General features: G+C 74.2%; 78 protein-coding genes and 2 tRNA genes (1 of these 80 only partly in view). 34 read left to right on the top strand and 46 right to left on the bottom strand.

The features are described from left to right. Positions 1 to 26 precede the first annotated feature (26 nt). Together AC1Q5D_RS01500 and AC1Q5D_RS01495 are read right to left on the bottom strand one after the other, a co-directional pair. Positions 27 to 1,265 carry an IS110 family RNA-guided transposase gene (locus AC1Q5D_RS01500; protein ID WP_481736784.1) on the bottom strand — a complete coding sequence of 413 codons (1,239 nt, stop codon included), beginning with the start codon at positions 1,263 to 1,265 and terminating at the stop codon, positions 27 to 29. Between the two features lie 339 nt (positions 1,266 to 1,604). Next, a complete protein-coding gene (locus tag AC1Q5D_RS01495) occupies positions 1,605 to 3,416 on the bottom strand; it encodes a gamma-glutamyltransferase (protein ID WP_481736783.1) in 1,812 nt (603 codons plus the stop codon). A 220-nt stretch (positions 3,417 to 3,636) separates the two neighbouring features. On the opposite strand from AC1Q5D_RS01495, the gene AC1Q5D_RS01490 reads away from it, so the two are divergent. Further along, positions 3,637 to 4,902 (top strand): DUF418 domain-containing protein, encoded by a 1,266-nt coding sequence (locus tag AC1Q5D_RS01490; RefSeq protein ID WP_481736782.1) that lies wholly within the window; start codon positions 3,637 to 3,639, stop codon positions 4,900 to 4,902. A gap of 37 nt (positions 4,903 to 4,939) precedes the next feature. Here AC1Q5D_RS01490 and AC1Q5D_RS01485 read toward each other — a convergent pair whose 3' ends face one another. Genes AC1Q5D_RS01485 through AC1Q5D_RS01475 form a run of 3 tightly spaced genes read right to left on the bottom strand, consistent with a single transcriptional unit; the run spans position 4,940 to position 7,882 of the window. Continuing rightward, positions 4,940 to 5,671, bottom strand: a complete 732-nt coding sequence (locus tag AC1Q5D_RS01485) for an ABC transporter permease (protein ID WP_481736781.1) — start codon at positions 5,669 to 5,671, stop codon at positions 4,940 to 4,942. Then, positions 5,668 to 6,417 carry an ABC transporter ATP-binding protein gene (locus AC1Q5D_RS01480; protein WP_481736780.1) on the bottom strand — a complete coding sequence of 250 codons (750 nt, stop codon included), beginning with the start codon at positions 6,415 to 6,417 and terminating at the stop codon, positions 5,668 to 5,670. The genes AC1Q5D_RS01485 and AC1Q5D_RS01480 overlap by 4 nt, the downstream gene beginning before the upstream one ends. A gap of 7 nt (positions 6,418 to 6,424) precedes the next feature. Next, positions 6,425 to 7,882, bottom strand: a complete 1,458-nt coding sequence (locus AC1Q5D_RS01475; RefSeq protein WP_481736779.1) for a GuaB1 family IMP dehydrogenase-related protein — start codon at positions 7,880 to 7,882, stop codon at positions 6,425 to 6,427. A 156-nt stretch (positions 7,883 to 8,038) separates the two neighbouring features. Between AC1Q5D_RS01475 and AC1Q5D_RS01470 the strand changes: the two genes are divergently transcribed. From AC1Q5D_RS01470 to AC1Q5D_RS01460, 3 genes are all read left to right on the top strand, one after another. Beyond that, the gene (locus AC1Q5D_RS01470) at positions 8,039 to 8,332 is read left to right on the top strand and encodes a DUF1540 domain-containing protein (RefSeq protein WP_481736778.1); all 294 of its coding nucleotides are present in this window, start codon (positions 8,039 to 8,041) and stop codon (positions 8,330 to 8,332) included. Positions 8,333 to 8,525: 193 nt separating this feature from the next. Next, the gene (locus AC1Q5D_RS01465) at positions 8,526 to 9,743 is read left to right on the top strand and encodes an NRAMP family divalent metal transporter (RefSeq protein WP_481736777.1); all 1,218 of its coding nucleotides are present in this window, start codon (positions 8,526 to 8,528) and stop codon (positions 9,741 to 9,743) included. Next, positions 9,743 to 10,573 (top strand): putative hydro-lyase, encoded by an 831-nt coding sequence (locus tag AC1Q5D_RS01460; protein WP_481736776.1) that lies wholly within the window; start codon positions 9,743 to 9,745, stop codon positions 10,571 to 10,573. The genes AC1Q5D_RS01465 and AC1Q5D_RS01460 overlap by 1 nt, the downstream gene beginning before the upstream one ends. Before the next feature lie 87 nt (positions 10,574 to 10,660). Here the strand turns inward: AC1Q5D_RS01460 and AC1Q5D_RS01455 are convergent, their stop codons facing one another. The 6 genes from AC1Q5D_RS01455 to AC1Q5D_RS01430 form a co-directional block, all read right to left on the bottom strand. Continuing rightward, positions 10,661 to 11,323: a GntR family transcriptional regulator gene (locus AC1Q5D_RS01455; protein WP_481736775.1), complete on the bottom strand. Its 663-nt coding sequence runs from the start codon at positions 11,321 to 11,323 to the stop codon at positions 10,661 to 10,663. Positions 11,324 to 11,373: 50 nt separating this feature from the next. Continuing rightward, positions 11,374 to 13,119: an acetyl/propionyl/methylcrotonyl-CoA carboxylase subunit alpha gene (locus tag AC1Q5D_RS01450; RefSeq protein WP_481736774.1), complete on the bottom strand. Its 1,746-nt coding sequence runs from the start codon at positions 13,117 to 13,119 to the stop codon at positions 11,374 to 11,376. Continuing rightward, positions 13,116 to 14,846: a 5-oxoprolinase subunit B/C family protein gene (locus tag AC1Q5D_RS01445; protein ID WP_481736773.1), complete on the bottom strand. Its 1,731-nt coding sequence runs from the start codon at positions 14,844 to 14,846 to the stop codon at positions 13,116 to 13,118. Before AC1Q5D_RS01445 ends, AC1Q5D_RS01450 begins: the two co-directional genes overlap by 4 nt. Then, positions 14,843 to 15,604 (bottom strand): LamB/YcsF family protein, encoded by a 762-nt coding sequence (locus tag AC1Q5D_RS01440; RefSeq protein WP_481736772.1) that lies wholly within the window; start codon positions 15,602 to 15,604, stop codon positions 14,843 to 14,845. The genes AC1Q5D_RS01445 and AC1Q5D_RS01440 overlap by 4 nt, the downstream gene beginning before the upstream one ends. A gap of 728 nt (positions 15,605 to 16,332) precedes the next feature. Then, on the bottom strand, positions 16,333 to 17,211 hold the full coding sequence (locus tag AC1Q5D_RS01435) for a hypothetical protein (RefSeq protein WP_481736793.1): 879 nt from the start codon (positions 17,209 to 17,211) through the stop codon (positions 16,333 to 16,335). A 105-nt stretch (positions 17,212 to 17,316) separates the two neighbouring features. Then, the gene (locus tag AC1Q5D_RS01430; RefSeq protein WP_481736771.1) at positions 17,317 to 17,976 is read right to left on the bottom strand and encodes a GTP cyclohydrolase II; all 660 of its coding nucleotides are present in this window, start codon (positions 17,974 to 17,976) and stop codon (positions 17,317 to 17,319) included. 130 nt (positions 17,977 to 18,106) lie between these two features. Between AC1Q5D_RS01430 and AC1Q5D_RS01425 the strand changes: the two genes are divergently transcribed. After that, complete coding sequence (locus tag AC1Q5D_RS01425; protein ID WP_481736770.1) at positions 18,107 to 18,607, top strand: DUF456 domain-containing protein; 501 nt, start codon at positions 18,107 to 18,109, stop codon at positions 18,605 to 18,607. 36 nt (positions 18,608 to 18,643) lie between these two features. Here AC1Q5D_RS01425 and AC1Q5D_RS01420 read toward each other — a convergent pair whose 3' ends face one another. Next, complete coding sequence (locus AC1Q5D_RS01420) at positions 18,644 to 20,065, bottom strand: phytoene desaturase family protein (RefSeq protein WP_481736769.1); 1,422 nt, start codon at positions 20,063 to 20,065, stop codon at positions 18,644 to 18,646. After that, positions 20,062 to 20,631, bottom strand: coding sequence for a hypothetical protein (locus AC1Q5D_RS01415; protein ID WP_481736768.1), 570 nt, complete (start codon positions 20,629 to 20,631; stop codon positions 20,062 to 20,064). The genes AC1Q5D_RS01420 and AC1Q5D_RS01415 overlap by 4 nt, the downstream gene beginning before the upstream one ends. A 274-nt stretch (positions 20,632 to 20,905) precedes the next feature. Between AC1Q5D_RS01415 and AC1Q5D_RS01410 the strand changes: the two genes are divergently transcribed. After that, a complete protein-coding gene (locus AC1Q5D_RS01410) occupies positions 20,906 to 21,298 on the top strand; it encodes a hypothetical protein (RefSeq protein ID WP_481736767.1) in 393 nt (130 codons plus the stop codon). Between the two features lie 75 nt (positions 21,299 to 21,373). On the opposite strand, the gene AC1Q5D_RS01405 is transcribed toward AC1Q5D_RS01410, so the two are convergent. Continuing rightward, the gene (locus AC1Q5D_RS01405; protein WP_481736766.1) at positions 21,374 to 21,844 is read right to left on the bottom strand and encodes an Lrp/AsnC family transcriptional regulator; all 471 of its coding nucleotides are present in this window, start codon (positions 21,842 to 21,844) and stop codon (positions 21,374 to 21,376) included. 385 nt (positions 21,845 to 22,229) lie between these two features. On the opposite strand from AC1Q5D_RS01405, the gene AC1Q5D_RS01400 reads away from it, so the two are divergent. Together AC1Q5D_RS01400 and AC1Q5D_RS01395 are read left to right on the top strand one after the other, a co-directional pair. Continuing rightward, complete coding sequence (locus tag AC1Q5D_RS01400; protein ID WP_481736792.1) at positions 22,230 to 22,448, top strand: helix-turn-helix domain-containing protein; 219 nt, start codon at positions 22,230 to 22,232, stop codon at positions 22,446 to 22,448. Positions 22,449 to 22,531: 83 nt separating this feature from the next. Then, a tRNA-Ala gene (locus tag AC1Q5D_RS01395) sits at positions 22,532 to 22,604 on the top strand. 108 nt (positions 22,605 to 22,712) lie between these two features. Here AC1Q5D_RS01395 and AC1Q5D_RS01390 read toward each other — a convergent pair. After that, on the bottom strand, positions 22,713 to 23,636 hold the full coding sequence (locus tag AC1Q5D_RS01390; RefSeq protein ID WP_481736765.1) for an NAD-dependent epimerase/dehydratase family protein: 924 nt from the start codon (positions 23,634 to 23,636) through the stop codon (positions 22,713 to 22,715). A gap of 157 nt (positions 23,637 to 23,793) precedes the next feature. Between AC1Q5D_RS01390 and AC1Q5D_RS01385 the strand changes: the two genes are divergently transcribed. From AC1Q5D_RS01385 to AC1Q5D_RS01375, 3 genes are read left to right on the top strand one after another with little or no spacing between them, the layout of a single operon-like run. Then, complete coding sequence (locus AC1Q5D_RS01385) at positions 23,794 to 23,943, top strand: hypothetical protein (RefSeq protein ID WP_481736764.1); 150 nt, start codon at positions 23,794 to 23,796, stop codon at positions 23,941 to 23,943. Continuing rightward, positions 23,940 to 25,211: a M20 family metallopeptidase gene (locus tag AC1Q5D_RS01380; protein ID WP_481736763.1), complete on the top strand. Its 1,272-nt coding sequence runs from the start codon at positions 23,940 to 23,942 to the stop codon at positions 25,209 to 25,211. The genes AC1Q5D_RS01385 and AC1Q5D_RS01380 overlap by 4 nt, the downstream gene beginning before the upstream one ends. Beyond that, complete coding sequence (locus tag AC1Q5D_RS01375; RefSeq protein ID WP_481736762.1) at positions 25,204 to 26,724, top strand: MFS transporter; 1,521 nt, start codon at positions 25,204 to 25,206, stop codon at positions 26,722 to 26,724. The genes AC1Q5D_RS01380 and AC1Q5D_RS01375 overlap by 8 nt, the downstream gene beginning before the upstream one ends. A 21-nt stretch (positions 26,725 to 26,745) precedes the next feature. On the opposite strand, the gene AC1Q5D_RS01370 is transcribed toward AC1Q5D_RS01375, so the two are convergent. Next, positions 26,746 to 27,372, bottom strand: coding sequence for a cyclodeaminase/cyclohydrolase family protein (locus tag AC1Q5D_RS01370; protein ID WP_481736761.1), 627 nt, complete (start codon positions 27,370 to 27,372; stop codon positions 26,746 to 26,748). Between the two features lie 186 nt (positions 27,373 to 27,558). Between AC1Q5D_RS01370 and AC1Q5D_RS01365 the strand changes: the two genes are divergently transcribed. The 3 genes from AC1Q5D_RS01365 to AC1Q5D_RS01355 all read left to right on the top strand — a co-directional run bounded on the left by AC1Q5D_RS01365 (position 27,559) and on the right by AC1Q5D_RS01355 (position 30,513). Continuing rightward, entirely contained in the window at positions 27,559 to 28,770 is a 1,212-nt protein-coding gene (locus AC1Q5D_RS01365; RefSeq protein ID WP_481736760.1) for an NAD(P)/FAD-dependent oxidoreductase, read from the top strand. A 196-nt stretch (positions 28,771 to 28,966) separates the two neighbouring features. Beyond that, the gene (locus AC1Q5D_RS01360; RefSeq protein WP_481736759.1) at positions 28,967 to 30,178 is read left to right on the top strand and encodes an MFS transporter; all 1,212 of its coding nucleotides are present in this window, start codon (positions 28,967 to 28,969) and stop codon (positions 30,176 to 30,178) included. 56 nt (positions 30,179 to 30,234) lie between these two features. After that, entirely contained in the window at positions 30,235 to 30,513 is a 279-nt protein-coding gene (locus AC1Q5D_RS01355; RefSeq protein ID WP_481736758.1) for a DUF2277 domain-containing protein, read from the top strand. A gap of 16 nt (positions 30,514 to 30,529) precedes the next feature. Here AC1Q5D_RS01355 and AC1Q5D_RS01350 read toward each other — a convergent pair whose 3' ends face one another. Both AC1Q5D_RS01350 and AC1Q5D_RS01345 read right to left on the bottom strand, forming a co-directional pair. Beyond that, a complete protein-coding gene (locus tag AC1Q5D_RS01350; protein ID WP_481736757.1) occupies positions 30,530 to 31,192 on the bottom strand; it encodes a DNA alkylation repair protein in 663 nt (220 codons plus the stop codon). Further along, positions 31,189 to 32,427, bottom strand: a complete 1,239-nt coding sequence (locus AC1Q5D_RS01345) for an AI-2E family transporter (RefSeq protein ID WP_481736756.1) — start codon at positions 32,425 to 32,427, stop codon at positions 31,189 to 31,191. The genes AC1Q5D_RS01350 and AC1Q5D_RS01345 overlap by 4 nt, the downstream gene beginning before the upstream one ends. Positions 32,428 to 32,573: 146 nt before the next feature. Here AC1Q5D_RS01345 and AC1Q5D_RS01340 point away from each other — a divergent pair. After that, positions 32,574 to 32,646 (top strand) — tRNA-Ala (locus tag AC1Q5D_RS01340). Between the two features lie 66 nt (positions 32,647 to 32,712). On the opposite strand, the gene AC1Q5D_RS01335 is transcribed toward AC1Q5D_RS01340, so the two are convergent. The 5 genes from AC1Q5D_RS01335 to AC1Q5D_RS01315 all read right to left on the bottom strand — a co-directional run bounded on the left by AC1Q5D_RS01335 (position 32,713) and on the right by AC1Q5D_RS01315 (position 37,757). Continuing rightward, positions 32,713 to 33,135, bottom strand: coding sequence for a hypothetical protein (locus AC1Q5D_RS01335; RefSeq protein WP_481736755.1), 423 nt, complete (start codon positions 33,133 to 33,135; stop codon positions 32,713 to 32,715). 10 nt (positions 33,136 to 33,145) lie between these two features. Then, positions 33,146 to 34,390 carry an SRPBCC family protein gene (locus AC1Q5D_RS01330; RefSeq protein WP_481736754.1) on the bottom strand — a complete coding sequence of 415 codons (1,245 nt, stop codon included), beginning with the start codon at positions 34,388 to 34,390 and terminating at the stop codon, positions 33,146 to 33,148. A gap of 345 nt (positions 34,391 to 34,735) precedes the next feature. Continuing rightward, a complete protein-coding gene (locus tag AC1Q5D_RS01325) occupies positions 34,736 to 35,002 on the bottom strand; it encodes a GlsB/YeaQ/YmgE family stress response membrane protein (protein ID WP_481736753.1) in 267 nt (88 codons plus the stop codon). A gap of 157 nt (positions 35,003 to 35,159) precedes the next feature. Further along, positions 35,160 to 36,680, bottom strand: a complete 1,521-nt coding sequence (gene putP / locus AC1Q5D_RS01320; RefSeq protein ID WP_481736752.1) for a sodium/proline symporter PutP — start codon at positions 36,678 to 36,680, stop codon at positions 35,160 to 35,162. A gap of 144 nt (positions 36,681 to 36,824) precedes the next feature. Further along, positions 36,825 to 37,757: a LysR family transcriptional regulator gene (locus AC1Q5D_RS01315; RefSeq protein ID WP_481736751.1), complete on the bottom strand. Its 933-nt coding sequence runs from the start codon at positions 37,755 to 37,757 to the stop codon at positions 36,825 to 36,827. A gap of 198 nt (positions 37,758 to 37,955) precedes the next feature. Between AC1Q5D_RS01315 and AC1Q5D_RS01310 the strand changes: the two genes are divergently transcribed. Next, positions 37,956 to 41,627 carry a proline dehydrogenase family protein gene (locus AC1Q5D_RS01310; RefSeq protein ID WP_481736750.1) on the top strand — a complete coding sequence of 1,224 codons (3,672 nt, stop codon included), beginning with the start codon at positions 37,956 to 37,958 and terminating at the stop codon, positions 41,625 to 41,627. Positions 41,628 to 42,075: 448 nt separating this feature from the next. Here AC1Q5D_RS01310 and AC1Q5D_RS01305 read toward each other — a convergent pair whose 3' ends face one another. The 5 genes from AC1Q5D_RS01305 to AC1Q5D_RS01285 all read right to left on the bottom strand — a co-directional run bounded on the left by AC1Q5D_RS01305 (position 42,076) and on the right by AC1Q5D_RS01285 (position 48,056). Continuing rightward, entirely contained in the window at positions 42,076 to 42,372 is a 297-nt protein-coding gene (locus AC1Q5D_RS01305) for an HPr family phosphocarrier protein (RefSeq protein ID WP_481736749.1), read from the bottom strand. A gap of 140 nt (positions 42,373 to 42,512) precedes the next feature. Continuing rightward, positions 42,513 to 44,219: a putative PEP-binding protein gene (locus AC1Q5D_RS01300; protein WP_481736748.1), complete on the bottom strand. Its 1,707-nt coding sequence runs from the start codon at positions 44,217 to 44,219 to the stop codon at positions 42,513 to 42,515. Beyond that, on the bottom strand, positions 44,216 to 46,300 hold the full coding sequence (locus AC1Q5D_RS01295; RefSeq protein ID WP_481736747.1) for a PTS fructose transporter subunit IIABC: 2,085 nt from the start codon (positions 46,298 to 46,300) through the stop codon (positions 44,216 to 44,218). Before AC1Q5D_RS01295 ends, AC1Q5D_RS01300 begins: the two co-directional genes overlap by 4 nt. Further along, a complete protein-coding gene (locus AC1Q5D_RS01290) occupies positions 46,297 to 47,274 on the bottom strand; it encodes a 1-phosphofructokinase family hexose kinase (RefSeq protein WP_481736746.1) in 978 nt (325 codons plus the stop codon). Before AC1Q5D_RS01290 ends, AC1Q5D_RS01295 begins: the two co-directional genes overlap by 4 nt. Next, on the bottom strand, positions 47,271 to 48,056 hold the full coding sequence (locus AC1Q5D_RS01285; protein WP_481736745.1) for a DeoR/GlpR family DNA-binding transcription regulator: 786 nt from the start codon (positions 48,054 to 48,056) through the stop codon (positions 47,271 to 47,273). Before AC1Q5D_RS01285 ends, AC1Q5D_RS01290 begins: the two co-directional genes overlap by 4 nt. A 212-nt stretch (positions 48,057 to 48,268) precedes the next feature. Here AC1Q5D_RS01285 and AC1Q5D_RS01280 point away from each other — a divergent pair, with 212 nt between their 5' ends. Beyond that, positions 48,269 to 50,332: a glycoside hydrolase family 15 protein gene (locus AC1Q5D_RS01280; RefSeq protein ID WP_481736744.1), complete on the top strand. Its 2,064-nt coding sequence runs from the start codon at positions 48,269 to 48,271 to the stop codon at positions 50,330 to 50,332. Positions 50,333 to 50,419: 87 nt separating this feature from the next. Here the strand turns inward: AC1Q5D_RS01280 and AC1Q5D_RS01275 are convergent, their stop codons facing one another. After that, positions 50,420 to 51,691, bottom strand: a complete 1,272-nt coding sequence (locus tag AC1Q5D_RS01275) for an MFS transporter (RefSeq protein ID WP_481736743.1) — start codon at positions 51,689 to 51,691, stop codon at positions 50,420 to 50,422. 235 nt (positions 51,692 to 51,926) lie between these two features. On the opposite strand from AC1Q5D_RS01275, the gene AC1Q5D_RS01270 reads away from it, so the two are divergent. Together AC1Q5D_RS01270 and AC1Q5D_RS01265 are read left to right on the top strand one after the other, a co-directional pair. Continuing rightward, a complete protein-coding gene (locus AC1Q5D_RS01270) occupies positions 51,927 to 53,723 on the top strand; it encodes an FMN-binding glutamate synthase family protein (protein WP_481736742.1) in 1,797 nt (598 codons plus the stop codon). 30 nt (positions 53,724 to 53,753) lie between these two features. After that, positions 53,754 to 54,944 (top strand): MFS transporter, encoded by a 1,191-nt coding sequence (locus tag AC1Q5D_RS01265; protein WP_481736741.1) that lies wholly within the window; start codon positions 53,754 to 53,756, stop codon positions 54,942 to 54,944. Here the strand turns inward: AC1Q5D_RS01265 and pcaC are convergent. The 7 genes from pcaC to AC1Q5D_RS01230 form a co-directional block, all read right to left on the bottom strand. Then, positions 54,941 to 55,345, bottom strand: coding sequence for a 4-carboxymuconolactone decarboxylase (gene pcaC, locus AC1Q5D_RS01260; protein ID WP_481736740.1), 405 nt, complete (start codon positions 55,343 to 55,345; stop codon positions 54,941 to 54,943). The genes AC1Q5D_RS01265 and pcaC overlap by 4 nt on opposite strands. A gap of 76 nt (positions 55,346 to 55,421) precedes the next feature. Continuing rightward, on the bottom strand, positions 55,422 to 56,231 hold the full coding sequence (locus tag AC1Q5D_RS01255; RefSeq protein WP_481736739.1) for an alpha/beta fold hydrolase: 810 nt from the start codon (positions 56,229 to 56,231) through the stop codon (positions 55,422 to 55,424). Continuing rightward, a complete protein-coding gene (locus tag AC1Q5D_RS01250) occupies positions 56,228 to 57,658 on the bottom strand; it encodes a lyase family protein (protein WP_481736738.1) in 1,431 nt (476 codons plus the stop codon). Before AC1Q5D_RS01250 ends, AC1Q5D_RS01255 begins: the two co-directional genes overlap by 4 nt. 130 nt (positions 57,659 to 57,788) lie before the next feature. Beyond that, positions 57,789 to 58,370, bottom strand: coding sequence for a protocatechuate 3,4-dioxygenase subunit alpha (pcaG, locus tag AC1Q5D_RS01245; protein WP_481736737.1), 582 nt, complete (start codon positions 58,368 to 58,370; stop codon positions 57,789 to 57,791). Continuing rightward, positions 58,371 to 59,192, bottom strand: coding sequence for a protocatechuate 3,4-dioxygenase subunit beta (gene pcaH, locus AC1Q5D_RS01240; protein WP_481736736.1), 822 nt, complete (start codon positions 59,190 to 59,192; stop codon positions 58,371 to 58,373). Between the two features lie 40 nt (positions 59,193 to 59,232). Beyond that, on the bottom strand, positions 59,233 to 60,420 hold the full coding sequence (locus AC1Q5D_RS01235; RefSeq protein WP_481736735.1) for a 4-hydroxybenzoate 3-monooxygenase: 1,188 nt from the start codon (positions 60,418 to 60,420) through the stop codon (positions 59,233 to 59,235). Between the two features lie 126 nt (positions 60,421 to 60,546). Further along, positions 60,547 to 61,005, bottom strand: a complete 459-nt coding sequence (locus AC1Q5D_RS01230) for a MarR family winged helix-turn-helix transcriptional regulator (protein WP_481736734.1) — start codon at positions 61,003 to 61,005, stop codon at positions 60,547 to 60,549. 139 nt (positions 61,006 to 61,144) lie between these two features. On the opposite strand from AC1Q5D_RS01230, the gene AC1Q5D_RS01225 reads away from it, so the two are divergent. The 5 genes from AC1Q5D_RS01225 to AC1Q5D_RS01205 are packed head-to-tail and all read left to right on the top strand — an operon-like array spanning position 61,145 to position 66,289. Beyond that, complete coding sequence (locus AC1Q5D_RS01225) at positions 61,145 to 62,068, top strand: SDR family NAD(P)-dependent oxidoreductase (protein ID WP_481736733.1); 924 nt, start codon at positions 61,145 to 61,147, stop codon at positions 62,066 to 62,068. 10 nt (positions 62,069 to 62,078) lie between these two features. Next, positions 62,079 to 62,972, top strand: a complete 894-nt coding sequence (locus AC1Q5D_RS01220) for an amidohydrolase family protein (RefSeq protein ID WP_481736732.1) — start codon at positions 62,079 to 62,081, stop codon at positions 62,970 to 62,972. Beyond that, positions 62,969 to 64,153, top strand: a complete 1,185-nt coding sequence (locus tag AC1Q5D_RS01215) for an acyl-CoA dehydrogenase family protein (protein ID WP_481736731.1) — start codon at positions 62,969 to 62,971, stop codon at positions 64,151 to 64,153. The genes AC1Q5D_RS01220 and AC1Q5D_RS01215 overlap by 4 nt, the downstream gene beginning before the upstream one ends. 29 nt (positions 64,154 to 64,182) lie before the next feature. Then, on the top strand, positions 64,183 to 64,650 hold the full coding sequence (locus AC1Q5D_RS01210) for a MaoC family dehydratase (RefSeq protein ID WP_481736730.1): 468 nt from the start codon (positions 64,183 to 64,185) through the stop codon (positions 64,648 to 64,650). A 46-nt stretch (positions 64,651 to 64,696) separates the two neighbouring features. Then, entirely contained in the window at positions 64,697 to 66,289 is a 1,593-nt protein-coding gene (locus AC1Q5D_RS01205) for an acyl-CoA synthetase (RefSeq protein ID WP_481736729.1), read from the top strand. A 418-nt stretch (positions 66,290 to 66,707) separates the two neighbouring features. Here AC1Q5D_RS01205 and AC1Q5D_RS01200 read toward each other — a convergent pair whose 3' ends face one another. The 4 genes from AC1Q5D_RS01200 to AC1Q5D_RS01185 form a co-directional block, all read right to left on the bottom strand. Next, positions 66,708 to 66,830 carry a hypothetical protein gene (locus AC1Q5D_RS01200; protein WP_481736728.1) on the bottom strand — a complete coding sequence of 41 codons (123 nt, stop codon included), beginning with the start codon at positions 66,828 to 66,830 and terminating at the stop codon, positions 66,708 to 66,710. 213 nt (positions 66,831 to 67,043) lie between these two features. After that, a complete protein-coding gene (locus tag AC1Q5D_RS01195; protein WP_481736727.1) occupies positions 67,044 to 67,400 on the bottom strand; it encodes a hypothetical protein in 357 nt (118 codons plus the stop codon). 144 nt (positions 67,401 to 67,544) lie between these two features. Then, positions 67,545 to 68,291 carry an IclR family transcriptional regulator gene (locus tag AC1Q5D_RS01190; protein WP_481736726.1) on the bottom strand — a complete coding sequence of 249 codons (747 nt, stop codon included), beginning with the start codon at positions 68,289 to 68,291 and terminating at the stop codon, positions 67,545 to 67,547. A 9-nt stretch (positions 68,292 to 68,300) separates the two neighbouring features. Continuing rightward, the gene (locus AC1Q5D_RS01185; RefSeq protein WP_481736725.1) at positions 68,301 to 69,359 is read right to left on the bottom strand and encodes an enoyl-CoA hydratase/isomerase family protein; all 1,059 of its coding nucleotides are present in this window, start codon (positions 69,357 to 69,359) and stop codon (positions 68,301 to 68,303) included. A 430-nt stretch (positions 69,360 to 69,789) separates the two neighbouring features. On the opposite strand from AC1Q5D_RS01185, the gene AC1Q5D_RS01180 reads away from it, so the two are divergent. The 4 genes from AC1Q5D_RS01180 to AC1Q5D_RS01165 all read left to right on the top strand — a co-directional run bounded on the left by AC1Q5D_RS01180 (position 69,790) and on the right by AC1Q5D_RS01165 (position 73,231). Further along, positions 69,790 to 70,998 carry a thiolase family protein gene (locus AC1Q5D_RS01180; RefSeq protein WP_481736724.1) on the top strand — a complete coding sequence of 403 codons (1,209 nt, stop codon included), beginning with the start codon at positions 69,790 to 69,792 and terminating at the stop codon, positions 70,996 to 70,998. A 31-nt stretch (positions 70,999 to 71,029) separates the two neighbouring features. Beyond that, positions 71,030 to 71,704: a 3-oxoacid CoA-transferase subunit A gene (locus AC1Q5D_RS01175; RefSeq protein WP_481736723.1), complete on the top strand. Its 675-nt coding sequence runs from the start codon at positions 71,030 to 71,032 to the stop codon at positions 71,702 to 71,704. After that, entirely contained in the window at positions 71,701 to 72,357 is a 657-nt protein-coding gene (locus tag AC1Q5D_RS01170; RefSeq protein ID WP_481736722.1) for a 3-oxoacid CoA-transferase subunit B, read from the top strand. Before AC1Q5D_RS01175 ends, AC1Q5D_RS01170 begins: the two co-directional genes overlap by 4 nt. A gap of 76 nt (positions 72,358 to 72,433) precedes the next feature. Next, a complete protein-coding gene (locus AC1Q5D_RS01165) occupies positions 72,434 to 73,231 on the top strand; it encodes an IclR family transcriptional regulator domain-containing protein (protein WP_481736791.1) in 798 nt (265 codons plus the stop codon). Positions 73,232 to 73,253: 22 nt separating this feature from the next. Here the strand turns inward: AC1Q5D_RS01165 and AC1Q5D_RS01160 are convergent, their stop codons facing one another. Together AC1Q5D_RS01160 and AC1Q5D_RS01155 are read right to left on the bottom strand one after the other, a co-directional pair. Continuing rightward, the gene (locus AC1Q5D_RS01160) at positions 73,254 to 74,216 is read right to left on the bottom strand and encodes a LysR family transcriptional regulator (protein WP_481736721.1); all 963 of its coding nucleotides are present in this window, start codon (positions 74,214 to 74,216) and stop codon (positions 73,254 to 73,256) included. A 97-nt stretch (positions 74,217 to 74,313) separates the two neighbouring features. Beyond that, entirely contained in the window at positions 74,314 to 75,318 is a 1,005-nt protein-coding gene (locus tag AC1Q5D_RS01155) for an LLM class flavin-dependent oxidoreductase (protein WP_481736720.1), read from the bottom strand. 146 nt (positions 75,319 to 75,464) lie between these two features. Between AC1Q5D_RS01155 and AC1Q5D_RS01150 the strand changes: the two genes are divergently transcribed. Further along, positions 75,465 to 76,115: a helix-turn-helix domain-containing protein gene (locus AC1Q5D_RS01150; RefSeq protein ID WP_481736719.1), complete on the top strand. Its 651-nt coding sequence runs from the start codon at positions 75,465 to 75,467 to the stop codon at positions 76,113 to 76,115. Continuing rightward, positions 76,112 to 76,384 carry a hypothetical protein gene (locus tag AC1Q5D_RS01145; protein WP_481736718.1) on the top strand — a complete coding sequence of 91 codons (273 nt, stop codon included), beginning with the start codon at positions 76,112 to 76,114 and terminating at the stop codon, positions 76,382 to 76,384. Before AC1Q5D_RS01150 ends, AC1Q5D_RS01145 begins: the two co-directional genes overlap by 4 nt. Positions 76,385 to 76,429: 45 nt before the next feature. On the opposite strand, the gene AC1Q5D_RS01140 is transcribed toward AC1Q5D_RS01145, so the two are convergent. Beyond that, complete coding sequence (locus AC1Q5D_RS01140) at positions 76,430 to 77,053, bottom strand: helix-turn-helix transcriptional regulator (protein WP_481736717.1); 624 nt, start codon at positions 77,051 to 77,053, stop codon at positions 76,430 to 76,432. Positions 77,054 to 77,200: 147 nt separating this feature from the next. Between AC1Q5D_RS01140 and AC1Q5D_RS01135 the strand changes: the two genes are divergently transcribed. The 3 genes from AC1Q5D_RS01135 to AC1Q5D_RS01125 are packed head-to-tail and all read left to right on the top strand — an operon-like array spanning position 77,201 to position 80,717. Further along, positions 77,201 to 78,337 carry an aromatic ring-hydroxylating dioxygenase subunit alpha gene (locus AC1Q5D_RS01135; RefSeq protein ID WP_481736716.1) on the top strand — a complete coding sequence of 379 codons (1,137 nt, stop codon included), beginning with the start codon at positions 77,201 to 77,203 and terminating at the stop codon, positions 78,335 to 78,337. A gap of 25 nt (positions 78,338 to 78,362) precedes the next feature. After that, complete coding sequence (locus tag AC1Q5D_RS01130) at positions 78,363 to 79,379, top strand: PDR/VanB family oxidoreductase (protein WP_481736715.1); 1,017 nt, start codon at positions 78,363 to 78,365, stop codon at positions 79,377 to 79,379. Between the two features lie 9 nt (positions 79,380 to 79,388). After that, a complete protein-coding gene (locus tag AC1Q5D_RS01125; RefSeq protein WP_481736714.1) occupies positions 79,389 to 80,717 on the top strand; it encodes an MFS transporter in 1,329 nt (442 codons plus the stop codon). Positions 80,718 to 80,794: 77 nt separating this feature from the next. On the opposite strand, the gene AC1Q5D_RS01120 is transcribed toward AC1Q5D_RS01125, so the two are convergent. The 3 genes from AC1Q5D_RS01120 to nirD all read right to left on the bottom strand — a co-directional run bounded on the left by AC1Q5D_RS01120 (position 80,795) and on the right by nirD (position 82,468). Then, the gene (locus AC1Q5D_RS01120; protein WP_481736713.1) at positions 80,795 to 80,998 is read right to left on the bottom strand and encodes a cold-shock protein; all 204 of its coding nucleotides are present in this window, start codon (positions 80,996 to 80,998) and stop codon (positions 80,795 to 80,797) included. A gap of 145 nt (positions 80,999 to 81,143) precedes the next feature. Further along, positions 81,144 to 81,950, bottom strand: coding sequence for a sirohydrochlorin chelatase (locus AC1Q5D_RS01115; protein ID WP_481736712.1), 807 nt, complete (start codon positions 81,948 to 81,950; stop codon positions 81,144 to 81,146). Positions 81,951 to 82,051: 101 nt separating this feature from the next. Next, a complete protein-coding gene (nirD, locus tag AC1Q5D_RS01110; protein WP_481736711.1) occupies positions 82,052 to 82,468 on the bottom strand; it encodes a nitrite reductase small subunit NirD in 417 nt (138 codons plus the stop codon). A gap of 247 nt (positions 82,469 to 82,715) precedes the next feature. On the opposite strand from nirD, the gene nirB reads away from it, so the two are divergent. Beyond that, positions 82,716 to 84,404 carry the 5' portion of a nitrite reductase large subunit NirB gene (gene nirB / locus AC1Q5D_RS01105; RefSeq protein WP_481736710.1) on the top strand. Its footprint extends 993 nt past the window's final position, so the window shows 1,689 of its 2,682 coding nt (coding positions 1-1,689); it begins with the start codon at positions 82,716 to 82,718; its stop codon lies beyond the right edge, outside the window.

Raw genomic sequence — 84,404 nt, 5'->3', positions numbered from 1 at the left:
TCTAGATATCCCACGGACGTAACTTGTCAAGCGGCTGCTTGGAGTGTGGGAGTGTCCTCTGCGGTGTGCCAGGCTGTGGCTTCGTCATAGGTGGTGTGGTGGCGTAGGCAGCCGTGGAGGATGCCCACGAGCCGGTTCGACAGGGCGCGCAGGGCCTGGTTGTGGGTGGATCCCTTGGCCCGTTGCCGGTCGTAGTACTTCCGGGCCCCGGGCGAGTGTGTCAGGGCCGAGAAGGCCTGCAGATAGAGGGCGTCGGCGAGTCTGCGGTTGCGGGCGTGGCGGGCCAGCACGGCCCGTTTCTGGCCGGAGGCCCGGGTGATCGGGCTCATCCCGGAGTAGTTCTTCCGGGCGCGGGCATCGGCGTACCGGTCGGGGGCGTCCCCGAACTCAGCAAGTACCCGGGCCGCCAGGACCGGCCCCAGGCCCGGTTGGCTGAGGTAGATCCCCGCGTCCGGGTGCCGGCCAAAACACCGCTCCACCTGCCCCTGGAGCTGCTCGATCTGCGTGTTCAGGGCCCCGAGCACGGCCACCAGCGCCGCAGTGGCGGCCGCGTGGGCCTCCTGGATGCCGGGCCGGGCGGTGAGCTGCTCCGAACGCAGGGCCTGGACGATGGCCTCGGCCTTGGACTGCAGGTTGCGCTGCCGCCCGCCGCGCACGAGCAGGGCCTTGACCCGGGACACGCTCAGCCGGGCCCCCGCCTGTGGGCCGGGAGCGGCGGCAAGGACGGCCAACGCGTCCGCGCCGTGCAGGTCCTGTCCGAACGCGGCCAAGGCGGCAGGGTAGTACTCGCGCAATCCCGAGCGCAGCACGTTCGCCTGCCGGGTGCGCGCCCACACCAGCGACTGGTGGGCCCGGGCGAGCACCTTGGCCTGTTCGGCCACGTCGCTGTCCGGGACCACGGGGCGGTGCTCGCTGCGGTCCACGGCCACGATCCGGGCCAGGACCTGGGCGTCGCCCTTGTCCGACTTCGCCCCGGCAGTCCCGTACCGTTGGCGGTACCGCGCCGATTGCGCCGGGTTGATCGCGTACACGTGGTAGCCGGCGGCCAGCAGGGCCTGCACCCAGGGTCCGCGGTCGGTCTCGATGCCGACCACCACCTCTGCGGGATCCGCGTCCTCGGGCAGGTGCTCCGCGACCAGGGCGTGGAAACCGGCGATCCCGGCCACGCCTTCCGTCAGGCGCTTGTGCGCCACCACCTGTCCCGCGGCATCGAGAACCGCCACGTCGTGGTGGTTCGCTGCCCAATCGTCTCCAACGAACAACATCGCCGATTCCTCCCCTGTCCTTGGGCCTCCGCTCCGGGCCTCCTCGGGGAGAAAGGCAAACCCGCACGACCTAATGGATCAGTGCTCCCACAGGGCACGACATCCCACCAGAGCTCTGGCCAGCCTTCCTCACCGGCCGACAGCGGCACGATCTAGACCTAGGGCTCAAAAGACCCGGGGACGCAGAGTGCTCAGCCGCCAGCGGCTCGGATACCAAGTCTCACCAATTCAGAGGGACCGGTACACCCCCATTAGGGGCGGACGGTCCGACGTCGTGTCCCGCCTGCACGGGCGGGCCCACGGCCGTGCGGAGGGACCCGCCGCGCGGGCCTGCTCGCGCTACGGGGCGGCGATCCCGTGCGCGCCCTCCCGGCGGTGGTCGTCGGCGCCGACCAGCGTGCCCTTCGAGTAGTCGATCTCGAGTGCCTGCACGGAGCCGAACACGGCCTCCTCGAGCGTGACCACGTCCGGCTGCCAACCGCGGCGCTCGAGCAGGGCGGACAGCTGCGCGTCCGGTTCCTCCTCGAGGGCGATGGTCCCCTCCTGCAGATGCGAGCGCGGGGCCGTGACGGCCTCCTGCAGCGGCTGGCCCTTCAGGCCCCACCGGATGATGACCGAGGAGAGGATGTTTGGGATCTGGTGCCCGCCGGGGGTCCCGATGACCAGCTCCGGCCGGCCGCGTCCGTCGAGGACCATGGACGGCGCCGACCAGCTCACCGACTGGCGCCCCGCCTCCGGCTGGTTCTTCGGGGTGTCGAGCGACTCGAAGCGCGAGAGCTGGTTGTTGAGGAAGAACCCGCCGACGTACCCGGCGCCGCCGCCCCAGAAGTTGGTGATCGTGTTGGTCATCGACACGGCCACGCCGTCCGAATCCACCACGGAGATGTGCGTCGTGTTGCCGGCCTTGATGGGGGAGGCGCCGTCCGCGGCCGCCCCGCCGTCGGGCCCCGCCGTCGCGCGCGCCGCCGGTGCGCCGACGGCGGCAGCGGCCCCGCCGGCACCCGCCGCGGCGCCCGCCCCGCCGGACCCCGCGTCCGGCCCGGCGCCGGCGGCGCTCGGGCCGCGCGACATCAACTGGGCGTTGCGCTGGGGGTCGGTGATCCGCTCCACGGGCACGTCGACGAAGTCGGGGTCGCCGAGCTCGCGGGTCACGGTGCCGTCGGCGAGGGTCCACGCGTCGGCCAGGATCCCCGTGTACTCGGCGGAACCGGCCGGAACGTCGGCGATCCCCGCGCCCTCGGCGGCCTGCAGCATCTGGATCAGCGCGGCGCCGGGCAGCGGCGGCGCGGCGGAGAGCACCTCGAGGTCCCCCACCTTCCCGGAGACCGGAGTGGTCTTCTCGACCTCGTAGTCGGCCAGGGACGCGCGGTCGATCCCCGCGGCCCGGTCCAGGGCGGGCACGAGCGAACCGGTGTAGAACGCGTCGGCGCCCTCCGTGGCCAAAGTGCGCATGGTCGCGGCCAGCTCCTTCTGGACCAGCCGGTCGCCCGCGCCGAGCGGGAAGCCCAGACCCTGGTGGAAGTGGTCGAGCCCGTCGGTCGCCCGGGGCCCGAAGTCGCTGTCGAGGCGCACCGCCAGGAACTTGGAGACGGGGAACCCGTTCTCCGCCAGGTCGATCGCCGGCTGCAGGAGCCGCGACCACTCGAGTTCGCCGTGGTCGGCGTGCAGGCGCTCCATGCCGGCCACGAACCCGGGGATCCCCGTCCCGGACTCGGGGATGCTGCCGTCGTTGGGGACGACCTCGCGGTAGTCGTAGGTGACCGGTTCCGTCCCGCCTCCGGCGATGATCGCGGACCCGCCACCGCCGATCCCGGAGGCGTGGGGCTCGACGACGGCGATGGCGAAGGCCGTGGCCACCGCCGCGTCGACGGCGTTGCCTCCTTGGTCAAGGATCCGCATGCCGGCGTCGACGGCGGCCGGGTGCGCGGCGCTCACGCCGTGCTGCTTGAGCAGCGCGTCGGCCTTGGAGGCGCTGGCGGACGACGACGGGGCCGCGCTCGTGGACGGGGAGGGCGACGCGGACGACGACGGGGGCGCCGAGGAGGTGCCGGGGCTCGTGGGGGCCGGCTCCGGGGAACCGGTGCAGGCGGCCGTGAACAGGAGCAGCGGGGACAGGGCGAGGGCGGCGAGGCGGGGGAGCCGGGCGACCATGGGGGCCTCTCGTCGACGAAGGGGGTCCGGACCGATCCTAGGCCACCTGCCTCGCCGGTCGTTACCGAAATGGAACACAGGGCGCGCCGCAGCCCGTATCGTGGAAGCGGGGGGAACGTCCAGAGTCCACGAAACCGAGGAGAGACCCATCCGCGACGCTCCCAGGGAGAACCGCGTCCACGGCGGGCACGGCGTGTCGCCGCGCCCCCGGGGTGGAGCGATGCGCCTCGTCGGGATCGACGCGGCGCGCGCCGCCGCGATCGTGGGCATGTTCGCCGTGAACGTGGGTCCCCGCGACGGCGAAGGCGCCCTGGCGTTCCTGTACGGGCTGCCGCTGGGCCGGGCTTCCCTCCTGTTCGTCGTTTTGGCCGGGGTCGGCCTGTCGCTGATGACCCGGCGTTCGCGCCAACCCGGCGGGACGCTGCCCTGGCGGCTGCTGCTGTGGCGGGCGGCCCTGCTCCTGTTCGGGGGGCTGGCCCTCCAGGGCCTCGAGCACGACGTCCGCGTGATCCTGCCGCAGTACGCGCTGCTGTTCCTCCTGGCGCTGCCGCTGCTGCGCGTTCCTGCGCGCGCCCTGGCCTGGACCGCCGGGGTGGGCGCCGTCGCGGCGCCCGTCCTGTGGCTGGCGGCCCAGTGGGTCGAGGGCCGCGAATACGAGTTCGAGCCCGCGGCCTTCGGGGACCCGCCGCTGCAGATCCTGCACTCGGTGGTGCTGTCCGGGCCGTACCCCGTCCTGGTGTGGGTGGTCCCGTTCGTCTTCGGGCTGTGGCTGGGCCGCCTCGACTTGGCGGACCACGCACTGCGCCGCCGGCTGCTGGTGTGGGGACTCGCCGCGATGGTGGCCGGGTTCGGGGTCTACCGGCTCCTGCTCGCGCTGGCCGGGGAACCGTCCGGCCCGACGTCCCCGCTGATGCTGATCTCCGCCGTCGACCACTCCCAGATGCCCCTGTGGCTGCTCTCCGGCGGCGGCAGCGCGGCCGCCTGCATCGGCCTGTTCCTGCTGCTGGAGCGCTGGGTCCGGCGCCGGATGCGCGCCGTCGTCGACCTGGGCCGCCTGGCCCTGACGAGCTACGTGGTGCACCTGCTCGTGCTTGCGGCGTGGGTGCGCCCGGAGCCGACCACGGTCGTCGAGGGCGTCGCCGTCACGCTGGGCCTGTCCGCCGGCTGCCTGCTGTTCGCGACGCTCTGGCTGCGCCGGTTCGCGAACGGCCCGTTCGAGGAGCTCCTGCGGTTCTCCTGGGTGCGCCCGCGTCGCGCCGGCGACGCGCCTCCCGCTGCGCCTCCCGCCGCCCCCGCGGCCCAGGGCGCGGTCTCGCCCGACGTTTCCGCAGCCCCCGCGCCGGCCCGGGACGAGGGGCCCGCGATCGCCGGTGCGGGCTCCCCCGACGTCGCCGCGCCGAAGCCGGTCGCCCGGGCGGCTGGCCTGCGCGGCGTGCCGGTCGCGCCCCGCGGCCGTCCGGCCGCGAACCGGCATCCGGCAGCCTAGGCCGCACCGCGGGCGCCCCCGCGCGGGGTGCGTTCGGCTACGGTGTCCGGCGCCGGAGCGTGGCGCTGCCCAGGGCGATCGCCCCGACGATCCACGCGCCGATCGCGGCCAGCAGCCAGCCGGTCGTGGCGTCCTCCGTGCCGGCGGCGACGTCGCCCAGGGCGTCGATCGCGTGCGAGAGCGGCAGCCAGTCGCTGACCGCCTCGAGGACCGCCGGCAGCTGCGCCCGGGGAAGGAAGATCCCGCCCAGCAGGATCTGCGGGAACACGAACGCCGGCATGAACTGGACGACCTGGAACTCCGAGCGGGCGAACGCGCTGGCCAGCAGCCCGAGGGCCGTGCCCAGCAGGGCGTCCAGGACCGCGACGACGAAGAGCAGCCAGGGGTTGCCGGCGATCTCCAGGCCGCACACCCACACGGCCCAGGACACGGCGATGCCGGTCTGCACGATGGAGAGCAGGCCGAACGCCAGGGCGTAGCCGAGGATGAAGTCGGCCTTGCCCAGGGGCATCGCCAGCAGGCGCTCGAGGGTCCCGCCGCGGCGCTCGCGCAGGGTCGCGATGCTGGTCACGAGGAACATGACGACGAACGGGAAGAGGGCGATCATGGCCGGGCCGATGTCCTGGAACACGTCCGTCTCGTCGAAGATCCAGGCGACGAGCCCGATGAGCAGGGACGGGACCACGAGCAGCAGCGCCACCGTCCGGTGGTCGTGGCGGACCTGGGACAGGACCCTTCCCGCGGTGGCCAGGGTGCGGGCCGGGCTCACCGGGGGCCTCCCGCGGCGTGCCGGATCAGGTGCAGGAACGCGTCCTCGGCCGTGCGGGTGCCGGTGGCCTCGAGCAGGCCGCCGGGGGTGTCGTCGGCGATGATGCGGCCCTCGCGCATCAGGAGCAGGCGGTCGCAGCGGGTTGCCTCGTCCATGACGTGGCTGGAGACGAGCAGCGTCGTGCCCTCCCCGGCCAGCGCCTTGAACAGGCCCCACAACTCGACGCGCAGGACGGGGTCGAGGCCCACGGTCGGCTCGTCGAGGACCAGCAGTTCGGGCCGGCCGAGCAGCGCGGCGGCCAGCGACACCCGGCTTCGCTGGCCTCCGGAGAGGTCCGCCGCCAGGGAGCCCGCGTTCCCGGACAGTCCCGTCCGTTCGATGACGCGGTCGGCGTCCCCGGCGGGGGCGCCCGCGACGCGGCGGAAGTACTCGAGGTTCTGGCGGACGGTCAGGTCGTCGTACACCGCCGGGACCTGGGCCATGTAGCCGACCCGGCGGCGCAGGTCCGCGGATCCCGCCGGCCGGCCCAGGACCTCGACCTCCCCGCCCCGGACGATCTGCGAGCCGACGAGGGCCCGCATCAGGGTCGTCTTGCCGCACCCGCTGGGCCCGAGGAGCCCGACGACGGCGCCGCGCGGGACGTCCAGGTCCAGCCCCGCGAGCACGGTGGCGCGGCCGCGCCGGACGGTCCGGCCCCAGAAGCGCACAGAAGCGCCGCCGCCGTTTCCGCCCGTCGCGCCGCGCATCGTCGCCCTACCAGGAGGTGTCCCGGGCGCGGCCCTCTTCGTAGCCGGCCGCCGACTGGATGCCCACGACGGCGCGCTCCCGGAACTCCCGGATGGTGCCGGCGCCGGCGTACGTGAACGACGAGCGGACGCCGGAGACGATGCCGTCCATGAGGTCCTCGACGCCGGGGCGTTCCGGGTCCAGGTACATCCGCGAGTGGGAGATGCCCTCCTCGAAGAGGGCGGAACGGGCGCGGTCGAACGCCGACTGGCCCTTGGTGCGGTGCCGCACCGCGCGGGCCGAGGCCATCCCGAAGCTCTCCTTGTAGAGGCGCCCGTCGGAGTCGCGGACCAGGTCGCCCGCGGACTCGAACGTCCCGGCGAACCAGGAGCCGACCATGACGGAGCCGGCGCCGGCGGCCAGGGCCAGGGCGACGTCGCGCGGGTACTTGACGCCGCCGTCGGCCCACACCTCGGCGCCCTGCTGCGCGGCCTCCGCCGCGCACTCGAGCACGGCCGAGAACTGCGGCCGCCCGACGCCGGTCATCATGCGCGTCGTGCACATGGCGCCGGGCCCCACGCCGACCTTGAGGATGTCCGCGCCGCCCGCGACGAGGTCCGCGACGCCGGCGGCCGAGACCACATTGCCGGCCGCGATCGGGATCCGGCGGCCCGTCCGCTGGGCGAAGTCGTCCCGCGCGGCCGCGGCCGCGGGGAGCGCCTCGAGCATCTTCTCCTGGTGCCCGTGCGCGGTGTCGACGACGAGCACGTCGAGCCCGGCCTCGAGCAGCTCGGCCGTCTTGGCGCGCACGTCGCCGTTGATGCCGACGGCGCCGCCGACCATGAGCCTGCCGTCCGGGTCGGTGGCCGGGGTGTAGATGGCCGAACGCAGGACGCCCTTGCGGGTGAGCACCCCGGCCAGGGCGTCGCCGTCGAGGACGGGCATGAAGTCCAGGTGCCGGGCGGAGAGGGTGTCGAAGACGCGCCGCAGGTCCTCCCCGCGGGCGGCCGTGACGATGTCCGTGGTCATGACCTCGGAGATGCGCGCGAAGCGGTCCACGCCCTGGCAGTCCTTCTCGGTGACGATGCCGACCGGGCGGCCCGCGTCGAGGACGACGGCGGCGCCGTGCGCCCGCTTGCCCAGCAGGGACAGCGCCGTCGTCACGGCGTCGTCCGGGCCCACCGTGATGGGGGTTTCGAGGACGGTGTCGGCGCCCTTGACGCGGCCCACCATGTCCCGGACCGCCTGCGGGGCGATGTCCTGGGGCAGGATCGCGACGCCGCCGCGACGCGCGACGGTCTCGGCCATGCGCTGGCCGGCGACGGCGGTCATGTTGGCGACGACGAGCGGGACGGTGGTGCCGATGCCGTCCGGCGTCGCCAGGTCCACGTCCATCCGGGACGCGACGCCGGAGCGGTTCGGGACCATGAAGACGTCGTTGTAGGTGAGGTCGTGCTGCGGGGCCATGTCGTTGAGGAACTTCACCCGGCCAGCCTAGCCACGGGCGGGTGCCGGGGGCAGGGGAGCGGCGGCGGCGGGCGAATTAGGCGAGGAAACCGGCACTAATTTTTGCGGGGGAAGCGGGCGTACGGTGGGTCAAAGGCCCGCATCCCGCGGGCCCAGACGAGGGGAACGAACGCCATGACCGTCACCGTACCGGTCGCGGACTGCACCGTCGAGAACTGTTCCTTCAACGACCACCGGCACTGCGGCGCCGCCGGCATCACGATCGGCGGGGCGGACGAGCACGCCGAGTGCGCCACGTTCGTGGACACCGGCCAGCACGGGGGCCTGCCCAAGGTCCTGGCCTCCGTCGGGGCCTGCCAGCGCGGCGAGTGCGTCCACAACGACCACCTGATGTGCACGGCGTCCGAGGTCCACGTCGGGCCCGGGGCCGACAACGCCGACTGCCTGACCTACAAGCACGCCGTCTAGCCCGCCGACGCCCCCACCCCGGTTGGTTCCCCGGGGCGGGGGCGTTCGCGCGCCCGCGGGTTCGCGTGGGCAACCGGGGCCGCGCCGCGAACGATTGTTGAACAAAGCCTTGCGCGGATTGTTGAACAACCTGTAGGCTTCAATGCACGCATTCCCTGTGACCCCCATCACCCACCCCCGGATGGATCGAACCATGCACAACACCGGAACCACCCCGAAGATGACGCCGGCCGCGCGGCGGACCGCGCTGCTCGGCGCCATGTTCCTGATGGCCACCAGCGCCATCGGGCCGGGCTTCATCACCCAGACCACCGTCTTCACCGTCCAGCTGGGCGCCGCCTTCGCGTTCGCGATCCTCGTCTCGATTCTCGTGGACATCGCCGTGCAGCTGAACGTCTGGCGCGTCGTCGGCGTCTCGGGCCTGCGCGCCCAGGAGCTGGCCAACAGCGTCCTGCCCGGCGCCGGCTGGGTGCTCGCCGCGCTGGTCTTCCTCGGCGGCGTCGTCTTCAACATCGGCAACATCGCCGGCACCGGCCTCGGCGTCAACGCGATGCTCGGGCTCGACCCGAAGGTCGGCGGGGCCGTCTCCGCCGCCATCGCGATCCTGATCTTCCTCTCCAAGCGCGCCGGCATGGCCCTGGACCGCATCGTCGTGCTCCTCGGCGCCGTGATGATCCTGCTCATGCTCTACGTGGCGATCGTCGCCGCCCCGCCGGTCGGCGAGGCGCTCAAGAACACCGTCCTGCCGGAGGAGATCGACTTCCTGGTCATCACCACCCTGATCGGCGGCACCGTGGGCGGCTACATCACGTACGCCGGCGCCCACCGCCTGCTGGACTCCGGCGCGACCGGCGTCGAGGCCGTCAAGGACATCACCCGCAGCTCCGTCCTCGGCATCATCGTCACCGGCGTGATGCGGGTGCTGCTGTTCCTCGCGATCTTCGGCGTCGTCGCCGGGGGCGTCGCGCTGACCAGCGACAACCAGGCCGCCGAGGCCTTCGGCCACGCCGCCGGGGAGATCGGCATGCGCGTCTTCGGCGTCGTCCTCTGGTCCGCCGCCCTGACCTCCGTGATCGGCGCCGCCTACACGTCGGTCTCCTTCGTGACGCGCCACGACGCCCCCGAGCGCCGGCGCAACCTCATCACGGTCGCGTTCATCGCGTTCTGCGCCGTCGTCTACCTCCTCCTCGGCCAGGCGCCGCAGACGCTGCTGATCTTCGCCGGAGCGTTCAACGGCCTGATCCTGCCGATCGGCTTCGCCGTCATCCTGTGGGTCGCGTGGCGCCGCCGCGACCTCCTGCAGGGCTACGCGTACCCGAAGTGGCTGCTGGGGATCGGCGTGGCGACGTGGCTGCTCACCGTCTACCTGGGCTGGAGCTCGCTCGCGGGCCTGGCGAAGCTGTGGGCCTGATGCGGGAATCCACGCCCACCGGTGCGCCGGCGTCCGCCTCCTTTCCGGCGGATCCCGGCGCACTGGCGCCCGCGGAGGCGCGGGCGCTGTTCCGCACGGGGCTGTCGGTCCCGACGGCCGGCTGGTCGCGGGGCTACGCGCAGGCGAACCTGATGATCGTGCCGCGGGAGATCGCGTTCGACGTCCTGCTCTTCGCGCAGCGGAACCCGAAGTCCTGTCCGCTGTTGGGCGTGCTCGACGCGGGCGAGACCGGCGGCCCGCTGCTGGCCGGCGGCGACGTCCGCACCGACGTGCCCCGGTACACGGTGTACCGGGACGGCGTGAAGGTCGACGAGCCCACCGACGTCACGGAGTACTGGCGCGACGACCTGGTGACGTTCATCGTCGGCTGCTCCTTCACCTTCGAGTCGGCGCTGCTGGCCGGCGGGGTCCCGGTGGCCCACATCGAGCAGGGCGTGAACGTGCCGATGTACCGCACGAACCGCCGCTGCGAGCCCGCCGGGGCGATCGGCGGCCCGCTGGTCGTCTCCATGCGCCCGGTCCCCGCCCACCTCGTGCCGGACGCCGTGCGCATCACCTCCCGGTACCCCGCCGTGCACGGCGCCCCCGTCCACGTGGGCAACCCGGCCGAGCTCGGCATCGCGGACCTGGGCCGGCCCGACTTCGGGGACCCCGTCGCGGTCCCGGAGGGCCACCTGCCCGTCTTCTGGGCGTGCGGGGTGACGCCGCAGGCCGCGGTCATGGAGTCCCGGCCGGCGCTGGCGATCGGCCACGCGCCCGGGCACATGCTCATCACGGACGCGCCGGACAGCCGCTACCTCGTCCCGTAGCGGCGGCGCCCCGGACGGGAAACGGAGGCGGGGGCAGGACCCAAGTGCCGGCCCCACCCCCGTCGTTTCGCCTCCAGCGTTTTCGCCTCAGGCGCCGAGGTGCTCCAGCAGCTCGGCCTCCGCGGCGTCGAGGTAGGCGCGCAGCCGTTCGGCGGCCTCCGCGCGCCGCCCGGCCCGCAGGAGCGCCACCAGTTCCCCATTGCGGTCCACGTAGTGGCTGTGGAAGTCCGGCGCGGAGGCCATCGCGTGGAACACGAGGCGCATCTGGGCCAGGACCCGGCCCATGAGCACGCCCAGGGACGAGGAGCCGCTCAGGCCCACCACGGCCTCGTGCAGCGCCTGGTTCGCGCCCGCCATCTCCGCGATCCCGCCGGCCTCGCGCGCGCCGCGGGCCCGGGCGACGATGGCGTCCATCTCGTCCAGGGCCTCCGGCGTGAGCTCGCCCCACAGGACCGCCGCCGGCTCGACCATGCGCCGGACCCGATAGATCTCGCGGACGTCCTCCGGGCCCGGCGAGGCGACGAACACGCCGCGGTTCGGGATCCGGGAGACGACCGATTCGCCCGCGAGGACGGTGAACGCCTCGCGCAGCGTATTGCGGGAGAGCCCGAGCGACTCGGACAGGGCCTGCTCGGAGAGCTTCGTCCCCGGCGTGAGCTCGCCGTCGGCGATCCGCTGGCGCAGGATGCCCGCCGCCCACGCTGCGGAGTGCGCGTGGGCGGCCCGGTCCGGTGAGGCGGTGGCTTGCATGCCCACCAATCTACCGACCGGCGCGGCGGCCGCGGACCGGGCGCGGCGCATCAGGCGATCGTGGCCAGGGCGGCGCCGCGGCCGACGCCGGTGCCCGGCTCGACGGCGGCGCGGCGCAGGACCCCGTCGCGGTGGGCGGGGACGGGGGTCTCCATCTTCATGGCCTCGATGACGACGACGGGGTCGCCGGCGCGGACCTCCGCCCCGTCCTCGGCGACCCACTTCACGACCGTGCCGTCCATCGGCGCCAGGAGGTCGGCGTCCGAGGGGGCCCCGCCGTCGTCCCCCGCGAAGGCCGCCACGGCGCCGGCGGGGCCGCCACCGGACAGCAGCGCCCGCAGCAGGTGCGCCGGCAGGCCGACGGTCACGGCGCGGCCGTCGATGTCGACGGTGAGGTCGCTGCGCTCGGCGCCGGGCTCCGCGCGGGCGACCTCCGGGGACGCGGCGAGGGTCTCGGCGAACTCGATCTCGATCCACGTCGTGTAGACGCCGAACCCGTCCTCGGCCGTGAACGCGGGGTCGCGCACGACGGCCCGGTGGAACGGCAGGACGGTGGGGATGCCGTCGACGACCATCTCGTCCAGCGCCGTGCGGGCCCGGCGCAGGGCCTGGGCGCGGGTCTCGCCGCGGACGACGAGCTTGGCGACGAGCGAGTCGAAGCTGCCGGAGACCACGGACCCGGTGACGACCCCGGAGTCGACGCGCAGGCCCGGACCGGTGGGGGCCGCGAACGCCGTGATGGCGCCGGGGCCGGGCAGGAAGCCTCGGGCCGGGTCCTCGGCGTTGATCCGGAACTCGAACGCGTGCCCGGTGGGGGCCGGGTCCTCGGTGAACGGGAGGGGTTCGCCGCGGGCGATGCGCAGCTGCTCGCGGACCAGGTCGATGCCCGTGGACTCCTCGGTGACCGGGTGCTCCACCTGGAGCCGCGTGTTGACCTCGAGGAAGGAGATCGTCCCGTCGTCCGCGACGAGGTACTCGACCGTGCCCGCGCCGAGGTAGCCGGCCTCCCGGCAGATCGCCTTGGCGGAGGCGTGGATGCGCCCGCGCTGCTCGTCCGTCAGGAACGGCGCCGGGGCCTCCTCGACGAGCTTCTGGTGGCGGCGCTGCAGTGAGCAGTCGCGGGTGCCGACGACGACGACGTTGCCGTGCGAGTCCGCCAGGACCTGGGCCTCGACGTGGCGCGGGCGGTCCAGGAACCGCTCGACGAAGCACTCCCCGCGGCCGAAGGCGGCCGTGGCCTCGCGGACCGCGGACTCGTAGGCGTCGGGGATGTCCTCCATGGCGCGGGCGATCTTCAGCCCGCGGCCGCCGCCGCCGAACGCGGCCTTGATCGCGATCGGGACGCCGTGCTGGCGGGCGAACGCGATCGCCTCGTCGGCGCCGGAGACCGGGCCGTCCGTGCCCGGGACGAGCGGGGCCCCGGCCCGGACGGCGATGTCGCGCGCCGTGACCTTGTTGCCGAGCGCGCGGATGGCCTCGGGGGAGGGGCCGACCCAGGCGAGCCCGGCGTCGATGACGGACTGCGCGAAGTCCGCGTTCTCGGACAGGAACCCGTAGCCGGGGTGGACGGCGTCGGCGCCGGAGCGGCGGGCGACGGCGATCAGGGCGTCGATGTCCAGGTACGTCTCCGCGGACGTGGTGCCCCGCAGGGCGTAGGCCTCGTCGGCGCGGCGGACGTGGAGCGAGTCGGCGTCCTGGTCCGCGTAGACGGCCACGGACACCAGGCCCTCGTCGGCGCAGGCGCGGGCGATGCGGACGGCGATCTCGCCGCGGTTGGCGATCAGGACCTTCTTCATGCGGGGGTTCCTTCGGGGGTGGGGGTCTGGGCGGCGGGGGCGCGCCGTGGGTCGTGGTCGGGGTCGAGAAGTTCGAAGCGGATCGGGGTGCCGGGCGGCAGCTGGGCGGCGAGGGCGATGTCCTCGGGGACGACAACCGCGATGACCGGGTAGCCGCCCGTCACCGGGTGGTCGGCAAGGAAGAGCACCGGCAGGCCGGACGGCGGGACCTGCAGGGACCCCAGCGCCACGCCCTCGCTGGCGAGCTCCCCGTCCCGGACCCGGGCGAGCGGCTCCCGCCCGGCGACGAGTTCGAGGCGCACGCCGATCCGGTTGGACTCGCTGCTCGCCCGCCACTCGGTGGAGGCCAGGCGGGCCAGGCCCTCCGGGCCGAACCAGTCGTCACGGGGCCCGGGGACGGCGCGCAGCACGACCGGCTCCCCGGGGACCGGCAGCCGGACGGGCGGCTCCGGGTTGCCCACCACCTGGTTCGGCGGCGCGGCCAGGACCGGCACGGCGTCCCCGGCAGCCAGGGGAGCGGGGCCGAGTCCCGAAAGCGAGTCCGTCGCGCGGCTGCCCAGCACCGGCTCGCCGCCGAGCCCGCCGCGGACCGCGACGTAGGCGCGCAGGCCCGCGGTGGCGGGCTCCAGCTCCAGCGTCTCGCCGTCGAGCAGCACGAACGGGGCGTCCTGGCCCGGCCGGCGCTCGGCGGGCGCCGCGGCGTCGTCGTCCGCGGGGTCCTCCGCGTCCGCCGCGGCGGGGGAGACGCGCAGGGCGGTGCGCGCGCCGGTGACGGCCAGGACCTGGTCGCCGCGGGCGCGCAGGCGCTGGTTGCCGACGAGGCACTCGAGCACGGCGGCGCCGGGGCCGTTGCCGACGAGCCGGTTCGCCTGCCGGGCCGCGGACGCGTCGGCGGCGCCGGAGGCGGCGACGCCGAGGTCGCCCATCCCGCGCCGGCCCAGGTCCTGGACGAGGCACTGCAGACCGGCCGACTCGACGACGAGGGCACCGGCCGCGTCGGGGCCCGCCGGCATCCCCGCCGCGGGCGCCGGGGACGGCTCGGCCGCGGGCGCCGAGGAGGGCCCGGCCGCGGCGGTCCCGCCGGCGCCGGGCGCCGCCGTCGCGCTCTCCCGCACCGGGACGAAGCGGACGGTGTCCCCCGGGGCGAGCAGGGCCGGCCGGTCGCGGCCGAGGTCCCACAGGCGCTCGCCGGTGCGGCCGATCAGCTGCCAGCCGCCGGGGGAGCTGCGCGGGTAGACGGCCGAGTATTCCCCGGCCAGGGCGACGGAGCCGGCGGGCACCGACGTGCGCGGGCTCGAGCGGCGGGGCACCTGCAGCCGCGGGTCCCCGCCCGTGAGGTACATGAACCCGGGCGCGAACCCGCCGAACGCGGCGGTCCAGGGCGTCCCGGAGTGGGCGGCGACGACGGCGTCGGGGCTCAGGCCGGTCAGGCGGGCGACCTCGTCGAGGTCCTCGCCGTCGTACGCGACGGCGATCTCCACGGTCCGGCCGCCGCGCTCCGCCGGTCCGGCCGCGGCGGCGGGCTCCCGCAGGGCCGCGCGCGCGTTCCGTGCGTCGGCGGGGGAGTCGAAGGTGACCAGGACGGTGCGGGCGGCCGCCAGGACCTCGGCCTGTCCGGGGAGGGGATCGGCCACGAGGCGGCCGTGCAGCGCCAGGACGGCGTCCAGGTCGCCCAGCTCGAGCAACAGGGCGCGGGGCCCGGCCGGGCGGATGTCGGGGGCGCTCATACGAAGGACCCGATCCGGACGCCGGCCTCCTCGAGCCCGGCGCGGACGGCGGCGGCCATGGCCACGGCGCCGGCGGTGTCGCCGTGCACGCAGATGCTCTCGGCGTCCAGGCGCAGCTCGGAGCCGTCGACGGCGGTGACCGTCCCCTCGGTCGCCAGGCGCACCATGTTCGCCGTGACCCGGTCGGGGTCGTGGAGGACGGCGTTCGGCTCGCGGCGGGAGACGAGGGTCCCCTCGGGCGTGTAGTTCCGGTCGGCGAAGGCCTCGGCGACGCCGCGCAGGCCGGCCGCCTGGGCCTTGGCGAGGGCGACGGAGCCGGGCAGGAGCAGCAGCGGCAGGTCGCGGCCGAACGCCTTCACCGCGTCGACGACCGCCTGGGCGTGCGCCTCGTGGTGGACGATCGTGTTGTAGAGGGCGCCGTGCGGCTTGACGTAGCGGACCGCCGTGCCGGCGGCGCGGGCGACCGCGTCGAGCGCGCCGAGCTGGTAGAGGACGTCGTCGGCCAGCTCCCGGGGCGAGCAGTCGAGGAAGCGGCGGCCGAACCCGGCCAGGTCGCGGTACGCGACGTGGGCGCCGACGGCGACCCCGGCCTCCGCCGCGGCCCGGCAGGTCGCGAGCATGGTCGAGGGGTCCCCGGCGTGGAAGCCGCACGCGACGTTGGCGCTGGACACGGAGTGGACCATGGCCGCGTCGTCGCCCATGGTCCACTGGCCGAAGGACTCTCCGACGTCGCTGTTCAGGTCGATGGTGCTGCCCATGGTGTGATCCCCATCTCGATTGGCGTTTCTTCAAGGATGCACCATCGAGCCGGATTGTTCAACAATCCGCGAGGGGCGTCCTGGCGGATGCGCCGTGGGATACCCCCGGTGGGCAGGACCCCCTGCCGCTCTGGAGGAGGAGCTGCGACCGGGGGTAGGACTCGTGGCCTGAAGGATGCGCGCCGCGGGCCTGCCGCCGGCGGGGCAGAACCCCTTGCCGCCCTGCAGGACGACCTGCTGGTTGGCGGCACGGCGTTGCGGTGGAATCGATGGCAGTTAATCGCGAAATTCCGGAATCGTTCGCAGCTCTTTGCCCAGATCGGGCCCCGGGGCGCGATGAGCTTCGAACGATTCCGGAATTCATCGTTTAACTGAGAACGATCCGCTCTCGCCGGGCCTCAACTGCGAACGATTCGGGGAGCGGTCCGCCCGGGAACCGCCGAGGGGTGAGGTCCGGCCCGCTCGGGGGCAGGGGCGGGACGAGGTTCGGGCCGCTGGGCTAGGGGCTAGGGACGAGGTTCGGGCCCGGCCGCCGGCGGGGCAGGACCCCGGCGTGTCCTGGATGATGCGCGTCGCGGGCCTGGCCGGGTCGACGCGAGGCTCGGGCAAGGCGACGGGTGCTGTTGGTGCGGTGCCTGTGGGCTGTCCGCGGTGAACGGCCGGGCCGGCGGCTGGCCCACGCCGAACCGGGACCGGGGCGCGCACACTCCGGCCCCCGGTGGCGCCCCCTAGATCTCGAAGTCGCCGAACCCGCCCCCGCCACCGTCGCCGAGGAAGCCGCCGCCCTCGCCGCCGAACAGGCCGCCGAAGCCCTCGCCGAGACCCTCCGTCGCCTGCGTAGCCTGGTCGCCGAGGCCCTCGGCCGCGCCGTTCACGCCCTCGCCGAGGCCCTCCGCGGCCCCGGCCACGCCGTCGCCCAGACCCTCGGCCACGCCGTCGAAGCCGTCGAGCAGGGGCCCGGCGATCGCCGTGCCGATGAACGCCCCGGCCACGCCGGCCAGCAGGCCCGCGCCGAGTCCGCCGGCGGCGCCGGCCGCCAGGCCGCCCGCCATCGACGCGCGGCCGCCGCGCCTGCCCAGGAACTGCTCCATGAAGCCGGGCCGGGACATCTCGGCGCGGGTCGCGGAGCGGGCCAGGTCCTCGGGTCGGTCGCTGCGCGGGGCCTCAGCGGCGGGGAGCTCCTCGGCGAGGCCCGAGCGCACCAGCTCGCGCTGCTGCGGGGTCAGCCGGGCGAAGGCCTCCCGGTGGGCGCGCTCCATGTCCTCCGGCGGCGCGGTGCGCAGCATGTACTTGTACTTCGCGATGGCCGCGCGGTCCTCGGCGGACGCGCCGGCCGCGGGGCCGCCGGACGCGGGGGCCGTGCGCCGCAGGTCGTCGTCCCCGCGGCCGCGGTGGCCCGTCATGCCGCCGTAGTGGCGCGACTCGTGCGCCGGGGCGTCGTGCCCGCGCTGGTCGCCGTAGCCGCGGGCGCCGCCGTCGTACCCCCGCTGGTCGCCGTACGCGCCGCCGTCGCGCCCGGGCCGCCCCCCGGAGCCGCGCTTGCGCATCTCCTCCTTGAGGTAGTCGGCCGCCATCCGCTTGCCCTTGTGCACCAGCTTGTCGAACATGCCCACGTCGGATTCCTCCTGGGTTTCGGGGTCGTTCCGGGCGCCGCCGGCGCCCGTTGCCCCTACAACTCCCGGGCGGCGCCACGCGTTCCCACCCCGAGCGAATCAGATGGCGACGGGCAGGTCCAGCAGGTGGTGCGTGTGGTCGCGCTTGGCGCTGAGGTAGCGGGCGTTGGCGGGGGAGAGGTGGACCCCGGTGGTGACCCGCTCGTCCACGGCGACGCCGTGCGCGGCCAGCTGTCCGGCCTTGTCCGGGTTGTTGCTCAGCAGGCGGATGCGGCGGGCGCCCACGGCGTGGAGGATCTGCGCGGCGGCGCGGTAGTCGCGCTCGTCCTCGCCGCGGCCCAGGGCGACGTTCGCCTCGTAGGTGTCCAGCCCGGCGTCCTGGAGGGCGTAGGCGTCCAGCTTCGCGTACAGGCCGATGCCGCGCCCCTCCTGGCGCAGGTAGACGAGGAACCCGCCCGTGGCGGCGATGCGCTCGACCGCCTCGCGCAGCTGCGGGCCGCAGTCGCACCGCTCGGAGCCGAACACGTCGCCCGTGAGGCACTCGCTGTGCGGGCGGGCGAGCGGGGCCGGGCCCCCGGCCGCGGAGCGCTCGAGGGCGCCCTCCCAGTCGCCGAGGCCGAGCAGCAGGTGCTCCTGCCCGTCGACGAGCCCGTGGAACGTCAGGACGTCGGCGCTGGTGGAGTAGCCGTCGGGGAACCGCAGCGGGACCGTGACGCGGGTGCGGACGGTGGCGGGGATGGCCTGGGGGAGGTCGGTCATGGCGGGCCTTCCGTTGGTTGATCTTTGGACCAGCGTACGGGTCGATAAGTTGAAGCGTCAATAGTTTTGTGTGGTTCCGTGTCTTCCGGCGTCACGCGGCGGGCGGCGGCCACGGTGGCAGACTGGGCGCGTGGACGCCCAGATCATCACCAGCATCGTGGCCGGAATCCTGCTCGCGGTCGCCGCCGTCGGCACCGTCTACCCGATCCTCCCTGGCAGTGCGCTGGCCATCGGCGCGCTCCTGGGGTGGGGGTGGATCCTCGGCAGCGCGGCGTCGTGGACGACGGCGGCGGTCGGCATCGTCATCGCCGCCATCGGCTGGTCCGCGTCCGCGGTCCTGACCGGCCGCAGCCTCAAGCGCCAGCGCATTCCGCGCGGGTCGATCCTCGTTGCGCTGGTGTGCGCCGTCGTCGGCATGTTCCTCATCCCGATCGTGGGGCTGTTCGTGGGCTTCGCCGGCGGCCTGCTGGTCTCCGAGTTCGCCCGCCGCCGCGACCTCCGCGCGGCCGTGCACGCGTCCGGTTCGGCGCTCAAGGCCACGGGCGTGGGCATCCTGGTCGAGTTCGGCTGCGCCGCCCTCGCGGCGTCCGTGTGGACGCTCGGCGTCTTCTGGCACTTCTCGACGCGGTAGCCGACGACGGCGGCGCCGGCCCGGGAACGCCGGCGGCTACCCGCGGAGCCGCTCGAGCACCGCCGCGGCCGCGTTCCAGCCGGCCATGCCGTGCACGCCGCCGCCCGGCGGCGTGGAGGACGAGCAGAGGAACAGCCCGGGCGCGTCCGTCCGGTACGGGTCGAGGCGCGGGGCCGGGCGGAAGACTTGTTGGAGCCCGTCCAGGGACCCGCCGCCGATGGAGCCGCCGACCAGGTTCGGGTTCCACGCCTCGAGCGCGGCCGGCGGGGTCTCGACCCGGTGCAGGATGCGGTCCCGGAAGCCCGGCGCGAACCGCTCGATCTGCGCATCCACGAGGGCGCCCGCCCCCGGCGCCCCGCCGTGCGGGACGTGCGCGTAGGCCCACAGGATCCGCCGGCCGCCGGCCGCGCGGCCCGGGTCCGCCGCGTCCTGCTGGCACGCGAGGACGAACGGCCGCTCCGGCAGCCGCCCGCGGGCGGCCTCCCGCTCGGCGACGGTGATCTCCTCCAGCGTCCCGCCGACGTGCACCGTGCCCGCCTCCGCGGCGCGCGGATCCGCCCAGGGGACGGGCCCGTCGAGCAGGTAGTCGACCTTGTGGACGGCCGTCCCGTAGCGCCAGCGCCCCAGGGAGGCCCGGTAGCGGGCGCCGAGCCCGGTCCCGCGCAGGCGCAGCACCTGGCGGGGCGTGAGGTCCAGCAGCACCGCGTCGGTCCGCGGCAGGTCGCGGAGGTCCGCGACCGGGGTTCCGGTGTGGATCCGCCCGTCGTGCGCGGTCAGCGCGCCGACGAGGGCGTCCACGACCGCCTGCGATCCGCCGCGGGCGGCCGGCCAGCCGTTCGCGTGGCCCAGCGCCCCGAAGACGACGCCGAATGCGGCGGTGAGCGGGTGGGACGGCGGCAGCACCGAGTGCGTGGACGACCCGGCGAACAGGGCCCTCGCGTCCGCCCCGCGGAAGGCCGCCCTGGCGAGCAGGGAGGCCGGCCAGGGGGCGAGCGGGGCGAACCGCGCCAGGTGCAGCGGGTGCGGCGGAACGCGCAGCAGCGGGCCGAGGATGTTCTCCATGTTCGGCCGGGGCGCCCCGGCGAACCCGGCGTGGACGCGCCGCCAGGCGCCGCCGTCGTCCCCCAGCTCCGCCGCCATGTCGGCGAGGTCGCGGTGGAGGACGACGGCGCGGCCGCCGTCGAGGGGGTGGGCCAGCGGGTAGCGGGCGCGCACCCACTCGAGGCCGTGGCGCTCCAGCCCGAGCCCGCGGAACGCGGGGCTCTCCGCCCCGAAGGGGTGGCTCGCGGCGCCGAGGTCGACGATGGTGCCCTCGCCGAGGACCGGACCCGAGCGGGAGGCCCCGCCCGGGGCGTTCGCCTGTTCGTAGACGTCGACGGAGCAGCCCGCGGCGGCCAACCGCGCGGCGGCGGTCAGCCCGTTCGGGCCGGCCCCGACGACGGCGACGCTTGCGCTCACGCCCCGCCCCCGACGGCGTCCCCGGCCGCGGCTCCGCCGCGGTCGGAGGCGAAGCGCTCCGCCCACGTGGCGTCGCGGATGCCCTTCAGCTGCGCGATCTGGCTTTCGGCGCGCCGGCGGAGGTCCTCGAGGAGCGCCCGGTCGAGCGCGGGGTCCAGGTCCTCCATCAGCAGGAGGAGCTCCCACATGGACAGCTTGGCGTTGACCGCGCCGGTGAGCAGGTCGAGCTCGACCTGCGAGGCGCCGCCGTCCCGGGCCCGCAGGGCGTTCGCGGGATTGACGCGGCCGACGGCGCGGGCGCCCGCCCCCAGAACGCGGCGGGCGGCGTTGCGGTGGTGCCCGAGCCGGCCGAGGAGGTCCTCGAGGTCGTGGTGGTCGGCGCGCACCTGTTCGACGAGTGACTCGAGGGCCGGCTCCTGCGGCGTGCCGCGCCAGGTGTCGGCGGCGGCCTTGAAGGCGTCGAGCCCGCCGTCCGCGCCGGTCAGGTGCAGGTCGAGGTAGGTCGCGAGGCGCTCGCGGTTCAGTCCGGTCGGCTGGTCCATGGTCTGCTCCCTGGGCGTCGTCATGCTGGTCCCTCCAGAGTCTGCACGCCGCGGCGGGCGGGCGCCATCTCCGCCGGAGGGCCGCCCGCGGCGGCGCCCGTCACGCACCCCTGAGACGGACACCACGGGCGCGGGGATTGCTTCGTCACACCCACGCGTGAGTTGGCCGATAATCCGCGTGATTCCGGGGATCCGGGCGCCTTCGGGGACCTAGTCTGGAGACACCGGCCCGCTCTGGGCCGTCCGCCGCCCGGCAGGACCCGGGGACCGGCGCGAGACGTAGAACGGAGTGTGTGCCTTGGCAGTTGCGACGAAGACCGGCCGTGTGGGTGCGGACATCCTCCTGGCCCGCCACGGGGACCGCATCGTGAAGCTGCGCCACGACCGCCGCAACGACCGTACGGTCGCCCTCCTCGAGGACGGCACCACGGACCACGCGCCGAATTCGATCATCCACGTGAAGGAGCCCGCGCTCGCCGCGGCCGGGACCCCGTTCGGCCGCCTGATGGGCGTCCGCGAGGCCTACGCCAAGGACGAGCTGCCGATCGCCCGCGCCGAGCTGAAGGCCATGGGCTGGTTCACCGTCGTGTGGGGCGCCGTGACGGTGGCGGTCACCGGCGGACTGGTGTGGATGGCCGCCGAGGTGGTTGCCGACCCGAACACCCTGGCCACGATGATGGGCGCCTACTAGCCCACCGACTCCCACGGCCCCGTTGCGGATGCGGCGGGGCCGTTGCCTTGCCCGCGGCGCCCCGGGGAGGCGCCGCTACCTCCCGAGCAGGCCCGTCGTCCGGTACGGGATGACCTCGCGCAGGAACATGGTCGTGGAGGTGCGCGTGATGCCCGGGCAGAACCGGATCTCCTCGCTGACGCGGTAGAGGTCGTCCGGGTCCTCCGCGGCCACGCGGATCAGCAGGTCGGTGTCGCCGGCCGGGGCGAAGCACTCGAGGATCTCGGGGATCCGCCGCAGCCCCTCGACCGCCTCGTTGATGCGGGACTGCTCCACCTCCGCGCTCACGGACGCGGCGACGCCGCGGCCCAGGGCCTCGGGCTTGATGCGGCTGCTGTTCGGGCGCAGCGAGTCCGACGCCGCGAGCTTCTCCAGCCGGGACTGGACCGTGCCGCGGGCCAGGCCGAGCCGCTGGGCGAGCATCATGATCGGCATGCGCGGGTCGGTGTCGAGCTCCAGCATGATCCGGCGGTCGGTGTCGTCGAGCTGGTGCCGTTCGGGGGTCATCGCGTCTCCTGGCGGCGCAGTGGAACGTGGATGGTGTCAAAGTGCCCAAAAACGCTGAGTCGGGCAAGGTAAGACTAGTCATTCTGACTACTCAAACCCAAGCTCCTTGCGCGATATGACCGACTGTTGCTTCAGTTGTTCCTAGTTGCCGGCCGATGCCACGAGCGAGACGCCGACAGTCGCCCGTTCCTCCGCCCCATCCCGGCGGAGGGGCCGGAGTGGGCCGGACCCGGACCAGCGGCACGCAACGCGGCGCCCCGGCGGCCCCCAACGGGCAGTCGGGGCGCAGCCATGCCCGGCGCGGCCATTAGACAAGTTTTCCACAAAGGGGTGGGTCCGGGTGGTTCGGACCCGGCGGAGGCGCTAGTTTCTTTGTATGAGATTCATGCGCCTGGAGGACGTGGCCGAGGAGTTGAACGTCAACATGCCTCAGGTCCGCTCCCTGGTGCGCAGCGGCGAACTGCCGGCCATCAAGATCGGCGGCCGCGGCGTCTGGCGGGTCGAGCGCACGGAGTTCGAGGCCTACATCCAACGCATGTACGACGCCTCGCGGGAGGCCGCCAAGGGCGTCGACGAGGGCCAGGACGCCGGCACCTCGCTGTAGGCGCGGGGAGCCGCCCCGTTTTGGCATGCGGCGGCCCGACCGGGTAATGTTGGATCGTCGCGCTTCTCGCGAGGCGATGGCACGGGGCTTTAGCTCAGTTGGTAGAGCGTTTCGTTCGCAATGAAAAGGTCAGGGGTTCGATTCCCCTAAGCTCCACAACATCATTCAGGGGACCCGGAAGGGTCCCCTGTTTGCGTCTCCGACCGGGTCTGCCGCCCACCCCGCCCGGCGGTTCGCCGTCCGCCGCCGGCTCCGGCCCGCCGCCTACGCCTCCCGGGCGGCGGCGATCCCGTCGTGGATGGAAGGGTAGGCGGGGCGCCAGCCCAGATCCCGCTTCGCCAGGCCATTCGCCACGCGCAGGGACATGCCGCCGAACAGCGCGGCCCCGTAGGGCGCCGCCACCCGTAGGAGCCACGCCGGCACGACGGGCGGCCGCGGCGCGCCGTAGGCCTCCGCGGTGGCGCGGACGAGGTCGGCGAACGTGGCGGGGGTGTCGTCGACGACGTTGTACGCGGCACCGGGGCGCCCCCGCTCCAGGGCGGCCACCGTGGCGGCCGCCGCGTCGTCGTGGTGGATGAAGGGGATCTCGCCGCCGTGGCGGACGACCGGCAGCGAGCGGCGGCGGAGCAGCGCCGCCACTCGGTCGAGGTCGGCTCCGTAGAAGAGCCCGTAGCGGAGGGCGACGCCGTCGATCCCCTCGGTCTGCGTGGCCTGCCGCTCGGCAGAGACCATGGCCTCGAGGTGGGGGTCGAAGGCATCGCCTTGGGGCGCCCCGAAGGGGGAGCCCTCCGTGAGCGGGTCGGTTCCGTGGTCCCGGTAGCCGTAGCCGAAGACGATCGACTGGGTCACGAACCGGCGGGCACCCGTGGCGAGGGCGGCCTCCACCAGGTGGGCGCTGCCCCGGATGCGCAGCGCATTGGTCGCGGCCAGGTCGGCGTGGCGGGCCGGGGCCTTCCTGAGCGCGGTCAGCTCGTGGACGACGCCGTCGAACCGCTCGTGCTCGACCGCCCGCAGGAGCCCGTCCCGGTCCATGACGTCGACGGCGAGCGGCCGTCCGCCCAGCTCGGCGACGCGGTCGGCGCCCCGCGCGTTCCGGGCGATTCCGGCCACGTCGTGGCCCGCGCGAACCAGACGACGGACCAGCGGTCCGCCCAGGGTGCCGGTGGCGCCGGCGACAAGAACCCGCATGTCAACGGACGGTAGCCTGTCGCGAGCCTCACAGGAACCCGTGCGCCCGCCGCCCCCACTCCGGCGGTACAGTGCGCGGGAGGACTGGACCCTTTACCCGCGGACGGAATGGCAGGACGCTGGGCATGATGCCCGCACCGCCAGAGAGGACGACGCCATGGACACCCCCGCCGAGGACACGCCGGACCCGCACAAGGAGAGCGACCTCGACCCCGACGGGGCCGACCTCGCTCCCGCGGAGGCCGCCGAGGAAGACCTCGACCCGGACGACGACGCCGCAGACTTCGACGGGAAGGGACAACCGTGACCGGGCGGAAGGACCTCCTTGCGGGTTTGGAACGGGAGCTGCCCTGGCAGCGGGAGCTGTACAAGGACCTGCACCGCAACCCCGAGTTGAGCATGCAGGAACACCGGACGGCCGGGATCGTCGAGGAGAAGCTCTCCGGCTTCGGCTACGACGTGCGGCGCCTCGGCGGCACCGGCGTCGTCGGCATCCTCGAGAACGGGCCCGGGGCCACGGTCCTCGCCCGGGCGGACACTGACGCCCTTCCCGTGGCGGAGGCGACCGGGCTCGACTACGCCTCCCAGGTCTCGGTGGAGATGCCGGGCGGCGGGACCACGGGGGTGATGCACGCCTGCGGACACGACATGCACGTGGCGTCCCTCCTGGGCGCCGCGAAGCTCCTGGCGGACCACCGGGACGCGTGGAGCGGCACCTACGTGGCGCTCTTCCAGCCTGGCGAGGAGACCGCCGAGGGAGCGCAGGCCATGGTCGAGGACGGGCTGGTGGCCCAGGTGCCGCGCCCCGACGTCGCGCTGTCGCAGCACGTCATGCCCGCCGAAGCCGGAAAGATCGGGACGACGGCGGGGCCGGTCCTCTCCGCCGGGGATTCGCTGAGGATCACCGTGCACGGGCGCGGCGCCCACGGCTCGATGCCGCACAATTCCGTCGACCCCGTGGTGCTGGCGGCCGCGATCGTCCTGCGCCTGCAGACGGTCGTCTCGCGTGAGGTCCCGCCGGGGGAGTTCGCCGTCGTCACCGTGGGCGCCTCCAACGCCGGCACGAAGTCCAACATCATCCCGGACAAGGCGGAGCTGCTGCTCAACCTGCGCACCTACGACCCGGCGATCCGGGAACGCGTCATCGCGGGGATCGAGCGCATCGTCCGCGGTGAGTGCGCCGCCGCCGGGTCCCCGCGGGAGCCCGACGTCGAGTTCTACGACCAGTTCCCGCTCACGCACAACGACGCCGACGCCACCGAGCGGGTCACGGCCGCGTTCGCGGCCCACTTCGGGGCCGACCAGGTCTACCCGGCCAAGCCCGCCACGGCGTCCGAGGACTTCAGCCGGATCCCCGAGGCGTTCGGCGTCCCGTACACGTACTGGATGGTGGGCTCCGTCCCGGCCGACACCTACCGCAAGGCGGCTGCGAACGGAACCGTGGCCGAGGACATCCCCGCGAACCACTCGCCCTTCTTCGCGCCCGCGATCGACCCCACGCTTTCGGTCGCGACCCAGACCCAGGCCGTGGCGGCGCTCGCGTACCTGGACCAGGCAGGTGGCGCCCATGAGTGAGACGACGGCCCCGGCGAGGACCGCCTGGAAGCCCACCGACAAGTGGCTGTTCGGCATCGTCCTGGCGGTCATTAACTTCTGGCTCTTCGCCCAGACGCTGCTCAACGTCATCCCCGGCATCCAGGGGCAGTTGGGCATCGAGCGGACCCTCGCGAACCTCGCCGTGTCCATCACGTCCCTGTTCTCGGGCATCTTCATCGTCGTCGCCGGCGGGCTCGCCGACCGGCTCGGCCGCGTCAGGATCCTGAACATCGGCATCTACCTGAGCATCCTCGGTTCGCTCATGATCGCCCTGACCCCGGAGGACCTCGGCGGGCTGACGTCCTCGCTGCTGCTGGGCGGGCGGGCGATCCAGGGCCTGTCCGCCGCGTGCGTCATGCCGTCGTCGATGGCCCTGATCAAGAGCTACTACGAGGGCAAGGGCCGCCAGCGGGCGCTCTCGTTCTGGTCGATCGGCTCGTGGGGCGGGTCCGGCTTCACCGCCCTCTTCGGGGGCCTGATGGCGACGTCGGTCTTCGGGTGGCGGTCCATCTTCTGGATCTCCATCGCCCTGTCCGTCCTGGCCCTGTTCCTGCTGCGCGGCACCCCCGAATCCCGCGCCCCGGAGGCCGCCGGCGCCCGCCGCTTCGACTGGGGCGGCCTGGCCTGCTTCATCGTCACGCTGGTCGCCATCAACGTGTACATCTCGCAGGGCCCGAACATCGGCTGGCTCAGCTGGCCGGGCATCGCGCTGCTCGTCGCGTTCGTGGCCTTCGGCCTGCTGTTCCTGCAGATCGAAACGAGCCGCAACCACGCCTTCGTCGACCTCAAGCTGTTCCGCAACGGCACGTTCACGGGGGCCACGCTCTCGAACTTCCTCCTCAACGGCGCGGCCGGGACGCTGATCGTCGCCCTGGGCCTGGTCCAGATCGCCGCCGGCATGAGTTCCCTGCAGTCGGGCCTGCTGACGCTGGGCTACCTGGCCGCGATCCTGGCGACCATCCGGGTGGGCGAGAAGCTGCTGCAGCGCTTCGGCCCGAAGAAGCCGATGGTCTGGGGCAGCGCGATCACCGGCATCGGGATCCTGATGTGCTCCGCGACGTTCCTGCTCATCGAGCAGTACATCGTGCTGACCGTCATCGGGTTCACGCTCTTCGGCGTGGGGCTCGGCTTCTACGCCACGCCGTCGACCGACGCGGCCCTCTCCAACGTCCCCGACGCGCAGGTCGGGGCGGCGTCCGGCATCTACAAGATGGCCTCGTCCCTGGGCAACGCCATCGGCGTCGCCGTGTCCGCGGCCCTGTACGTGGCGGCGCAGGCCGTGGACCCCGACCTGATCCAGTCCTGGGGACTGTTCATCGGCCGGCAGGACAACGTCGCACTGCGCTTCGGCGGCGCGATCGGATTGCTGTTCAACGTGTTCATGGTCGTCGTCGCCATCGCGTCGATCATCCTCACGGTCCCCTCCAAGCGCCCGCCGCGCGAGGAGGAGGCGAGGCCCGACGAGGTGGCCCCGCCCGCGTTCGGCAACTAGCGCAGCGCCGCTCCCCGGGGCCTACCGCTTCTCCGCCAACGCCGCGCGCACCGCGGACGTTAGGCGTCCGGACCGGTCCACAAGCGCCTCGCCGCGGGCCACGTCCTCGAGCAGCGGCTCCCGCGCGGCATCGTCCTTGAGGCTGGCGATATTCGTCTCCAGCGTCACGATCCCGGCCACGGCCGCGGCCCGCGCCGCCTCGGAGGAGGCCGCCAGGTCGCTCAGGACGTTCGGGTTGCACCCGGGCAGCAGGGACTCGGCCAGCCGCAGGACGTCCTCCACCACGGTCAGGATCGCCCGGGGCGGTTCGGCCGCCCGGCGCACGGCGTCCTGGATGGCCCGGGAGCGCTCGGCCGCGGCGGCGCCGCCGTCGGGCATCGCATACGCCACGGCGACGGACGCGAACCCGCTCTCGTCGGCGTCCGCCAGGCCGAGGGCCGTGGTGACCAGCCGCTCCGCGCGCGCGGCCACGCCGTCGCCGGCGCCGCCGTCGTCGGCCGGCTCGTCGTCGCCACTGAACCGCGCCGACATGGCCAGCAGCGCGGCGGACTGGGCCGCCTGCAGCGCCCCGGTCGCCCCGCCCCCGGGGGTGGGCCTGCCCGACGCCAGCCGGTCCAGGTAGCTGCCAATCGTCTCCGAGCGGATCACCGGTCCTCCCTCCGCCGGCGCAAGGGGGCGCCGGCGGGACCAGCGTCGCACCGCGAGGACGGTCCGCCAAGGGCGGCCGTCGGGCGCCCCGCCGTCGCGCCCCGTCCCTTGACCCCTCCCGAACCCCTCCCTAGCTTGGCCGTGGGGAGGGCCGCACCTGCGGCCGCGCCGTGGAAGGAGCGGAACATGGCCAAGCAGCAAGCCGTCGTCATCGTGGGGGGCGGGCTCGCCGCCGCCAAGACCGTCGAGACCCTGCTGGACGAGGGGTTCGACGGGAGCATCACGCTGGTGGGGGACGAGCCGTCGGCCCCGTACGAGCGCCCGCCGCTGTCCAAGGACTACCTGCAGGGCAAGCAGGAACGGGCCGCGGTGTTCGTCCACGACGAGCAGTGGTACGCCGAGCACGACGTGACGCTGCTGCTCGGGGAGACCGCAGACCGGATCGACCGGGACGGCGGCCGCGTCCTCCTCGGCTCCGGCGGCGAGCTCCCCTACACCACCCTGGTCCTGGCCACCGGCGCGTCCCCGCGCCGGCCGGACCTGCCCGGCGCCGACCTGCCCGGCGTCCACCTGCTGCGCCGGATCGAGGACTCGGACGCGCTGCGCCGCGCCTTCGGACAGGCGAAGAGCCTCGCCGTGCTCGGCGCCGGGTGGATCGGGCTCGAGGTCGCCGCCTCGGCGCGGCAGGCCGGGCTCGACGTCACGGTCGTCGCCCCGGACGGGGTTCCGCTGCAGAAGACCATGGGCCGGGAGATCGGCGGGCACTTCGCCGAGCTCCACCGCGCCCGGGGCGTGGACCTGCGGATGGGTACCCGCGGGACGGCCGTCCTGGAGCGCGACGGCCGGGCGGCCGGCCTGGCCACGGACGCCGGGGACGTGCCGGCCGACCTGGTGCTGCTCGCCGTGGGCGCCGCCCCGAACACGGGCCTCGCCGAGGAGGCGGGGTTGGAGGTCGACGGCGGCGTCGTCACCGACGAGGCGCTGCGCACCTCCGACCCGGCCATCCTCGCGGTCGGGGACCTCGCGGCGGCGCGGAACACGCGGCTGGGGCGGCTGCGCGTCGAGCACTGGGACAACGCGATCCGGCAGGGACGGCTCGCGGCGAAGACCATCCTGGGCCGCGGCGCCTCCTACGACTGGCTGCCCTACTTCTTCACCGACCAGTTCGACCTGGGCATGGAGTACGTCGGGCGGGCGGACGCCGGGGCCGCCGACGTCGTGGTCCGCGGGGACCGGTCCTCGGGGGAGTTCATCGTGTTCTGGCTCGAGTCCGGGACGGTGACGGCGGCGATGAACGTCAACATCTGGGACGTCAACGACACCCTGCGCGGGGTCGTGGGGCGGCAGGTGGAGCCGGGGCGGCTGCGCGACGGCGGGGTGCCGCTCGAGGACCTCTAGCGCGGCGGCGGGTGCCGCGGGGGCCGCTGCGCGACGGCGGGTGCCGCGCGGGGACCCCTCCGGCGCGGCGGCGGCGGTGCCGGTCGGGGCGGTGTGAGGCCCGCGACCCCGGGGCCGGAAGCGCGCGCCCGTCGCCCTAGACTGGATGGAGCGCCAGCGCCGTCGCGTCCCCGACGCACCCCGACGAACGGTTTCCATGTCCACCACCGACACCGCGCCCCGCACCACCCACCTGACCGGGCGGGCCCTGCTGCTCGCCGTCGTCGCTCTCGCCCTGGGCGGGTTCGGCATCGGCACCACGGAGTTCGCCATCATGGGCCTGCTCCAGGAGGGGGCCGCGGACCTGGGCGTGGCGCACGGGGACATGGGGCTGTTGATCTCCGCGTATGCGCTCGGCGTCGTCGTCGGCGCCCCGGTGCTCACCGCGCTGGGCGCGCGCGTCCCCCACAAGACCATGGTGCTGCTGCTCATGGCGTTCTTCGCCCTCGCCAACGCGTCCTCGATGTTCGCGCCCGACTACGGGAGCATGCTCGTCACGCGGTTCCTGTCCGGACTGCCGCACGGGGCGTACTTCGGCATCGCGGCGATCCTGGCCGGGACGCTCGTGCCCGCCAGCATGCGCGGCCGGGCCATCGCCTGGGTCATGCTCGGCCTGTCCGTCGCCAACGTCGCGGGCGTGCCCGCCGTGACGTGGCTCGGCCAGGAGCTGGGCTGGCGGTGGATGTTCGCCGCCGTCGCCCTCATCGGCGCGCTCACGTGGGCCGGGATCAAGGCGTTCGTCCCGTTCAGCCCAGCCCACGCCGAGGCCAGCATCCGGCGCGAGCTCGGCGCCCTGCGCAGGGGCGCCGTCTGGTTGGCCATGGCCACGGGCATCGTCGGCTTCGGCGGGTTCTTCGCCGTCTACTCGTTCATCAGCCCCACGCTCACCGAGGTCACGGGCCTGCCGATCACCGCCGTCCCCGCGGTGCTCGCGCTCTACGGGACCGGCATGGTCATCGGGAACCTGGCCGGCGGGCGCATGTCCGACTGGTCGGTCCACGGCAGCATCGCCATCTCCACGACCCTCATGGTGGTGGTCATGGCCGCGTTCGGGTTCCTGTCCCCGTACCCCGTCCCGGCGCTGGCGCTGGTGTTCGTGCTCGGCGGCCTCGGCTCGATGCTGGTGCCCAGCCTGCAGGCACTGCTCATGGACTCGGCACCGCGGGCCCAGTCGCTGGCCGCGTCGCTGAACCACTCGGCCCTCAACGTGGCCAACGCCCTGGGCGCGGCGCTCGCCGCGGAGGCGCTGCGGGCCGGGCTCGGCTACCAGGCCCCGTCGTTCATCGGGGCCGGGCTGGCGCTGCTCGGCCTGGTGCTCGGGGGCCTGACGTTCCTGGTGGTCCGCCGGAAGGACCCCGTTCGGGGCTGACCCGGCGCCCAGCCCGGGGGCTGGCCCCGGGCCCGCCGCGGTGCGACGCTGGTGGCATGTGCCGGAACATCCGCCCCCTGTACAACTTCGAGCCGCACGCCACCTCCGCGGAGGTGCACGACGCCGCACTGCAGTACGTGCGCAAGGTCAGCGGGATGAACAAGCCCTCGGCCGCGAACGCGGAGGCGTTCGAGCGGGCGGTGGCCGACATCGCCCACGCCACCGAGCACCTGCTCGCGGACCTCGTGACGACCGCGCGGCCCAAGAACCGCGAGGAGGAGGCCGCGAGGGCGCGGGCCCGCTCCGCGGCGCGCTACGGCGCCGCCGCGTCGTGAGGCGCCGGCCCCGGCCTCAGCCGCGCCGGCGGACCATCTCGTCGATCCAGGCCGGCGCGTACGGCGACGTGCAGTTCGGGGGAGTGGGGTAGTCCTTGAGGACGCCGAGCCGCTCCCCGATCGCGATCGCCCGCCCCCGGTGCTCCGCGTGCTCGATCCCGATCTGGGCCAACGTGTGGTTCATGGCCCACTGCAGCCGGTCCGGGGCGTCCTTCATCCCGGCCTCGATGGTGTCCAGCAGCCCGTCGAGGTCCAGCCCCTGGGGCTTCCTGGCGACCCGTTCCGTGGTCAGGGCCCAACCGGCGCTCGCGACGACGGGGTCGGCGTCCGCCGTCCAGGCCACCCGCAGCTCCTCGGCGTGCTGGCTCTTCTTCACGACGTAGTTCACCAGCCAGTCGTGGACCTTCGGCGGGCGGGCCCCGCGCAGCATCGCGTCCAGGTCGTCGCGCCCGAACGCCTTGGGCCGGCACACCAGCAGGGCGAGCAGGCGCGCGGCGGTGTCGCCCGTGGCCCAGAGCCCGACGGCGAGGTCCTGCCGGGTCTTCAGCCGCTTCGCGAGCGCGCGCAGCTTCGACAGGTTCACGCCGTGGTCGTCGCCGCGCTTCTCGTTGGCCGCGCGCATCCTGGGGTCCTCGAGCGCGGCCAGCTCGGCCAGCACCGCGTCCAGGGTTTCGCTCACGGGTTCCTCCCGGGGTGTTCCCGCCCGTCGAACGAGGCTTCCTCGTGCTTGGGGGCGCCGATTTCGCCGGGGTCCGAGGCCGGGTCCTGGGCGTCCTGGTCACCGGCGTCGTCGTCCCCGTGGGTGCCGCCCGCGCGGGAGCCGAACGCCGTCGAGCGGTGGACCGCCTCGAGACCGTGGTGCGGCGAGGACGCGATGAGCGCGTTCGCCCAACGGGCGTTGGGGTCGGCGTCGACGAGGAACGCCTTGACCAGAAGCGTCGCCGGCAGCGCCAGCAGCGCGCCGAGCCAGCCGAGCACCCAGTACCAGAACAGCAGGGACAGGAACGACATGGTCGGCGTGACGCCGACGGACTCCCCGGCGATCTTCGGCTGGATGATCGCCTGGACCGTGAAGTTGATGACGCAGTAGGCGGCGACGACGGCGATCGCCGGGCCGGGGCCGCCGTCCAGCAGGGCGAGCAGCGCCGGCGGGACCAGGCCGATGACGAACCCGATGTTGGGGATGTAGTTGGTCAGGAACGCCAACACGCCCCACACCCAGATCAGGGGGACGCCGATGACGGCCAGGACGACGACGTCCAGGAGCGCGACGACGAGGCCGAAGAGGGTCGCGACCACCCAGTAGCGGCGGACGCCGAGGCTGAAGGAGGCGAGCGCGGTCGTCACGGCCGGGCGGCGGTCGATGACCATGGCCAGGCGCTTCTCGATCGACACGGAGTCCATCGCCAGGAAGAACACGGCGACCACCAGGGTGGCCAGCAGGGCCAGGACCTGGGACACGTTCGCGACCACGGGGGTGAGCAGGCCGATGATGTTGCCGGCGTTGATGCCCTGGAACTGCTGGCGCAGCTGGTCCTGCCCGATGCCCCAGCCCTGCAGGAGCGCGGTCGTCTGCGTCCACAGTTCGCTGAACTGGCGGTTGTACTTCGGCAGCTCGCGCAGTAGCTCCGCGATCGCCCAGCCGGTGGACAGGAAGAACACGGTGACCACGAGGAGCACCAGGATCAGCGCGACCGTGGCGGCCAGGTGCCGCTGCGTCTTGCGGGCCAGCCACCGCTGGAGCGGGTAGGCGACGATCACGAGGTTCAGCCCGAGGAAGACGGGCGCGAGGATGTCCTTGAGCTCGCGCGCGAACTGCAGGGTGATCGCGAGCCCGGCGACGCCCAGCGCCACGAGGACGAAGCGCGGCAGCGCCGGTCGCACGGCGGTTGCGTGCTGCGGGTTGTGGTCCATGGGGCTCCCCTCTGCCTGCCGCCCAGTCTAGGAGCCCGGGCCGGAAAGCGCTGGTCGGGCGTCGATTGGCGCAGTGGGGCCCACCTGTTGTAGAGTTGTGAACCGGCCCGGAGGCCGCCGGAAGGCGGACGACGGACCACCTCCGCGGGGGTATGGCGCAGTTGGTAGCGCGTCTGCATGGCATGCAGAAGGTCAGGGGTTCGAATCCCCTTACCTCCACTCGCGGGATGCACGGCATCTCAGAAACGCCCCGGTCTTCGGACCGGGGCGTTTCGCTTGTCCGGCTCAGGCCGCCTGGGCCGGCAGCAGCCGCTCCTCGAGCCACTCCGCGATCCGCGCGATGTCCGCGCGCAGCGGCTCGGCGTCGACGACCCCGACGGCGAAGAACCCGAACCTGTACCGCTCGGCCGCCGGGAACAGCCGCGGGAGGGACCAGGGCAGATCCTCGCCGCCGACCGCGGCAACCGCCGTCGGCCGCACCGGCGCGACGTCGCGCGCCAGGGAGCGGCCGTGCAACCGGCCGAGGACCAGGGGGGAGAGCAGGGCGACGCCGGAACAGTAGGCGACGTCGTGGGCGACCGCGCGGGTCACCCAGACCGGGCGGGGAGTCAGCCCGCCGGCGTGCAAGCGGTCGCACAGCATCTGGGCCGCACGGAGGGTGGCCGCGTGGCGGTGATGGAAGACGACGGCAACGGTGTCCGTGTCCATGCCCACCATTCTAGGCCCGGATGGCGGCCAGCGCCTCAGCCAATTGGGGGTGGAGGAACCCGAACCCGGCGTCCTGCAGCTCGGTGGGCGCCGGGGCCTGCGGCCGGGACTCCGCGGCCCCGGCCCGGAACCCTCCGGGCAGGTGCGTGCGGGCCGCCCGCAGGGGAGCCGCCGACGGGTGCGGCTGCAGGAGCCCGGGAAGCTCCGACGGCCGCACGGGCTCCGGGGCCGCGGCCAGCAGCGCGCCGTCGGGCAGCGGCACCTCCGGGTCGAGCCCGAGCGCGGCGCGCACGACGCGCAGCCAGTCCTGGGCGTGGATCCACAGCAGCCACCCGCCGTCGCCGCCGGGCGTGGCCCGGACGGAGCGGGCCATGCGGGCCAGCAGCCTCGGGTCGTCCCGCAGGACCAGCCCGGAGCGCAGGACGAGGCGCCGGGCGGCGTGTGCGCCCGCGCCGGCGTCGCCGCCGCCCGCGCCCGTGATGTCGACCCAGCGGGCGACGGGGCGCCGGACGGTGGCCCGGGCCAGGGCGTCCCACGCGGAGGCGTCCCACGCGGAGCCGGACGCCTCCGGCGGCTCGGGGGAGGCCGGGTCGTGGGCCAGATGGACCACCCCGACGGGTCCGTGCGTCCCGTCCAGCTCCTGCTCCCACGGGCCGGGCGTCGCGGCCCACGGCACCTCCCGGTACGGGGTGTCGCCGGTGGGGTACTGCGTGAGGACGGCGACGTCGTGGCCCGCGCAGTACAGGTCCGCCGCGAGCAGGCCCGTGCAGGGACCCGGTGCGCCCGCGATGACGACCTTGAGCTCCGCCGTCGGCGTCCCCCCGGCCAGGCTGAAGAGGCGGGCGCACGCCCCCGCGAAGTCCGCGGCGAGGGGTGCGCCGGCGGAGCGGGCGAAGACGGTGGCGGCGGGGCCGTCGACGACGACGCGTTGTGTCACGCGCGAGCCGCCGCCGTCGGGCTCCACGTCCCACTGCACCAGCATCCCGCCGCCCGGCTGCGGCTGCCGCCACGCGAACCGCCGGCCGGACTCGAAACGCACGAGGCGCGCGGGGGGGGCGGTGCGCGCGTGGATCGGCCCCACGATGCGCGACGACGGCCGGTAGTCGAGCTCGGCGCCCTCGGCCAGGCCCGCACGGGGCTCGAGGGACTGGATGGCGGGGTGCCACAGGGGGGCGAGCGAGGGCCGCGAGAGCACGGCCCAGACCGCGTCGGGCGGCAGGGCCAGACGGTGGCTGCGCGTGCGGGACCAGGACATGGGATCAGGGTATCGCCGGAGGCTGGGAACGCGTCGCGGACATGACGGAGGGGAGCGGCCGCCCCGCCGGTGTCCGCTCCCCCCATGAGCGTGGGTTCCCCCCGGACCCCTACCGGCTGGCCTCCGAACGCCCACCGCTGCCGCGGCCCCCTGGGCGCCCTTCGTGCCGCTCCCCTTCGTTCTGGCAGATCCCCCCGTGACCTGTGTCACACAGTCTGCCGTCGCGGAAAGGCCGCGTCAATGCTTTCGGTCAAAAACTTGTTAAACGACGCCGGCGGCCGTTCCTGTGAACGGCCGCCGGACGACGGTCCCTCCGCGCGGGGCGCGGCGGGGGGTCTGTGGGGGTCAGACCCGGGAGCTGCGCTTGGTGATGAAGCCCCAAATCACGAGCACCACGAGGGCGCCCACGATCGCGACGAGCCAGGTCTGGATGGACCAGAACTCCTCGATGCCGACACCGAAGATCGCGGAACCGACCCAGCCGCCCAGGAGGGCGCCGATCACGCCCAGGACGAGGGTGGCGATCCAGCCGCCTCCCTGCTTACCGGGCAGGATGAGCTTGGCGATGGCCCCGGCAATGAGTCCAAGGACAATCCAACCGATGATTCCCATGGTCTTGCCTCCCTACTTCTCCGCCGCATGGCGGTCCGTGTTTCCGGCGCCGGTGGGCGCCGGGTCTCACGAGCGCCAGATTACCAATCTGCGAACCGAGCGCAAGAGGAGCCGGGGGAGTCTGTCAATCGCCGTCCGACCTGCGGACGGATGGCGATCAGTTGGGGACCGGCGTGGGCTGCTCGGCGGCCAGGCGGCCCTCCATCGCGGTGAACTCGGCGTCGACCTCCGGGTTCGGGCGGGCGGTCGCCCGGGAGACCAGCACGGTGACGACGAGGTTGGCCAGGAAGCCCGGGACGATCTCGTACATCGCGCCGGTCAGCGCCGGGATGTTGCCCCAGACGAAGACGACGACGGCGCCCGTGATCATGCCCGCCAGGGCGCCGGGGGCGGTCAGCTTGCGCCAGTACAGGCTCAGCAGGACGATCGGGCCGAACGCGCCGCCGAAGCCGGCCCACGCGAACGCCACCAGGGCGAGGATCGACGAGTTCGGGTTCAGGGCCAGCAGGAACCCGACCAGGGCGACCACCAGGACGCCGGCGCGGCCGAGCATGACCTCCTTCTTCGGGGTCGAGCGCCGGCCCACGATGTTGTAGAGGTCCTCGACCAGGGCCGAGGAGCACACGACGAGCTGCGAGGACATCGTGGACATGATCGCGGCCAGGACGGCGGCCAGCACGAGCCCGGCGATCAGCGGGTGGAAGAAGATCTGGCTCAGCACCAGGAACACGGTCTCCGGATCGCCCAGCGGGCGGGCCGGGTCGTTGGAGAAGTAGCCGATGCCGATCAGGGCGGTGGTGACGGCGCCGACGCTCGTGAGGATCATCCAGCCGATGCCGATCCGGCGGCCGGCCTTGGCGTCGGCCGGGCTGCGCAGCGCCATGAAGCGGACGATGATGTGCGGCTGGCCGAAGTAGCCGAGGCCCCAGGCCGCCGTGGAGATGATGCCGACGGTCCACAGCAGCGCGTTGCCGTCGGTGGCCCCGGCGAACAGGTTCAGGGCGTCCGGGTTGGCCTCGGTCATGCGCTGGGTGACCTCGCCGATGCCCCCGGCGCGGATGACGGCGACGATCGGCACCGCGAGCAGCGCGGCGAACATCAGCAGCCCCTGGGCGACGTCGGTGAGCGTGGCCCCGAGGAAGCCGCCGAACAGCGTGTAGAGCAGCGTGATGCCGGCGACGATCAGCAGCCCGGACAGGTAGGACCAGCCGAACGAGGACTCGAAGAACTTGCCGGCCGCGACCATGCCCGAGGAGACGTAGAACGTGAAGAACACGAGGATGATCAGGCTCGCCGCGATCCGCAGGAAGTGCGACCGGTCCTTGAGCCGCTTCTCGAAGAAGCTCGGGATGGTGATCGCGTTCTGCGACACCTCCGTGTAGGCGCGCAGGCGCGGCGCGACGAACTTCCAGTTCAACCACGCGCCGATGGTCAGGCCGATCGCGATCCAGGCCTCGATGAGGCCGGACACGTAGATCGCGCCCGGCAGGCCCATGAGGAGCCAGCCGGACATGTCGGACGCGCCGGCGGACAGCGCCGCGACGCCCGGGCGCAGGCCTCGGCCCGCGAGCATGTAGTCGTCGAGGTCGGACGTGCGCCGGAAGGCGAAGTAGCCGATGGCAAGCATGACCAGTAGGTAGATGCCGATGGCTATGAGTTGGTACGTGGTCTCCGTCATGGCAAGGGTTCCTCGTGGGTTGTGGGCCGTGCGGTGGCGGCGCGGGCCGGGGGTGCGGTTCCCTGAGAGGCTACGCGCGGCGGCGGGTGGTCCTCCGAGTATGACCCCGAATCGGCCGGCTGTGTGATGGGGGTCACGGCGCCGTTACCTTCCCGTGACCAAGTCCGGGTGGTTGCCGCCGAGCCGCGCCGCCTCGGCGTGGAGGGCGCGGCGCACGGCGGAGATCGCGGGGTGGTGGGTGCTCGCCTCCCGCATCGACGTGAACACCGTGCGCCGGGGCGCGCCGGGCAGGTCCACCAGGCGCACGGCGGGCCGGCGGCCCACCCAGACGAGGTCGGGCATGAGTGCGACGGCGAGGCCCGATTCGACCAGCGCCACGTGCGCCTGCAGGTCCGCGGTCTCGAACCGCACGTCCGGCTCGAAGCCCGCGCCGCGGCAGGCCTGTTCCGCCCAGTGCCGGGACGCGGCCCCGTGCGGCTCCATGACCCAGGGGAGGCGGGCCGCGTCCGGGAGCGTGTCCACGAGCTCCCAGGCGGGAGGGCCGGAGGCCGGGAGGGCCAGCCGCACGGGGTCCCGCACCAGGGGGTCCCGGTCCAGTCCCGGGTGGTGCGGCGCGGCATGGCCGGGGTACTGCTCCGCGACGACGAGGTCGAAGTCCCGGACCCACGTCTCGTGCAGCGCGGTCTCCGGCTCGTGCTGGACCATCTCGACGCGCACGCCCGGGTGGCCCTCGCGGAGGTGGCGCAGCGTCGCAGGGAGCAGGGCCAGCGCCGCGGTCTGGAACATCGCCAGCCGGACGGTGCCCGCGACCTCGGGCCGGCTCGCCGCCAGCGCCGCCTCCGCCCGCTCGAGGGAGTCCAGCAGCTCCCCGGTGTGGGCCACGAGGACCTGGGCCTGGGGAGTGAGCTGCAGCCGGCGCCCCGCGCGCCGCAGCAGCGGGACGCCCGCCTCGCGTTCGAGCAGGGTCAGCTGCTGCGACACCGAGGACGGGCTGTAGTTCAGGGCCGCGGCCACCTCGGCCACCGTGCCGCGTACGGACAGCTCCCGGAGCAGGCGCAGGCGCCTGACGTCGAGCATGCGCATCCTCCCGTCGGAAGGGCGCCGGGGGCGCCGGGAATCGTTCGGTTCTCCTTAACAATATCGTTCGGAGAACGTCGCTTTCACCGAACCATGTGACGGTCGATACTGGGGGTGGCGGCCCGTCCGCCCGCGCCCCGGGAGTGCCGAGGGCGCACGCCGCCGGCCCCGCGCCGGCAGTTTCACCAGGAGCACGCGTTGACCACTCCCCTCACCGACCCAGCCCCGACCACCCGCCCCGGCGGTCCGGTGCGGCCAGCAGACCTTGCCGACGACGCCGTCGCGCTGGTGCGCCGCTGGCTGGAGGATTCCGCCAGGATCCCGGTGGATCCCGCCGCCGCCCAGCTGGCCGGCGTGCTGCAGGACCCGAACGGGCTCGACTTCACGGTCGGGTTCGTCGACCGCGTCGTCCGGCCCGAGGACGTCTCGGTGGCGGCCCGCAACCTGCGGGCCCTCGCGCCGAAGGTCCCGTCCTTCCTGCCGTGGTACATGAAGTCCGCCGTCGCGCTCGGCGGGGCGGCCGCCCCCGTGGCCCCCGGCGTCGTCATCCCCATCGCCCGCCGCGTGCTGCGCGAGATGGTGGGCCACCTGATCGTCGACGCGTCCGACGCCCGGCTGGGCCGGGCCATCGCCGCGGTCCGCAAGGACGACGTCCGCCTCAACATCAACCTGCTCGGCGAGGCCATCCTCGGCCAGCGCGAGGCCGACCGCCGCCTCGCGGGCACGCGCTCGCTGCTGGCCCGCGGCGACGTCGACTACGTCTCCATCAAGGTCTCCTCGACCGTCGCCCCGCACAACCACTGGTCGTTCGACGAGGCCGTCGGCCACGTCGTCGAGCAGCTCGCGCCCCTCTACCGGCTCGCCCGGGACTCCGCCCAGCCCAAGTTCATCAACCTGGACATGGAGGAGTACAAGGACCTCGAGATGACCATCGCCGTCTTCACCCGGCTGCTGGACCGGGAGGAGTTCCGCGGCACCGAGGCCGGGATCGTCCTGCAGGCCTACCTGCCCGACGCGCTCGGTGCCATGGTGCGGCTGCAGGAATGGGCCGCGGCGCGGCGGGCCGACGGCGGCGCCCCGGTCAAGGTGCGCCTCGTCAAGGGCGCGAACCTGCCGATGGAGACCATGGACGCCGACCTGCACGGATGGCCGTCCGCGGTCTGGGGCAGCAAGCAGGCCACCGACACCTCCTACAAGGCGGTCCTGGACTACGCGCTGCACCCCGAGCGGATCGGCAACGTGCGGCTCGGCGTCGCCGGACACAACCTCTTCGACATCGCCCTGGCCCACCTGCTCGCGGAGGCCCGCGGTGTCACCGCCGGCGTCGACTACGAGATGCTGCTCGGCATGGCGACGGCGCAGGCCGAGGTCGTCAAGCGCGACGTCGGCTCCCTGCTCCTCTACACGCCGGTCGTCCACCCGGGCGAGTTCGACGTCGCCATCGCCTACCTGGTGCGGCGGCTCGAGGAGGGCGCCAGCCACGAGAACTTCATGTCCGCCGTCTTCGAACTGTCCGAGAACGAGGAGCTGTTCGCCCGCGAGCGGGAGCGCTTCCTGGCCTCGCTGCGGGACCTCGACGCCCTCGAGGGCGTGCCCGCCCCGAACCGGCGGCAGGACCGCGCCCACTTCGACCCGCAGGACGCCGCGGCCGAGGCCCACGCGGGCGTCCCCGAACGGGAGGGCGTCCCGGCCGGCTACGGCAGCCCCGTCGCCTCCTTCGCGAACACCCCGGACACGGACCCGGACCTGCCCGCGAACCGCGAGTGGGGGCGGGCCATCCTGGCGCGGGTCCCCGGCTCGGAGCTCGGGAAGGAACTGGTGTCCAGCCACACGCTCACCACGCGCGAGGCGCTCGAGGAGACGGTCTCCCGCGCCACCGCGGCCGGCGAGCGGTGGGGCGCCCTCACGGGGTCCCAGCGCGCCGACGTCCTCCACCGCGCCGGCGTCCGGCTCGCCGCCCGCCGGGCCGAGCTGCTCGAGGTCATGGCCTCCGAGTGCGGCAAGACGCTGGACCAGGGCGACCCGGAGGTCTCCGAGGCGATCGACTTCGCCCACTTCTACGCGGAGCTGGGGCGCAAGCTCGACGCCGTCGACGGGGCCCGGTTCACGCCGTCGCGCCTGACCGTCGTCACCCCGCCGTGGAACTTCCCCACCGCGATCCCGGCCGGCTCCACGCTGTCCGCGCTCGCCGCGGGCTCCGCCGTCGTCATCAAGCCGGCGGCGCAGGCCGCCCGCACGGGCGCCGTGATGGTGGAGGCGATCTGGGAGGCCCTCGACGAGGCCGGCATCGGCCGCGACGTGCTGCAGTACGTGCAGGTCTCCGAGCGGGACCTGGGCCGCGACCTCGTCGCGCACCCGGACGTGGACCGGCTCATCCTCACGGGCGGGTACGAGACGGCGGAGCTGTTCCGCTCCTTCCGGCCGGACCTGCCGCTGCTCGCGGAGACCAGCGGCAAGAACGCCATCATCGTCACGCCCTCCGCCGACCTGGACCTCGCCGCGCGCGACGTCGCGGCGTCCGCCTTCGGGCACGCCGGGCAGAAGTGCTCCGCGTCCTCGCTGGTGATCCTCGTCGGGTCCGTCGCGACGAGCAAGCGGTTCCGCAACCAACTCGTCGACGCCGTGAACTCGCTGCACGTCGGCCACCCGGAGGACCCGCGCAGCCAGATGGGCCCGGTTATCGCCGAGCCGTCCGGCAAGCTCCTGCGCGGCCTCACGACGCTGGGCGAGGGGGAGCGCTGGGTGCTCGAGCCGCGCCGGCTGGACGACACGGGCCGGCTGTGGAGCCCGGGCGTGCGCTCCGGCGTCGCCCGCGGCAGCGAGTACCACCTGACCGAGTACTTCGGACCGATCCTCGGGGTCATGACCGCGAAGAGCCTCGAGGAGGCCGTCGCGATGGTCAACGAGATCGAGTACGGCCTCACGTCCGGCCTGCACTCGCTGGACCCGGCCGAGCTGGACTACTGGCTCGAGCACGTCGAGGCCGGCAACCTCTACGTCAACCGCGGCATCACCGGCGCGATCGTGCGCCGGCAGCCGTTCGGCGGCTGGAAGAAGTCCGCGGTCGGGGCCGGGACGAAGGCCGGCGGGCCGAACTATCTGGTCGGCATGGGCGCATGGACCGACGCCGCGCCGGCCGAGGCCGCGGCCGTCACCGGGGCCGCCGCGCAGCTGCTGGGCACGGCCCGCGACGCCGCGCTGAACGGGGCGGGCTCGGCCCCGCAGGCCGGCCCGGCCGCCGCCGACGAATCCGCCGCGGCGGCGCTCTCCGAAGCCGACACCGAGTGGCTCGCCGCCGCCCTGGCCTCCGACGCCGACGCGTGGAACCGCGAGTTCGGCGTGGCCAAGGACGTCTCCGGCCTGGCCGCCGAGCGGAACGTCTTCCGCTACCGGCCCGTGCCGGTGACCGTCCGCTACGAGTCCGGCACGTCCGGGCACGGCGTCGCCGAGCTGCTGCGCGTGGTCGGGGCCGGCCTGCGCGCCTGGGAGTCCGCGGCCGACGGGGACGGCGCCCGGGCCGGGTCCGCGATCACGCTCAGCACCGCCGAGCGGCTGCCGGCGAACGTCGAGGAGTTCCTGCGGGCCGCAGGCGTCATCGTCGCTGAGGAGGACGGGGAGGCCTGGGCGGCCCGCGTGCGCCGGCTCGCCGCTCGGAAGGGCCCCGACGCCGGAGCCCGGATCCGCCTGATCGGCGGGGACCTGGCCGCCACCGCGGAGGCCGCTGGCGGCAAGCCCGACGTCGCGATCTACGCCAACCCGGTGGTCTCCGCCGGCCGGGTCGAGCTGCTGCCGTTCCTGCGCGAGCAGGCCATCTCCATCACGGCCCACCGCTTCGGCACGCCGAACCACCTCTCGGACGACCTCATCTAGGGACCCGGCCGCGCCATCGGCGCCGCCCCGCCCGAAGCGACAGCAGCCCCCGCCCGATCCGGGCGGGGGCTGCTCGTCGTGGTGCCCCGGTGGGGCGGACCGCCGCACGCTGGCGGCCCGGTCCGTCTCGCGACGTCGGGGTCTTCCCGCGATGTCAGGATCTGCTGGGGGCGATGTGGCGGCGGGAAGGGCGACCTCGCGGGATGGGCGGTCGCGGGCGTGTGGACCGGCGGCCCACCGGCCCGCGAACCGACCGCCGTGCGCGAGAAGACCCGCCCCGTACGAGAAGACCCGCCCCATACGAGAAGACCCGCCCCCTACGAGAAGACCCGCCCCGTCCGAGGCGCCCCGGCATAGTGGGGCATCTCGGACGGGACGGGTCGTCTCGTGGGGAGGTGGACCTGGCCCGGCGGACGGGACGGGTCGTCTCGTGGGGAGGTGGGCCGGGCTAGGCCGGGGCGTCCTCCGCGTCGTGGTCCGTCTCGAGGACGGCGGCGAGGGCGTCGAGCGCGGACTCCGCCTCCGGGCCGTCGCCCTCGGTGCGCAGGACGACCTTCGCCCCGTGCTCCGCGCCCAGCCCCATCAGGGCCAGGATGCTCGACGCGTCCAGGGCGTCCTCCGCGGGCTCGCCCTCCAGGGCGATCGTGACCTCGACGGGCTGCTCGGCGGCGGCCTCGGCGAAGAGGGCGGCGGGGCGGGCGTGCAGCCCGACGCGGCTGGCGATGGTGGCGGTGCGTTCGGCCATGGTGTGCTCCTTGTCGGTTCGGTGGCGCCCAGCCTAGGCGGGCGGGGCCGGTGTCGGGTGGTTTGGTGGTGGGGTGGCAGTGGACGACGGCGGGGTCCCGGAACGGTCCGGCCGGGCGGCCCTGGACGCCGGGCGCGACCCTAGAGGCCGAAGCGCTCCAGATCGGGCAGGCCGGCGCGGACGGCGTCGCGGGCCTCGGCCGCCGACCCGGCCGCGAGGGCCAGGGCGGCGAGCTCGCGGGCCCGGTCCAGGCCGACGGTGCGGAGCACGGCCGCGACCGCGGGCAGGGCGCGGCGGTTCATGGACAGCGACGCGACGCCGAGGCCCGCCAGCACGACGGCCAGCGCGGGGTCGGCCGCGGCCTCGCCGCAGACGCCCACGGGCTTCCCGCCGGCCGCGGCGCCGCCGTCGGCGGTCGCCTTGACCAGGTGCAGGACGGCGGGCTGCCACGGGTCGTTCAGCTCCGCGAGGGCGGCCAGCTGGCGGTCCGCGGCCATCGCGTACTGCGTGAGGTCGTTCGTGCCGATCGAGCAGAACGAGACCTCGCGGCAGATCGCGCCGGCCAGCACCGCGGCGGAGGGGACCTCCACCATGACGCCGGGCGTGCGCAGCCCCGCGGCCGTGCACAGGTCCGCGAAGGCGCGGGCCTCCGCGGGCGTCGAGACCATCGGCGCCATCGTCCAGACGTCGGCGCCGGACCCGGAGGCGGCCTCCGCGATGGCGGCCAGCTGCCGACCCAGCACCCCCGGGACCGAGGCGTCGGTGCGGTAGCCGCGCACGCCGAGGGCCGGGTTGGGTTCGGTGCTGTCCGTGAGGAACGGCAGCGGCTTGTCGGCCCCGGCATCGAGCGTGCGCACGACCACCTTCCGGCCGGCGAACGCGTCGAACACGGCGCGGTACGCCGCGACCTGCTCCTCGTGCGACGGCTCGGCGTCCCGGCCGAGGAAGCAGAACTCGGTGCGGAGCAGGCCCACGCCCTCCGCGCCGGCCTGCGCCGCGGCCACGGCGTCCTGGCCGCCGCCGACGTTGGCCAGCAGCGGGATCCGGTGGCCGTCGGCGAGCCGGCCCTCGCCGTCGAACGCCGGCAGGGGGACGCGGGCCGCGTAGGCCGCGGCGGCCGCCTCCTCCTCCGGGCCGGGGGAGGGGACGACAGCGCCGCTGGTCCCGTCCACGAAGACGACGTCGCCGTCGACCAGCACCGTGGTCCCGGGCGCGGCGACGACGGCCGGCAGGCCGAGGGCGCGGGCGATGATCGCGGTGTGCGACTGGGGCCCGCCCTCGGAGGTGACGAGGGCCAGCACCTTGGCCGGGTCCAGCGTCGCGGTGTCCGCGGGGGCCAGGTCGGCGGCGCAGAGCACGAACGGCTCGTCGGAGTCCGGGATCCCGGGCGCCGGGACGCCGCGCAGTTCGGCGACGATCCGGGCCCGGACGTCCAGCACGTCGGTGGCGCGCTCGGCCATGTACCCGCCGAGGGCCTCGAGGTGCAGGGCCACCGCCTCGGCGGCCTCCCAGATCGCGGACTCGGCGCCCGTCCCGGACGCGATGAGTTTCGAGGCGGCCTTGAGCAGCGTGCGGTCCGAGGCCATCAGCGCGGTCGCTTTGAGCACGGCCGCGGCGTCGCCGGTCGCGGCGGCGGCCCGGGCCTTCAGCCCCGCGGCCACGGCGCGGGCGGCGTCGGCCAGCCGCTCGGTCTCCGCCTCCGCGGTCGTTCCCGCGGGGAGGGCGGCGCCGTCGGCCGGCGGGGCGATCGGCTCCGGCATCCGGCGGACCGGACCGATCACGCGGCCGGCGCTGACGCCGAACCCGGCGAGGGCGGCGGGCTGGGTGTGCGCGGGATGGGCGTTCATGCCGTGACCTGGGCCTTCCGGGTGGCGAAGCGCTTGAGGGCGAGCACGGCGAGGGCCGAGACGACCACGCCGGCGAGGATGGAGACGACGAACATGGCGAGGTTGCCGATCGCGAAGAAGACGAACAGCCCGCCGTGCGGGGCCTGCGAGGTGACGTCCGTGGCCATGCACAGCGCGCCGGTCAGGCCCGCGCCGAGCATGCTGGCCGGGATGACGCGCAGCGGGTCGGCGGCGGCGAACGGAATCGCGCCCTCGGAGATGAACGCGGCGCCGAGCAGCCAGGCGGCCTTGCCGTTCTCGTGCTCGGCCGCGGTGAAGCGCTTGCGGTCCAGCACGGTGGCCAGGGCCATGGCCAGCGGCGGCACCATGCCCGCGGCCATCACGGCGGCCATGATCGCCCAGGGCGCCTGGTTGTCCGCGGCGCCCGCGCCGAGGCCGGCGACGGCGAAGGAGTAGGCCACCTTGTTGACGGGCCCGCCGAGGTCGAACGCCATCATCAGGCCGAGGATCAGGCCCAGCGCTGCGGCCGCCGCACCACCCATGCCGGACAGCCACGCGTTCAGGGCGTTGGTCAGCCCGGCGATCGGGCCGCCGAGGAACAGGAACATGGCGCCCGAGGCGAGGATCGAGGCCAGCAGCGGCACGAGGACCACGGGCATCAGCCCGCGCATCCAGCGCGGCACCCGCCAAGTGCCCATCCAGCGGGCGGCCAGGCCGGCGAGGATGCCGCCGGCGATGCCGCCGAGGAAGCCGGCCCCCATGAACCCGGCCACCGCGCCGGCCGTGAACCCGGGGGCGATGCCCGGCCGGTCGGCGTATGCGTAGGCGATGTACCCGGCGAGGGCCGGGACGAGGAAGCCCATGGACAGCGCGCCGATCTTGAACGCGGCCGCACCCAGGTAGGCGGCCAGCCCGCCCTCGGGCAGGTTGAGCAGGGTGTTCTCGGCCAGGATCGTGTCCGCGGCGTCCGTGATGTCGTACCCGCCGAGCAGGAAGCCCAGCGCGATGAGCAGCCCGCCGCCGGCGACGAACGGGATCATGTAGCTCACGCCGGTCAGCAGGGCGCGCTTCAGGGCGGCGCCGTGGCCCTCGCGGGATCCGGCGGCGGCGCGCTCGCCGGTGGCCTGGCCGGAGCCGGCCGGGACGCGGCGCGCGTTCGGGTCGGAGGCCGCGGCGATCGCCTCGGCGACCATGCGGTCCGGCTCGTCGATGCCGCGCTTGACCGGCGACTGGACGAGCGGCTTGCCGGCGAACCGGTCCCGCTCGCGCACGTCGACGTCGACGGCGAAGATCACGGCGTCGGCGGCCGCGATGGTCTCCGCGTCCAGCGGCGTGGAGCCCGAGGATCCCTGCGTCTCGACGGCCAGATCGGCGCCGGCCGCTTCGGCCGCGGCCGCCAGCGAGTCGGCGGCCATGTAGGTGTGGGCGATGCCGGTCGGGCACGCGGTGACCGCGACGAGCTTCGGGCGGACGGCGGTCGCCGTGGTGGCGTGCCCGGGCGCCGGCGCCGCCGCGGCGCCCGCGCCGGCGGTGGTCCCGGCGGAGGACGGGCCCGCGGCGTTCCCCGCGGCGGTGCCCGCCGCGGCGGCGGCGGCGGGGGCCTCCGTGCCGGCGGTCCCCGCCGTCGTCCGCGCTCCGACGGCCTCGCCGACGAGCGCGACGACGTCGGCCGGCGTGGCGGCGGCGCGCAGCGCCGCGGTGAAGTCCTTCTTCACGAGCGCGCGGGCCAGCTTGGAAAGGAGCTTGAGGTGCTCCTGGTCGGCGCCCGCGGGGGCGGCGATGAAGAACACCAGGTCGGCGGGGCCGTCCTTGGCGCCGAAGTCGACGGCGGGGTCCAGCCGGGCCATGGCCAGCGTCGGCACGGTGACGGCGGCGGAGCGGCAGTGGGGGATCGCGATGCCGCCGGGCACGCCGGTGGCGGTCTTGGCCTCCCGCGCCGCGGCGTCGGCGGCGAGGTCCCCGGCGCTCGTGGCGCGGCCGTTCTCGGTGACGAGTCCGGCCAGCCGGTCGGTGACGCCGGTGCTGTCCGCGCCGAGGTCCGCGTCGAGGAGGACGAGCGAGTCGGTGATCAGTTCGGTCATGGCGTGTTCCTTGCCGGGGTGAGGTCGACGACGGTGACGGCGTCGGGGGTGGTGTGGGACGGGGACGGGATAGTGGAGCCGGGCAGCGACGCCGCGGCGGCGCCGTGCGCGACGGCCTGGGCGAGGCGCCCGGTGGGGCCCTGCCCGGCGAGGTCGGCCAGCAGGTAGCCGGCCAGGGACGAGTCGCCGGCGCCGACGGTGCTGCGCGCGGCGACGGGCGGGTGCGTGGCGTGCCAGGCGCCGCCCGCGGTCGCGAGGACCGCGCCGCGGGCGCCGAGCGTGGCCAGGACGGCACCGGCGCCGGCGGCCACCAGGCGGTGGGCCGCGGCGGCGGCGCGCAGCGGGTCGGCCTCGAGCTCGGCCTCGGTGGTGCCGCCGACGAGCTCGGCGAGCTCCTCGGCGTTGGGCTTGACGAGGTCGGGCACGGATGCGGGGCCGGAGGCGAAGACGGCCTCGAGCGGTGCGCCGGACGTGTCGACGGCGATGCGCGGGCAGGCCCCGCCGAGGCGGGCCCGCAGCCCCGCGGTGGCGCGGGCGTAGAACGCCGCGTCGACCCCCGGGGGCAGCGATCCGGCCAGGACCACCCAGGCGGCCCCCTCCGCGGCGGCGGCCAGGAGGTCCAGCAGGGCCCGCTGCGCGAACGCGCCCAGGTGCGGCCCGGGCTCGTTGACCTTAGTCGTGGTGCCGTCCGGCTCCGTGAGCGTGATGTTGCTGCGCAGCGGCGCGCCCACGGGCAGCGCCCGGTGCGGGAGCCCGTCGGCGGCGAGCGCCAACACGAGCGGGTCGGTGGCGTCGCCGGGCAGGACCGCGACGGTCGCGGCGCCGGCCGCGGCGACGGCGCGGGCGACGTTGACGCCCTTGCCGGCGGCCTGGGTGTGGGTGGCGGTGGCGCGCTGGACGCCGCCGCGGGCCAACGGGGCGGCCAGCTCGATGGTGCGGTCCAGGCTCGGGTTGGCGGTCAGGGTCGCGATCATGCGGCGAGCACCTCCACCTCGGCGCGCTCGAGCGCGTCGGCCAGCTCCGCCTCGGGCGCGGCGTCGGTGACGACGGCGTCGACGTCGCCCCACTCGGCGAAGCGGACCAGCGCCTCCTGGCCGAACTTGCTGGCGTCGGCGAGGACGACGACGCGGCGCGCGCTACGCACGATCGCGGTCTTGACGGCGGCCTCGAGCGCGTCGGGGGTGCTGAGGCCGAAGCCGGCGTGCAGGCCATTGGCGCCGACGAACGCGATGTCGGGGCGCAGGGAGGCGTACTGCTCCACGGCGCGGGAGCCGATGGCCGCGCTGGTCAGCCCGCGGACGCGGCCGCCGACGAGCTCGAGCTGGAACGCCGGGGAGGCCGAGAGGCGGTGGGCGATCGGCAGCGCGTGGGTGATGGCCAGGAGCTCGGCCGCGCGGGCGGCGGGCAGGTCCTCGGCCATGAGGCCGGCGAGCAGCTCCGTCGTCGTCCCCGCGTCGAGGACCACGGACGCCTCGCCGGCGGGGAGGAGGGACAGGGCGCGGCGGGCGATGCGGCGCTTGGCGTCGAGGTGGCGCGTGGTGCGGGCGCTGTGGCTCTCCTCCGCCGTGCTGGCGGTGCCGGCCGCCACGGCGCCGCCGTGCACGCGGCGCAGCGTGCCGGACTGCTCCAGCAGGTCCAGGTCGCGGCGCACCGTCTCCCGGGCAATGCCGAAGCGCTCGGCGAGCTCGGCCACGGACACCTTGCCGTGCTCCGTGACCAGGCCGGCGACCAGCCGGTGGCGTTCCTCCGCGAACATCTGGGTCCTTCCGGGAGAGGGGGGTGACGTGTGCCACGTTTCTGCGTTTCCATGACTTTATGCCCGTTCATGTGGCTTCGTCAAGGAGAATCCAGATAAAACCACAGATCCGGGCGAAGGCGGTGGCGCGGAGTCGTGGCACTGGCGCGGCGTGGCCGGAATCGCGCCGTTGTTCGGTTGCGTCGGGGCCCGGCGTTCGCTTGGCTGGGTGGATGGCTTCCCCGATCGAGGACTACGCCCTCCTGTCCGACCTGCGCACCGGTGCCCTGGTGTCGAAAAACGGGAGCATCGACTGGCTCTGCTTTCCGAACTTCGACAAGCCCTCCGTCTTCGCCTCGCTGCTCGGCGACCTGAACCACGGGCGCTGGCTGCTCGCCCCGCTCGGCGCCCCCGACCATTGCGCGGCCCGCCCCGACACCGGGGCCGACCCGGCCCGGAACGCGGCCGACCGGGACGAGTCGATGGCCGGCGCCGAGCCCCGCGGAACCGGGGCCGATGGCCCCGATGCCGACGGCGTTGAGGCTGACAGCCCCGACGCCCACGGCGCCGCGGCCGACGGCACCGAGCCCCGCGGGACCGAGACGCCCCGGCACGGCAAGGCGCTCGCGGAGCCCGGCGCCGTCGGGGCGGGGACGGCCGCGGGACCGGACGACGGCGTGCCCGAGGTCGTCGAGCGCACGTACATCGCCAACACGTTCGTGCTCCGCACGCTCTGGCGCACGGACGCCGGGCAGGTGCTCGTCACCGACTTCATGCCCGTGGGCGACCGGCGGGCGTCCCTGGTCCGCCGGGTGGAAGGGCTCTCCGGCTCGGTGCGGATGCACCAGGAACTGACGCTGCGCTTCGGGTACGGGTCCGTGATCCCGTGGGTCCGCCGCGCGGGGTCGCCGCAGCGGGGCGGCCGCTCCATCGTCGCGGTCGCGGGGCCGGACGCGATCGTGCTCCACGGCGACCGCCTGCCGCGGGCCGCCGACCACAGCCACGCCGGGGACTTCCTGGTCTCCGCGGGCGAGACGGTCGACTTCGAGCTGTGCTGGTACCCCTCCCACCGCGGCGTCCCGGAGCGGATCGACGTCGGCGAGGCACTCCAGCACACGTCGACCTACTGGCGGCGCTGGGCCGCGGACATCCCCGAGCAGGAGTCCTACGACAAGGTCGTGCGCCGCTCGCTCCTGGTCCTGCGGGCCCTGACCCACGAGGCCACCGGCGGGATCGTCGCGGCCCCGACCACGTCCCTCCCCGAGGCCTTCGGGGGCGAGCGGAACTGGGACTACCGGTACTGCTGGCTGCGCGACGCGGCCCTGACCCTCGAGTCGATGATGACCCACGGCTACCAGCGGGAGGCCCTCAAGTGGCGCGACTGGCTCCTGCGGGCGGTCGCCGGGAACACCGAGGACCTGCAGATCATGTACGGCATCTCCGGCGAGCGGCGCCTGCCCGAGCGCGACCTGGACCTGCCCGGCTACGAGGGATCCGTGCCCGTGCGCGTGGGCAACGGGGCCGTGACCCAGTACCAGGGCGACGTCGTCGGCGAGGTGCTGGTGGCGCTGGAGAAGCTGCGCAACATGGGCCAGGCCGAGGACCACTTCTCGTGGCCGCTGCAGAAGTCCCTCGTCGACTACGTGGCCGCGAACTTCGACCGCAAGGACCACGGCATCTGGGAGATGCGCGGGGACAAGAAGTACTTCACGCACTCGCGGGTCATGATGTGGGCGGCGTTCGACCGCGGCGTGCGCGCCATCGTGGACCACGGGCTGGACGGCGACGCCGGGCCGTGGCGCGCGATGCGCGACCGGGTGCGTGACGAGATCATGGAACACGGCTTCAACCGCGAGCTCAACTCCTTCACCCAGACCTACGGGTCCACGGAGGTGGACGCCTCGCTGCTCGTCCTGGCGCAGGTCGGGTTCGTGGACTACGACTCGCCGGAGATGAAGGGGACCGTCGCGCGGATCGAACAGGACCTCATGGACGAGGCCGGGCTCCTGCACCGCTACCGCACTCAGGCCGGCATGGACGGGCTCCCGCCGGGGGAGTACCCGTTCCTGGCGTGCTCGTTCTGGCTCGTCGAGCAGTACGCGCGCTCGGGGCGGATCGAGGACGCGCGCGCGCTCATGGACCGCCTCGTCGGGACGGCCAACGACCTGGGCCTCATGGCCGAGGAGTACGACACCGTCGGGGAGCGCATGGCCGGGAACTTCCCGCAGGCGTTCTCGCACCTGGCGCTCATCCGGGCGGCGGACGCCATCAACGGGCACGGGCAGACGGCGCTGTAGGCGGGGGCGGACGACGGCGTCGCCGCTGTCGTCCCCCCGGCGCGGCCCGCGGGGCCGCTCCGCGGCCCGGACCGGGGCCGTCCCGCGCTACGCGGCCCGGGCCTGGGCCGGCGCGTCGAGTGGGTGCTCGAGCTCGTCGCGGGACATCCGCCCCGCGGCCCACGCGACGGCGGCCGCCGCGGGACCCACTACGCCGGCGACGATGAACACCGCCCAGAGGGGCACGGCCTCTCCGATGGGGCCTGCGAGCGCCACGGAGATCGGCATCAGCGCCAGCGACACGAAGAAGTCCAGCGAGGAGATCCGCCCCAGCAGGTGGCGGGGCACTCGGCGCTGCAGCAGCGTGCCCCAGATGACCTGGCCGATGCCGCCCGTCGCGCCGACGAGGAACACGGCCGCGGCCACCGACCAGAAGTCCGGTGCGAACCCGACCCAGACCAGCGGCAGCGTGCCCAGCCCCCAGAGCGCGAGCATCCAGGTCAGGTACCGGCGGGGCAGCGGGCGCGAGGCGGTGACCGCGGACCCGACGGCGGCGCCGATGCCGAGGGCGGCCAGCAGGAAGCCGAACCACTCCGGGCCGAGGTCCAGGTTGTCCTCGACGATGAACGGCAGGAGGACCTCCAGGGGGCCGATCATGCTGAGGACGGTGACGATGGCGAAGAGCAGCGTCCACAGGAGCCACGGCGTTCGGACGGTGTAGGCGACGCCCTCGCGCAGGTCGGCCAGGACGCTGGGGCGGTGCTCGCCCGGCGCCAGGTGGGCGTCGTAGCTCGGGTCCCGGGAGATCGTGGCGAAGATCGCCAGGGCGAGCAGGTGGCACGCGGCGATGCCGATGATCGCGTGGGCCGGGCTGAGCGAGGCGACGACGATGCCCGCGGCGGCGGGTCCGGCGGCCTGTTGCAGGACCGGGCGCAGCGTGCCCTCGACCCCGTTCGCGGCCAGCAGGTGTCCCGCGGGCAGGATCCGCGGCAGCAGGGCCGAGTAGGCGGGGAAGAAGAACGCGGCGCCGAGCCCGACGACGAAGCCGGCCGCGGCCAGGTGCCACAGGGCGAGGGCGCCCGCCCAGGCGAGGAGCGCGACGGCGGCCATGGCCACGAGGGAGCCGGCCTTGACGCCGAGGATGATCCGCCGGCACGAGAGGCGGTCCGCGGCGATGCCGCCGGCGAGGACGAACAGGACGAGGCCGAGGCTCGTCGCGGTCGCGACGACGGAGACGTCCACCTTCGATCCGCCCAGGCGCAGGACCTGGTAGAACATGGCGACCGTCCACATGCCGTGCGCGAAGACGCTCAGCGCCATCGAGCCCACGAGGACGCGGTAGTCGCGGTGCGCGAAGGGGGCGAGCGCGCGGGGAGCCATGGCGGTGCCTTCCGGATGGGGGTGGCCGCGGGTGCGGCGGCGGTCGGGCCGGGGAAAGCCCGCCGGAAGTCTAGTATGGCCGCACCCATTGGTTTTCGTCAATCACTCGTCGGGCGAGCGGCGCACCGCGCCCCGGTGGACCGCCCTGGCGTTCCGCGCCGGCGCCCGCGGCGCCCCCGGCGCCGGCGTCCCCCGCTTTCTTTCCCCGCGGCCCCCGCGTGCCTAAGGTGGCCGCATGGCCCGGTTCCTCGTCATCGCGCTCCTGTCCCTGCTCGCGTTCGCCACGATCGTGGCCGCCAGCCTCGGATCCGCCGGCTGGTGGGCCCTCGCCGCGGTGCTGCTCGCGCTGCTCGCCGTCGGGATCTACGACCTGGTCCAGACGCAGCATTCGATCCTGCGCAACTACCCCGTGCTGGGCCACATGCGGTACCTGCTGGAGTCGATCCGGCCGGAGATCCAGCAGTACTTCGTGGAGCGGAACTTCGACGGCCGGCCGTTCGACCGCGACACCCGCTCCCTGATCTACGCGCGGGCCAAGGGCGTCGACAGCCATAAGGCGTTCGGCACGGAGCGGGACATCAACCAGATCGGCTACGAGTTCCTGCTCCACTCCACGGCCCCCGTCCCTCCCCCGGAGGAGCCGCTGCGGGTGCGCGTCGGCGGGCCGGACTGCGCGCGGCCGTACGACATGCCGCTGCTGAACGTGTCCTCGATGAGCTTTGGCTCGCTGTCCAAGAACGCGGTCCTGGCCATGAACAAGGGCGCGGCCCTGGGCGGGTTCGTCCACGAGACCGGCGAGGGCGGCCTGACCAAGTACCACCTCGAGTACGGGGCGGACCTGTTCTGGGAGATCGGCTCGGGGTACTTCGGCTGCCGCGACGAGACCGGGCACTTCAACCCCGAGCGGTTCGCCGAGAAGGCGGCCCTGGAGGTCGTCAAGGGCATCACCATCAAGCTCAGCCAGGGCGCCAAGCCCGGCCTCGGCGGCGTCCTGCCCGCCACGAAGGTCACCGCGGAGATCGCCGAGGCGCGCGAGGTCCCGATGGGGGTCGACTGCGTCTCGCCGGCGTCCCACTCCGAGTTCGGCACGCCGCGGGAGCTGATGCGCTTCGTCGCCCGCCTGCGCGAGCTGTCCGGGGGCAAGCCGGTGGGCTACAAGTTCTGCGTCGGGTCCCGCACGGACGTCCTGGCCATGTGCAAGGCCATGCTGGACACCGGGGTCACGCCCGACTTCATCATCATCGATGGCTCCGAAGGCGGCACCGGCGCCGCCCCGCTCGAGTACGAGGACCACGTCGGCACGCCGCTGACCGAGGGGCTCATGCTGATGCACAACGCCCTGACCGGCTGCGGGCTGCGGGAACGGATCAAGCTCGGAGCCGCCGGCAAGATCGCCACCGGAAGCGACATCGTCAAGCGGCTCATCCAGGGGGCCGACTTCACCATGAGCGCCCGGGGCATGATGATGGCCACCGGCTGCATCCAGGCGCAGGTGTGCCACACCAACGAGTGCCCGGTCGGCGTGGCCACCCAGGACCCGCGGCGGATCCGCGCCCTGAACGTGGACGACAAGGGCAACCGCGTGCACAACTACCAGAAGCTCACCGTGCAGGAGGCCGAGCAGATCATGGCCTCCATGGGCATCGTCGGGCCCGAGGAGCTGAACCCGCGGATGCTCCGCCGCCGCGTGGACCACCTGACCACGCGCAGCTACGCCGCCCTGTACAACTGGCTGCGGCCCGGGGAGCTGCTGCAGGAGCCGCCGCGGGGCTGGAAGCTGGACTGGGCGGAGGCCGACGCGGACCACTTCGGCGAGCACGCCCCCATCCCGTGGATGGAGGCGCACGACATGGAGGCCCACGCCGTCCCGGAGCACGGCCCGGCGCCGTCGGCCTACCGCGACGAGGACGGCACCCGCCCCGACCTGGTCGCCACGCCCAGCAGGATCGAGCCCAAGGACGGCTCGCACATCAAGACGCCGCGCGTGGCCGGCTCCGTCACCCGGCCGGAGGGCCGCCCCGGAGCGTCGTAGCTCCCGGCGCGCGGGGCAGAATGGTGTCCGATGACCCCGCCCGCGCCCCGCTTCCCCGCCCTGCTCGCCCACGCCGTCTGCCTCCAGATCGGCGTGTACGTCGTCCGCCCGACCACCTCCTACATGGCCTTGGACCTCGGCGCGGACCCGGCGCTGCTCGGGCTGGTCGTCGCCAGCTTCTCCGTCCTGCCCGTGCTGCTGGCCGTGTGGCTGGGCCGGCTCTCCGACGCGGGCCGGGAGCCCCACGTCCTCGTGGCCGGGGCCGGGCTGCTGCTCGTGGCCGGGGCGGGCCTGCTGTGGGCCACGCCGTCGCTCCCGGCGCTGCTGGCGTGGAACGCCCTGCTGGGCATCGGGCACCTGATGAGCCTGCTGGGCGAGCAGTCCCGGCTCGCGTCCCTGCGGGCCGACCGGCTCGACCGCACGTTCGGCGTCTACACCATGCTCACGGCGCTCGGGCAGGCCGCGGCCCCGCTGCTCCTGGGCCTGCTCGGCGGCGGCGCGGTCCGGCCGGACACGTCGGTCCTGCTGGTCGCCTACCTGGTGGCGTCGGCGGCGGTGGCGGGGACGACGGCGTGGGTCGTCGCGGGGACGTTCGCCACGGCCCGGGCCGCCGCGGGCGGGGCCCCGGGCAGCCTCCGCGGCGCCTTGGCCGTTCCGCGCCGCACCCGCGGGATCCTGCTCTCGTCGATCGGGCTGAGCATGATGGTGCTGTGCGCGATCGACCTGCTCCAGGTCTACCTGCCGGCCCTGGCCGTCGAGCGCGGGATCCCGGTCGCGGCCGTCGGCGTGCTGCTGGCCCTGCGCGCCCTCGCGACGGTCGCCTCCCGGGCTTTCCTCGACCGGCTCGTCGCGTGGGCCGGGCGCGGGACGCTGATCGTGGGTTCGACGGCGGCGTCCGCCGCCCTGCTGGCCCTGCTCGCGGTGCCGGCCCCGCTCGCGGTGGTGGCCGGGCTGATGGTCGCCGCCGGCCTGACCCTGGGGGTGGGGCAGCCGCTGTCGATGACCGTGGTCTCCCTGGCGGCCGCCCCCGGGACGCGGGCGACGTGGATGGCCCTGCGGCTGACCGGGACGCGGCTGGGGCAGGTGGTCGTGCCCGCGGGCGTGGGCCTGACCGCGGCCGTCGTCGGCGCGGGCGGGGTCTTCGTCGCGCTCGGGGCGGCGCTGGCCGCGGTCACGGTCGCGGCGGCCGGGCCACTGCGCGGCATGGACCGCAGTCGCTAGCCGTCCAGGTCCCCGTACTCGGCGAGGACCTTCTGGCCGATCTTGAACGCCACGTTCGCGGCGGGCACCGAGCAGTAGATCGCCGACTGGAGGAAGACCTCCTTGATCTCGTCCGGGGTCATGCCGTTGCGCAGGGCCGCGTGGACGTGCATCTCCAGCTCCTCCCAGTACCCGCCCGCGATCATGGCGGTCAGCGTGATGGCGCTGCGGGTGGTGCGCGGCAGCCCCTCCCGGGTCCAGATCGTGCCCCACGCATAGCGGGTGATCATCTCCTGGAACTCCTGCGTGAACGCGGTGGAGTTCGCGGTGGCGCGCTCCACGTGCGCGTCGGAGAGGACCTCGCGGCGGACGGCGAGGCCGGCGTCGTACGGGTCGCCGGGCAGGCGCTGGGCGTCGGGCATGGTGGGGCTCCTGAAGGTGGTGGCGGCGCGCCGCCGGGGCGGGGGCTGGGGGCGGGCCCTGACGGGCCGCCCGGGGCTACTTGACCAGGGCGCCGAAGAACTCGAGCAGCAGGCGGCTGGTCTCGCGCGGGTCCTCGGCGGGGGCCAGGTGCGCGGCGTCCTCGACGACGGCGGCGCGGCCGTTCGGCACGGCCGCGGCGACGGCCTCGGCGTCCGCCGGCGGGCAGACGACGTCGTGGGCGCCGGCGATGGCCAGCACCGGGTCGGTGATCCCGGAGAGCCGGTCCCGCACGTCGTACCCGGCCAGGGCGGAGCACGCGTGCGCGTAGGAGAACCGGTCCGCGTCCTGGAGGGTGTGCAGCAGGTTCGTGGAGATCTGGGCGTGGGACTCGATGAAGCCGGGCGCGAACCAGCGTTGGGCCGAGCCCTCGACCATGGTCGGGGTCCCGGCCTGGGCGACCAGCTCGCCGCGCTCGCGCCACGCCTCGGGGGTGCCGATCTTCGCGGCCGAGCAGATCACGGCCAGGGCGTCGAACAGGCCCGGGTGGTCCACGCCGAGCTGCAGCGCCGTCGCGCCCGCGATGGACACGCCCGCGTAGTAGACGGGCTGGCCGGCGTCGATGGTGCCGTCCGCCTTGAGGCGGGCGACGACGGCGGCGACGCCGTCGGCCAGCTCCGACATCGTGAAGTCGTCCGTGGACGGGGTCCCGACCCCGTGCCCGGGCAGGTCCCACCCGATGACCTGGTACGCGTCGTCCAGGTACGGCACCGCGGGCCCCCACAGGGCGGCCACTCCCGTGCCGAGCGAGGGGCCGACGACCAGGGTCGGCTTGTTGGCGCTCTCGGCGCCGGAGAGCAGGGTGGGGATCAGCTGGAGCTGGGTCATGGGGTCCTCCCGGTCTGGGTCCAGGCGCCGGCGTCGGCGCGGATGGTCTCGATGAAGGCGTGCGCCCGGCCGAGGTAGCCCGCCGGGTCGAGCAGCGCGTCCAGGTCGGCGTCGGACAGGCGGTCCGCGGGCACGGCCTGCCGCAGCAGCGTCCGCAGGCGCGTTCCGGTCTCCAGCGACTCGCGGACCAGCGCCTGCAGGGCCGGCTTGCCGCCGTCCAGCAGCGGGGCGGCGGCCGCCATGATGCGCTCGCTGACCAGCAGGTCGCCGGAGAGCGAGGCGTTGCGGGCCATCGCGGCCGCGTCCACGGTGAGTCCCGCGGCGAGCTCGGCCAGGGTCTGGGCGGTGCCCCCGGCCAGGCGCAGCAGCTCGCGCAGCGCGGCCCATTCGCTGTGCCAGGCGCCGTCCGGCCGCTCGTCGACGGCGGTGCCCGCGGCCAGGAACAGCTGGGCCGCGTGGCGCGGCGCCTCGAGGGCGGCGTCGCGCAGCAGGACGGAGAGGACGGGGTTGCGCTTCTGCGGCATCGCGGAGGAGCCGCCCTTCCCCTCGGCCTGCGGCTCGGCGACCTCGCCCAGCTCCGGCCGCGAGAGCACGAGCACGTCGGCGGCCACCTTGCCCCCGGCGGCGCAGACGTCCGCGAGCGCCGCGCCCAGGCCGGTGAACGGCTGCCGGGCCGTGTGCCAGGGGGCGCCGGGGTCGGCGAGGCCGAGCCGCCCCGCCAGGGCCGCGGTCAGGTCCGCCGCCGTCCAGGCGGCGTCCACTCCGGCCGGCGCGTCGGCGTCCGCGGCGCGTCGGTCCAGGAAGTCCTCCAGCGCGGCCTGCGTTCCGGCGGCCCCGCCCCACTGCAGCGGGAGGGCGGCCAGGGCGGCGTCGAGGCGGCGTCCCGCGGCGGCGGCGCCCGCGAGCCAGTTCGCGGCGCGGAGCCCGAAGACCGTCGGCAGCGCGTGCTGGGTCAGGGAGCGGGCCACGCACACGGTGCCGGTGTGCCGGGCGGCCAGGGCGTCCAGCCCGGCGGCGGCGCGGCGCAGGTCGGCGGCGATCGTCGCCCCGGCCCGGGCGGCGACGAGCGCGAGCGCCGTGTCGATGATGTCCTGGCTGGTCGCGCCGCGGTGGACGGCCGCGGCGGCGGACGCGCCGCCGTCGTCCTTGCGCAGCTCCGCGCGCAGGTCCGCGAGCAGCGGGATCAGGGCGTTGCCCCCGTCGCGTCCGCGGGCGGCGATGGAGGCCAGGTCGTACAGGCCCGCGTCGGCGGCGGCGTCCAGGGCGTCGGCGTCGGCCTGCGACGCGAGCCCGGCGTCCGCCAGGACGGCCACCCACGCGGCCTCGGTGTCCAGCATCGCCTGCAGGAACGCGGTGTCGGAGGCGGCCGCGGCGACGGGGGTGCCGGCCCAGGCGGGGGAGAGCAGCCCGGCGTCGGTGGTGGTCATGGGGTCAGCCTATCGGGAGTGGGGGAGGTGGACGACGGCGGCGTCCCGGTCCGCGCCGGGCCCGCAGGACGCCCGGCGCGCGCCAGGGTGCGGCCCGCGGACGGGCCGCACCCTGGCGGCGGCGCGGCGGCTAGGAGCCGCTGCGGGGGTAGTCGAGGAACACGGTCTCCCCGTCGCCCTGCAGGTGGACGTCGAAGCGGAGGCCGCCGTCCTCCTCGCGCGTGGCGACGAGCGTACGGCGCCGGTCCTCCGGAAGGGAGGCCAGCAGCGGGTCGTCGGCCAGGGCCGCGGCGTCCTCCGGCAGGTAGATGCGGGTGAACAGGCGGTTCAGCAGGCCGCGGGCGAACACGACGAGCATGATGAACGGCGCCTTGCCCTGCTCCGTCGGGCCCGGGTTGACCGTCGTGAACGTGTAGTGGCCGACGTTGTCCACGGCCACGCGCCCCCAGCCGGTGAACGTGTACCCGTCGCGGACCAGGGAGCCGTCCCGGGAGACGACGTTGCCGTGCTCGTCGGCCTGCCAGATCTCCAGCAGCGAGTCCGGGACGGGGGAGCCGTCGCCGTCGTACACCGTGCCGTGCAGGCGCACGGCGTTCGGGTGGGCCTGGGGGACCAGCTCGTGGCCCCTCTCGAACGGCAGCGCGTAGCCGTAGAACGGGCCGATCGTCTGCCCGGGCGTGGGGACGAGCTTCATCTCGGGTGCGGCGGACATCTAGTGCTCCTCCTCGCCGTTCTCCATCCACGTGCGGTTGCTGCCGGTCAGGACGATGTCCCAGTGGTAGCCGGTGTTCCACTCGTGGCTGGTCAGGTCGTGGTCGTAGGCCGCGACGAGGCGGTCGCGGGCCTTCTGGTCGGTGATCGACTGGTAGATCGGGTCCAGCGCGAACAGCGGGTCGCCCGGGAAGTACATCTGGGTGATCATGCGCTGGGTGAAGTCCGTGCCGAACAGGGAGAAGTGGATGTGGGCCGGGCGCCACGCGTTGTGGTGGTTCTTCCACGGGTACGGGGCCGGCTTGATGGTGGTGAAGCGGTACTCGCCGTTCGGGCCGGTGATGGCGCGGCCGACGCCCGTGAAGTTCGGGTCGATCGGGGCCGGGTGCTGGTCGCGCTTGTGCACGTAGCGCCCGGCGGCGTTCGCCTGCCACACCTCGATCAGCTGGCCCGCCACGGGGCGGCCGTCGCCGTCCAGGACGCGGCCGGCGACGACGATGCGCTCGCCGACCGGCTCGCCGTGGTGCTGGATGGTCAGGTCGGCCTCGAGGGGGTGGACGTCGCGCTCGCCGAAGGCCGGGCTGAACAGCTCGATGGTCTCCGGGTCGGCGTGGTGCAGGCTCTTGGTGGGGTGGCGCAGCAGCGAGGAGCGGTAGGGCGCGAAGTCCACGCGCGGCTGCGTCTCCTCCGTCCCGGAGGCCCGGTACGCCTCGTGGATGGAGGCGATCTCCGCGGAGATCCGCTGCTGGGAGTCCGCCGTGGCGGCGGGATCCAGCGCGTGGCTGTTCTCGAAGGCCTCGCCGGTGGTGGTGTCCGTGCTCACGAAGCGCTCCTTTCGGTGGGTGGTGGCGGGGTGGGCCGGGCTAGGCGTGGGGCCAGCCGGTGTAGGACTCGGCCAGGTACTGCTGGCCGTAGCGGGAGCTGGTGACGGTCTCGAGCTCGCCGAGGGCGCGCTTGAGGGAGAACGGGTCCGCGCCGACGGGCGTGTGCAGCATCGACGTCATCCAGTAGGAGAAGTTCTGGGCCTTCCAGACCCGCTTCAGGGCCAGGTCGGAGTACCCGTCCAGCAGTGCCGTGTCCTTCGTGGAGTAGAACGAGTCGATGGCCTCGAAGAGGACCTTGACGTCGGCGAAGGCCAGGTTGAGCCCCTTCGCGCCCGTCGGGGGGACGGTGTGCCCGGCGTCGCCGGCCAGATACAGGCGGCCGTGGCTGAGCGGCTCCCGGACGAACGAGCGGAACGCCAGGACCGTCTTGTCGAAGATCGGGCCGGTCTTGAGCTCGAAGCCGTCCGGGCCGTCGACGCGGCGCTGCAGCTCGGACCAGATCCGGTCCTCGCTCCAGTCGTCCACGTTCTCCCCCGGGTCGCACTGGAAGTACATGCGCTGGACCGTGTCCGAGCGCTGGGAGATCAGCGCGAAGCCGTGCGGGGAGTTCGCGTAGATGAGCTCGGGGGCGCTCTTGGGGGCCTCCGTGAGGATGCCGAACCACGCGAACGGGTACTCGGTCTTGTAGTCCCGCTCGCCGGGGACGGCGCGGCGGCAGAAGCTGCGGGAGCCGTCGGCGCCCACCAGCAGGTCGGCGTGGATCTCGTGCTCCGCGCCCGCGGCGTCGGTGTAGCGCAGCTTCGGGGTATCCGTCTCCAGGTCGCCGATCCAGGTCACCGAGCACTCGAAGCGGACGTCCCCGCCGTCGCGGCGCCGGGCGGCGGCCAGGTCGAGGAAGACCTCGTTCTGGGCGTACAGGGTCACGGTGGCGTCGACGAGGTCGCGGAAGTCCAGGGGGTGGGACTCGCCGTTGAAGCGCAGGTCGATGCCCGCGTGCTCGTCGCCGTGGGGCAGGACGCGGCCGTCGACCCCGGTCTCGGTCAGCATCCTGACGGAGCCCGCCTCGAGGATGCCCGCGCGGTGCGTGTTGTGGATCGTGTCGTGGTCGCGGGACTCGACCACGATGTTCTCGATGCCGGCCTGCGCCAGCAGGTGCGAGAGCATCAGGCCGGCGGGGCCGCCGCCGACGATGGCGACCTGGGTCTTCTCGGTGGTGGAAACGGCCATGCTGGGTGGCTCCTTCGGGGCAGGGGCGGCGCGGCCGCGGGGGCGGCGCCGTCGGGATCCCCTCCAGTCTGTGCCGGGGAGCACACCGGCCGCCAAGCAAGTCCCAATCAATGGGACAAGGTGGCGCTAACCGCGGAAGGCGACCTTGGCGAGCAGGTCCAACAGCGTGCGGCGCTCGCCGGCCTCGAGCCCGTCGAGCGTCGCCTCCTCGGCGTCGCCGGTGGCCGCGCGGGCCTCGTCGTAGAGCGCGCGGCCGTCCCCGGTCGCGACGACGAGCTTGGAGCGGCGGTCCGCCGGGTCCGGCTCGCGGTCGACGAGGCCGCGCTTCTGCAGGCCGTCGACCAGCGCGACGATCTGGCTCGGGTCGAGGGAGAGGAACTCCGCCAACTCGCGCTGCGTCGGCCCCAGCCCGCTGCAGGCCAGGGCCAGCACCGAGTACGAGCGGACCTTCAGGCCCAGCGGCTCGAGCCGCGCGTTGGCGTCCGCCGAGCCGCGCGAACGCAGCCGGGCGACGAGGAAGTTGGTCTCCCTGGCCAGCCCGGAGGCGCGCAGTCGGTCGGGGCCGGGGCTGGGGGTCGGGGCCATGGCGCTCCCTCGGGTCGGTGGAGATCGAATGGAAAATCAATCGTTGACTTTCTCAAGAATATCGTTTCAGATGGAGTCCGGGAAGAGGTCCACGACACACCGGGCCGGCAGCGGCCGGCCCGCACGGAAGGAACAAGCCATGTCGCTTGCAGGAAAGACCGCCATCGTCACCGGCTCCGGCCGCGGGCTCGGCCTGGCCTACGCCCAGGAACTGGCCCGCCGCGGCGCCAACGTCGTCGTCAACGACGTCGACGGGGCCGTCGCCGCCGAGGCGGTCGCCTCGATCGAGGCCGCCGGCGGCCGGGCCGCCGCCGTCGTCGTCCCCGTGGGCACCACGGAGGCCGCCAAGGCCCTCGTGGCCGGCGCCGTCGACGCGTTCGGCGGGCTGGACATCCTCGTCACCAACGCCGGCGTGCTGCGGGACAAGTCGCTGCTGAAGATGACGGACGACGACTTCGACGCGGTCATCAACGTCCACCTGCGCGGCACGTTCACGTGCGTCCGCGAGGCCTACGCGCACTTCAAGGAGCACGGCGTGGCCGGCCGGATCGTCGCCATCGGCTCCCCGACCGGGCAGCGCGGCAACTTCGGGCAGACGAACTACGCCGCCGCCAAGGCCGGGATCGCCGGCATGGTCCGGACCTGGGCGATCGAGATGAAGAAGGCCGGCGTCACCGCCAACGTCGTCATCCCCGTCGCGGCCACCGCCATGACCAGGACCATCCCGTTCTTCCAGAAGGCCGTCGAGGCCGAGGACCGCGGCGAGGCCATGCCGGACTTCTTCCGCCGGGAGCTCGGCTTCGGCACCGCGGACGACGTCGCGGGGCTCATCGCGTTCCTCGCCTCGGACGAGGCCGCCGGCATCACCGGCCAGGCGATCGGCGCCGGCGGCGACCGCCTGCAGCTGTGGAGCCACCCGGAGGCCATCGAGTCGGCGTTCCACGACGGTGGGTGGGACTACGAGACCCTGCGCGCCGGGTTCCCGTTCGCGGACCGGCTCCAGTCCGTTGGCGAGCGCTTCCCCGAGCTGCCCGCCGAGCTGCAGCCCGAGCCGGCGAAGTAGGGCGGCCGGCATGAGCGTGCGCTACGAGTGCGGCGTCGACCCCGCGGCCGTGACCGCGGTCGACATGCACGTCCACCTCGAGGTGGACGACTGCGGCCACAAGGCCATGCCGCAGGACCTGTTCGACGCCTCCGCGAAGTACTTCAAGGCCGAGGAGCGGACCCCGTCCCTGGACCGGATCGCCGAGGTGTACCGGGACGCGGGCATGGCCGCCGTCGTGTTCACGGTCGACGCCCGCACCGCCCTGGGCCACGAGCCGAACTCGATCGACGACCTCGTGGCCGGGGCGCAGCGGAACCGGGACACGCTGATCCCGTTCGGCAGTGTGGACCCGCGCACGGGGGACGCGGCCCTGGCGGAGGCCCGCCGGCAGGCCGAGGAGCTGGGCGTGCGGGGGTTCAAGTTCCACCCGTCGCTGCAGGGCTTCGACCCCTCGGACGCCGCGCACTACCCGCTGTGGGGGCTGCTCGAGGAGCTCGGCCTGCCGTGCGTGTTCCACACGGGCCAGAACGGTATGGGGGCCGGCCTGCCGGGCGGGCGCGGCATCAAGCTGCGCTACTCCAACCCGCTGCTGCTGGACGACGTCGCCGCCGACTTCCCCGGGCTGCCGATCATCATGGCCCACCCGTCGGTGCCGTGGCAGGAGGAGGCCAATTCGATCGCCACCCACAAGGCCAACGTCTACATCGACCTGTCCGGGTGGAGCCCGAAGTACTTCCCGGAGTCCCTGGTCCGCCTGTCCAACAACGTGCTCTCCCGCAAGGTCCTCTTCGGGACGGACTTCCCGCTGATCACCCCGGAGAAGTGGCTCGCCGCGTTCGCGGACCTGCCGCTGAAGGACGAGGTGCGCCCGCGCATCCTCAAGGACAACGCCGTCGCGCTGCTCGGCCTGGGGGACCGGTGACCGCGTTCTACCCGTCGGACCAGTACGGGTTCTCGACGCTCCTTCCCGACGGCGAGCTCGCCGCCCTGGGCCGGCTGCGCGCCGTCCTGGACGACCACGTGCGGCCCGTGCTCGCCGACCACTGGGAGCGCGGCGAGTTCCCCGACGGCGTCATGGACCGGCTCGTCGCGCTGGACCTGATGCGGCCGCGGGAGCTGGGCGGCGCGGAGCCCTCCGCCCTCTACGCCGGATTCCGCAACTTCGAGCTCGCGCGCTGCGACGCCTCCATCGCCACCATGTACAACGCGCAGTCGGGCCTGTTCCGCACCACCGTCAACCTCGGCGGCGACGCGGCCCAGGCCGCGGAGCTGGACCCGCTCGTCCGCTCGTTCGCGCTCACCGGCGTGTTCGCGCTGACCGAGCCGGACCACGGCTCGGACATCGCGCGCGGCCTGGCGACGCGGGCCCGGTTCGAGGAGGGGCCCGACGGCGGCGCCTGGGTCATCGACGGGGCCAAGCGGTGGATCGGCGGCGCCACGCAGGTGGACGTCCTGGCCGTCTTCGCCCGCGACGAGGCGGACGGGCAGGTCAAGTGCTTCCTCGTCCCCACGGATTCCCCCGGCCTGTCGATGACCAAGATCGGGCGCAAGACCAGCCTGCGGATCATGCAGAACGCGGACATCGACCTGGACGGCGTCCGCGTGCCGGCGTCGGCGCGGCTGCGGAACATCGACTCCTTCGCCGACGTCGCCGCGTGCCTGCGCAACATGCGCTCCGACGTGGCCTGGATCGCCGCCGGCGCGTCCGCCGGGGCCTACGAGGCCGCCCTGCGCTACGTGCAGCAGCGCGAGCAGTTCGGCCGACCCGTCGCCGGGTTCCAGCTCGTCCAGGAGAAGCTCGCGACCATGCTGGCCAACGTCACGGCGAGCCTCGGCGTCGTCGTCCGCCTCACCCAACAGCAGGCCGAGGGCACGTACAGGGACGAGAACTCGGCCCTGGCCAAGCTGTTCACCGCCCGCGCGCTGCGCGAGACCGCCGCCCTGGCCCGCGAGGTCGCCGGCGGCAACGGCATCACCCTGGACACCGACGTCGCGCGCTTCCACGCCGACGCCGAGGCCGTCTACTCCTACGAGGGCACCGACGAGATCAACGCCCTCGTCGTCGGCCGCGCCGTCACCGGCCTGGCCGCCTTCACCCGCTGACCCCGCACCACCCACCGAAAGGAACCACCATGTCGCAGGCCACCACCGCCACCACCATCTCCTACGACCAGCTCGCCGACGCCGCCGGCACCGACCTCGGCTACAGCGCCTGGCGCACCGTCACGCAGGACCAGGTGGACACGTTCGCCGACGCCGCCGACGACCACCAGTGGATCCACACCGACCCCGAGAAGGCCAAGGAGGGCCCGTTCGGGGGCCCGATCGCGCACGGCTACCTCACCCTGAGCCTGCAGATCGCGTTCTGGACCGAGATGTTCGACGTCGAGGGCGTGAAGACCAAGGTCAACTACGGCCTCGAGAAGGTCCGCTTCCCCGCCCCCGTGCACGTGGGCAAGCACATCCGCATGAAGGCCGTCATCGCCGAGGTCGCCGAGGTCAAGGGCGGGTACCAGATCGCCGTCGACCAGACCGTGGAGGTCGAGGGCTCGGAGAAGCCCGCCGTCGTCTCCCGCGGCCTGTACCGCTTCTACGCCTAGCCCACCGCCCGCGCCGCCCGGCGCCCCAGCACCGAAGGAGCACCCCGTGAAGAACCGTGGCATCGGGCCCTGGGTCCACCGCCGCCGCGTGAAGTCCGCCGGCCTGCCGGCCGTGACCGGCGCGGGCCTGGAGTACACGTACGACGCGTACGCCGAGCGCATCGACCGGCTGGCCTCCGCGCTGGCCGACCGCGGGATCGGCCGCGGCGACCGCGTCGCCTACCTGGGCAACAACCACCCGGCGTTCCTCGAGACGCTCTTCGCGTGCGGGCTGCTCGGCGCGGTCTTCGTCCCCCTGAACACGCGGCTGGCCCCCGCCGAGGTCGCGTTCGCGCTGGCCGACTCCGGCTCCGTGCTGCTCGTCGGAGCGGCCGAGCTGGAGGCGCTGGCCGCCGCCGGGTCCCGGGGCACGGCCGTCGCGCGCCGCCTCGTCGTCGCGCCCGAGGCGGCCGGTCGCGCCCCCGCCGCGGACGCGGCGGGCCCCGCGGTCGCTGGAGGGGACGACGGCGGCGCCGCCGTCGTCGAACCGTACGAGGAGGCGCTGGCCGCGGGCGCACCGGTGGCCCGCGACGAGCCCGTGGCCTCGGAGGACCCGGCCGTCATCCTCTACACGTCCGGGACCACGGGGAACCCGAAGGGCGCGCTGCTCACCCACGGGAACCTGACGTGGAACAGCCTGAACGTGCTCGTGGACTACGACGTCACCTCCGACGCCGTGGCCCTGATGATCGCGCCGCTGTTCCACGTGGCGTCCCTGGGCATGGGCGCGCTGCCCGTGCTGCTCAAGGGCGGGCACCTGGTGCTGCAGTCCCGCTTCGAGCCGGCCGCGGTGCTCGCGGCCGTCGAGCGGCACGGCGTCACGAGCCTGTCCGGGGTGCCCACGACGTTCCAGATGCTGGCCGAGCACCCCGACTGGGCGCGCACGGACCTGTCCTCGCTGCGGATGCTCACGTGCGGCGGCTCGCCGGTCCCGACGCGTGTGCTCGACGCGTACGAGGAGCGCGGCCTGTCCTTCTCCGGCGGGTACGGCATGACCGAGACCGCTCCGGGGGCCACGTCGCTCTCGCCGCGGCACTCGCGGCCGAAGGCGGGGTCCGCCGGGCTGCCGCACTTCTTCACGGACGTGCGGATCGCCGACCCGCTCGGGGGAGCGCTGCCGCCCGGGGAGGTCGGGGAGATCCAGATCCAGGGCCCGAACGTTATCCGCGAGTACTGGAACCGCCCGGACGCGACCGCCTCGTCCTTCGCGGACGGCGACTGGTTCCGCTCCGGGGACATGGGCTACCTCGACGACGACGGCTTCCTGTTCATCTCCGACCGGCTCAAGGACATGATCATCTCCGGCGGCGAAAACATCTACCCGGCCCAGGTGGAGCAGGCGATCATGGAGCTGCCGGACGTGGCGGCCGTCGCCGTGATCGGGGTCCCGGACGAGAAGTGGGGCGAGGTCCCGAAGGCCCTGGTCGTCGCCGTGGAGGGTGCCCGCGTGGACGAGGCCGCGGTGCTGGCCCACCTGGACGGGCGGCTCGCCCGGTACAAGATCCCGAAGACCGTCGAGTTCGTGGACGACTTCCCGCGCACGGCCAGCGGCAAGATCCGCAAGGCCGACCTGCGCAAGACCCACGGGGCGCCGGCGTAGGGCTCCCGCCGGGCCCGCACGCGCCGGCCCGGCCACCCTGTCGTCGCGACGTCACCCTTTCGCCGCGACGTCACCCCTTGGCCGCGATGTCATGGGCTATTACGGGTGATATCGCGCCGGAACCATGACATTGCGCCGGAACCATGACGTCGCGGGCCGGTCCGCGGGAGGGGCGGGCGAAGCTTCGGGGCCGACGCGCGCCCGACCGGCCGGGACACGTGGTTGGTGGTGGACAGGCTGGAGGGGCGAGGCCCGCGCGTGCGGACCCCGCCCCTCCTGCTGCGACCGGGACACCCGGGCCGGCGTGGGCTGCGCGTCGGCCGATGGGCCGGTCCCGGTTCCCTGGCGCCGGAGCTGTTTGGCCCCAGCGCTACTCGGCGCCAGCGCTACCCGGCGCCCGCGCTACCCGGCGCCCGCGCTACTTGGCGACGGCGGCGCTCGTCGCGACCGTCGTCGTGGTCGTCTGGCTGGCGACCATGCGGTACTTGCCCCACTTCGGCGCGTAGAACTTCGTGTAGCCGCGGCCCGAGCGGAAGTCCACGGTGCGGATGGTCTTCCAGCCGGTGCTGGTCCACTTCTGGACGCGGACGTCCTGCGGGCTGTAGGCGCGGTAGCCGTAGGCCGCCGGGCTGTAGTAGCGGGCGTTGGCCGTCAGGGTGACGTAGCTGCCGCTGCGGCTGATGACGGTCGAGAGCTTGGCCTGGCCGCGGACGTAGAAGACCTTGGAGGTCGAGTCGTAGTAGTCGAAGGCCCCCTACCAGTCGTAGATGTTGGACGGGCCAACCCGGTAGCCGCCGAGGCCCATGAAGTCGCACACCACGGCGCGGCTCGAGTACGTGGCGTTGTCGAACTCGAACCAGCTGACGATGTTGCCGTACCGGGTGATGTCCGTGTCGATGTAGTACTCCCCGGGGGAGCCGGTCACGGTGCGTTTCACATAGCCGGTGACGTACTTGCAGCCGCTGGAGCCGAACACGACGTCCTTGACCGTGAAGCCGGTGACATCCACCGGATTCGTCGTCGCGGCGGTGGCGGCGGACGGGGCGAGCGAGAGGGCGAGCGCGGCGGCGGCAACGGCGGCCACGGAGCGCAGGCGGGCGCGCAGAGTCATGGAAGGGTCCCCCAACAAAACGAATGATGCGTGGCCCCGGAGCGGTGCCGCGGCCGCCGGAGTGGCGACGAGGAGAATTGTATCCCGGTTTGTGGTATTTGTGTGATCCGGGCCTCCCCGGATTCCGGGCGCCGCCGTCGGACGCTACCGCGGCGCCTCGCCGAGCTCGCGCGCGATGCCGCGCGCGGCCGTGCGCAGCGCCATGACGGCCCCCGGCAGCGTCGGTGAGCCGACGGGGACGACGACGGCGAGGACCGCGACCGCGTGGCCGCGCCGGTCCAGGATCGGCACGGACGCGCCCGTGGTCTCCGCGTCGATGAACCCGTCGAACGTCGCGTACCCGCGCTGGCGGATGTGTGCGAGCTCCCGGCGGATGTCCGCGTGCCGTTCCGCGACGGCGGCGGCGTTCCGCTCGAGGTAGCCCTCCCGGACGGGGGCCGGGGCGAACGCGAGCAGCGCCATCCCCATGCTCGTCAGGTGCACCGGCATGCGCCCGGCGACGTGGGCCTGGTTCACGGCCGCGCCCGGGCGGGAGAGCCGCTCCAGGACCAGCACCTCGTCCTCGTGCAGCACGGCCAGCTGCGTGTTCTGCCGGACCAGCTGGTTCACGTCCTCCATGAACGGCAACGCGACCTGGCGCAGCCCGCGCGTCGTCGAGGCGCGGTTCGTGATCTCCCACAGGCGCAGGCCGAGCCCGACGCCGCCGTCGTCCGTCCGCGCCAGCAGGCCCTCGGCCACGAGCGCGTCGACCAGCCGGTACGTGGTGGCGCGGGGCAGCCCGGCCCGCCGCGCCAGCGCGCCGACCGTCAGCGTGGAGTGCTCGGCATCGAACGCGTCGAGGATGCGCACGACGCGCTCGACCATCGAGTCGCCCGTCGGCGAGTTGGCCACGGTCCGGCCCTACGCGGGCTCCGCCGCGACGACGGCGTCGATCGCGGCCGTGTCCACGTCCGCCGCGTCGGCGGGGGACCAGCGCGGATTGCGGTCCTTGTCAATGACCTGGGCGCGGATGCCCTCGGGCAGGTCCGGGTGGTCCATGAGGAACTCGGCGAGGCGCAGTTCGCGGGCGAACGCCTCCGCGAGGACCGCCTCGCCCCGTGCCGCGCGGACGGCGCGCAGCGCGGTCTCGGCCGCGAGCGGGGAGTTGGCGCGGATCGCCTCCGCGGCGCGCGCCGGGCCGGAGTCCGCCGGCCCGCCGGCGGCGAGCCGGTCCAGCTCGGCGAGGATCGCGGGGACGTCGGCGCCGGCGTACGCGGCATCGATCCACGCGCGGTCGGCGCGGATCGTGGCGGACGACGGCGGGGCGGCCGTGCCGTGCAGGACCTCCACGGCCGCGGCGACGTCCGGCGCGGGCAGGCCCACGAGGTCGACGAGGGTGGCGAGGACGTCGTCGAACGCGTCCTCGGCGACGCACGCGTCGGCGAATCCGGCCTCGAGCGCGTCGCCCGCGCCCATCGTCCCGGCGGTCAGCGCGTAGTGCTCGCCCAGCCGGCCCGGGGCCTGGCCCAGCAGGTGGGTGCCGCCGACGTCCGGGCTGTAGCCGATGCGGGTCTCCGGCATCCCGACGGCGGAGCGCGGCGTGACGAGCCGGATCGCCGCGTGCCCGGCGAGCCCGACCCCGCCGCCCATGCACAGGCCGTCCATGAACGCCGCGACGGGCTTGGGGTAGGTGGCGACCGCGTGGTCGACCGTGAACTCCTCGGTGAGGAAGTCCAGGAAGTCCTGGTGCCGGTCGTCGCGGATGGACTCGTAGAAGGACTTGATATCGCCGCCCGCGCAGAACCCGCGCTCGCCGGCGCCGCGCAGGACGACGATCCCGACGGACGGGTCCTCCCGCCAGGCCTCCAGGGCCGCGCCGACGTCCGCGACCATCTCCCGGGTCAGGGCGTTGAGCTTCTCGGGGCGGTTGAGCGTGATGACGCCCAGCCCGCTGCCGGTCTCGGTGAGGACGTGTCCCATGGCGGCGCCTTTCTGCGATGGTGCTCACCCGACGCTACCGCGAACCGGCGGATGCCTCCCAGCCGAGGACGGTCGGGGACGGGCGGGACGCCTCCCCTCGCGGGCTGGGGACGCTGGGGACACAACTGTGCGGGGCCCGGGACGCCGGGGACACATCGCCCGTCGCGCCCCGGCGTGTCCCGGTGTGACGCGCCGTGAATGTCCCCGTGCCAGCGCGTGATGTGTCCCTGGCGTCCCCGCGGGTGCGGTGCTCGCGCGTGATGTGTCCCAGGCGTCCCCGCGGGTGCGGTGCTCGGGGGTGATGTGTCCCTGGCGTCCCCGCGGGTGGGGGCGCCCGGGGGTGATGGGGTCTTGTCCGGGCCATGCCGCCGCTGCTATTGTTCATCATACGAACTTGTGTTCGCTGAGTGAACTTTTGGAGGATCGTCCCATGCAGCAGGCCTTTGTGTACGACGCGGTGCGCACGCCGTTCGGCAAGATCGGCGGCGCGCTGGCGTCGCACCGCCCCGACGACCTCGCGGCCCACGTCGTCAAGGCGCTCGTCGAGCGCGCCCCCGGCCTGGACCCGGCCGCGATCGACGAGGTCGTCTTCGGCAACGCCAACGGCGCCGGCGAGGAGAACCGCAACGTGGCCCGCATGGCCACGTTGCTGGCCGGCCTGCCGGTCTCGATCCCCGGCAGCACCGTGAACCGGCTGTGCGGCTCGTCCCTGGACGCCGCGATGGCCGCCTCCCGCCAGGTCGAGGTCGGCGAGGCGGACCTCGTGCTCGTCGGCGGCGTCGAGTCCATGTCCCGCGCCCCCTGGGTCCTGCCCAAGACGGAGCGCCCGTTCCCGATGAGCAACCTCGAGCTGGCCAACACGACGCTCGGCTGGCGCCTGGTCAACCCGAACATGCCGGCCGAGTGGACCGTCTCCCTCGGCGAGGCCACCGAGCAGCTGCGCGAGAAGCACGGCATCACCCGCGAGGCCCAGGACGAGTTCTCGGCCCGCTCGCACCAGCTGGCCGCCAAGGCCTGGGACGAGGGCAAGTACGACAACCTCGTCGTCCCGGTCCCGCCGGCCACCAAGCGGGGCACCGAGGTCGTCCGCGACGAGACCGTCCGCGCCGACTCCACCGCCGAGACGCTGGCCGGCCTGCGCACCGTCTTCCGCACCGGCGGGAACGCCACGGTCACCGCCGGCAACGCGTCCCCCATGAACGACGGCGCGTCCGCCGCCTGGGTGGGCTCCGAGGGCGCCGCCAACCTGCTGGGCACCGAGCCGATCGCCCGCATCGCCGGCCGCGGGGCCGCCGCCAACGAGCCGCAGTTCTTCGGCGAGGCGCCCGTCGAGTCCGCGAACCTGGCGCTCAAGCGCGCGGGGATCACGTGGGACGACGTCGCCGCCGTCGAACTCAACGAGGCGTTCGCCGCCCAGTCCCTCGCCTGCCTGAAGCAGTGGGGCGTCGACGAGTCCATCGTCAACGCCTGGGGCGGCGCGATCGCCATCGGCCACCCGCTCGGGGCCTCCGGCCTGCGCGTGCTCGGCACGCTGGCCCGCCGCCTGCAGGAGTCCGGCGAGCGCTACGGCGTCGCCTCCCTGTGCATCGGCGTGGGCCAGGGCCTCGCCGTCGTCCTCGAGAACACCAACGCCCGCTAGGCCACACACACCAGGAAGCAGGGGAACACCCATGGCACCACGCATCGCCAGCTCCGCCGCGGACGCCGTCGCCGGCATCCGCGACGGCGCGACCGTGCTCATCGGAGGCTTCGGCAACGCCGGCCAGCCGATGGAACTCATCGACGCGCTGCTCGAGTGCGGCGCGACCGGCCTGACGGTCGTCAACAACAACGCGGGCCAGGCCGACGCCGGCCTCGCGCTGCTCATCAAGGAGCGCCGCGTCAAGAAGATCATCTGCTCGTTCCCGCGCCAGTCCGACTCGTGGCACTTCGACGAGGCCTACCGCGCCGGGGAGATCGAGCTGGAGCTCGTCCCGCAGGGCAACCTGGCCGAGCGCATCCGCGCCGCCGGCGCCGGGATCGGCGGGTTCTTCACGCCGACCGGCTACGGCACGATGCTCGCCGAGGGCAAGGAGACCCGCGTCATCGACGGCACCGGCTACGTGCTGGAGACGCCGATCAAGGCCGACGTCGCCCTGATCAAGGCCCTGCGCGCGGACGAGTTCGGCAACCTCGTCTACCGCAAGACGGCCCGGAACTTCGGCCCGATCATGGCCTCCGCCGCCAGCCAGACCATTGCCCAGGTCGACGAGGTCGTGCCCGTGGGCCAGATCGACCCCGAGGTGGTCGTCACCCCGGGCATCTACGTCGACACGCTCGTGCAGATCGCGGGAGGAACCAAGTGAGCGAGTACACCAGCACCGACGCCGCGCTGACCCGGGACGAGATGGCCCGCCTCGTGGCCGCCGACATCCCGTCCGGCGCGTTCGTGAACCTGGGCATCGGCCAGCCGACGAACGTGTCCAACTTCCTCACCGCCGAGCAGGGCGTCACCCTCCACACGGAGAACGGGATGCTCGGCATGGGCCCGGTGGCCGAGGGCGACGCGGTGGACCAGGACCTGATCAACGCCGGCAAGATCCCGGTGACGGAGCTGCCCGGGGCCAGCTACTTCCACCACGCGGACTCGTTCGCCATGATGCGCGGCGGCCACCTGGACGTGTGCGTGCTCGGCGCGTTCCAGGTGTCCCGGGAGGGCGACCTCGCGAACTGGCACACCGGCGCGGAGGGGGCCATCCCCGCCGTCGGCGGGGCCATGGACCTGGCCATCGGCGCCAAGGCCACGTGGGTGATGATGGGCCTGTTCACCAAGCAGGGCCAGTCCAAGCTCGTCGAGGCCCTGACCTACCCGGTGACCGGGCTGGGCTGCGTCTCGCGCATCTACACGGAGTCCGCCGTGTTCCTCATCGACGGCTCCGGCGTGAAGGTCCGCTCCACGCACGGGATCTCCTTCGACGAGCTCGCCGAGCGCGTCCCCGTCCCGCTGGCCCGCGCCTAGCCGGCGCCAGCCTAGGATGGTGCGGATGCCCGCCGCGGCGGGCATCCGCACCGCAGCACCGACGACCGGAGGCCCCATGCACGACGCCGCGACCGAGCCGGGCCAGTTCGTCCAGTCCCTGGCCCGCGGCCTCGATGTGATCCGCAGCTTCGACGCCGATCACGCGTCGATGACGCTCACCGACGTCGCCAAGCGCACGGGCCTCAGCCGGGCCACGGCCCGCCGCTTCCTGCTCACGCTCGCCGAGCTCGGCTACGTCCGCACCGACGGCAAGCACTTCGAGCTCACGGCCCAGGTCCTGCAGCTGGGCTACTCGTTCCTGGCAGGCCACACGCTGGTCCAGCTGACGGAGCCGGTGCTGGAGGAGCTGTCGGCGTCCCTGAACGAGTCGGCGTCGGCATCGGTCCTGGACGGGCCCGACGTCGTCTACATCGCCCGCGTCCACACCCGGCGGATCATGCGCGTCGGCATCGCGGTCGGCTCCCGCTTCCCGGCCCACGCCACGTCGATGGGCCGGGTCCTGCTCGCGCACCTGGCGCCCGCCGACGCCGACGCCCTGCTGGCGCAGCGCCCGCCCGAGCCGCTGACCCCCAGCACCATCACGGACCCCGGCGAGCTCCGCGCCGAGCTGGACCGCGTCCGCGCCCAGGGCTGGTCGCTCGTGGACCAGGAGCTGGAGCCCGGGCTGCGCTCCGTCGCGGTGCCCGTCTTCGCGCCCGACGGCACGGTCGCGGCCGCCCTGAACGTCTCGATGAGCACCGTCCCCGGAGCGCCGCACAGCGGCCTGGCACCGGACGAGGCCGCCGCCGTCGTCCTGCCCGAGCTGCAGGCGGCGGCCGGGCGCGTCGCCGAGGCGCTGCGCGCCCGGCGCTAGGAGGACGACGGCGGCGCCCGCGTTAGCGGCCGGGGCCGATGCTGATCCGGGCCAGCTCCGTCGCCAGGTGGTCCATGAACAGGTCCACGTGCGCGGTCCCCGCCTCGGACGCGCGGCCGCGGCCCCCGGCCGGGGCGGCGGTCCCGGGGCGCAGGGCGAAGATGGAGCGGGCCAGCCGGATCTCCGGGACGTCGACGACGGCCAGGCCGGCGGGGCGGTGCTGCATCGCCAGCTCCGGCACCAGCGCCGCGCCGAGCCCGGCGGAGGCCAGGGACAGGGAGGCGTTGAAGTCGTCGGAGTAGGCGACGACGCGGGGGTTGAGGTCCGCGGACGCGAAGAGCCGGGCGATGACCGTGGCGTCCGAGGCGCCGGGGTGGTGCATGATCCACGGCATGTGCGCCAGCTGGGCGGCCGCGACCTCCGAGCCGTCGGCTATGCCCCAGGAGGCCGGCAGCACCACGCGGAAGCGGTCGTCGCCGATCCACTGGCGCTCCAACGGGGCCGGCCACGCCAGTCCCGCCTGCCCCACCTGGAAGACGATCGCGAGGTCCAGCTCGCCGTTGGTCAGGGCGTGCAGCGTCTCGTGCGGCTCGCCGACGCTCACGCGCAGGGCGACGGCGAGTTTCGTCCAGCCCGGCGCGGCCATGAGCCCGGGCAGCGCGAAGGTCGCCAGGGACGGGAAGATGCCCAGGCGGAGCTGGTGCGCGGCCGCGCCGTCGGCGGCCTCCGCCGTCGTGCTCGCCGCGAGCAGGGCGTCGATGTCGGTCAGCACGCGCCGCGCGTGGCGGGCCATGGTCGCCGCGGCCTCGGTCGGCTCGATCGACCGGGCCGACCGGCGGAACAGGGACACGCCCGTGTCGCGCTCCAGGGCGGACATCTGCTGCGAGACCGCGGAGGCGGTGTAGCCGAGCCGGGCCGCCGCCGCGGCGAAGGAACCGTGCTTGACGACCTCCAGGAGCGTCCGCAGGTGCACCGGATTCACCATGAGGCGTGCTGGTCCTTTCCATGCCCGACGCGAAGGGTTGCTGGCCCATCGTACGCGGCGCCGTCGGGGTTCCGCCGGACGCCGGGCCGCGCCCGCCCTAGCGCGCGGCCGGCTGGGCCAGCCCGACGGCCTGGGCCGTCAGGCGCAGAGACGCGAGGCGCTCGGGGGCCTCGACGGCGTTGTGCGCCGTGATCAACTCGTCCGCGTTGGCGTGCCGCGCGAACTCCGCGAGGTACTCGCCGACGGCCTCCGGCGTCCCGACGGCCGTGTAGGCGAGCATGCGCAGGATCGAGGCCGCGGCCGGGGTGTCCATGAGCAGGTCCACCTCGTCCTCGGTGAGCTCCCGGTCCTGGTTCCGGTTCAGGAAGCGGCGCACGCGCTCGCGCTTGAGCGCCTCGAACTGCCGCTGCGCCTCCTCGTTGTCCTCCGCGGCGACGACGCCGACGCCGGCGATGACGTACGGCTCGGCCAGCTGCTCCGAGGGCGTGAACTCCGACCGGTAGAGCTGCACGGCCTGGACCAGCTGGTCCGGCGCGAAGTGCGAGGCGAACGAGTAGGGCAGGCCCAGCTGCGCCGCGAGCCGGGCCCCGAACAGGCTCGAGCCGAGGATGTACAGCGGGACGTTCGTGCGCCGGCCCGGGTAGGCGTTGACGCCGCGGATCCGCGTGGCGTCCCGCAGGTAGCCCTGCAGCTCGAGGACGTCGTGCGGGAACGCGTCGGCGGCGGCGGGGTCGCGCCGGAGGGCGCGGAACGTCGCCTGGTCGCTGCCGGGGGCGCGGCCGAGGCCGAGGTCGATGCGGCTCGGGAAGAGGGTCTCCAGCGTGCCGAACTGCTCCGCGATGACCAGCGGCGAGTGGTTGGGCAGCATGATGCCGCCGGCGCCGAGCCGGATGGTGGAGGTGTGGTGCGCGATGTGCCCGATCAGCACGCTCGTGGCGCTGGAGGCGATGGTCGGCATGTTGTGGTGCTCCGCATACCAGACGCGCGTGTAGCCGGTCTCCTCGGCGGCCTGCGCCAGGGCGACGGAGTCGGCGAACGTCTGGGCGGCGTTGCCGGTCGGGGGGATGGTGGCCAGGTCGAGGACAGACAGTCGGATGCTCACGTCCGTGCCAACCGGCCCCGGCGGCCCGGCATTCCCGGACTCCGCGTCGGGCCGGTCACGTCCGCGAGGGCGGACGCCCGGAACCCCAGGAACTCTTTGCAAAGATCTCCTTGCAAAGGTTTCTTTGCAAGAGTAGCGTCAGTGCCGTGAGCACCGCCCAAGGAACCGGAAGCGCCGCGGAGCCCGGACGCCACGACGTCCGGCAGCTCGACCTGGCCGCGCTGAAGGCCCTGTCCCACCCGTTGCGCCTGGAGCTGCTGGAGCTGCTCTCCGGCTTCGGGCCGCAGACCGCCAGTGGGCTGGCCGTCCGGGTGGGGGAGTCGAGCGGCTCCACCAGCTACCACCTGCGCCAGCTGGCCCGGCACGGGCTCGTCCGCGAGGTGGAGGGCCGCGGCACCGCCCGCGAGCGGTGGTGGGAGCGCGTCCCGGGGGCCGTCAAGGTCTCCCCGGACCGGGTCCGGGCGGACGAGTCGGAGTTGGCCGCCGCCCGGATCGTCGAGCGCGGCTTCGAGCAGCACCGCGCCCAGGCCCTGGCCGACTTCGTGCGCTTCGGGGACCGCGACCTCGCCCCGGAGTGGATCGACGCCGCGGCGCTGGGCACCATGAACGTCCGGCTCGATCCAGACCAGCTGCGCCACGTGTCGGAGCGCGTCCACGCGTTCCTCGACGACCTCCTCCAGGAGTACCGCGACGACCCCGCGCCGGCGGGCCGCCCGGTGCAGCTCCACTTCAACGCCTTCCCGCTGCTCGACCCGTCCGCGCGGGCCGGCGAACCACCCGAAGGAGCCCCCCGGTGAGCACCATCTGCCCCGCACCCCAGGCCTATGCCGTCCCGGCGCCCGGCCGCCCCTCGGACCGGCGCGCCCGCGCTGCCGCGGCCCTGGCGGCCTTCCTCCTGGAGTGGGCCGGCCGCCGCGAGGCGTCCGCCGCCGCCCGCGCCGCCGCCCGCGCGGCCGCCCCCGCGGGCGGGTGCGCCGGCCCGACGGCGGTGCGCGCCTCCCTGCTGTCCCGCCACGCCGAGGCCCGCCGCGACGCCCAGGCCGCCCAGGCGCTCCTGCCCCGGTAGGGGCCCGCCGGTCCCGGCTGCCCGGGTCCGCGCCGCCGCCCCGCCCTACCCGTGGGCGTCCGCGGTGGATTCCCCGGTGGATTCCCCGGGGCCGTAGAGGTCGTCCGCGAGCCGCAGCCCGCGGCGGGCCCACGAGATCTCGGCCTGGGCCCGGGCGATGAGCCCCTCGTAGGCGAACCGCTTGAAGGCGATCGTCGCCCGGTGCGCCTCGGGCGGGGTCTTCTCCAGACGCCGGTTCAGCATCGCCGAGGCGCCGCTGTCGATTTCGTGGATCCGCTGCTCCCACTGCCGGAGCTGCCCGCCGTGGTGCTCGATGTGGGCGCGCAGCTGGGCCCGCACCGACTCCGGCGCCGCCGTCTCCATGTAGGCGGCCCGGAGGTGGGCCGGGTCGCGCTCCCGCTGGTACGGCAGCGGCGAGTTCATCCAGCGCGCGAAGTCCTCCAGCCCGGCCGGGGTGACGTGGTAGCGCCGCTTCGTGCCGTTCCTGCCCCAGGGGACGTCCTCGCCCTCGAGGAGGCCCTCCCGTTCCATCTTGCGCAGCTCCGGGTAGATCTGGGAGTCCGGCGCGTACCACACGTGGCCCACCGACGCCTCGAACTGCTTGTGGAGGTCGTAACCGGTCATCGGGTCGACTTTCAGCAGTGCCAGCAGGGCGTAGCGCAGGCTCATCGGGCTCCTCGGGGTGTGGGTTGGCCGACCTCCACGGTAGCCCGGCGGCGCAACGGACCGGTGGAGGCTTGTCCATTACCTATGTAGATAGATACTCTGTGAGTCGGACCACTCACTATGCAGATAGGTAATCCAAGGAGAACCGCCATGACACTGACCGCCGACCGCGCCGCCGGCCACCTTCCGGATCCCCGGCGGGACGCCGCGCCCCAGAAGGCCGCCGCCAAGGTCTTCGGGCACCCCCTGAACGCCTGGTACGTCGCCGCCTGGGACCACGAGGTGACGCGCAAGCCCCTCGCCCGGAAGGTCGCGAACAAGCCGATGGCGCTGTTCCGCACCGAGGACGGCCGCGCCGCCGCGCTGGCGGACGCCTGCTGGCACCGCCTGGCGCCCCTGTCGATGGGCAAGGCGGTCGGCCGGGACGGCATCCAGTGCCCCTACCACGGCCTCGTGTACAACTCCGCCGGCCGATGCATCGAGATGCCGGCCCAGGAGACCGTCAACCCGAGCGCGGCCGTCCCCTCGTTTCCCGTGGTCGAGCGCAACCGGTTCGTCTGGGTGTGGCCGGGGGACGCCGCCCTGGCGGATCCGGACCTGATTCCGGACATGGAGCAGATGGACTCGCCCGAGTGGGCCGGCGACGGCGAGACGATCCATGCCGAGTGCAACTACCAGCTCATCCTCGACAACCTCATGGACCTCACCCACGAGGAATTCGTCCACTCCTCCTCCATCGGCCAGGACGAGCTGAGCGAGTCCGAGTTCGAAACGCGGCGCGACGGCCGCCGCGTGACCGTCTCCCGGTGGATGTTCGACATCGACGCCCCCCCGTTCTGGCTCAAGAACATGCGCGACAAGTTCCCGGACTTCAGCGGGAAGGTCGACCGCTGGCAGATCATCCACTTCGAGGCCCCGTCCACGATCCGCATCGACGTCGGCGTCGCCAAGGCCGGCACCGGGGCGGAACGGGGCGACCGCAGCCAGGGGGTCAACGGGTACGTGATGAACACGATCACCCCCGAGACCGACCGCACGTCCCACTACTTCTGGGCGTTCATGCGCAACTACCGGCTCGAGAGCCAGACCATCACCACCCAGCTGCGCAACGGGGTCCACGGGGTCTTCGGCGAGGACGAGGCCATGCTCAAGGCCCAGCAGGACGCGATCGACGCGAATCCGGACCACGAGTTCTACAGCCTGAACATCGACGCGGGCGGCATGTGGGTGCGGCGGATCCTCGACGCCATGCTCGAGGCCGAGGGCCGCCTGGCGGAGCTGGCCTAGGCGCCGGCGGGAGAGGGAGAACACCATGGCCATCCACCAGAAGTCCGTCTGGCAGCGCGGCACGGTCGTTGAGGCCGTCGACGCCGCCGATCGCGTCCGGCGCCTCGTGATCGAGCCGGAGATGCCGGCGCCCGCGCCGCCGGGATCGCACATCGACGTCCGCGTCCCAGCCGGCCCCACGGGCGGCGTCCGCTCCTATTCCGTCGTCGATTCCGCCGGGGAGGGGCGCCGGATCGCCGTGAGCGTGCTGCTGGCCCCCGCCTCCCGGGGCGGCTCCGCGCACATGCACGCCCTGGGGGTCGGCGACCGCGTCGACCTGACGCAGCCCCTGCAGAACTTCCCCCTCCGCCACGGCGCCCCGTCGTACGTGCTGCTGGCCGGCGGGATCGGCATCACGGCCATCGTCGGCATGGCCCGCGCCCTGCGCCGCTCCGGGGCCGACTACCGGATCGTCTATGTGGGGCGTTCCCGCCGCGCGATGGCCTATCTGGACCTCCTCCTCGAAGAACACGGCGAGCGGCTCGCCGTCCACGTCGACGAGGAAGGGACCCCGCTGGACGTCCCGGGCCTCGTCGGCGGCATCGATCCCGCCGCGGAGCTCTACATGTGCGGTCCCATCCGGCTCATGGACGCCGTGCGGCGGGCCTGGCGGGACCGGGGCCTGGCCGGCCCCAACCTGCGCTTCGAGACCTTCGGGAACTCCGGGTGGTACGACCCGGAGGAGTTCACCGTGCGCGTGCCCGGACTCGGGGTGGAGGCCACCGTCGGCCGCGACCGCTCGCTGCTCGAGGCGCTCGAGGGGGCCGGGGTCGAGATGCTGTCGGACTGCCGGAAGGGCGAATGCGGGCTGTGCCAGGTCCGCGTGCTCGGCGTCGAGGGCGCCGTCGACCACCGGGACGTCTTCTTCAGCGAGCGGCAGAAGGAATCCGTGGACCGCCTGTGCGCCTGCGTCTCGCGCGTCTCCTCGGCGGGCGGCCCCGCGCCGCAGGCCCTCCCGGCCCCGCGGACGGGCCGGCCCACACTCACGATCGAACTCGCCTAGGAGCCGACCATGACCTTCCGGGAACGCCTGGACGCGTCGCCGATGTCCCGAGCCCAGTGGACCGTCGTGGCCGTCTGCACCCTTCTCAACGCCCTCGACGGGTTCGACGTGCTGGCCATGGCCTTCACCGCGAACCGCGTCTCCACGGAGTTCGGCCTCGGCGGAACCGAGCTGGGCCTGCTCCTTAGCGCCGGGCTGGTCGGGATGGCCGTCGGCTCGCTGTTCCTGGCCCCGTACGCCGACGCCATCGGCCGCCGCCGCATGCTCCTGCTCTCGACGGCCCTCGCGGCCGCGGGGATGTTCGCCTCCGCCACCGCCGGGGATGCGCTGGCCCTCGCGGGCTGGCGGATGCTAACCGGCCTCGGCGTCGGCGGCATCCTCGCCTGCACGAACGTCCTGGCCAGCGAGTACGCCAATCGGCGGTGGCGCGGCATGGCCATCAGCATCTACACGGCAGGCTACGGCGTCGGCGCGACGCTCGGCGGTTCGGCGGCCGTGTGGCTCCAGGCCGAGTCGGGGTGGCGCGCCGTGTTCGTCTTCGGCGGGGCCTGCACCGCGGCGGCGCTGCTCCTGGCCGCGCTCGTGGTCCCCGAATCCGCCGACTTCCTCGTGACGCGGCGTCCTGCGCGCGCGCTCGAGCGCCTCAACGCGATCGCCCGGCGGACGGGCCAGCCCGCCTTCGACGCGATCCCCGCCCCGGCCACCCAGGAGGCGGCGGGCGGCCGGTTGGCCTCGCTGTTCGAGGGCACGCACCGCCGCACCACGCTCCTCGTCTGGACGGCGTTCTTCGCGACGATGTTCGGCTTCTACTTCGTGAACAGCTGGACGCCGAAACTGCTCGTGACGGCCGGCATGACGGAAAGCCAGGGCGTCGTCGGCGGGCTCATGCTCACCCTCGGTGGCACGTTCGGCGCCCTCCTGTACGGCGCGCTGACCACGCGTTGGGAGTCGCAGCGGGTGCTGGTCGGGTTCACGGTCGCCTCGGCGGGCGCCATGCTCCTGTTCATCACGTCGGCCTCGCTGCTGGCCGTGGCCTTCGCGGCCGGCATCGCCGTGGGCATGCTCGTCAACGGCTGCATCGCGGGCCTCTACACCCTGGCCCCCGCGTCGTACCCGGCCGGCTCCCGGGGGACCGGGGTGGGGTGGGCCATCGGCGTCGGGCGCGTCGGGGCGATCCTGGCCCCGATCGCGACGGGTGCGCTGCTCGACGCCGGCTGGAGCGCCGCGGCCCTCTACGCCGGGGTCGGCGCGGTGATGCTCGTGGCGGCGTGGGCCGCGGCCAGGCTCCGTCCGGGGGCCCCGGCCGCCGTCCCCGAGGCCGCGGCGGCCCGCGGCTAGCCCGGGCATGCGAAAAGGGCGGCGGCTCCCGAACCGGGTGCCGCCGCCCTCAGGCGCTTAAGGCGTGGGGCCGCTGGTTACAGCGGGCGGATGTCCGCAGCCTGCAGGCCCTTCTGGCCCTGCGTGATCTCGAACTCGACGCGCTGGCCCTCTTCGAGGGAGCGGAAGCCGGAGGACTGGATCGCGGAGTAGTGCGCGAACACGTCGTCGGACTGGTCGTCGGGGGCGATGAAGCCGAAGCCCTTTTCGGCGTTGAACCACTTAACGGTACCGGTGGCCATGGTGTGTCCTTTCAAGACTGTCCCGGATGGGACGTAGGGTGGACGGCCGCCGGGGTGGCGGCCGCTTGCAGCTACGCGATTTTCCGCCAGTCATAAAAGGAGCCACCTTGCGGGCGGCACCAGTTTCCTGCGAGACAAACTGCGACTACACGTCCAGACTACGCGAGTGCGGGGCCCGCGCATAGCCCGGACGGGCGGGCCCCGCACGGGCGGTCCCGGCGCGGGCCGCCACCAGCCACACCAACTCCGGCGGCACGGGAGCGTCCGGGCGGAGGAGGGGAGCGGCCACGGCGTCGGCCCCGCAGGCGGCCACGCGGTCCGCGAAGTGCCCCGGAGCCAGCAGGTAGGGGGCGACGACGACGCGGCCGCCGGCCGCGGCACGGCCCCGCGGGCTCCCTCCGCCGTCCGGGGCGCGCCCCGAGCGGGCCGCTCGGACGGCGGCGCCGAGCCCGGGTGCGGCGTGGACGACGAAGGCGGCCTCCACGGGCCGGCCCAGGGCCGCCGCCAACAGCCGGGCGGCCTCCCGCCCGGCCGCGGCCCCTGCGGGGTCCGAGGAGCCGGCGGCGGCGAGGAGCACCCTGTCGCCGCGGCGCAGGCCGGCCTCGCGGAGCCGGCGGGCCAGCACGGACGCCAACAGGGGGTGCGGGCCCAGGGGCGGGGCGACCGTGGCGCCCGGGGCCGCGTCCGCGGCCCGCACCAGGTCCGCGCCGGCGTGGAGCCCCCGGGAGAGCAGGAGCGGCACGATGCGCACGGGCGGGCCGGCCGCGGCGGCCCCGCCGGGTCCCCGCGCCGCTGCGTGCGCGTCCGCCACGGCGTCCGGAGCGCGCGGCTCCTCCACGTCCACGAAGGCCTGCCGCACCGCCCAGTCGGGCCGGGCCGCGGCGACGGCGGCCGCCAGGGCGGCAACGGCCGCCCGGCCCCCGGGATCCGAGGTGCCGTGAGAGGCGAGCACGACCGGCCGGGCCGGGAGCGTCCGTTCCCACCCGGCCCACGGGACGGCCCGCAGGCCCGGAAACGGCCCGGGCGGCGGCCACCGCCCCGGCGAAGCCGGGCTCACGCCGCAACCTGGACGCGGACCACGCCGCCGCTGGTGTCGACGCGGTGCACGGGGAGGCGGAATGCGTCGCCGCTGAGGCACTCGCCGGTGTCGAGCCGGTACACCTCCTTGTGGAGCGGGCTGGCGACCGTGGCCACGCTGCGCCCGCCGAGCGTGCGGCTGCCCACGATGCCCCGGGCCATCACAGCCGCCCCCGTGGCCGGACAGTGCTGCCCCGTGGCGGCCACGGACCCGTCGGGCAGCCGGAACAGCGCCACCTGGACCTCGCCCAGGCGGGCCGCCTCGCCCCAGCAGGACTCCAGGTCGTCGAGCCGGCAGGCCTCGAGCCAGCGGGTGCCGGGGGCCTCCGGCGCGGCCGTTCCGGCTGCGGGGGCCGCGGCTGCGGTGCGGGGCTGGTCGGTGAGTGTCGTCATCGTGCTGCCTTCCTCTCGGGGGCTGGTCGTGCACCGAGCCTAGGAACGGCGTGTTTCGGGAGGCCGCCGCGCGCCGTGACGGCGGGGTAAAACGCGGCTCACGCGCACCGGGCCACCCGGTGGCCGGCGCCGTTGCATGCCGGAAACACGCCGTAGCAAGACCGCAACGCGAGGGAAACGGCCGGGCAAACGGGGCTTCCTAGGCTCGGTCCCAGTCGGCGACGAACCGGCAGGAGGAGGAGCGACCATGGAGAAGACGACGGCAGGCGCCCGGACGGGCACGGAGCGCAGGGTCGTGGTGGTCGGCGGGGGCCCCGCCGCGCACCGCTTCACGGAGGCCATGGCGGCCCGCGGGCTCGACGGGGTCCGCGTCACCGTGCTCACCGAGGAACCGCACAGGCCGTACGACCGCGTGGCGCTCTCGCGGGCCCTGATCGAGCCGGCCGTGGACCTCACCCTGGGGGAGCCGGGGCTGTGGGACCACCCGCGGATCACGCTGGCCACCGCGGCGCGCGCCGTCGACCTGGACCTGGAGGCCCGCGAGGTCGTTACCGCCGACGGCGGCCGCCACCCGTACGACGAGCTGGTCCTCGCCACGGGCTCCAACGCGGCCCGGCTGCCCATCCCCGGCAACGAGCACACGCACGTCTACCGGTACCTCGAGGACGTGTGGGCCATCCACCGCGAGGTCACCCGGCTCACCGAGCGACTCGGACGACCCGTCAACGCCGTGACGATCGGCGGCGGGCTGCTCGGGCTCGAGGCCGCCGCCGGGCTGCAGTCGCTCGGCGCGCGCCCCGTCGTGGTCGACGGCGGGCCGTGGCTCATGGGCACGCAGCTGGACGAGGGCGCCGGCCAGGCCATGGGCCGGCTCGTCGCCGCGAAGGGCCTCGAGGTGCACGGCGGGGTCTACCCGGCGGCCGTGCTCACGGAGCAGGCCGACGGCGAAACCCGGGTCACCGGCGTGGAGATGGCGGACGGCCGCGTCATCCCGGCGGACCTGGTCGTGGTCTCGATCGGCGTCCGGCCCCGCGACGAGCTGGCGCGGGCCGTCAACGACCGGGCGGCGGCCGCCGCGGCCGCCGGCAGGCCCGCCGACGAGTTGTCCGACGGCGGGTCCACGCCGGTGTTCCGGCTGGGGGCCCGCGGCGGCGTCGTCGTCGACGCGGCGTGCGCGACCGACGTCGAGCACGTGTGGGCGGTCGGCGAGGTCGCCAACTTCGAGGGCCTCTGCGTCGGGCTCGTGGCCCCCACGAACACCATGGCGGAGATCGTCGCCGACCGGCTCAGCGGGGGCGCGGCCACGTTCCCCGGCTTCGACACCGCCACGAAGCTCAAGCTCTCCGGCGTCGACGTCGCCAGCTTCGGCGACGCCTTCGCCAAGGCCCCGGGCGCCCTCGAGGTCGTCTACGCCGACCCCGCCCGCGGCGTCTACCAGAAGGTCGTCGTGACCGACGACGCCAAGACGCTGCTCGGCGGGATCTTCGTCGGGGACGCGTCCCCCTACGCGGGCCTGCGCGCACTCCTGGGCCGCGAGCTGCCCGCCGAGCCCGGCGCCTACCTCTCCGCCGCGGGCGGCGGGGCCCCGGAGGCGGAGCTGCCCCACGACGCGGTCCTGTGTTCCTGCAACAACGTCACCGCGGGCGCCGTCCGCGACGCGGTCGGCGGCCGCGGCGGCTGCGAGGGCGCGGAACCCGTCCGGGAGCTGGCGGGGCTGAAGGCCTGCACCCGCGCCGGCACCCAGTGCGGGTCCTGCGTCCCGGTGCTCAAGAAGCTCCTGGAGCGGGAGCTCGCCCAGAGCGGGGTCGAGGTGTCCCGGGCCATGTGCGAGCACGTCGCGTTCTCCCGCGCCGAACTCTTCGAGGCCGTCCGGCTCGCCGGCCTCGCCTCCTACGAGGCGGTCATGGCGCGGTTCGGGGACGGCCTCGGCTGCGAC

Source organism: Arthrobacter paludis, assembly GCF_056782315.1.
This window is presented reverse-complemented; position numbering and strand designations above follow the sequence as displayed.

What these genes read in the sequence shown, in the direction of transcription:
- AC1Q5D_RS01500 (WP_481736784.1), bottom strand. Translation starts at nt 1,265, where the DNA reads ATGTTGTTCGTTGGAGACGATTGGGCAGCGAACCACCACGACGTGGCG.
- AC1Q5D_RS01495 (WP_481736783.1), bottom strand. Translation starts at nt 3,416, where the DNA reads ATGGTCGCCCGGCTCCCCCGCCTCGCCGCCCTCGCCCTGTCCCCGCTG.
- AC1Q5D_RS01490 (WP_481736782.1), top strand. Translation starts at nt 3,637, where the DNA reads ATGCGCCTCGTCGGGATCGACGCGGCGCGCGCCGCCGCGATCGTGGGC.
- AC1Q5D_RS01480 (WP_481736780.1), bottom strand. Translation starts at nt 6,417, where the DNA reads ATGCGCGGCGCGACGGGCGGAAACGGCGGCGGCGCTTCTGTGCGCTTC.
- AC1Q5D_RS01470 (WP_481736778.1), top strand. Translation starts at nt 8,039, where the DNA reads ATGACCGTCACCGTACCGGTCGCGGACTGCACCGTCGAGAACTGTTCC.
- AC1Q5D_RS01465 (WP_481736777.1), top strand. Translation starts at nt 8,526, where the DNA reads ATGCACAACACCGGAACCACCCCGAAGATGACGCCGGCCGCGCGGCGG.
- AC1Q5D_RS01460 (WP_481736776.1), top strand. Translation starts at nt 9,743, where the DNA reads ATGCGGGAATCCACGCCCACCGGTGCGCCGGCGTCCGCCTCCTTTCCG.
- AC1Q5D_RS01455 (WP_481736775.1), bottom strand. Translation starts at nt 11,323, where the DNA reads ATGCAAGCCACCGCCTCACCGGACCGGGCCGCCCACGCGCACTCCGCA.
- AC1Q5D_RS01450 (WP_481736774.1), bottom strand. Translation starts at nt 13,119, where the DNA reads ATGAAGAAGGTCCTGATCGCCAACCGCGGCGAGATCGCCGTCCGCATC.
- AC1Q5D_RS01445 (WP_481736773.1), bottom strand. Translation starts at nt 14,846, where the DNA reads ATGAGCGCCCCCGACATCCGCCCGGCCGGGCCCCGCGCCCTGTTGCTC.
- AC1Q5D_RS01440 (WP_481736772.1), bottom strand. Translation starts at nt 15,604, where the DNA reads ATGGGCAGCACCATCGACCTGAACAGCGACGTCGGAGAGTCCTTCGGC.
- AC1Q5D_RS01435 (WP_481736793.1), bottom strand. Translation starts at nt 17,211, where the DNA reads ATGTTCGACAAGCTGGTGCACAAGGGCAAGCGGATGGCGGCCGACTAC.
- AC1Q5D_RS01430 (WP_481736771.1), bottom strand. Translation starts at nt 17,976, where the DNA reads ATGACCGACCTCCCCCAGGCCATCCCCGCCACCGTCCGCACCCGCGTC.
- AC1Q5D_RS01415 (WP_481736768.1), bottom strand. Translation starts at nt 20,631, where the DNA reads ATGACGACGCCCAGGGAGCAGACCATGGACCAGCCGACCGGACTGAAC.
- AC1Q5D_RS01405 (WP_481736766.1), bottom strand. Translation starts at nt 21,844, where the DNA reads ATGACCCCCGAACGGCACCAGCTCGACGACACCGACCGCCGGATCATG.
- AC1Q5D_RS01400 (WP_481736792.1), top strand. Translation starts at nt 22,230, where the DNA reads ATGCGCCTGGAGGACGTGGCCGAGGAGTTGAACGTCAACATGCCTCAG.
- AC1Q5D_RS01390 (WP_481736765.1), bottom strand. Translation starts at nt 23,636, where the DNA reads ATGCGGGTTCTTGTCGCCGGCGCCACCGGCACCCTGGGCGGACCGCTG.
- AC1Q5D_RS01385 (WP_481736764.1), top strand. Translation starts at nt 23,794, where the DNA reads ATGGACACCCCCGCCGAGGACACGCCGGACCCGCACAAGGAGAGCGAC.
- AC1Q5D_RS01375 (WP_481736762.1), top strand. Translation starts at nt 25,204, where the DNA reads ATGAGTGAGACGACGGCCCCGGCGAGGACCGCCTGGAAGCCCACCGAC.
- AC1Q5D_RS01365 (WP_481736760.1), top strand. Translation starts at nt 27,559, where the DNA reads ATGGCCAAGCAGCAAGCCGTCGTCATCGTGGGGGGCGGGCTCGCCGCC.
- AC1Q5D_RS01360 (WP_481736759.1), top strand. Translation starts at nt 28,967, where the DNA reads ATGTCCACCACCGACACCGCGCCCCGCACCACCCACCTGACCGGGCGG.
- AC1Q5D_RS01355 (WP_481736758.1), top strand. Translation starts at nt 30,235, where the DNA reads ATGTGCCGGAACATCCGCCCCCTGTACAACTTCGAGCCGCACGCCACC.
- AC1Q5D_RS01345 (WP_481736756.1), bottom strand. Translation starts at nt 32,427, where the DNA reads ATGGACCACAACCCGCAGCACGCAACCGCCGTGCGACCGGCGCTGCCG.
- AC1Q5D_RS01335 (WP_481736755.1), bottom strand. Translation starts at nt 33,135, where the DNA reads ATGGACACGGACACCGTTGCCGTCGTCTTCCATCACCGCCACGCGGCC.
- AC1Q5D_RS01330 (WP_481736754.1), bottom strand. Translation starts at nt 34,390, where the DNA reads ATGTCCTGGTCCCGCACGCGCAGCCACCGTCTGGCCCTGCCGCCCGAC.
- AC1Q5D_RS01325 (WP_481736753.1), bottom strand. Translation starts at nt 35,002, where the DNA reads ATGGGAATCATCGGTTGGATTGTCCTTGGACTCATTGCCGGGGCCATC.
- putP (WP_481736752.1), bottom strand. Translation starts at nt 36,680, where the DNA reads ATGACGGAGACCACGTACCAACTCATAGCCATCGGCATCTACCTACTG.
- AC1Q5D_RS01315 (WP_481736751.1), bottom strand. Translation starts at nt 37,757, where the DNA reads ATGCTCGACGTCAGGCGCCTGCGCCTGCTCCGGGAGCTGTCCGTACGC.
- AC1Q5D_RS01305 (WP_481736749.1), bottom strand. Translation starts at nt 42,372, where the DNA reads ATGGCCGAACGCACCGCCACCATCGCCAGCCGCGTCGGGCTGCACGCC.
- AC1Q5D_RS01300 (WP_481736748.1), bottom strand. Translation starts at nt 44,219, where the DNA reads ATGAACGCCCATCCCGCGCACACCCAGCCCGCCGCCCTCGCCGGGTTC.
- AC1Q5D_RS01295 (WP_481736747.1), bottom strand. Translation starts at nt 46,300, where the DNA reads ATGACCGAACTGATCACCGACTCGCTCGTCCTCCTCGACGCGGACCTC.
- AC1Q5D_RS01290 (WP_481736746.1), bottom strand. Translation starts at nt 47,274, where the DNA reads ATGATCGCGACCCTGACCGCCAACCCGAGCCTGGACCGCACCATCGAG.
- AC1Q5D_RS01285 (WP_481736745.1), bottom strand. Translation starts at nt 48,056, where the DNA reads ATGTTCGCGGAGGAACGCCACCGGCTGGTCGCCGGCCTGGTCACGGAG.
- AC1Q5D_RS01280 (WP_481736744.1), top strand. Translation starts at nt 48,269, where the DNA reads ATGGCTTCCCCGATCGAGGACTACGCCCTCCTGTCCGACCTGCGCACC.
- AC1Q5D_RS01275 (WP_481736743.1), bottom strand. Translation starts at nt 51,691, where the DNA reads ATGGCTCCCCGCGCGCTCGCCCCCTTCGCGCACCGCGACTACCGCGTC.
- AC1Q5D_RS01270 (WP_481736742.1), top strand. Translation starts at nt 51,927, where the DNA reads ATGGCCCGGTTCCTCGTCATCGCGCTCCTGTCCCTGCTCGCGTTCGCC.
- AC1Q5D_RS01265 (WP_481736741.1), top strand. Translation starts at nt 53,754, where the DNA reads ATGACCCCGCCCGCGCCCCGCTTCCCCGCCCTGCTCGCCCACGCCGTC.
- pcaC (WP_481736740.1), bottom strand. Translation starts at nt 55,345, where the DNA reads ATGCCCGACGCCCAGCGCCTGCCCGGCGACCCGTACGACGCCGGCCTC.
- AC1Q5D_RS01255 (WP_481736739.1), bottom strand. Translation starts at nt 56,231, where the DNA reads ATGACCCAGCTCCAGCTGATCCCCACCCTGCTCTCCGGCGCCGAGAGC.
- AC1Q5D_RS01250 (WP_481736738.1), bottom strand. Translation starts at nt 57,658, where the DNA reads ATGACCACCACCGACGCCGGGCTGCTCTCCCCCGCCTGGGCCGGCACC.
- pcaG (WP_481736737.1), bottom strand. Translation starts at nt 58,370, where the DNA reads ATGTCCGCCGCACCCGAGATGAAGCTCGTCCCCACGCCCGGGCAGACG.
- AC1Q5D_RS01235 (WP_481736735.1), bottom strand. Translation starts at nt 60,420, where the DNA reads ATGGCCGTTTCCACCACCGAGAAGACCCAGGTCGCCATCGTCGGCGGC.
- AC1Q5D_RS01230 (WP_481736734.1), bottom strand. Translation starts at nt 61,005, where the DNA reads ATGGCCCCGACCCCCAGCCCCGGCCCCGACCGACTGCGCGCCTCCGGG.
- AC1Q5D_RS01225 (WP_481736733.1), top strand. Translation starts at nt 61,145, where the DNA reads ATGTCGCTTGCAGGAAAGACCGCCATCGTCACCGGCTCCGGCCGCGGG.
- AC1Q5D_RS01220 (WP_481736732.1), top strand. Translation starts at nt 62,079, where the DNA reads ATGAGCGTGCGCTACGAGTGCGGCGTCGACCCCGCGGCCGTGACCGCG.
- AC1Q5D_RS01210 (WP_481736730.1), top strand. Translation starts at nt 64,183, where the DNA reads ATGTCGCAGGCCACCACCGCCACCACCATCTCCTACGACCAGCTCGCC.
- AC1Q5D_RS01195 (WP_481736727.1), bottom strand. Translation starts at nt 67,400, where the DNA reads ATGACTCTGCGCGCCCGCCTGCGCTCCGTGGCCGCCGTTGCCGCCGCC.
- AC1Q5D_RS01185 (WP_481736725.1), bottom strand. Translation starts at nt 69,359, where the DNA reads ATGGGACACGTCCTCACCGAGACCGGCAGCGGGCTGGGCGTCATCACG.
- AC1Q5D_RS01180 (WP_481736724.1), top strand. Translation starts at nt 69,790, where the DNA reads ATGCAGCAGGCCTTTGTGTACGACGCGGTGCGCACGCCGTTCGGCAAG.
- AC1Q5D_RS01175 (WP_481736723.1), top strand. Translation starts at nt 71,030, where the DNA reads ATGGCACCACGCATCGCCAGCTCCGCCGCGGACGCCGTCGCCGGCATC.
- AC1Q5D_RS01165 (WP_481736791.1), top strand. Translation starts at nt 72,434, where the DNA reads ATGCACGACGCCGCGACCGAGCCGGGCCAGTTCGTCCAGTCCCTGGCC.
- AC1Q5D_RS01160 (WP_481736721.1), bottom strand. Translation starts at nt 74,216, where the DNA reads ATGGTGAATCCGGTGCACCTGCGGACGCTCCTGGAGGTCGTCAAGCAC.
- AC1Q5D_RS01140 (WP_481736717.1), bottom strand. Translation starts at nt 77,053, where the DNA reads ATGAGCCTGCGCTACGCCCTGCTGGCACTGCTGAAAGTCGACCCGATG.
- AC1Q5D_RS01135 (WP_481736716.1), top strand. Translation starts at nt 77,201, where the DNA reads ATGACACTGACCGCCGACCGCGCCGCCGGCCACCTTCCGGATCCCCGG.
- AC1Q5D_RS01130 (WP_481736715.1), top strand. Translation starts at nt 78,363, where the DNA reads ATGGCCATCCACCAGAAGTCCGTCTGGCAGCGCGGCACGGTCGTTGAG.
- AC1Q5D_RS01125 (WP_481736714.1), top strand. Translation starts at nt 79,389, where the DNA reads ATGACCTTCCGGGAACGCCTGGACGCGTCGCCGATGTCCCGAGCCCAG.
- AC1Q5D_RS01120 (WP_481736713.1), bottom strand. Translation starts at nt 80,998, where the DNA reads ATGGCCACCGGTACCGTTAAGTGGTTCAACGCCGAAAAGGGCTTCGGC.
- nirD (WP_481736711.1), bottom strand. Translation starts at nt 82,468, where the DNA reads ATGACGACACTCACCGACCAGCCCCGCACCGCAGCCGCGGCCCCCGCA.